We start from the raw sequence: 115,343 nt of genomic DNA on the forward strand, positions 1-115,343 counted from the left end.
AAGAATTTGACGAATCCATAAATAAATAAAAGCGATCGCACAACAGCGGTTTGCTTCAATGGCTTCTTCCGGATTTTACTACGGAAAATTCGCTGCTCAATGGAATGTTTTGTTATATTTGTAATAGTTTGGTGTTGGTGCAACGCCACTGAGAGCAAGCCGCAGAACGTTATAAGCAAGCTTTTAATTCTCAAATGAAAATCACTCTTCAAATAGTCATTGTATTCATGCTGTTTTTTCTCGTATCGTGTCATTCAATGGTTGACTCATATGGGGTTTATTCAGTTTATCAAAAACTTGATGACACGTCAATTAATATTTTGGTTGTTGACACTGAAGAAAATGGTTATTCATATCATTCAAACATCAATCTTGACCTGCAATCACTTTCGAATTATTCTCAATTCATGGTAGACAAAAATAGAGCTTATGGAAAATATGAAACAGACGGTGAATGCAAACTAATACCAATACCAGAAGTTGACATAGAAACATTCCAAGTTCTGAACAACTCGATATATGCAAAGGACAAAAATCACGTGTATGATTGTAGAAATGGAATTATTGAGAATGCAGATGTTAACTCCTTCGTTGTAGATTATAATGGCGTTGGAAGTGACAAAGACAACGAATATTTTTGGGATAAACCAGTTAGAGACACCACAATTAGATAAGACAATTACAAAGACTAACGAAGTAAGCCTGCTTATAACAGCGGTTTTGAGCCATGCCAGCTAACTGTGTTAGATGGTAGTTTTCGTTACCAAGTTATTCCTATCTTAGCTTGACAAATAAACCTAACCAACCCGGCACGGCACAAAGCAGCAAAACGTTACCAGCAATTGACTCGCTGAATGGAGAATTCAATAACTTAATACAGAAAAGATATTTTTTATCTTTGTTGAATTATGGAAAAAAACAAAATTTAAAATATGTTAATACCAATTATTTTCTTTTCAACTTTTTTTATATTAATCTTTTTTATTATAAATTCAACAAATAAAAACAGAGAAAATCAATATAAAATCTTAATTGAAAGTTTAAAAACTGAAACAGAACTTTATGTTGAGCAGACCAAAAGCGCAACAATGACAATGGGGCTAAATAATCGAGATTTTTTATTTAATCGTTGCGATTTATATTTGACTAAAAACGCTATCATAATTTTAGGTTTTACTAAAAATAGTTTTCTAAAACAACTCTCTTTACCAATTATTTTAACAACAGAACTTAGCGAATTTTCAAATAGATTTCCATTTGCATATGTAAAAAAAGTAAATAAGATAAGCTTTGAGAATAATATTGTGAAGATTAATTTTGGAGAAAAAGGAATCACTAAAACTGAAGTTGTACTGAAATTTAAATCACTGAACGAAATTGAAAAAACAAAAATTAAAGAATTAGTTGAAAAAAACTGCTGGTAACAGGCGTTTGGCAAGATTCCTAAGGCAGTCGCTGCGCTCGTGTGCGAATTTTGTAGTATATTCACGTTTACATTTCGCAAGCAATTTTATCTTTAACAGAAAATAATCGGTTCCGAACTTCGCAACCTCGCCAAGCGCCGGAACGTTGTGCGAAATTAATCGACAACTACATCTCAAGAAACAATATGGGAATGATTTGCGAATTTTATCGAATTGATGATAAAAACATTACGAAACTAAAAAACTTATCTGAAGATAAACTTTCAGAATTCTTGGTTGAAAACTATTCTTCAGTTTATGGTCAATATCATAAACAAAATGACACAGTTTTTTCGTTAGATAAAGCTTGGGATGTTGCAAGATTTTTACTTAAAACAAATGATTCTACAGCAGATAAAATTTTAGATAACATATTCGGAGAACCATTCGACGAAAACTCTTATGAAATCTATAATTATTTACTTTCCGATAAAGTAAAAAACATCAATCAAATTCTTCTTAAAATCCAGATTGATGATTTATATAAAGAATACGATGAAGAAAAAATGATAAGTCAAAATGTCTATAAAGCTTCTGGATTTCATTGGACATTTATTAAGCAACATATTGAAACAATTAGTGCAGCTTTCAAAAAAGCAGCTGAGCAAAATGATGGATTAATAATCAATATTGGGTAATTTTAACTTCACACAACAGCGGTTTGCAGCAAGTGGGGTTTTAGGGAAAACTCCAACATCTTTTTGTATATTTTGCTTGGTGATAAACCAAACTAAAGGAACAAAATCCCCACCTGCAGCAAGCCGGCGGGACGTTAGCAGATAGCCTATGACAGAGCAAAACGACATAAAAACATTTGACGACCTAAGCGGAAATTACTCGACTTGGATAATTAAATATTGTTCGGCAGCTTTTGACAGTCCATTATTTTTAGTTTGGTATACAGACACTGATAAAAACAGCACCGACAGACTTTTAACATATAAAAGTGGTGAAATTTTTGCTACTAAATCTTTGACAGACTTAAAGACGACAATTTTAACTTCAGTTGGCAATTTAGTTGAATTTGAAAATCTTAGTTCTTGGCTCGATAATTTCGATAATTTAGAGGTTAAAGAAATTTACACTTATGACCTTATCTCAATTGCAAATGAAATTGAGAAAAATAACCTGGACATTTTGACAATTGAAGGCTTCGCAAACTTTGTCAACTTGTATGGCGACTTTATTAATCAAGATGACAGAAACGCCACACTTCAAATCTACGCAGACAATGAATTAATAAAAGAGACTTGGAACTATTATTATGAATACATTTTTTGGCCAAGATTTAACGACAAAGAAAAATTTGAAGCGTGGGACAGACCAAAACTGGAAATCGACACAAAGGAATTGCTGACACAACTAAAAGAAATTGCAAAGACTTTTGACGAGAATATCAGAATAACAGAAAAGGCCATCTGCTAACACGGGTTTTGCGTCAGGCGGGCTGACGTGGAAACTTGGAGTTTTGTGCATCTAATGAACTTTAGTAATAAATTGAAACTTTGTGCTCCGAAACCCGCTCGAACGTAAAGCCTGAGAACGTTACCAGCAATTATGAAAAAACTGTACTTAATATCACTCTTATTTTTATTATCAGTTTCTGCTTTTTCGCAGATTCGTTTATCAGTTCATCTAAAAAGGAGTCAATCTGAAAACGATATTACTTTAATTGTTGATACATTAAAAATATATAAAGACAATCTACTATTTAAAAACATTGGATATCCTGATTCATTTGCTTTATATGAGAATGTTCCAAATGGTGAGTATAAGTTTTACTATAATAATCTTTTTGGAGAAAAAATTGAAAAAACTGTAAAACTTGATGAAGCAAATAACCAACTTGGCGGACAAGAAATTAATTTATATATAGACCAGCTTCAAAACCCTAAGTCAAAAGATCTTTTGGTACTGAACTTAAAAAATAAAGATACACTTACTATTAATCTAAAATTCTCAGGATGCTTTAATAGTGGAGCAGATTCTATAAAGGTTTATAAAAAAAATAGTTATTACTTTCTCAAATATAAAAACCAAAAAAGAAAGTTGAAATCAAGAGATATTGAAGCTTTAGTAAAATATGAAACTGAATTAAGAAGCTTACCTGAAGTTAATTTTGTAAGCACTTCCAACGCATTAAATGAGATCATTGTAAATGAAGAAAAATTTACATATTCCGAACATTCATTTTTCTGGAATGGATATACAATATTAAAAAAGAGCTTGAAATTAAAATAACTGCTGGTAACAGCGGTTTGGCACAATAGCTAAATTTATCTTTAATAGAACTTTCGATTTTCCTCTGGGAAATCTTATCTTAGCGAGAAATAAACGTTTCACGCTGGCGCTAATGTGATAAAGGCAACTTGCCGAAAGTGAAAAACAACATTATGAAACTTAAATTATTACTTATTGGTATTTTTTTCTTGCCAAATTTAATATTGGCACAAACTAATTGTTTTGAAAAATTTCCATTCAATCAATCTGTTTCAATTAAGCTTGTTTCATATTCAAATATGGATTCTACATCACCCGAGTGGAAATGGCAAAGTTGTATTACTATGCCTCAATTAGAAAATGGAAATGTTTTGGATATAGATTTTTCAAAAATGGATAAAATCAAATCTATAAACTTACAACAAGCGGCAAGATTATATAAAATTGCCAATAAAGATATGGACTGTCCAAAATATGATAGTCCAACCAATTGTAATGATGTGAAAAGAGGTTATGGGATATTATTCATAAATGAATTAAATGAAATATTTGCAGTAATAGATTTTTGCTTTGAATGCAATTATTGGTCACGTTATCCTGGAGATACTTTTGAACCAATATGTCCAAAAAAATTAAAATTATTGTCAATTTTTTTTCGTGAAAATGGTTTTGAATAATGAGTTGCCTTCTATTATAGAGCGACAGAATACTGAGAGAAATCAAAATAAAAAATATGAATGAGGAATTAGAAAATCAATTTTATTTTCTTCGCAATTTTGTAGTTGAAGGCTTTGAAAATTACAAAATAGACAAAATACTAATTTGTGAAAATTTAAAAACTAAATCTGTAATATTTGTTTATCTGAAAATTTATGAAAAGAATTGGCAAAAATATTTTCTTGATGCTGGAGCTGGATTTTGGGAAGATACCGAAACAAAAAATTATTTAGATTTAGGAGATATTGAAGATGATGAAAACTTTATATTTAAGGATTATTCAAACAAGTTTGATATAAAAGATAAGGAAATATCTAAAATTTATTGCGAACAAAATGAGGAAAATTGTCAAATAGTAATTGAGCTAAAAAATAGCGGACAGATAATTTTGAGATGTGGAAACTCAAAAGTATTTGATAGTGAATGTGAAATAGTGTTTGAATAAAAAAAATAGCACAAAACAGCGGTTTGCCACAATTGCTACTACTCTATTTCGGCTGAAAATCCGCTGGATTTTCAACTCGCCGTTTTCATAAGTACTTTTCTTTGTAAATTAGCCGCTTCTTCGCCAAGCGGCGGAACGTAAGCAGCAATTATAAACACCAATAATGAAATCACTATTTTTCCTTCTATTTTTACTTTTTGGTTTTACAAGTTGTAAAAAAAATACTGAAAGAGTATTTCTTTTTAATCCAAAAACCACAAAAAAATATTCAATTAATTTAGAATCAAATCGGTTTAAATTAAACAACCAAGCTACCTGTAATTTTAAAAAAATAAGTGATAAAGTCGAAATGACTTTAAAAGTTACAGATATTGAATATAAAAGTGATTTAAATCCTGAAGAGAATAATAGTAATTCCCAAGATCTAACTGATAACACTTTTACAACTTTATTTGATAAATATGGAAACGTAGCTACTAATGATCATACTACTCAACCAAGAAGGTTAATTAATCCGGAATTACTAGTTATACAATTTCCAAAAAATAAAATGAAGGTAGGTAATATTTGGTATAACAAAAAATCAGCTTTACCTGATTTGATTTTTAAAGTTATCAATGTTAGATATGAATGTACTAAAATAAGTAGTGAAGGCTGTACAGTAAATGTTGAAATGGTTTTTAAAAATAAAGTTGAAAATGACGATATTATAAATTCAATGACTAAAGTTTATAAGGGCACTTACTTTGTTAAAAATGATGGCGTAGTAAAAAATGCTACGCTCCAGATTTCAGGGTTTTCAGGATTTTCAACTATTTCCGGAACTTTAAAAATTCGAGAGATTGAATAACTTCTACTGGAAGCGGTTTCACGAAATGGTGAGAATATTGGCAAATTCATATTTATATTTCGCTTTTAAATTCTAACTTAGTGGAAAATAAATCGTCCCGTACTTCGCCACTTCATGAAGCTGGCGGGACATTACCGGCAATTTAAGAATGACCCTTAATGACAAAAACATCTTTCCTAATCATCATACTTTTCTTGACTATTCAAACTTTTGCACAGGAAACCTTTTCTGTCGACGCCATAATGAAAGAACAGAAGGTAAAAACCAGGACTCAATTTGAATGCGACCAGAAAGGGAAGAACTGCGAAGTTATATATCAGGACCATTTTGATAATAAAGGAAGACTAACAAGAAACATTCAATTTAGTGGTGGTAAACCATTTATGACATCTTTTTACCACTACAACAAATTTAATAAAGCTGATATTTTTTATATCCAATTTTCGGGTGAGAAAAGATATATAAGCCAAATTTTTAAATTCGACAATAATGGGAATATTACTGAGTATCAAAGTTGTTTTGAAAACTCAGACTGTTCGACAAGTGAAAAATATTTTTATAACAGCAACAATAAACTTATTAAAAAGATTGAGTTTATTGACGGAAAGCCAAACACCAAATACGAATATTTCTACGACAAGAAGGGGAATAACATAAAAGAGACCACTCAATATCCTGCTAATCATGATGAATTAAAAGAGCTTAATTACTTTGATAAAAATAATAGGATAATTAAGTCCATTAGTTATCAGAATGGGAAACCATTTGATAGCACCATTTATTCGTATGACACAAATGGCAATCTTACATTTCTTAACTGGAAAGCAGGTTATAAAAGTTTTTATTCCTACGATAGAGACGGTAATAAAGTTAAATATCTTTCTTTTTCACAAAATAACCAAAAAATCGACCATAGGGTAATGACTTACAAAAACAAATTGGAGCAAACTAGAATTCATTATATAGGAAAATCAATAGAGAGATTCTTTAAATTTAATTATCAATTTTATTAATTAAAACTGCCGCTTACAGCGGTTTGGCGAGATTCCTTCGGCAGTCGCTGCGATCGTGTGCGGTTTTTTTGGTAAATTCACGTTTGCATTTTGCAAGAAATTTTATCTTTACAGACCTGAGGCTGAAAGCCGAAAAGATGAAATAAAATAATCGGTTCCGAATTTATCAACCTATCCAAGCGCCAAGACGTTAACACATATATTAAGAAACCACAAAACAGTAACAGTAACTTAAAATACAATGAGAAAAAGACTTTTAATTGCATTTTTTGCTTTGGTATCGATTAGCTCATTTTCCCAAACATTAACTTTAGAAGAATTCCAAAAACAAGCTGGATTATCAGGCCTACAATTTGAAATGCCAATTGGATACAAAATCAAAGAAGTTAAACAAAATAGAGATTTACGGTATTCGTTTGCCATTATCAACTCAGACGCTACAATGGAAGTTAGATACTCCTTATTTCCAATAAAAGAAATGCTAATCGCTTATGAAAAATCGAAAAGCAATACGAACGAAATAATGATAAACCCAAATAATCTTCATGTCGGAATCATGAATTCAAACGGACTTAATATGACTGGTGGGAAAATGGTAGAAATTGGCGATTTTCCAACTCAAGCAGTTAAAAAAGAATTTAATGCCGATTATGGTGGAAGTGGTTTTTTTGAATTCAATTGTGAATTTGGAAAAGGATATAAATACGGACAATTTGTTTGTTTGCATAAAGAAAATATAGCAGATGTAATTATAACTTTTATGAGTAATGACAGAAACACACATTCCGATTTAATGGATATTCCGTTTCATGCTTTAAAATTTAAATAAATGCAGCCACTAACAATGAACTGTTCGTAAAAACAACTAAAATTTAATTATTTATTTGCAGTTTAGTTCTATCCTTTTCATTGTAGGACACCTCAGTTTTGCAATAGCAAAAGCCTTTTGCAATTCTTGCTCGATTCCGCTGGAAAATCTATCTTAGCAGTAACAAATCAATCACGAAATCTGCCACTTCAAGAAGTTGGCGGTAGGTTAACAGATATTTAAAACCCACTTATGAGAACAATTCTAATTTTATTATTCTTGATTATAACAAATCAAGTTTCAAGTCAAAAAAAATTATTCGAAAATTTAAAAGTTGATGGAACAACAAAAATAATTGGAAGATACCCTCAATATGATAAAAACAAAACTTACGAAAAATATAACTTTATTATTGAAGACTCAACTCAAATTATTGAATTTGCTAAAACAATAAAATTAGGAAAAGAAGTCGAAAATTCAACTGAAGACCCGTCTTTTAGATTGACCATTGTGAAAAATTTTGAAGAAATAGGAACATGGACAATTAATCCTACTCTAAAAAGCGTAATGACTCACGATGGTAACACCTATGAATTTGACTTAAATCAAATCACAAAATTGAATGAAACCTTTCCATTCAAATATTATTTTGATATAAAAGTTTTCAATAAAAAAAGTGAATATGAAGCTTATTTAAGTGAACAAAAAAGTAACCCTAGTTTTCTTTTTGATTATGGACCACAGTTCAAATATGAAGGAAGTTTTGAGATTGAGTTCAAAAAAAGTTCGCTATTTCCACACCCAAAAGCAATTAGTGAGTTTTTAACAAAATACATTAAAAAAATAGTAGCCGAAGACGAATATAGCATTGTATATATCTTGAATGACAAAAACATGAAAAAAACAGACCAATACACAATGACTATTTCAGGCTCTGAAAAGCTTTTTAATGAGCTTAAAATTGAAAAATTAAGAAACGAAAATTGGCAACCAAGTGTAGAAGAAGCATATTTCTTTTACAAAAAATAAACTTCTGCTAACAGCGGTTCAAAGCAATGGCGGGAATATTGGTCGTCATTATCCCTAAAATCGTGAAATATCAACTTTTGAAAATGGAAAGCGAAAAAAAGTTCAAAACAAAAACAGGGTTTTGTCATATTCTACCTGACAAAATTATTTTAACAAGAGATGGAATAATTGGAAATATTGCAAAAATTACGGTTGGAAATAAAATTTCAAGAATACTAATCATTTATTCTGGCTTTGCCATTTTCTTACTTTATTTTGCTTTTACAGCATATCAAGAAAATAAAGTTGTTACCGCATTATTTAATCTTTTTTTTGCTAGTTATTTATTATTTAGAGTTAAACAAAGTAGCAACTATTCCGCTATTTCAACCATTGAAAGAAATAAAATAAAAGATGTGAAATTCATAGATGCAAAATATGGTACTACGCGTTCAAGGTTTGAAGTTCTTTTTGAAGATGAAAATGGAAAAATTAAAACTCGATTAATTTTACTACCTGGTTCATTAAATGATGGAGAAAATGAAACAAAAAAAGCACTTGAAATTATGAAAACTGAAAAAATATATACTTATAAAATTAACGTCGCAAACAGCGGTTTGCCGCAATAGCTACTACTCTACTCCGGCTGAAAATCAGCTAGATTTTCAACCCGCAGTTTTCATAAGAATATTTTTAATAAATCAGTTGCTACTGTGCCAAGCGCCGGAACGTTAGCAGTAATGCTAAAAAAAACGAAATGGAAGAGAAAATATCAAAAATTAAATATCATTACGAAAATAAAAAGTATTGTAAAATATTTCGAAAGTTTGCAAAAAATTCACGTGGTGAAACAAGCGGATTTATAGTTGACTATTCCGCAAAATTTTATAATTATTCAAGAAACAGATGAATTCGAAATTTTAGGTTATTTTGTGTTTCCAAAATCAACAATTGAAGAAATTAGATATAATACTTTTGACAAGTATTATGAAAAAATACTGAAAGGAGAAAAACTTACTGAAAAAGTTGGTTTGAAACACAAAATAGAACTTAAAAACTGGCAAACTATTTTTGAATCGATTAAAAATTGTGGATTAAACGTAATAATTGAAAATGAAAATCCTGATGATGAAACTTTTGACATTGGACCAATTACTAGGATAACCGCAAAATCCGTTTTTATAAATTATTTTGATGCAAAAGGTTTTTTAGACGATGAAGAAACTGAAATACATTGGGATAAAATTACTTTGGTCAAATTTGATGATCGATATGTAAATATTTTCAGTAAATATTTAAGAAAGAGAAAACAGAAATAATAAAAACCTTAACCAGCAAACAGGCATTTGGCAAGATTCCGTCGGAAGTCGCTGCGCTCGTGTGCGAATTTTTGATAAATTCACATTTATATTTCACAAGAAATTTTATCTTGGTGGAAAACATATCATCAAGAAATTCGCCACTTCTTGAAGCCACAGGACGTTAACTGCAAGCGTCAAAATTGCGAAAAAACTATGCGAAATATAAAACGAAAAAAAATTAAATTGTACATTCTCCCAACTTTAGTACTACTTACTTTAGTAATTATTTCCGCTTTGATACTATTTCCAAGTTTTCAGAAAAATAAAATAAAAAATGTAAAATTTAACTTTGTAAACAATTCAAGTAGTTTCAAAAAAATTTCCTGTCAAATAAAACTTAACGATTCTGTTTTTATAAAATCTCTTGATTTATCAAAAACTAAAGATTCATTAATTGAATTGAAAAATGGTTTCTATAAAATAGAAGTATCAACAATCAATGACGACTTTAAAGTAATTGATAGTTTCAAAATCAAAGAATCAGAAAAAAAATATATTTATATAAGTTTTTCATATTCTCCAAGTTATAATGAATATTTACCCATTTATAAAAAAAGATACTTTGAACGATGCATAAAAAAGCGTAAATATTCCGAAATTGAGAAAGCAGAAATAAGGCAACAAATTGACACAAAATTTACGATAGCGAATTTGAAATTAATTGGTTATACTCCAAGAAAGGAATCATTTGAAATTAAAGTTCTTGATTATCAATATATGAAAGATTAAGAGCCAGCAGTTAACAGTAGTTTGGCAAAATGGAAGGTTCAGTGCTAAACTGAACATTCGTTTTCTAATAAGGTATAGTGTTAAATTGAAAGTAGTGCTTCGAAATCCGCTACTTTGGCAAGCGGCAAAACGTTATAAGCAACGAAATGTCAAAAAACGAATATAGAAGATTTAATAACAGTAAAATAATGGAAAAATTTAGAGAACTATTAATTCAATATAAATTTGAAAAAAGATTAAATAAAACATCGACAGAAATTCAGCAAATTGAAAACATCATAAATTTTAATTTGCCAATGGAATATAAATACTTTCTTGAAAACTACTTGGAATTTGAAAATTTTATCGGACCAGAATATGTAATATTATGGGATATAGATAAACTTATCGAATACAATACTGATTATACAATTTTCGAAAATCTGCCAAATACTTTAGCAATAGGTTCAAATGGAGCTAGTGAATTCTTAGCAATTGAATTTATAAATGAAAATAATTACAGAATTGTAATTTCTCCAACAATAGATGTGAATAAAGAATATCATATTGAAGTTGGAAAATCATTTAGTGATTTTATTGATCGTTTGGACAATGATATAGAATGGTTTAGTAAATAAAATGTAAATTTTAATAAAATAATGGCTGCTTATAACAGCAGGTTTAAGAATTAGGGGTAGCTGTTTTTGGCCTGTTGCCAATTTTGCTTCGTCTGTTGCCTATCACTCGAGTTCGCTAGAAAATCTTATATTAGCAGGAAATAAATCGTTCAACGCAGTCGCTACTGCGCCTAGCCCTCGGGAAGTTATAGGCAATTTTATAACCATCGTTTACAAATGAAATTTAATCTTTTATACAACATTCTTTTTTTGATATCTTTTTTTCAAGTTTTTTGTCAATCTGGAGAAATTGGCGGAAAACTTTTGATTGCAACCGAAAAAGAACGCAATTCTTTACCAAGCAAAGTATATGCGATTTTAGAGCATGAAAACATTAAAGATAGTATTCAAATAGATGAAAACTTCAATTTTAAATTTGAAAATTTACGCAGTGGAAAGTATTATGTAAGTTTTTCTGTTCGCAATTATCCTATAAATTGCTCATACATTTTTAATCTAAAAGAAGACGAAAAGATAAATCAAAGCATTGAATTAAAACCAATCTGTATATTTCAAAATTCAAAAGAGAAAACAAATTGCCCTGTATGCAATAAAGATGATAAGGTAATTCCAATTACATACGGACTAAGAATATCTATAGTTTCAAAAGAGGATAAAGAAAATTCAAAAACTAAAAATAAAGTTTATGAGGGTGGATGCGTAGTTTCAGATTGCCAACCAAATTGGTATTGTGAAAGAGATGAATCTAAATTCTGAAATATAAAAACTACCCAAAACAGTTGTTTGGCAATATGTGGGTTTTAGGCTTAATTTAAAATTGGTTTAGTACTTGCAAAATCAGTTTTAATAGATCGTTTAGGCTTTCTTAATCCACTACATCACTAAGCTGAAAGACACTGTAATTTAATTAAACGAGACCTATAGATAAATGTTAGATTCTGGAAGTGTAATGGAAATAGTGCAATTGATTATTGGTATAATCGTTATTGTGTCTGTAAAATTTATAGTAATTAAAGCAATCTATAATAGAATCCGAATATCCAATTTAACTGGAGAAGAATTGAGGTTCGATTCTATTCGACCACTCTATACTAAATTGAAACTTGGAGAAAATCCCAAAACTGCAATAATAGATAAATATGCAAAAAGTTTAAAAAGTAGAACTTTAACTTATGATGCACTCAACAAATTCAATAAAATAGAATTGTTTCCGAAAGAATTATTGACAATAGAAAAGCTTTCTGAAAGTTACCTGGCCAATTGGTTAAACATGAATGATGATTTTGATTGTTTTCCAGATGAAATCAATTATGAAAATACAATCGAAATAAAAAATAAAATAACCGTTTTAGTTTTTAAATTTAAAGTTTACGAACCTCACTCATTTGCTGAAAAAGGTTGGCTAAAAGGTTATGTAGGTTATAGGCCAACAGAAATGAATTCATTTAAAACTCCGGACGTTGTAATTAGTAACTTCAGAAATGAAATTTTAACGGATAGTGATTTCGAAAAAATACTTTAACCACAAAAACTTTACATAACCGTTATTTGGCTAAATTGGGTTTTGATTTAATGGAAAGTTGGTTTTGTCTTTGTACGCTTGATCTTAAATTGATACTTTTGAAAAAAAATCTTCACTAAAAGAAAACTGACTGTACGTTAGGAGATACTTTTACAGAATCCATATAAAAATGAATCTAAAAACTTTAATTTCACTAAAATTTATAGCGACAATTATTATCATTCCCAGTTTAATGTTTATAACTGGAAATATAAAAAGTGCCTACAGAACACTAGAAAGGCAAAATGAAATATTACTCGAGCAGAAAAAGTATTACGAATTAATTATAAAACTTGAACCAAAAGATGCTGAGGGCAGAAAAAACCTTAATGACATTTTGACTATTTCTAATAGACAATTGGAAAAAGAAATGAAAGAATTACCTATAAGCTTTAATTTGAGTCTTTGGATTCTAATAATTGCACTAATAATTACTGCCAATGTTTTCGGTTATTTTAATCCGAAAATTGAAAAGTTGAAAAATCAAGAAAGCGAAGAGAAAAAAAAACAACTTTTATAGTTAAACGCTAAATAACGGCGGTTATAAACAAGTGAGATTAAATGTGTAAAAGAAGGTATTTGTGTTTTCACTTCTTCCCGATTTTTCAATAGTTGCTCTCAATCTTTTCAATGTATTTATAAGCATCAGTTACCAAAATCCACGACAACTCAAAGCAGATGGACATTAGCAGACATTTTAAGATAACTCATTCGATGAAAAGAAAAGTACTATTTTTATATGTTTTTATTTCTCTAAGTCATTTTGGTTGCAAAACAAATACATATCCAATTTCAGAAAAGACCAAATTGAAAAACTCAAATCCAATTGTGAATATTCAAACAGGATATGAAATTCGAGAAATGTACTCGAATAGCATCAAATATCAGTATGAATTAAATAGAAAGTCAGATACCGTTTCCCTCAGAACTTACGATAAGAAATTTACCACAAAAGAAGGTTATAGGGTTGGTACAAAATGGAAAGATGTTGCCAAAAAATTAACCGATTCTGTATACAAACTTTCAGGATTTGGTTATTATATAGAATTGGAATCTGGCTACAATCTCCTATTCTGTGTTGGGACTACCTGCACAGATAATTTTCCAAATGAAAATACCGAAGTTGTATGCATTGAAAAAAGAATACAAGTAGAAATGAAAACTAAAAGTTTACTTTTTAAAAAGTAAAAAGAAACGGCTGTTAAACGCAGCTTTATTTAATTCAAATTTGTCTAGAAATTGAAATAACAAATTCATATAGAAGTTATATCTTAACCGAAAATAATCAGTTCCGTATTTATCAACCTACCCATGCACCACAACGTTGTGTGCAATTTAAACACAACATCAATTATAAACGAAATTTAACTATGAAAAAATTAAGTTTGCTTTTACTTTTTTTCTCATTTAATGTATTCTCTCAACAAAACGAAGCTTACAAGAAATACAGTAATCAATTAAAAGCTGAAAATAAAATTGACAGTGAAGATAAATCCGTATTTGATCTATTAGATGAGTTTTATAATCAAGTTTTACAATCAGAAACTGGAGAATTAAGTTCAGAGATCCCTAAAAAAATTGAGCAACTTTATCAAGGCAAAAAGACAAAAAATCGCCATTTATTATTACTGTTTTTAGCATATCAAGATCACATTACCAAAACTGCAGCTGTTGGGAAAAAGCCGAACTCAAATTTCCAAGTTGCTTTAATGAATGATTTGGAAAGTGAATTTCAATCAATATTTAATAAAATACCCGCAATAATTTACATCTATAAAGCCGAAGCTTATTTTTCAAATGGACAACAATCAGAATCGCTTAAGACTATAGAAAGTGGATTAACGGTTTACCCTGATTCGGTACCTCTTAAAGTGTATAAATATTTAGACACAAAGAATGAAGATCTAAAAAAGGATTTACTACTAAATCACTCAAAACACTGGATGGTAAAACAATTTGAAATCCAATAAATTGTATACAACAGCAGTTTCAAATAATGATTTGCTGTAGTAGTCATTATTATTAGGGGCACGAAAAAACAGTATATTTATCAATAAAAATCGCTAGATCGCCATTTATAAAAGCAGCCGGGAGTTTGGCAGACAGTTCTAAGCGACAGAAAAACCAAAGAAAATTTAATTTAAATGAAACTATTTGACCAATTATCACAATTCAATACAACCAAGCGTAAATGGCTTTCGGTAGCAATTACAGTTTGTATTGCTGGAATTTTATCACTTTGGGGTATTTATGGAATTGGAGAATACGGAATCGCATTATTTATACTAACTCCATTTTTAATTGGATTCTGTTCAACATTGCTTTTTGGATATAAAAATAAAATAACAAAACGACAAGCAATTTGGATTGGTTATACCACTCTTGCAATTTGTACTTTGGCTTTACTCGTTTTTGCAATTGAAGGCTTAATTTGCATTGTAATGGGTGCACCAATTGGAATTTTGTTAACCTGGATTGGAAGCTTAATTGGATATCGTTTACTAAAAAAATCAATCAATTCAACTCCATCAGTTTTATTAATTCTTATTGGAATTATTCCTCTGACTTCATTTATCGAAAATAAAATCGAACCTGAACTGACCTCTGTAACGACTTCGGTTATTATAAATGCGAAACCAATGGAAGTTTGGAAAAACGTAATCGAATTTCCAGAATTAGATGCTCCAACCGAATTTATATTTAAAACTGGAATTGCATATCCAATTAATGCCAAAATTATTGGAAGCGGAGTTGGCTCTGTAAGACATTGCAATTTTACAACGGGTAGCTTCGTTGAACCTGTAACAGTCTGGAATGAAGGTAAATTATTAAAGTTTGATGTTCTTGAACAACCTGCACCAATGAAAGAATTAAGTTTTTGGGATATAGATGCTCCTCATTTACACGATTACTTTGTTTCAAAAAAAGGGCAATTTAAATTGACTGAACTTGAAAACGGAAAAACATTACTTGAAGGAACAACTTGGTATTATCACAATATAAAACCTGCTTTTTATTGGCAAGAATGGAGCAATCTAATAATTCATAAAATTCACAACAGGGTTTTAAAACACATTAAAAAGAATTCTGAAAAATCGGAATAGAAAAATTACCCACAAATCTTGGTGACTATTCTGGAACTTAGCTGAATTATCAATTTCAATTCGTGTTATTGTTACTTAGAATATTAAGTATTTACGATCTTCCACCCCTCTCAAAGTTGAAATGATATCTAGCCTATTACCCTAAAACGAAATCAATGAAGTATTTTTTTTTTTTATTTTTTCATCTTCGTTATTTTCTCAAATAAACAACGAAAAGAAACCGTCAGAATTCAGAAATATAAAAACTAATTTCACAAAAGAATATATTGAAAATTATAGTGATGAATTCGGTGGAAACCCTTGGAGTAAACCATTTGAAGGCTGTAGTTGGTACTGCGGTGGAAAAATTGATACAATTTACTCAAGTTCAAAATGTCTAAATGTTGACAAAGAAAAAAAAACTTCACTAAATGTTCACGATTCTGATTATGGAACCTCTTGGATAAGTGAAAATGAAGATACTTTAAAAGTAATCGAATTTATTTTCAATAATGCTAGTGCAAAGTTTACCGAAATTGTGTTTTTTAACGGGAATGTTAAAAATGATGCTCTTTGGAACGAATATTCGAGAGTCAAAAAAATTAAAATGTATCTTAATGGAAAAGAATTTAAAACTTTAAAACTCGAAGACACTAAAGACGAACAGGTTTTTAATTTTCAACCTATTGGTGCAAAATCAAAATCTAAAAATGAACAATGGAGCGTCAAATTTGAACTAATTGAAGTATACCAAGGAAAAAAACAAAATGTAGCTATCTCTGAAATTTATTTCGAAGGAGATGGACATCCCAACGAATAAAATAATACCGTTACAGCCGTTTGGCAATACTGTTAACACTGTTTGAGCCGGTTTCAGATTTTCGCTTGAAAACCTGTTTCAGTAAGAAATAATCGTTCCGAACTGTCGATACTAAGATAAGCTGTCGCACGTTAGTAGTAAAACACGAATATAAATGGAGAAAAATACAGCAATCCAATTAAAAACGCTTTATATATTGATAAACAAGATTTAGAACTGATTTAAGTACTATTTGAACTGATTGATTATTTGCTAGAAATCAATAAATCACTCTCCTATTCACTGTTGAAAAACATTATAGTAACAAAGAAATCCGCTATTCACATAGTTGGCAAAACCTTATCTGCGAGGGTACTCAGATGCAATTTAAAAAAATGAAAAACTTAATTTTTATCGTATTGGTTACAACTTTACTAACAAGTTGCTCAAGGAAATTAACTGAAGAAAAAAAGGTTTATCTACAGAGAAAGTTAGAAGAAATGAGAAAGACCGACCAAATCGCTGCAAATCATTGGGAAAAAGAATGGGCAAAATACAAAGACAGTGTTTTTACAACCCACAAAGTACAACTTGAAAAAATGTTCAAAGAGTATGGCTTCCTTGGTTTTGACAAAGTCGGTAAAGAGAGTTCCAATAATTTTTGGCTAATTGTACAACATTGCGACAAATTCCCTGATTTTCAAAAGAAAATACTAAAAGCGATGGACAAAGAAGTTAAAAAGAAAAATGCCAATCCCAACAATTACGCTTATTTATTCGATAGAGTTGAAACTAACGCAGGTAGAAAGCAATTATTTGGAACACAGCTTGACTATGCCGTTGAAACAACTGGAAGAGCTTTTCCAAAATTTGGATTAATTGATTCAGTAAACGTTGATAAGATTAGAAAAGAATACAATCTTGAACCATTAAAAGATTATCTAAATGAAGTGACAACTCTTCATTATGAAATGAATAAAGAGCATTATCAAAAAAAAGGGATAACAAAACCCGACTTATATTGACAAAAACATCAGACAAGATCGGTTTTATAAATTGGCGATAGTTCATCAGGCTATTGTTCATTTTTCGCTGGAAATCTTATTTAGCATAACAAAATAGAAATCAATAAATAACTATACATGAAAAAAATAATAATTTTAATTTTAACTGTTTTCACACTAAACGTTTATTCACAAGAAATAAATACAGAAGATTGGATAACCGATTTAAACTTTTTGAAATCAGAGTTATCAAAAAAACATAAAAATTTGTTTTCTAAACTATCAAAAGATGAATTTGATAGTGGTATTGATAAAATAATTAAACAACTTGATAAAGATACTGACATACAAACTTCAATAAAGCTTCATCAATTAATTGCAAAAATCGGGGATTCCCATACCAGTTTAAGCACCTCTCACATTACACAAAAAAGAAAAATAATTCCAATTGATTTTATGTGGCTTAAAGAAGGACTTTTCATATCTGGAAGCACAAAAGATAACTATGAGTTATTAGACAAAAAACTACTTGCAATCAATGGATTCAAGATTAACACTATTATCGATAGTCTGAATACACTAAGCGTTGTAGAAAACAATGCCTTAATCAAAACCACTTCTTCTCGCTTATTGGATAGTAATGTATTGCTAAAACATTTTGGTTTTTCTAAGCCAAATGATAGTATTTATAATTTAGAACTTTCCGATATCAATGGAACTATTTCTCAACATAAAATTATTCAAATAAATAGCGATATGAATAATCGCAAAAATATGGCTTATATGAAAGTAAATGCCGAAACGCCGTTCTATAGAAATGGTAGTGGTAATAACTTCAAAGAACAGTATTTTGCCAAAGAAAAAATTTATTACATTCAATATAATAAATGCGTTAGCAGAGAAAGTATCGAAAAATATGGAGATAAAGAAACGGCATATAAATATCCCTCTTTTAAAGAATTTGAAGAAAAAGTTTTAAAAACACTTGAAAACTCAGAAATAGACAAATTAATTTTTGATATGAGATTTAATGGTGGTGGAAGTTCGTATTTAGCAGAAAGCTTAATTGATAAGATTGCAGCGAATAAAAAAATAAACAAAAAAGGTAAATTATTTGTTGTAGTAGGTAATAATACATTTTCTTCTGCCATTTTTAACACAATATACTTTAAGAAAAAAACACAAGCAATCATCATTGGGGAGGAAACAGGTGGCAAACCTAATCATTTTGGATATGTAAAATCATTTAGCTTACCTTATTCAGAAATTAAGGTTAGATATTCTTCTGAATTTTGGAAACTTACTGAAGATAATGATGCCTCCATTGTTCCTGATATTACAATTGAAACTAGTTATAATGATTTCAAGAATGGAATAGACCCAGTTTTTGAATATGTAAAGAAGAATTAATAAAACAACTATTCATAAGGTGTTGTATAAAACACTATAGATCAATAAAGAACATTTCACTTTTGTTCTTAAAAATCTTATCTTAGTAAGAAAATAAGAGTTCCTCGCAGCCACAACTAGTAAAAGCTGCGGGGTTTTATATCTCATACTGCCACATCATCATTACAATACTATGGATACAACCATCATCCTTCAAAATATTTCCAAACACATTACGCTAACGGATGAGGAGCAATCCTATTTTATCTCCCTGTTAAAAGAGAAGAAATATAAAAATAAACAACACATCACTAAAGAAGGAGACGTTTGTAAACATATCAGTTTTATCAACAAAGGCTGTTGTAGAATATATAATATTGATAAAAACGGATTTGAACATATCCTGAGTTTTGCCTCTGAGGATTATTGGATTGGGGATTTATATAGTATTATTACCCAAAAACCCGGAATGCTTTTTATTCAAGCCATGGAAGAAATGGAAATAATCCAAATTACAAAAAGTGATTTAGATAGTTTATTCCTTAAAATACCCAAGTTTGAAAGAATGTTTCGCATTTTAACTGAAAACGCTTATGTAGTAACGCAAAACAGAGTGATGGAAGGACTGGGCCTATCCGCAAATGAACGTTTTGCCATTTTTAATAAAAAGTATGCTTCTATAAAAGACAAATTACCTCAAAAACAAATTGCCCTTTATCTTGGAGTTACCCCAGAATTTTTCAGCCGAATGAAAAAAAAGCAGAAGTCTTAACCTAGGTCATTGGTTAACGGTTTTGTAAGTGACTAACTTTGTGTTACAACAATCTTAAACTTATAAAACATGAAGGCAATATCTAAAGCATTAGCAGGCTTACTCCTTACAAGCGGTTTGGCGTTTGCCAGTACACCTCAATCAGTTACCGTACTAAAATTTGGCGATGATAACACTTTATTTGTTGGCGACAGCAAATCGGCTACACTTTATGCCTATACAGTGCCAGTTAGCACTAACGCTGAAGCGCAAAAGGCTTATAACATCCATGATTTAAGCTCTAAAATTGCCGCTTTTGCAAAAGTCGGCATACTGGATATTTTAGTTCGAGACATGGCCTTACATCCTACCTCAAAAGAAGCCTATATTGCTTTTGATACTAAAACCAAAACGGGTTATGTTTCACAAATTATAATAGTGAATCAATCAGGAAAAGTCAGAAAATTTGATTTAAAAGCAACCCAACATACAGAAATCACTATCGCTAATGCTCCCACCAAGGAATTGAAAATTTGGGACAAAACTACTTTGCGATCCATGACTTTTACCGATATCGATTTCTACAAAGGAAAAGTATATGTTAGTGGTATGAGCAATGCCGAATTTTCTTCTGTTTTAAGAGTAATTGACTATCCGTTTACTGATAAAGTGACTTCTTCCTCTGTTGAGATTTTTCATGCCGTTCACGGACAAAACGAAACCAGAGCACCTATTCAAACGATGCAGTGTATCACTTTGGGCAATGAAGACTATATTTTGGCCGCATATACTTGTACGCCTTTGGTGTTAATTCCCGTAAAAGAAATTAAAGACGGCGCACATATTGTGGGAAAAACGATTGCCGAATTGGGCTACGGAAATACCCCTGTTGATATTATCAAATTCCAATCAGAAGGTTTTGATAAAAAACCATATGATGGTATCATTCTGGCCAATAGAAATCGTACAGCGCAATTTATAAACCCAAACGACATAGCCAAAAGCGCTAGTGAAAATGGTATTGGCTATATAGGAATGGCAGAACATACAGGCACGCCTATCAATAATTTGCCCATGACCGGTTTGATGCAAATGGACGATCAAGATGGTTATCATATCCTAACCATGAGAAGAAATGATGAAACAGGAAGTTTAGAATTGATATCCTTCTTAAAAAACCTCTATTTACGATTGGATGAATTTGTATCGGAATATGACCTTCCCGGCTATGAATACCAAGGACAACAACTCCAAATGAAAGGCTATCAAAATATGATGATTCAAGATTTGGGGAAAACGGAATTCCTGAAAAAATAAATAAAACAAAGCATGTGCAGTTGCCATTTATGATTTGTGCAACTGCATCGCTTTCAACTGATGTAATACAGTAAAAAATTCAAGAACAGCGCAAGAAATACAAACAACTAACAATAAATTGAAATCAGTAATGTTACAGCTATACTATTTACTTTTCTTATTGTTTTCAGCGATTGCTGGATGGAGCCAAAACACGAAGCCTAAAGTGGTTATGGTCTATCCAACTACCGATTCTATTCCTGTAAACATTCTTCGGTTTTATATACAGTTTTCTGTCCCCATGCAGGAAATGAATATCTTAAATCATATTCAATTAACCAATGAAGAAGGCAAAAACATTACGGGTGTGTTCTTTGAAAATCAGTATGAATTGTGGAATGAAGACCGAAATGTAGTTACTTTACTTATAGATCCAGGAAGAGTAAAACTGGGGCTTTTGGCCAATAATACAATGGGGAGGGCTTTTGACGAAGGGAAAAAATATACCTTAACGATAGATAGCTTATTATTGGATTTTAAAGACCAAGCATTAAACAAGAGCTTTACAAAAACCTTTGTAGCGGTAAAAGAAGATAGGCTTGCCCCCGACACCAAAAATTGGAGCATACACTCACCACAAGCCAATACCAAAGAGGCTATACTAATTAATTTTAAAGACAAAATAGACCCTATCTCTGCACAAACATTCATCAAAGTTTTTAAAGACGGAAATGAAATTAAGGGTAGCATTTCATTGCTAAACGAAGAACAAAAATGGGTTTTCCATCCGTATAAAAACTGGAAAAAAGGGAATTATTCTATCGTCGTACATCCCCGCTTGGAAGATATTTCTGCGAATTCCTTACAACAAATATTCGATCACAATCCATCGGATTTCAAGCAAAACAACAAGGATCCTATAACTTTAAATCTCATCCTAAAATGATACAAAATACAATTGCATTCAGTATGGTTTTAGTGCTGAATTTAACCGTAGAAGCCCAAGAATTACCTCCAATTAAAGTCGTAAGAGGTGAAGAAAATTATAGTGTATTACTTCAAAATGACACCCTTCGTAATGCTTCTTTTCTAAATCAATTAAAAGCCATTCCATTCAATAAAAGAAAATCGGTTTATTTGAGTTTGGGGGGAGAATTTCGACCTCGTTGGGAATATCTGGACAATAAAAATTGGAGTACTGAAGTATCGGCAGACGAAAGTTTTTATTCGCAAAGAATAATGTTTCATGCTGATTTCCATTTGGGAAACCATTTCCGTTTATTTGGGCAACTCACACATGGATTGGTTTCTTTAGGCGAGCCCATTTATGTACAATCAGAAAAGCTAGACTTGCATCAAGCCTTTGCAGAATTTACCATTCCAATTAAAGACAACACCTTAAGATTAAGAGCCGGAAGGCAAGAATTATTACTCGGTTCCGGGCGTTTGATGGCATTTAGAGATGGTCCCAACAGCCGAAGAAGCTTTGATATGGCAAGACTGCTATTGGATGGAAAAAGCTTTAATTCCAACTTGTTTTTTGGCCGTGAAGTAAAAGTGCCGGATGGTATTTTTGATAATAATTCGGCCGATGCACCTTATACTTGGGGAATGGGCTTCACTACAGAAACTAGGAAAATTTTGGGCAACACTTCCATTTATTATATTGGCTTTGATGCGAAATTGACAAAATACAATGATGGTAGTAACCCTGAAAGACGTCATACCGTTGGTTTAAGACGATTTGGAAACTTAGGTAAACGTTTTAAATACAATACCGAACTCAATTATCAATTTGGAGAATTTGGCGATAAAACCATCAGTGCCTTTTCTATTGAAGGCGATTGGCATTACAACTTAATCAACACAAAATTCAAACCCGATTTGGGAATTAAGTTAGATTACATTTCAGGTGATACAAATCAAGGTGATGACAAACTAAGCACTTTCAATCCCTATTTTAATAACCCAGCCTATTTTGGTTTAATAACCCAGGTAGCAGCAATGAATTTATTTGATATTCACCCTTCAATCAAATTACAGTTCACCGAAAATTTAAGTGCAACTGCCGAAGCAGACTTTTATTGGCGAGCCCAACTCAATGACGGTTTATATGGAGGCTCTAAGGCCTTACTTCGAGCATCAGGCGGCAACCAAAGTCGGTTTATTGGTTGGCAAAGCGGATTAAAACTGGATTATGAAATCAATAGATATGTAAAATTATCCAATGAAACGTACTATTTTGAAGCAGGCGATTTTGTAAAAGAAACCGGTGACTCAAACCCTACTTTTTACAATGGGTTTACAATTTGGATTGGATTTTAAAGAAAAGTAGTAACTTTCAAGAATGTTTAGTGTTTTGCTTAATGAAAAAAATAGCAAATAGCATTTGACCTACTAAAAAACTATCTATGAAAACATTATTCTCGATACTCTTCTTATTCCTTTTTACAGTTCAAGACAATTTCACATTTACAAGCGAAAATCAAAAAGTAACATTGAAAATTGATGGCGGAACTAGACACCTAACCTGGGGGAAAAAGTCAGTTCTCACTCTTAAAGTAGCGAATATAGAAACAGAGAAAATGTCAGTTTCGGCTCCTGGTATTCGGATCATTAAAAGTGCTAATCCGAAGGAAGAAATCAATCTAGAGATTACTCCTGAAAAAAGTGCAGTTGTAAAAGACACGTTGAAACTTAATTTTCGATTTCGTAACCAAGCGAATAATTTTATATATCACTTTTTTAAAATAGCGATAAATGAATAAGCCTTGGTGAAGGTTTACTACTGAGGCTATCATAATAGTAGCTACCTATTTATCACCTCAGATAAATTAAAGAAGTAGAAATGTCCTAAAGAGCGCTTGCTACAGAATTAATTTACTTCACTAGCGATAAAAACACCTACTGATTCTTGTTTGACCTCCGGATAACGTGTTTTTGAAAAGGATTTTACTATTTTCAAAAAGTATCAGACCATGAATTCCCTTTTCATTCAGAGCATTTTCTTCCTAATTTTCTGTATATTTGGAAAGACCCACAATCCTATTCAACGCTTTACAAAGTCTTAGAAAGGACAAATACCAGCAATCCAAATGAAATTAAAGATCACCCTTTTTCTTGTATCAATCAGTTCGTATTTGTATTCGCAATCGCCATTAGATAGCATTAAGCAATTCAATTATAAAAATCATTTTGAATTGATTCTTAAAGAAACAAAGAATGAAAAAAGTGACTATTCGTATTCGAAACAATTAAAAAAATTCATTAATGATGAACCACAAACCAATTTTGAGGTTTTAACTTTATTGATAGGGTATTCGGATAATGAAAATTTTAATCCTTACATAGATATTTTAATCACAGATAAAGAAATTTATGATTTAAATGAAGAAGGTAAATTCAATGAAGCCATAGCATTTGGAAATAAAGCGCTTTTAACTAATCCCTTTATGATTAAAGTCATGAGGGAATTAGCGTATGCCTATGAAAAGACTGGAAATTCTGAAAAGGCTACTAAATTTATGGAACGAACCGTAAAAATATATCAAGCAATGTTTTATAGTTCATCTAAAACAGGAGTGTCAATTGACAGCCCTTTTTTCTCGTTAGGACCTAAAGACGGACAATATTTCCTTAAGTATTATTGCAAATTCGAACTAGGCAATATGGGTTCAGGTGATGATAAAAATGGCTACTTCATTGATATTTTAGAAGCTACTGTTGAAAATAAAAAAGTAAATTTTTATTTTAACATAGATCATGTAAGAACAAAAACGATGAAGAAATAGTTTCTTTTTAATCCTATCAGACTTAAACTACCTTTGGAAAAATAAATTCACACCTAACGAAAAAATCATTTCCAAAAGATTCAATTCTATTGAATAGCAAGTAGTAAGTTGAACACTCAACTTAAGCAATTACAACATTCACCAAGAAATTGGAAAATCTAAAAACAACAATCAATATGTTTAATCAATTTTTTGACTTTATAAATCTTCATAATGGAGAAGAACGAAAAGAAAAGGTTTTAGAAACGATACAATCCAATGTTTCTTTTCGTGGTTCAAACCTTTGGGTTTTAGCTTGTGCCATAGTTATTGCATCGGTTGGGTTAAATGTAAATTCAACTGCTGTGATTATTGGTGCAATGCTCATTTCCCCACTAATGAGTCCCATTGTTGGAGCGGGATTTGCCTTGGCCATTTACGATTTTGACTTACTTAAAAGATCGGGGAAAAATTTACTAATTGCAACGGTTGTTAGTTTAATAGTTGCTACAATCTATTTTTTCATTAGCCCATTCAAAGAAACACAATCAGAATTATTAGCCAGAACTTCACCGAATATTTATGATGTTTTGATTGCCTTTTTTGGTGGCTTGGTGGGTGTTATTGCTTTGACAAGGGTTGAAAAAGGAAATCCGATACCCGGAGTAGCAATAGCAACCGCTTTGATGCCTCCACTTTGTACAGCAGGTTATGGATTAGCTACTGGCACTTATTCCTACTTTTTCGGAGCATTTTATTTGTACACCATTAATTGTTTTTTTATATGTATCTCCACTTTTTTAATCGTTAAATATTTAAAGTATCCACCCGTAAAAACATTAAATACGAAGTTTGAAAAACAAATCAGATATGGAATTACTATCCTGATTTTAGTTATGATCATTCCGAGTTTTTATTTAGCCTATGCCCTTTTTCAAGAAAAAAAGTACAGCCAAAACATTGAGCAATTTATTACAACTGAATTTGTTAACAAGGGGTATACTCTAATCTATCAGAAAACAAAATTCAATTCAACTCCTAAACAATTAGAACTCGCATTTTTGTCCAAAAAGTTCAATCAAGAAGAACTGAAATTGTTAAATCAAAAACTGATACAATACGACATTACCAATACAAAACTTACTATTAAACAAGATACAAAAGATATAAAAGGAGAAATTTTAAATGAATTGGGGAATCAAAATAAAAAATTATCTGAAAAAGACATTTTGATAAATACACTTCAAAATGAATTGAGCGAATATAAGGTTGACAATACGGAAACAATAAAAGAAATAGCAATACTGTTTCCCGAATTGAAAGAAGTATCTATTGGCAAACACATTACAAACCCAAATACAGATAGTACTAAAACAATGACTGTTTTACTGTATCAAACAGACAAAACCAAACAAGAAATTGACGTCAATAAAATTGACCGATGGTTGCAACTAAAATTCAATACAACGAATGTAAAAATAGTGCGTCAACAATAAGAACCACAAATTAAATTGATGGTTCTTCCCTTCATAAAAAACCCCACTTTTCAGTGAGGCTTTTCTATTATTGTTTGGTGTTTTGTGCATTTGGAATGACTATTACCAATTGGTCCCTTGCATTGCAAATACTCACTGATGAAATTGAAATGTTTTCTTTCACATCAAAATTCAACATCTTTATAGTTCAAGGACGCAATAGTTGTGGTTGCTGTTTTGATTACACTACGAAAATTCTGCCTTCAACTCACTATTTTTGCTATATTTGGTGGGGTTTGTGGCGTTTTCCACCGACTGATGTTATAGAAAGTATAAAGCCAAGTTTGTGTTGAAAAACACTAAAGAATAATTATAAACCATTTCTAGATTAAATGAAAAAAATAATTGTTGTCATAATGTTTATAGTCAGTTTTTCTTGCACAAAAAACAATCAAGAACAAAAGCTAATTTATAAACAACTTCTAACGTATAAAAATGAATTAAAAGCAGAAACTGAAGCTGTAGAATTGCATATCAATTCGCTAAAAGAAAGAAAAGTCTACAAAAATTCAGGTAAATTAGACAGTTCATTAGTTGCATTTGAAAATTCATTTAAAAAATTGAACCCAAAAGATCGTTTAAAAAAAGTCCAAATTCTAGATTCGTTTACTAGAAAATATCCATTGAATTTGAGATCTACTACTTCCGATTACAATACTATATCTGATACTATTTTCAATACCTTAATAGAAATTGAATTTTATAGAATAAAAAAAGAAACTCAAAGTATATTACTAAGAAATGGTTGCAAGTAAACAGAAAATTAAGCACGGAAAAAAGTAATAAATTAAACACCTTATTGTAACAGCAGTAACTGTAGCACAAATTCTATTTTTACAAAAGAATTCCAAAAAGCATCCTAGTAAAGCTCTTTTAAAGTATTTAAGGAAGTATTTTGGTTATATTTGAAGAGGTTTGTGTAGTTTTTTTCACAGAATGATGTTAGGCACAATTATGAGAAACACAATAATCCTATTAATATTTCTAATGACTTTTAGTGTTCAAAGTCAGATTTCAGAAACTTGGAATCTGAATATTAACACGTACACTCATAACTCATCAAATTACTCCCAAAAATTTCCACCAATAGAAATGGCGAAATTTTCAAATGGCGATAACGTAGTTTTATCTCAAAATGGAACTTTAGCTAAAATAAAAACTAACGGAGAAATAGTTTGGCGTAAAGAATTAAAAATTGGCGTTCAACAAAGAATATTAATAGACACTAACAATAATATTATTTTTAGTTGTGGAAGTGAAATAACTAAATTTAACTCCAACGGAGAAATTATTTGGAATCAAGACTATTCTAATAAATTTGATGAAAAATATCTGACATTCGATGCCATAACTTCTGACAAAGACAATTTATATGTTGTTGGTCATTTTTTTCATTCAAAAAATATTTGTCAACTTTCTATTGATACAAATGGAAAAATCTTGTGGAAAAAGAAATTTAAACAAGATGTTGATTATGAGTTTTCATTTTTACCACCAAAACAACTAGTTCTTTTTGAAAATAGACTCTATATTTTAGCTTATGACAATTCAAAATCAATTTCTTATTTATATTCATCAAATTTAAACGGTGGAAAAAGGAAGTACAAACAATTAGATTTTATAATCAAGAAACTAAAGTCAAAAGACAATACTCTGTTTGCTTTAGGACATTTTAATACTCTTGCTGATAAATTGATTGTTGGAAAGTTAGACAATCAATTGAACCTGATAGAAAAATCTGAAATAGAACTACCTCGAAATTATGATTACAAAAAAGCAATAAGAAGTTGGGCTACAGTACCACCAACAAAGGAAGAATTTGACAAAAAATATATAACTTCCTATGCAGTTAACGATTTTGTATTTGAAAATGCTCATGATCTATTAGTAGTCGGAAATTCATATGGTAAACCTTGGATTACCAAAATTAATTTAAGTAATCAAATGGTTTGGAATTGGGATAATGAGGATTTTCGTTATTATAAATTTAATAATGAATATTCTCAACATAATTCGAGTCTTTTTTCGATTGCAAAAATTGGGAATCATTATTTAATTAGTGGAATTTGTGATGAAGAAAATTATAAAGAAAGTGGATTTACAAAACACATCAACATTTTTATTCGAGAAATTAAAATTGAAAAATAACTGTCCCTAACAGGTGTAACTGTTGCACAATTTCTATTTTTACAAAAGAACTCCAAAAAGCATCCTAGTACAGCTCTTTTAAAGTATTTAAGGAAGTATTATGGTATATTTGGAAAGATTTATGAGGTACTTCATGAACTGAATTCAATTGAAATTTAAAAACAAAACTTAAGAAAAATGAAATACTTTTTTATTTTAATACTTATATCAACCTTTACATCACTTGCTCAAACGAACAAAAAAAACACTATAAAAATAGTAAAAGATGAACTAGAAAATTACAGCTTAGTAAATCCTTCAGATTCCACATTTGTACTAATTACTAATTCAATAATTAAAGGTTTTGCTTTAAAAAAGGAGCTTCCAAATGGAGAATACAGTATATATGTGAATAATAAATTAAAATCAGTGTATACAATAAAAAATAATAAGTTTGAAGGACAAAATTCAATTTATTATGACAACGGAAACATTTCGCGTATTCGATTTTTCAAAAATGGCGAAAGAGAGGGTTTACATAAATTATTCTATGAAACGGGTGAGTTACTTGAAGAAGTAAATTATAGTAATGGAAAAACTGTTGGTGTATCAAAAACCTATTATACAAATGGAAGCATTAAAAGTAAGGCATATTATGAAGAGGATAAATTAAAAAAAATTGAAAAATTCGATGAACAAGGTAATCTTATAAGCACAAAAGATTATAATCAATAAACAGAATACAACAGTAGTAGCTGTTACACTATTACTATTTTTTCAAAAGAACTCCCAAAAACACCACGCTTCCTTTGTTTTTTTTAAGGGTTCCTTGGACCTGTTACATCGAAAATTCTTCTTCTTCCTTTATTGCTCAAATTGTTGTGGCAATTTTTTTTTCTCTCAACTAGTTTGCCACACTTTTTCTTGTGGCAACTTTTTTTTTGAAAAATTTTTTGCCACGAAATCTGTGGCAACTTTTTTTTGAGATTTTATTTTGCCACAGGTTTTTTGAAAACCAAATGGGTATAAAAATAGCTCGATATAGAGATTCTCAATGTGTTGAAAAGTGACTTGTTTTAGCCCCTTTTATGCTTCGCGAGGCTTATGAACGTACGAATGTAGAAAACGGTTATGGTTGTGTTACTTCATAAAAAAAGCCCCACTTTTCAGTGAGGCTTTTCTATTATTGTTTAATGAATTTTGTATTGGAAGTTCCTTTATCGGAATTGACTTTGATGAAGTAATTTCCAGAAGGAAGGTTAGTAATATCAATCGTTTTGGTGTTTTGTGCATTAGGAATGACTACTACCAGTTGTCCCAATGCATTGTAAATACTCACCGATGAAATTGCGATGGCTTCTTTTCCATCGATATGCAACACGTCATGCACCGGATTCGGATATAATGTAAAGTAATTCGAGAATTCGAAATCCTGATTGCTTAAAGCCTGAATGGTTGTTATCGCCGTATTGGTCACTATCGGGAAATTATAATCAAAATAAATACTTGCCGAGTTACTAAAAGTATCACCGTTGACCAATGTTGGCAATGTTTTTATTTTGAACGCCACATAACCGTCGTTGTTGGCATCATCAAAAGGAAGGTTGATGTTTTCAAAGATAAATTCGACTTTGTTTCCTGAAGAGATATTCGTTATAAACGAATGACTGCCTTTCATTGGTACTAATGAACTAACATCAAATTTTGCCGTATCGATAATATCCTTCACCACTATGTTTAGGGCATTGGCAGTTCCGGTGTTTTCAAAACGGATCATGTAATGTATATATTCACCTGCTTTGTCAGGAGTTATTGTCGTTCCCTCCAGACAGGTTTTGTCATTGGGATCGTATGCGTTAAAGACTGTTTGATTTAATGTAAATGTGTTATCGTTTGGCGTTTCATCAGCAACTGGTGATGAAATTGTTGCAGTATACGTTAAAATATCTCCACCATTTACAGGAGGAGTTTCCATTGGAGAGTTTACATTTAAAGTAAAAACAATTTGTCTTCTTTCGAACGGCAACAAATTGGTGAAATTCCAAGATAGATTATTTACAGTTTGGTTAGCTACTATCGGATTAGCAGCAACTAAATCTAGAATGTCATCATTAAAACTCAAATTAACGGTTCCGGATTGGGTTGTATTTCCCTTGTTTTTGTAAGTGATTGAATACTTAACATCAATACCTGGTCTCGCAGGCTTAATTGGAAAAACAGACACTTCCAAATCCGGGTGTATACCATTAGCCGTCAGGCAAAAGTTTTGCGTAAACGGACTAGCATCTGTTGGGAAAGAAACATTTACACTTGATGGTGAAACATTGAAGTAAGATGAATTTTCCAATACTGGAGTAATAGTATAAGTTCCTGCTACAACAGGCACAGAATAGATCCCTGATGCATTTGAAATTATACTGCTTGAATTTGAACTATCAGTTACATTCAGTTTAAAATTTGGCACTAATAAATCCGTTCCATCGCATCCATCATTATTTGCGTCACTTCTGACATCCCCCTTTATCACGGAATACAATCCACCGGGAGTAAATGAGCAATAGGAATTTACATGACAATTAGTATAACCATATTCATTTATTTTTTCCTGAATTTGTGATACCTGTTCTACATCTTCACAAATAAACTGCAGATTAGGATTTCCTGCAAATTCTAATAAATAGTAATTAAAAACAAATCCCCATTCACGTACAGCCCCACCATTTTTCAGGAACACTGAAGTCAGTAAAGGATTGTTCCCAAAACTTAACATAGTTAAACTTGTTGACGCGGATATGTCCAAATTAGTCAATCGGTTATTTCCACAATATAAGCTCGTAATCGATGAAGTATTGATATTCAATGTTTCCAATTGATTAAAATCACACTTTAATCTTCTAAGACGATTTTGCGAATTACCAATAGTAAGAGTAGTCAATTGATTATTAGAACAATACAACTCATTAATATTTACAAAATATTCGATACCTGAAAGATCATGGATATTAGAATTTGACAGATTAAGTCGAAGAGTGTAAGTAGCTGCTTCAGTCTGATCTATCTCACCATCAGCATTAGTATCAACATTATGCTGAAGCAATTTCGCTTTAAAATTAGCATCGGGGAAGTTGATGATTTGTGCATTAACAGTTGTAAAAAGGCCAAAAGCCAAAAGAAGGAAGTAGATTTTTTTCATTGTGGGTACTAATTTGTATGAATAAGATGCAGAAAAAACATTAGGTTGCGTTGATTGCAAAAAAAATCCCCACTGAATAGTGGGGATTTTACTATTTAGATAAAGAAAGATTATTTCTCCCCTTTTTCCATTTTAGCTTTCAATTCAGCTAATGCATCGATATCACCTAAAGTAGATGCCGGAGCATTGTTGCTTGAAGATGTAGTTTCAACAGAAGCTTTCACATTTTTCTCTTCTTCTTCACGGAAGATAGCAGTGTGAGAAGCAACTACTCTTTTGAATTCTTTGTTGAATTCAATTACTTTGAAATCAGCAGCTTCACCTTTTTTCAATTTTTTACCGTCTTCTTTTTCTAAGTGACGAGTTGGGATAAACGCAACTACATCATCTCCGAAATCTACAGTAGCACCTTTGTCAACGATTTCAGCAATTGTTCCGTTGTGGATAGTTCCAACAGCGAAAGCATCTTCGTGCTTATCCCAAGGGTTAGCAGTAGTTTGCTTGTGACCTAAAGATAATTTACGAGCATCAACGTCTAATTCTAAAACAACAACGTCTAATTTCTCACCAACGTTGATGAATTCAGATGGGTGTTTGATTTTCTTAGTCCAAGATAAGTCAGAGATGTATACTAAACCATCGATTCCTTCTTCTAATTCAACGAAGATACCGAAGTTAGTAAAGTTTCTAACTGTACCTGAATGCTTAGAACCTACAGGGTATTTAGAAGTGATATCAGTCCAAGGATCTTGCGACATTTGTTTGATACCTAAAGACATTTTTCTTTCTTCTCTGTCTAAAGTCAAGATAACTGCTTCAACAGTATCTCCGATTTTCACGAAGTCCTGAGCAGAACGTAAGTGAGTAGACCAAGACATTTCAGAAACGTGGATTAAACCTTCAACACCTTCTGCAACTTCGATGAAAGCACCGTAATCAGCTAAAACAACTACTTTACCTTTCACTTTATCACCAACACTTAAGTTAGCATCTAAAGCATCCCAAGGGTGAGCGTTCAATTGTTTTAAACCTAATTGGATTCTTGTTTTCTCATCATCGAAATCAAGGATTACAACGTTTAATTTTTGGTCTAATTCAAGAACTTCAGATGGGTGGTTGATTCTTGACCAAGATAAGTCAGTGATGTGGATTAATCCGTCTACACCTCCTAAGTCAATGAACACACCGTAAGAAGTAATGTTTTTAACAACACCTTCTAATACTTGTCCTTTTTCTAATTGACCGATGATTTCTTTTTTCTGTACTTCAATATCCGCTTCGATAAGCGCTTTGTGAGAAACAACAACGTTTTTGAATTCATGGTTGATTTTAACCACTTTGAATTCCATCATTTTGTTTACATATTGATCGTAATCACGGATTGGTTTCACGTCAATTTGAGAACCTGGCAAGAAAGCCTCGATTCCGAATACGTCAACGATCATACCACCTTTAGTACGACATTTAACAAAACCATTAACGATTTCACCTGTTTCATTTGCAGCAATAACTCTATCCCAAGCTTTGATTGTTCTCGCTTTTTTGTGAGATAAAACCAATTGACCTGTTCTGTCCTCACGGATATCGATTAATACTTCTACTTTGTCCCCTACTTTCAAGTTTGGATTGTAACGGAACTCGTTTAATGAGATAACACCTTCAGATTTTGCGTTGATATCAACAATAGCATCTCTTTCAGTAATTCTTACTACAACTCCTTCTACTACTTCTTCAGCATCTGTAGAGATGAAAGTTTTTGCTACTAGATCTTCAAATTCTTGTAAATTTTTAGCATCAACTGCATCAATACCTTCAGCATAGTTATGCCAGTTAAAGTCTGCTAAAAATTGTTCTTGTGTTTTGTTTAATTCAGACATGTCTGATAAATAATTTGTATTCTGATTCTCTTGGGTTTCTTGTTGTGATAGAAAAAACAGAAGCGTTTTACATATAAATGATTGATTACCTTAAGGAAACCCTACTCACCAAAAGGTGTGCAAAAGTAAGAATAATTATTTAATTACCAAAGCTTTGGTTTATATTATTAGAATTTTTGATTGTTGGATTATTGACCCGAAGAACAGAAAGATAAATAGATTGAAGAATCCAACATAAAAAAAGCCGGTAAAAACCGGCTTTATATTTTTTATTTTAGTGCGTTACACTCTCCACATCTTTAGGATTGTGCTTGTGTTTGAATAAAACCGCAAACGCAATAGCAATGATTAAAGCATACACTGCGAAAGAGAACCAGATAGGATTCCATTCTTTAATAAAAACTGGATTTTTTAAAACATTTCCTGCCAATACTTCATTTCCTCTCAATAAATTCTTTATTGCAGAATTATTACTATCTGTGTTCAGATAAGCTAATAAAGCATCCAAATTAACAAATTTTAATGTAAAAAACTTATCAATGATAATTCCACTCACAATACTACCCATTACTGCACCGAATCCGTTAGTCATCATCATAAACAAACCTTGGGCTGATGAGCGTATTTTTGAATCGGTAGTTGTTTCTATGAAAAGTGAACCTGAAATATTAAAGAAATCAAATGCCATACCATACACTATACAAGATAGAATAATCATCCATAATCCACCAGCAGGGTCGCCGTATGAGAATAAACCGAAACGTAACACCCATGCCAATAAACTAATCAACATCACTTGCTTGATTCCGAAACGTTTCAAAAAGAAAGGAATAGCCAAGATGAATAATGTTTCTGAAATTTGAGAAATTGACATGATGATTGTCGAATATTCAACTACAAAAGAATTTGTATACTGAGGCACATTTTTAAAGTCAGAAAGAAAAACATCTCCATACATGTTGGTTAACTGCAAAGCACCCCCAAGAAACATTGAAAAAATGAAAAACAATGCCATTTTGTATGTTCCGAATAACTTAAACGCATTAAGTCCTAATTTTTCAGATAAAGAGGCTTTTTCAGAAATCAATCTTTGAGGCACACATTTAGGAAGAGTAAAAGAATAAACGCCTAATGCAACGGCAGCAAAAGCAGAGATGTAAAACATGTTTGCTGAAGCTTTATTACCAGTCAAATTGGTAATCCACATAGCCACTATAAAACCGATAGTTCCCCAAACACGAATGGGTGGAAAGACTTTAATTACATCAAAATCATTATTCTTAAGAATTGTATATGCTACTGAATTTGACAATGAAATCGTAGGCATATAACACATCATTGCTCCAAAAATGACATAAAAAAAAGTGGTTGAATTTTCAACTTGAGGTAAAGTAGCAATAATAATCCCGCCTAAAATATGTAAGATTCCGTATAATTTTTCCGCATTAATCCATTTATCAGCAATAATACCTGTTAAGGCAGGCATTAAAATAGACGAAAAACCCAAAGTAGAAAAAATAGCTCCAAATTCTGCTCCACTCCAATGTTTCGTGTCAAACCAATAATTGGCAATAGTAATTAACCAAGCACCCCACACAAAAAACTGTAGGAAACTCATCAAGGTTAGTCTAAATTTAATATTCATAATTTTGTTTTGGTTTTTGTTTGATTTTAAAAGGGCGGTAAAGCTAACATTAAAATTCAAATTCGCAAAGAATTACATCGATTTCGTGATTTCTTTTTCTGCCAATTCTAAAACTTTTTGGAATTGTTCTTCACGGGTAAGATTTGAATTATCAATTTCTACAGCATCATCTGCTTTGACCAAAGGAGAATCACTTCTACTAGTATCAATATGATCGCGTTGTAGCACATTTTCAAGAACACGATCGTAAGAAACCAACTGACCTTTTTCTGTCAATTCATCAAATCGACGTTGCGCTCGTACATCGGCACTGGCATTCATGAATATTTTGAGTTCGGCATCAGGAAAAACCACCGTACCAATATCTCTACCATCCATCACAACTCCTTTGCCTTTACCCATTTCTTGTTGTTGCTTAACTAACATGGCTCGGACTTCAGACACTTCAGCTACCTGACTTACAAAACCGGACACTTCCAAAGTTCGGATTTGTTTTTCAACATTTTTATCGTTCAAATACATTTCAGCAAAGCCCAACTCCGGATTGAATTGAAATTTAAGATGAATGTTATGCAATTTTTGAACAAGAGCTTGCTTGTTAAATTCAAAAGCGTCAATAAAATTATTTTGCATAGCATACAAGGTCACAGCGCGGTACATTGCACCAGTATCCACATACACATAACCTAGTTTCTTAGCAATTTGTTTTGCTAAAGTACTTTTTCCTGTAGACGAAAAACCGTCAATTGCAATTGTAATTTTTTTCAATCTATTATAAATTAATCATCAAACCGAACTGACTTGTACTTGAAGCCAGAGTATATCTTGAATACGAATAATCAAATCGGAATTTATTGAAACGTATACCGAAACCAGCCGAAATTCCAGCAAAAGTTCGTTGTTCAACCAACTTTAATTCGGCGGCACGTCTGAAGTTGTAACTCAAACGAAAATTAATCCCTTTGGTAGGTAAAATTTCGGCACCAAAAATCACATGTCGGAACGCATTTCCAAAAAAAGTTACTTTTTCTTCAATTACTTCACCGTCAATTGTTTCTTCTCCTCGTGCTGGATTTGCAAAGGCCACTTTCCATTGTTGCAAGTTTTCCAATGTTAAATGCCATCGGATGGGCACATTTTCCAGTTCTTGAGAAACCCCAGCTATGATCTCTAGTGGCAACTTTTCTCTTTCACCATTGTACGTTGTAATTTGAGTTCCGAGATTTCGAATTACCAAACCATAATTTGTATTGGTTTTTTCATCTTTATAAATTGCACCCAAATCAGTAGCCACTCCTAACGAATTATAGCTTTCCAGAGTTGAAGAAATAAATTTTGCATTCGCACCAACATACAAATCGGTATAAGGAACATTATACGCATAACCTAAAGATAGGGCTACTTCTCCACCTGAAAATTCACCGGTAGCCTCCCCTTGTTCATTTCTTCCGTCAAATTTTCCGTAATTGATATAAGTAACCCCTGCATGAAACGTTTGCAAGTGTCTATCATAGGTATAGGCATAAGCCGCAGATCCATAACTCACATCCGCCAAATAGTTCACATAATTCAATCCGAGTCTACCACTCATCTCATCATTAATTGTGGCAGGATTGAATAAGGGCTGATTGACATCATAATCATAATTGGTAATGACCTTACCTCCCAAAGCGGCTTGTCTTGGAGATGCCACATTACTTAAAAACTGGTAAACACTCTTACCTCCTACTTGTGCAAAAGCCGAATAGTGAATTAAAAAAAAGATAAGAATACCGAATTTCTTTAGCATGGAATACGTGACAGATAATTATATATAACGTCGTGGCGAAGATATTATTTTTTACAAAAAAAACGGCTAAAAATTTTAGCCGTTTCACATTATAGTTTTTTCGCGTTCTTCACCTTGTCTTTAGTGATCGCAATTTCGAGTACTTCTGTCATATCATTTACATAATGAAAAGTAAGGCCTTCTAAATAATCCGCTTTGATTTCATCAATGTCGCGCTTATTTTCGGCACAAAGAATAATCTCTTTGATCTTTGCTCTTTTGGCGGCTAAAATCTTTTCTTTGATTCCACCTACCGGCAATACTTTTCCTCGTAATGTAATTTCACCCGTCATAGCCAGATGTTTTTTCACTTTCTTTTGCGTTAGTAAAGAAACCAAAGAAGTCAGCATAGCTATACCGGCACTTGGCCCATCTTTAGGCGTAGCACCTTCCGGTATATGAACGTGAATGTTATATTTGTTGAAAATTTCAGGGTTAATACCTAACAATTCCGCATTGGCTTTTACATATTCCATCGCAATGGTTATTGACTCTTTCATCACCGTTCCCATATTTCCTGTAAAGGTTAAGTTTCCTTTACCTCCTGAAATAATTGACTCAATGAATAAAATATCACCACCAACACTTGTCCAAGCCAAACCGGTTACTACACCAGCCGTTTCATTATTTTCATATTTATCACGCTCCAATTTTGGCGAACCCAAGACATCAATAATATCTTGATCTGTCACTTTTACATTGTACTCTTCTTCCAATGCGATCGACTTGGCTGCATTACGCACCATTTGCGCAATTTTTTTCTCCAATCCACGAACTCCAGATTCACGTGTATAGCCTTCTACCACTTTTTCTATTTGCTTTTTACCGATAGAAATTTGTTTTGAGGTTAATCCGTGTTCTTTGATTTGTTTCGGTACCAAATGCTGTTTTGCAATTTCTACTTTTTCTTCAATAGTATAGCCTGTCATGGTAATAATTTCCATACGGTCACGAAGTGCAGGTTGCACATTGGCGATATTATTTGAAGTCGCAATGAACAATACTTTTGATAAATCGTAACCCATTTCAAGGAAATTATCATAAAATTCCTTGTTTTGTTCTGGATCAAGCACTTCTAATAATGCAGATGACGGATCACCATGATTACTTATCGAAAGTTTATCGATTTCATCCAAAATAAAAACTGGATTGGATGTTCCTGCTTTCTTGATACTCTGAATGATTCTTCCCGGCATCGCACCAATATAGGTTTTACGATGTCCTCTAATTTCAGCTTCATCACGCAAACCACCTAAAGACATACGAACATACTCGCGTCCTAATGCTTCAGCAACAGACTTTCCAATCGATGTTTTACCAACACCCGGAGGTCCTGTCAAACATAAAATTGGGGATTTCATATCGTTACGCAATTTTAAAACTGCAAGATGTTCAATTATACGCTTCTTAACATCATCCAATCCAAAATGATCTCTGTCCAAAATTTGTTGCGCGCGTTTCAGATCAAAATTGTCCTTAGAAAACTTATTCCATGGCAATTCCAGGAATAACTCCAAATAATTGCGTTGTATTCCGAAATCGGGAGAATTAGGATTGGTACGTTGTAATTTTGAAATCTCTTTATCGAAATGTTTTCGGGTTTTAGCATCCCAATCCATTTCGGCCGATTTTTTGCGCATTTCTTCAATTTCCGCTTCATGTGAAACACCACCCAATTCTTCTTGAATGGTTTTCATTTGCTGTTGCAGAAAATACTCTCTTTGCTGCTGGTCCAAATCAAAACGTACTTTCGATTGAATATCATTTTTCAACTCCAATTTTTGAAGTTCAATATTCATAAATTTCAAAGTACTCAGCGCTCTATCTTTCAATTTATTTTCTTCCAACAAACCTTGCTTTTCGGAAGCATTCAGATTCATATTAGAAGAAACAAAATTGATTAGAAACGGATTACTTTCAATATTTTTAATTGCAAAAGTAGCTTCTGTTGGAATACTTGGACTTTCTTTGATAATTTGTATCGCCAACTCACGAACCGAATCGATTATTGCTTGAAATTCCTTGTCGTTTTTTCCCGGACGAACCTCGTCTACTTCTTTGATAGTCGCTCTAATGTAAGGCTCTGTTGTTGTAACCTTATCGATTTCAAATCTTTTTTTCCCTTGAAGAATAACAGTCACATTACCATCCGGCATTTTTAACACACGAAGAATACGAGCAACTGTACCCACCTTATTGATTTGGCTTTCGTTCGGATCTTCATCCTCTTCGTTTTTCTGCGAAACCACGCCAATAATTTTATCGGATGCATTGGCATCATTAATTAGTTTGATTGATTTATCTCTTCCCGCCGTAATAGGGATTACAACACCTGGAAATAATACCGTATTGCGCAAAGGTAAAATCGGCAAATCGGAAGGCAATTCTTCGTTATTCATTTCCTCCTCGTCTTCGGGAGTCAATAACGGAATTAAATCAGCTTCATGATCCAATTCCTGAAGTGACAAACTGTCAAGCGTAAGTATTTTTTGTTGGGACATATAAAAATTAAGTCATTTTGTCATTAAACATCGGCACTTTCCATTACAAAGATACTGCAATAAAAAGAGTCATTCTACTGTAAACCAATAAATAAGATAAATATTAACGGAGTCAGCATATTAAACAGACAAGTTTTATGCCATAAAAAAATCCCGATGTAAAAATCGGGATTATAAAGTTTGTTTTGTTGTTTAAAAGTTAATTGAAATAAGGGTCATTTAACTTATAATCAAAAGTACCATTCGTGACTTGATATGGACCTTGATTAGGTCCTCCTTCAGTCATAAAATTAGTGTACGTAAAATTAAAGGTTCCTTTAATTCTTTTTGTAGTCAAATTAAATTCAGAAATCGTAATTGAGCCACTTACAATATCTGTAGATGACACTGTAGGCAAATTTTGAATCAACCAAGCATTAGAACTAGGAGTGGAATAGCGGTCATGGTCTAACAAATCATAAGTACCTACTCTCCATTGTACTTCGGGAATCCAAATATTTAGTTGTAATCCATTCAAGCCATTACCTTGTAATTGTAGGTATCTATCTCCATTGAAATCATAATTAACATCCACCTCGTCTGAACCTCCAAAAGATCCTCCAAACCAAGTCGGTTTCATATTACTCATAGCTGTACCATTAAAAGTACCTGCCATAAATAAAGAAGGATTTCCTGTATTTACAGACGCTGTAGTAAAAGAAATTTGCTGTCCGTATGCTGTACCATGAGAATTCGTAGCATAAGCACGAACATAATAACGGGTATTAGCAGACAAACCTGTAATTGAAGTCGAAAAAATTCCAATTCCAGTTCCGTCTTCGGTTTTCGAATTTGAAATTGTTGGATTACCACTAGTATTCCAAACAACGCCTCTTTTTGAAATAGCTGATCCACCTTCAGAGCTTATTTCTCCACCCGAAGATGCTGTCGTGGTAAGAATACCTGATACGTTTTTAGTTGTTAATGTAGGTAAGGATTCATTATTAGTTGGGACTTCACCTTCATAAGGTTCTATTTCTCCACATGAAACCAACAGTGATACTAAGGCTATTATCATTGTATAGCCTATTTTTGGGACAAAATTCATTTTTTTAAAATTTAGCCTGCAAATATAAGATTATTTCTATTTTTTTTGAGGTACTCTCAAAAGCAAAATCAGACCAATAATAAAGAAGACTGCTAAAAAAACAATGGAGTTTCTCATAGATCCAGTAACCTGGTCTATGATTCCATAAATAGACATACCTATTACAATACCTACTTTTTCTGTCACATCGTAAAAACTAAAATAGGAAGCCGTATCCGTAGTTTCAGGTAAAAATTTCGAATAAGTTGAGCGAGCCAACGATTGAATTCCCCCCATCACCAAACCAACAAATCCGGCTATGGAATAAAATTCATTAGGCGTTTCAACAAAAAAAGCAAAGCCACACAAAGCCGCCCAAAACGCATTCAAGAATATTAAAACATTAATATTTCCATACTTTGCTGACGCTCTAGAAGTTAAAAAAGCACCTAGTACTGCAACAATCTGTATCACTAATATACTAATAATCAAACCAGTCACTTTCTGGCTTGGTGTTTCCCAAGCAATTTCCTGTTCTCCAAAATAGGTAGCCACTAGCATCACCGTTTGCACAGCCATAATGAATACAAAGTAACTCAGTAGATATCGTTTCAATACAACATTTTTCTTTACGTCATTCCAAACAATACCTAACTCTTTAAAACCATCTAAAACAACAGCTCTAGTTACTTTATGGCCGGTTGAAACTCCTTTAGGTAGATAATAATACGTAATATGACTAAAGCCAATCCACCAAATACCGGTCATCACAAACGAATACTTCATCATTTGCATACGTTCCGCATCGTCGTCAGCAAAAAACATTACCATCACTAAATTAACAACCAACAACAAAGTACTCCCAATGTAACCCATTGAAAAACCTCGGGCACTCACTTTATCCTGTTGTTCAGGATAAGCAATATCTGGTAAATACGAATTATAAAACACCAAACTTCCCCAAAAACCAATCAATCCAAAAAGATAAATCGTGTAACTCACAAAAAAGCTATTGATATCAAACCAATATAGCCCGATACATGACAACCCTCCCATATAGCAGAAAAATCGTAAAAAAACGAGTTTATTCCCAACGTAATCGGCAATTCCTGACAAAATTGGAGACATAAAAGCTACAATTAAAAATGCCAAAGCAGTAACAAAAGTAATCATGGCTGTGTCTTTAAAATGGTATCCAAAAACATCCACATAATCTCTTTTGGCGTCTGTAAAAATAGCTTTATAAAATATTGGAAATATGGCCGAAGCAATAACTAAACTGTATACAGAATTCGCCCAATCATAAAAAGCCCAAGCGTTTAATAGTTTCTTATCTCCTTTTTGAAGTTGCTCCATATTGTTTGTTTTTTGAATATAAAAAAAGTCCCTTAATAATGTAAGGGACTTCGAAAATACACTTTTTTTCTTATTTCACAGAGGAATTAAATTTTGCAGCCTCAGCTTTAATTCCAGGAATCCATGATTTGATATTATCAATACGAGTTTGGTTACTTGGGTGAGTGCTTAAAAATTCAGGTGGCGCTTGTCCACCAGATTGTGCTGACATTCTTTCCCAAACGGATACTGCATTTTCGGGCGCATATCCTGCAATAGTCATCAATAGCAATCCAATTTGATCCGCTTGCGTTTCATGGGCTCTGCTAAATGGTAACATTCCTCCTACTTGACTTGCTAACCCATAATATTGCATAAATTGCTGTTGCTCTTGTTCTGTCTTATTTCCTGTAGCTACAGCAACACCAACAGCTCCAGCCTGTTGTAATAATCCGGCACTCATACGTTGTTGTCCGTGATTCGCCAATGCGTGAGCCACCTCATGACCTAAAACTGCAGCTAAACCAGCATCGTCTTTAGTGATGGGTAAAATTCCGGTATATACTACAATTTTACCACCAGGCATACACCAAGCATTGACTTCCTTACTGTCAACCAATTTATATTCCCATTTATAATCTTTCAAATAATCTACATTTCCATTTGCTGTTAACCAACGTTCGGCAGCTACTTTAATCTTATTGGCTACCGCCTCTACCCTTTGTGCATCTTTGGTTCCGGTTACCACTTTATTTTCAGATAAAAACTGGCTATATTGTTGGAATGACATTGGAAAAATCTGACTATCGGGAACCAAGGCTAATGTTTGCTTTCCTGTAAACGGATTAGTAGCACAGGAATACACCAAAGCCAAAAGTCCAATTGAAACGACTATTCTTTTCATCTTAGTTAAATGTTTGTTGTTATTATACGTAAAATTACTACTTTTCATTCATTCCTTTTTACAAAATCTGAACGAATTTTATCATAATTTTAAGATTCAAATTCTATACCAAACGACAAAAAACCATTAAATTGCATACGATTTAAAGTAAAAAATTTTGAAACCAAAAAAAAATCAGGGTATCGAAGTCCCTAAACCATTGATATACACATTACAGTTCGTCCAATTTTTTTCAAAAGATTTAGTAACCAAAATTGGAGCTAGGATTTTCACGACACCTATAAAACACAAAGTGCCAAAACGTGAACATGAAATGGAGGCTAATGCCAAACAGGAAAAGGTGATGATTGCTAAAATTAATAAAGAAATAGTAACCTATCATTATGGAAACAGTAACAAAAAGGTACTATTGGTTCATGGTTGGTCTGGAAGAGGAACACAGCTAGTGAAATTTGCAGACGAATTAATAAAAAAAGGGTATTCGACAATAAGTTTTGATGCTCCCGCCCATGGAAAATCAACCACATCGACAACATTGATGCCTGAATTTATTGCATCGATTTTAGAATTGGAAAAAAAATACGGCCCATTTGAATTCGCTATCGGACATTCATTAGGAGGCATGTCATTATTAAATTCGGTAAAGCAAGGACTCAACATAAAGAAATTAATTGTGATTGGAAGCGGTGACAAAATCATTGACATACTTAAAGATTTCGTTTCAAAATTGAGATTGAATCCAATCATTGCGGAAAAAATGAAAGATCATTTTGAAAAAAAATTCGGCGAACCTATGGAAAGCTATGCGGCACATGAAGCTGCTAAAAATGTTGTGATTCCAACATTGGTTATCCATGATGAAAATGATTATGAAGTTCCTGTTTTTTGCGGTAGAAACATTCATAAAAATCTTCCCAACGGAGAACTTTTCATAACTCAAAAATTAGGTCATCGGAAGATTTTAGGCGACACAACAGTTATTAACAAATCAATATCATTTATTTATGATTAACATTTTAAAATACACCGTCCTATTGGTTTTCCTGTTTGTTTCATCGTGTCAAGGCCAGGAAAAAAAAACAACTTCTAAAAAAGAAATCAAAACCATGAAATACGCAGTAGAAAAAAGTGACGCTGAATGGAAAGAACAATTGGGTCCAGAACGCTATAGAATTCTAAGAGAAAAAGGAACAGAATATTCACATACTGGAGAGTACAATCTTCACTTTGAAAAAGGAACTTATGTGTGTGGAGGCTGCAGTGAGCCTTTGTTCACAAGCGATTCTAAATTTGAATCCCATTGCGGATGGCCTTCTTTCGACGAAGCTATTCCAGGCAAAATAGAATACAAGAAAGACTTAACTGCCGGGATGGTTAGGACTGAAATTTTATGTGCAAAATGTGGTGGCCATTTAGGACACATTTTTGACGATGGACCCACCAAAACAGGAAAGCGTTTTTGTGTTAATTCTGCATCACTCGATTTTAAAAAATGATAAAAAATTGTCATTCTTGTTAAATTTTTTTACTTTGCAATCCCAATTATATAGCGAACACCATAATGACCAAAATTACTCGATTATTTGATTTTCCTTATTATCAATTAGATAAACAAAATAAACCGGATGCCTTAGTAACAAAATACGACGGAGTTTGGGTTAAAACGTCCACACAGGAATATATTGACAAAGCCAATGCAGTTTCAAGAGCGCTTCTACGACTTGGAATTCAAAAAAACGATAAAATCGCCATAATTTCATCCAACAATCGAACGGAGTGGAATATTATGGATATCGGCGCTTTACAGACGGGAGCACAAACAGTGCCAATTTATCCGACAATTTCACAAGAAGATTACGAATACATTTTAAATCATTCAGAATCTAAATTTTGTTTTGTCTCAGATATCGAAGTATTGAACAAATTAAATGCTATCAAGCAAAATGTTCCATCGTTAACTAAAGTATTTACTTTTAACGAAATCGCAGGTGAGGCACATTGGTCAGAATTAGTAACACTTGGCGCAGACACTTCCAATCAAGACGAAGTTGAAGAACGTAAAAATAGCGTTCATCCAAATGATTTAGCCACCATTATCTACACTTCGGGAACTACCGGAAAACCTAAAGGGGTAATGTTATCTCACAGTAACATTGTCTCCAATGTAATTGACAGCTCGAGCAGAATTCCTTTTGCAGCTGGCAAAAACAGAGCATTGAGTTTTTTACCTGTTTGTCACATTTTTGAGCGTATGATATTGTATTTGTACCAATATTATGGCGTTTCAATTTATTTCGGTGAGTCAATCGAAAAGTTAAGTGACAATATAAAAGAAGTTAAACCTAATGTAATGTCAGCCGTTCCAAGACTTCTGGAAAAGGTTTATGACAAAATATATCAAAAAGGAACTGAATTAAGTGGCCTGAAAAAGAAGTTATTCTTTTGGGCAATTGATTTAGGCTTACGCTACGAACCTTACGGAGCCAATGGTTTTTGGTACGAATTTCAATTAAAAATAGCCCGAAAATTAATTTTCAGTAAATGGCAGGAAGGACTAGGCGGTAACCTAGATATGATGGTTTCAGGAAGTGCTGCTTTACAACCAAGACTAACACGCGTTTTTGCGGCAGCAGGAATTCCAATCATGGAAGGATACGGTTTAACCGAAACTTCTCCCGTTATCACCGTTAACGACCAACGAAATAAAGGTTTTAAAGTGGGCACCGTTGGAAAAGTAATTGACAACGTTGAAGTTAAAATTGCTGAAGATGGTGAAATACTTTGTAAAGGACCTAATGTAATGATGGGCTATTACAAAGATGAAAAATTAACCAGTGAAGTTATAACTGACGGCTATTTCCATACAGGTGATATTGGTGAATTTGACAACGAAGGTTTCTTACGAATTACAGACCGTAAAAAGGAAATGTTCAAAACATCAGGTGGAAAATACATTGCTCCACAGCTTTTGGAAAACACTATGAAACAATCCCGTTTTATTGAACAAATTATGGTAATTGGTGACGGTCAGAAAATGCCTGGTGCATTGATTCAGCCAAGCTTTGATTTTATAAAGGAATGGGCTGCTATTCATAAAATCGAAATCGGAAAAACCAACGAAGAAATTGTAGAAAACAAAGCGGTCATTGAAAGAATCCAACAAGAAATTGATACTTTCAATACCAAATTCGGAAATTGGGAAAAAATCAAGAGATTTGAATTAACTCCTGATATTTGGTCAATTGATGGCGGACAACTTACTCCTACCCTAAAACTGAAACGTAAAGTAGTTCTTGAAAAATACAAAGGACTTTACGATAGAATATATAACTAAAATATAACGTTATGAAACTTAATTTGCTTCTTTGTTTTTCGCTTATCACTATACTTTTGTTGGGTTGTAAAAACAAAGAAGACAACATTAAGGACAACTACTTCAGTTTCTCCCAAAGAGACGACCAAGCCACAGGAGGAATTAAAATGATTCCAATAAAAACTCCTGCTGGCGAATTCAAAGTTTGGACAAAACGCATTGGTAACAATCCAAAAATAAAAGTTTTATTACTTCATGGTGGACCAGGCGTAACACACGAATTGTACGAATGCTTTGATGGCTATTTCCCTAACGAAAGTATCGAATACATCTATTACGATCAATTAGGTTCCTATTACAGTGATCAACCTAACGATAATCGTTTGTGGACCAACGAACGTTTTGTAGAAGAAGTTGAACAAGTCAGAATTGCCCTTGGCTTAAACAAAGATAATTTCTATTTATTAGGACAATCTTGGGGCGGAATACTTGCCATGGAATACGCTTTCAAGTACCAGAAAAATTTAAAAGGCTTGATCATCTCCAACATGATGTCAAGTGCGCCAGAATATAATAAATATGCAGAAGAAGTCTTAGGTCCGCAATTACCAAAAGAAGTATTCGAACAAATTAAAAATTTTGAAAAAAACAAGGATTATAAAAATCCAAAGTATGCCGATTTACTTTTTAAATACTACTATACCGAACATATTCTTAGAAAACCACTAAACGAATGGCCTGAAGCCGTTAACCGTTGTTTCAAACATTTAAACCCGAATGTATATATTTATATGCAAGGACCAAGCGAATTCGGAATAACCGGTGATGCTACACTAAAAAATTGGGATGTAAGAAATCAATTGAAAAATATTACTGTTCCAACATTAGTCATTGGGTCAAAATATGACACAATGGATCCAAAACACATGGAATGGATGTCGAAAGAAGTTCAAAATGGCCGCTTTTTATACTGTGCAAACGGAAGTCATCTCTCACAATACGACGACCAAAAAACCTATATTCCTGGCGTCATTCAATTCCTCAAAGATGTAGATCAAAACAAGTTTTATAAAAAATAAACACCTCTAAACCAATTTGTTAGAATAAATTTATTAAATTCACTTTACTAACCAAAAACAAAAAAAGATGAATTTAAAAAATTTTATTATTGGGGGAATTCTAGGCGGTATTGTCGATTTTTTATTAGGCTGGGTTTTTTATGGAATGTTATTTAAAAACATCTATCCACCAAGTGAAAATGAAAATCTTACTTTTATTTTTTTAGGCTGTTTAACTTATGCCTTCTTATTGTCTTTCGTTTTTAACAAATGGGCACATATTGCAAAGTTTACAAGTGGAGTTACAGCGGGTGCAATCATTGGATTTTTTTATGGACTTTCAATGAATTTCTTTATGTATTCAAACATGGCATTCAACCCAACAAATATGCTACTTGATGTAGCCATCAACATATTCATGTCTGCAATAGTAGGTGGAGTTATCGGATTAATTTCCGGCAAACTGAAATAATTATAGAAAATTACACTTCAAAACTCCCTCAAACAAAGGGAGTTTTTTTATTTGTTATAAATTCTGATAAAAATTTTCATAATTTATTATGCGTGCATAATATTTTTTATTACTTTTGATTTACTAGAACAAATTTATGAAAGATAAAACTATAGACTATGTATTACGTGCAACCTGGCAAGCAGTATCACGTATGTACAACGAAGAGGCAACCAAATATGGTGGTTCGATGGCTGTAGGATTTGCACTTTTAAGTATAGATAAAGAAGACGGTACACCTTCAACTAACATTAGTAGTCGCATGGGAATGGAACCAACAAGTTTAACCCGAACGCTGAAATCAATGGAAGAAAAAGGATTAATTTACAGAAAACCAAATCCTGCCGATGGTAGAGGTGTTTTAATATACCTCACAAAGGAAGGAAAAGAAAAACGTGAATTATCAAAGCAAACCGTTCTTAAATTTAATGAAAGTGTCAGAAAGCATGTTTCGGATGAAAAAATCCTACACTTCATGGAAGTTGCCGAAATAATCAATGAATTAATTCAAGATAAAAACATATTCAATCAACCAGAAGAATTAGAAAATGAAAAGAGTTATTAAAAAAGTTGCGGTAGTTGGATCCGGTATCATGGGTTCAGGTATTGCTTGTCATTTTGCTAATATCGGTGTCGAAGTTCTATTACTAGACATTGTTCCTCGCGAACTTAACGAAATTGAGCAGAAAAAAGGTTTAACACTTGAAAATAAAGCAGTCCGCAACCGTATCGTAAACGATAGCTTGGCAGCCGCTTTAAAATCGAAGCCCTCTCCTATTTACGATCAAAAATTTGCAAATCGTATCTCAACAGGGAATTTAACTGATGATATTACCAAAGTCAAAGATGTAGACTGGATTATCGAAGTAGTTGTAGAACGTTTGGATATTAAAAAACAAGTTTTCGAACAACTTGACCAACACAGAAGACCTGGCACTTTAATTACTTCAAACACTTCTGGTATTCCAATCAAATTCATGAGTGAAGGAAGAAGTGAAGATTTCCAAAAACACTTCTGCGGAACACACTTCTTCAACCCAGCACGTTATTTGAAATTATTTGAAATTATCCCTGGTCCACAAACTTCATCAGAAGTATTGGATTTCTTGAATAACTACGGTGAACAGTTCTTAGGTAAAACTTCAGTTGTAGCTAAAGATACTCCGGCATTCATTGGAAACAGAATCGGAATCTTCGGAATCCAAAGTTTATTCCATTTAGTAAAAGAAATGGGATTAACGATTGAGGAAGTTGACAAATTAACTGGTCCGGTTATTGGTCGTCCTAAATCAGCAACTTTCCGCACAGTCGATGTAGTAGGTTTAGATACTTTAGTACACGTTGCTAATGGAATCTATGAAAACTGTCCAAACGACGAAGCACACGAATTATTCAAATTGCCTGATTTCATCAACAAAATGATGGAAAACAAATGGTTAGGAAGTAAAACAGGACAAGGTTTCTACAAAAAAGAAGGAAAAGATATTCTGTCATTAGACTTAAACACTTTAGAATATCGTCCTAATAAAAGAGCGTCATTTGCAACACTTGAAATGACAAAAACTATCGAAAAACCTATTGATAGATTTAAAGTACTAGTAAAAGGAACAGACAAAGCAGGAGAATTCTACAGAAAATCGTTCTCTTCAATGTTTGCTTATGTATCGAATAGAGTTCCTGAAATTACAGACGAATTTTACAAAATTGACGATGCCATGAAAGCTGGTTTCGGATGGGAAAATGGACCTTTCGAAATTTGGGACGCTATTGGTGTTCAAAAAGGTATCGAGTTAATGAAAGCAGAAGGTTATGAACCAGCTGCTTGGGTTAATGATATGGTGGCTAGCGGAAATACGTCTTTCTATACCGTAAAAGAAGGAGCGACTCATTTCTACAACATTGCTTCAAAATCTCAATCTAAAATTCCAGGACAAGATGCATTTATCATCTTGAACAATATCCGTGAAACTAAAAAAGTTTGGGGTAATGCAGATTGCACTGTTCACAACATTGGTGACGGAATCCTTAACTTAGAATTCCACTCAAAAATGAATACAATTGGTGGTGGTGTTCTTCAAGGAATCAATAAAGCTATCGATTTAGCCGAAAAAGAATACAACGGATTAGTAATTGGTAACCAAGCCGCTAATTTCTCTGTTGGTGCGAATATCGGAATGATTTTCATGATGGCGGTTGAGCAAGAATACGATGAGTTGAACATGGCCATCAAAATGTTCCAGGACACAATGATGCGCGCTCGTTACTCTTCAATTCCAGTTATTGCTGCTCCTCACGGAATGACATTAGGAGGTGGATGTGAACTTTCAATGCACGCTGATAAAGTAGTTGCTGCCGCTGAAACGTACATCGGATTGGTAGAATTTGGTGTTGGTGTAATCCCTGGTGGTGGTGGTTCTAAAGAAATGGCTTTACGTGCTGCTGATACATTCCGCAAAAACGACGTTGAATTAAATGTGCTTCAAGAATACTTCTTGACAATCGGTATGGCCAAAGTAGCAACTTCTGCTTACGAAGCTTTCGATTTAGGCATCTTACAAAAAGGAAAAGACGTTGTAGTTGTAAACAAAGACCGTCAAATTGCTGAAGCGAAGAAACATGCCTTATTAATGGCTGAAGCCGGTTATACACAACCAGCACGTCGCAAAGACATTAAAGTATTAGGAAAACAAGCTTTAGGTATGTTCTTAGTGGGAACAGATCAAATGGTAGCCGGTCAATACATCTCCGAACATGATCAGAAAATAGCGAACAAATTAGCTTACGTTATGGCAGGTGGTGATTTATCTGAACCTACATTGGTTACTGAACAATACTTGTTAGATATCGAAAGAGAAGCTTTTTTATCACTTTGTACAGAAAGAAAAACATTGGAACGTATCCAATTTATGTTAACTAAAGGAAAACCGCTTAGAAACTAGAAACAAGAATAAAGAAGCAAGAATAAAGAAATTTTCTTTCATCTTTTCTCTTTCTTCTTTTCTCTAAAAAGTAAAATATGAAAACAGCATATATAGTAAAAGGATATAGAACAGCCGTTGGTAAAGCACCAAAAGGATTGTTCCGTTTCAAAAGACCTGATGAATTAGCCGCTGAAACCATCGAATATATGATGGCGCAATTGCCAGGTTTTGACAAAACAAGAATTGATGACGTAATGGTTGGAAACGCCATGCCGGAAGCAGAACAAGGACTTAATGTTGGTCGTTTGATTTCATTAATGGGATTAAAAGTAGATGATGTTCCGGGTGTAACTGTAAACCGTTACTGTGCATCAGGATTAGAAACTATTGGTATGGCTACAGCTAAAATCCAATCGGGAATGGCACATTGTATCATTGCTGGTGGAGCCGAAAGTATGAGTTATATTCCAATGGGTGGTTACAAACCAACGCCTGATTATAAAGCTGCTGCTGCTGGTCACGAAGATTATTACTGGGGAATGGGATTAACGGCTGAAGCTGTTGCAAAACAATTCAACGTTTCTCGTGCTGATCAGGATGAGTTTGCGTACCAATCACACATGAAAGCTTTAAAAGCTCAGGCTGAAGGTAAATTTGATGCTCAAATTGCTCCTATCACTGTTGAACAGACTTTCTTAAATGAAGCCGGGAAAAAAGAAACCAAATCCTACACTGTAACCAAAGACGAAGGACCAAGAGCTGGAACTTCTGTAGAAGCATTAGCTGGTTTAAAACCTGTTTTCGCTGCAGATGGTTCGGTTACTGCTGGTAACTCTTCCCAAATGAGTGATGGTGCTGCTTTCGTTTTAATCATGAGCGAAGAAATGGTAAAAGAATTAAACCTTGAGCCAATTGCACGTTTGGTAAACTTCGCTTCTGCGGGTGTTGAACCAAGAATCATGGGTATCGGTCCTGTAAAAGCAATTCCAAAAGCAGTGCAACAAGCTGGTTTAAAAATCTCTGATATCGAGTTATTCGAGTTAAACGAAGCATTTGCTGCACAATCTTTAGCAGTAATCCGTGAGTTAGACTTAAATCCTGAAATCATCAACGTAAATGGTGGAGCTATTGCTTTAGGTCACCCACTAGGTTGTACTGGAGCAAAACTTTCTGTTCAGTTATTTGACGAAATGAAACGTCGTGGTAACAAATACGGAATGGTAACCATGTGTGTGGGTACTGGTCAGGGAACTGCTGGTATATTTGAATTATTGTAATTAGAAAAAAGTTAAAGAGGAAAGAGAAAAGAGGAAAGAGAAAAGACTTATGAAGCACAACTTTAAAAATCTAAAAATTTGGTTGTTATCGATGGAAATTACTTCTGACATACATAAAATAACATTAGATTTTCCAAAAAATGAAGTGTATGGTTTAGTAAGTCAAATGAATAGAGCATCTGTTTCAATACCTTCCAATATTGCAGAAGGATCAAATAGAGTAAACACTCATTTCAAACACTTTCTAAATATTAGCCTTGGTTCTTCTTTTGAATTACAAACACAATTACTAATAGCATTACAAAACAATTATATAACCAATGAAAAAGGGATAGAATTAGAAAACAAGATTATAGAATTACAGAAAATGATTTCTGGGTTCATTTCTAAATTAGAATAATCTTTTTTCTTTATTCTTTTCTCTTTTATCAAAAAAATAAAATTATGGAAGATATTACAAGAGGAGGTCAATTCCTTGTTAAAGAAACAAAATGCGAAAACGTATTTACTCCTGAAGATTTTTCGGAAGAACAAATTATGATGCGCGATTCTGTAAAAGAATTCGTTGATAAAGAATTATGGGCTGAAAAAGTTCGATTTGAGAAAAAAGACTATGCTTACACTGAAGAAACTATGCGTAAAGCGGGTGAACTTGGTTTCTTAGGAGTAGCTGTTCCTGAAGCTTACGGTGGATTAGGAATGGGATTTGTTTCCACAATGTTGACTTGTGATTACATTTCTGGAGCTACTGGTTCATTCTCTACTGCTTTTGGTGCACATACAGGTATTGGTACAATGCCAATCACTTTATACGGATCAGAAGAGCAAAAATTAAAATACGTTCCAAAATTAGCTTCAGGTGAATGGTTTGGTGCTTACTGTTTAACAGAGCCAGGAGCTGGTTCTGATGCGAATTCAGGAAAAACTAAAGCGGAATTATCTGCTGATGGGAAATCATACAAAATCAACGGACAAAAAATGTGGATCTCAAATGCAGGTTTCTGTAATGTAATGATCGTTTTTGCTCGTATAGAAGATGATAAAAATATTACTGGTTTCATCGTTGAGTATGATGCTGCAAACCCTAACGGAATCACTTTAGGTGAAGAAGAACACAAATTAGGTATCCGTGCAAGTTCAACTCGTCAGGTATTCTTCAATGACACTGTAGTTCCTGCTGAAAATATGTTGGCGGGTCGTGGTGAAGGTTTCAAAATTGCAATGAACGCATTAAACGTTGGTCGTATCAAATTGGCGGCTGCTTGTTTGGATGCACAACGTCGTACAATTACAGAAGCAGTTAAATATGCTACTGAGAGAGTTCAATTTAAAACTCCTATCGCAAGTTTTGGTGCTATTCAAGCTAAATTAGCTAACATGGCAACCAATGCTTATGTAGGTGAATCAGCATCCTACCGTGCTGCAAAATCTATCGAAGATCGTATTCACGCTAGAGAAGCGGAAGGTTCTACTCATCAAGAAGCTGAATTAAAAGGTGTGGAAGAATTCGCAATCGAATGTTCTATCTTAAAAGTAGCAGTTTCTGAAGATATCCAAAACTGTTCTGACGAAGGAATCCAAATCTTTGGTGGTATGGGATTCTCTGAAGAAACTCCTATGGAATCAGCTTGGAGAGATGCTCGTATTGCTCGTATCTATGAAGGAACTAACGAAATCAACCGTATGTTATCTGTAGGTATGTTAGTGAAAAAAGCAATGAAAGGTCACGTAGACTTATTAGGCCCTGCAATGAAAGTTGCTGAGGAATTAATGGGTATTCCTGATTTTGACACTCCAGATTACACAGAATTATTTGCTGAAGAAAAAGAATTGATCGGTAAATTGAAAAAATCATTCTTAATGGTTGCCGGAGCAGCTGTACAAAAATACGGTCCGGATTTAGAAGCGCACCAACAATTATTGATGGCGGCTTCTGATATGTTAATCGAAATCTACATGGCAGAATCTGGAATTTTACGTACTGAAAAATTAGCGAAAGCGAAAGGTGCAGAAAACGTAAAAGAACAAATCGCTATGGCTCAATTGTACTTATATCAAGCAGTAGACATCATTAGTCAAAAAGGTAAAGAAGGAATTGTTTCTTTTGCTGAAGGTGACGAACAACGTATGATGTTAATGGGCTTACGTCGTTTTACAAAATACGTAAACATACCTAATGTGGTTCAATTACGCGAAACTATCGCTGCTAAATTAATCGCAGAAAACAAATACTGTTTCTAAAATTTAAATTTTAATTAGTTTGGTGGGAAAGGTCACAGTAGTTAATTCTACTGTGGCTTTTTTCTTTATAGAAAATCTAAACTAGATTTCGTTTTATTTAGTAAATTTACCTAAACCAAATTCAAATTTATGCATTCCAAAAAATTACTCACTCTCGTACTTACTGCTACGTTACTAGTAGCAGGTTGCAAAAATAAAATACAAAAAGGATATGACTTTGTTCGGGAATACAACGAAGCTGCCTATATGTTCAAAAATGATCTTATTTACCGAACCGAAGCCAAAATCCAAGGAGAAAGAGCTTTGGAAGAAATCATTATTGACATTGATTTTGATCTGAATTTAAAGAAAGAAGAATGTAAAGAAGATATCGGTGCCAAAATGCTACCCAAAACCATTTCAAGTGCTTTGGTTATGGATCAGGCCGGTGATTTGATTAAAGATGGTGCTACTGTAAATCTGACATTCCGTTCGTTGGACAACTTCATCCTTGAAAAAATCAAATTGGATAAAGCAATGATGGATAAACTTTTGGCTGAAAACAAAGGCTTAGAGAATTCTGAAATCAGTTTTGGCACATCCAAAAATGCCGAATTACAAAAAATACTAGGTGCAATCAATAGTAGTTTACCATTAGAAAACGAACAAGATCACACCAAATTATTAAAAATGGAATTGGACAAAGGGAATAGTCTTGTATGTATTACTGAAGTGCCCGATGAATTTGCAACTATGTTAAGAGATCCAGAAACAGTTGCCTTTCTCAAAGAAAATATGCTAAGAGATGAAAAAGTCAAAAAATTATTAGAAATGAAGAAAACCTACAACATCTCTAAAGTAATTTACAGGTATCAGAATACGAAAAGAAAAACAATTGCAAATATTGTAATCGACTAATATGGAAAATAATAGCCCCTGGAGAATCGTTTTAAGTGTATGCTTGATTTTGTTTGCTGTTTTTCGCATCGCAACACGATGCTCCAACAGTTCGAGATCCAACTCGTATGACAATTCCGTACAAAGCAATCAGGATCAAATCAGTACGTCATTGCGAATGATCAATGAACAAATCAGCAAAACAGGTGAAGATGTATTCAATGATTCGTACACAAAAATCAGTACTCTTGACAGTATTTTTTTAGATCAGTTTTCAATACAGAAACTAAACAAAGACACTTTAGTGCATGTTGATTTATTGTCCAAAATACGAATCCCAAAAGAAGCTTATCTTCAAAATACGCATGACGATTCCTTGCGTTTTGGTTCAAAATTTAAAGACGACGTTACCTTATTGGTTCATGATTTCGAAAGTAAATCAAAGGCTGAAGAAAATCTGAAACAACTGAAAAATCATTCCGATTTTAAAGTCAAACCAACTGAAAACAATTCAGAATTGGGCAACTATATGGAGTATTCTTTTTCGAAGAATGATAAAAAAGTGAACGGTTTTGCCTATTCGCATAATGATGATGAATATCAGCTCTTCATTGAATTCGAATCGGATAGATTATCTGAAAAAGAAATAAAAGCATATGCTTTACACTATTTAAAAGAAAACCTTGTGGTTAAAAACACAAAACTTTAAACGACATACTATGAAAAAAATAACCATCATAAGTCTTTCCGTTTTTGCATTGATCATGGCATGTAAAACAACTTCAGGCAATAAAAACGAATTAGTATTGATGTTGCAACCCAAAAGCGATACACAAGTATCCGGCTCGGCTGCTTTTACTGAAAAAAACGGAGTGGTTTCCTTTGTAGCCAATATCAAAGGATTAACCCCCGGAGAACATGCGATACATATCCATGAAAAATCGGATTGCTCTGCACCCGACGCGTCATCTGCTGGTGGTCATTGGAATCCTACTTTCAAGAAACATGGCAAATGGGGTTCATCCGAATACCACAAAGGTGATATTGGAAACTTCACTGCCGATGCAAATGGCAACGCAATCGTAAAATTCGAAACCGACGAATGGTGTATTGGTTGTGATGATGAAACTAAAAATATCGTAGGAAAAAGTATTATTGTTCACAAAGGAAGTGATGATTTTACTACACAACCTACAGGAAACGCGGGTGGCAGAGTGGCGTGTACCGCGATAATTAAATAATAGAAGTGAAAGAAAAAGGGAAATTAGGAGTCATAATTGGCTTAAGCTTGCTATTATTTAGCATTTCACTCACACAAACATGCATTGTAATTGATTTTAAAGAAATTGTTGCAATCCCATCATTCAATTATTTTCTAATGGGTAGTACGGCAATTCTAGGTGGTGCAGTATTGGAATGGATCATTTGGTTTGCAAACCCACTATGTCTATTAACGATACTACTTTTGGTTTTCAACAATAAATTGGCTATTACAACTTCCCTGACAGCGTTGTTTTTAGCTTCCTCTTTCCGTTTTTGGAAAGAAATCTTGGGAGCCGAAAGCGGCAGTATGGCAAAAATAATTTCTTTTGAATCGGGATATTATCTTTGGGTTATTTCAATTGCTTTGCTTACAGCAGGAACCCTTCACCATTTTCTAGCGACAGAGAAAACAAAATCTACCACTTAAATGACCAAACCCCTACTCTATTTCAAAAACGCACAGGAATGGCGTGAATGGCTGCATGAAAATCATTTAGACTCTAATGGTGTAGAATTAATTTTCTATCGCGTAGATTCTGAATTTGAAAGTATGCGTTGGGAAGAAGCCGTTCAAGTGGCATTGTGCTATGGCTGGATTGATTCTACCGTTAGGAGATTAGACGACGAACGAAGAAAACAAGCCTTTGGACCACGAAAAGACAAAAGTGTGTGGAGTAAACTCAATAAAACCTATATCGTACAACTTGTTGCCGATGGGTTAATGCATGAAAGTGGCTTGAAGAAAATTGAAACTGCCAAACAAAATGGCTCTTGGACTTCTTTGGATGCTGTCGAAAACCATGAAATTCCTGATGATTTACAATTGGCATTTGATTCAAACCCAATTGCTTTTACGAATTACCAAAATTTCAGCAATTCCTATCGCAAAAGCTATTTGTATTGGCTAAATCAGGCGAAGCGAGAAGCAACTCGAAAAAACCGAATCGAGGAAATCATTCGATTGTGTGAACGCAATTGTAAACAACGATAAAGCGCAAATTGTGCTATTGGATTTGTGCTTATAAATTGTAATTGGAGTCTTTGAGGTTATAATTTGAGTCTTTTTGCTTCTAATTTTAACCTCTGAGGTTATAATTTTAACCTTTTTGCTTATAATTTTAACCTCCGAGCTTATAATTTGAGCCTTTGAGGCTATAATTTTAACCTTTTTGCTTATAATTTTAACCTCCGAGCTTATAATTTTAACCTCCGAGCTTATAATTTGAGCCTTTTAAAACAAAACTCATAGTATTCCTTGTCAAAACTGCAACTGTAATAAAGTGAGATTAGTAAGCGATTCGGAACTGCGGTTGATTTGAGGTAGATTGTGCGCGTCATTTATACACTAACGAAGCAAAAAACTGCAATAAATCGAACACAATGAATTATCTTTCTATAATTAAAAATAAGCAATACCAAACAAAACTATATTTAGTAGGTTACTTATTTTAGACAAAAAAATAGTTTGGAAAATTTAGAACATAGTAAACGGATTCGAAGAGTCTTAGACTACATTGAAAACAATCTTCAAGAAGACCTTAGATTGGAGACCATTGCAAAAGTAGGACTCTATTCCCCTTATCATTTTCATAGGATATTTAAAGCCATTATCGGCGAAACCATTCAGGAGTATATTGTCAGAAAAAAAGTCGAAAAAGCAGCATTACAATTGTCCAAAAACAAAACCAAATCCCTAACTGAAATCTATTCGGAAATTGGCTTTAACAGTCATTCTACTTTCACAAAAGTATTTAAAAAACAATATGGCATTCCCCCTACACAATTCAGAAAATTAGCTCCGGAGCATTTTAGCAAGATTGCACAAATGAATGGCAATATTGAACAAAATACCGTCATTTTTGAACACTACATTTACACTATTGAACAAATACAAAAAATGATGGAAAACACAAAAATTGTAGTGAAACAAATGCCCGAAATGCATCTTGCTTCAGCATTGAGCATAGGCGTGCATAATGTAGAAAAAGCCTATGAAAAGGTAATCAATTGGGGGATTTCAAAAAATCTATTCCCTAGCGAAAATGTCAAAATGATTTCTGTTTATCATGACAGTGCCAAAGTAACGCCACTTGATAAAATCAGAATCAATGCTTGCATGTTGGTTGACCAACCTATTCAACGAGAAGATGCTATTTTTCCCGAAACCTTAGCAGCTGGAAAATATATAGTAGGTAGTTATTGTATTACCCTTGCTGAATTTGAACAAGCATGGAATGGTTTATTTTTATGGATGAATGAAAAAGGGTATCAATTTAGAAAATCCTATCCTTATGAAATTTATCATACCAATTACAAGGAACATCCGGAAGGTAAAATGAGTGTGGATTTTTGCATTCCTATTCTCTAAAAAAATCAAAAAAACCAATCTCCATGACAGAGATTGGTTTTCCAACTGAACTAATTTATATTAACCTACTTTTTCTTTTTTAATCGGTCCTTAAATACCTTTTCAAACTTTTCCAATTTGGGTTGAATCACATATTGGCAATAACTTTTGGACTTGTTCTTTTCATAGTAATTTTGATGGTAACTTTCTGCTTTGGTAAATCCTTTATACGATTCAAGTGTGGTTACAATTTTAGAGTCGTAAGCACCCGAACTATTTAATTTGTTGATAAGGTCTGTCGCACTTCTTTTTTGACTTTCGTTAGCATAAAAAATGACCGATCGGTATTGTGAACCTTTGTCTGCGCCTTGACCATTCAATTGTGTCGGATCGTGAACCGTAAAAAAAACTTTAAAAATTTCGTCCAGATTCGTTTTATTAGGATTGTACTTTATCTGAACCACTTCGGCAAAACCAGTAGCTCCGGTAGAAACCTCTTCATACGTTGGGTTTAGACTACTTCTTCCTGAATAACCCGACTCAGCAGAAAGAACGCCATCAAGCCCATCAAAAACCGCTTCGATACACCAAAAACAACCTCCTCCCAAAGTAATCGTTTCCGTTTTCGGTTTCGATTGTTGTGCAAAAAGCACCACAGGAAACCATAGCAACACATACAGTAACTTTTTCATCTTTAGGCTATTTTGATTTGCTATCCGGTTCAAAATCCAAGGAAATCGAATTCATACAATACCGCTTCCCTGTCGGTTCTGGCCCATCGTCAAACAAATGCCCCAAATGCCCATCACAACGTCCGCATAATGCTTCAATTCTATTCATACTATAGGATGTATCTTCTTTAAACACGATACTTTTTTTATTTTCCTGTTCAAAGAAACTTGGCCATCCACAAGAACTTGCAAACTTTGCATCCGAACGAAATAGCGTATTTCCGCATGCAGCACAGTAGTAGGTTCCCTTACCTGTATAATTCCAATACTTACCCGTAAAAGCTACTTCGGTATTCGCTTTTCTAGAGACTAAGTACAAATCATCCGATAAAATAGCCTTCCATTCAGCATCTGATACCTGTAGTTTTTTTTGGTCTGTGTGTGAATAATATTTGTGTTTCGCTACTTTTTGTGCTTGCAATGGAGAAATCAATCCCAATAGCAAAACAAAACAACTGATTTTTAAAAACTTAACTAACATTTTTCTATAATTTAAAATTAGTACAACAAATGTATACTGCTATCAAAATCAAATTTGTAAGCTAGATGACATCGCAAAAAAAGCTTAACAAATGTTTATGAGTAAAAAAAAGTTCCTTTAGAAAAGGAACTTTAAAAACTAAAAAACTTTAATTAAAAAAAAGCACTTTACTGAATGTTTTATTATCTGATTCAATGACCCAATATCCTTTTTTGGAAAGGTATGTTTTATAATTGAGCGTTAAATTCTTATTTGTTTTTTGCAAATACTGCTGGAAATCAGGTGAACTGTTTAGCAGATACAATGCATCCTTGTCAAACTTAAAGTTGGTATAGTTCGCATCTCGCAAATCTCCTTTTACCACCTCTTTTGAAGCAGTATCCTGAGACTTTGTAAATTTTAATAAGGCTTCTGATTTCTTCACACCATAACTATCATTCATGGTTACAACATCCAGGTAATTGCGCTCTTTTGAAAAAATACTGCAGAAAACTTCATTTTCTCTTAATCGTATTGAAAAATTAATTTTTGAAACATCCTGCTTTTGATTAAAACCTGAAACATCTTTCACCTCTTGCTGCGATTCCCAAAGTAACTTCCCGTTCGGATCAAACTTAAAAACATAAAAACCCATCGGAATATTCGAAGTATTGGTTATTTCCTTTTCTTCGCTTCCAAATAATCCATAGACATATACGTTACCGGTATTTTTATCCACCAAGTAATTATTGACTGCCAATTCACTTATTCTTTTATTGGCATTGGAGGCATCGACAACACCACCCCCATTATTTGACAACAATAAGAAATATTTTGGCGCACTCACTAAATAGGAGAAATCTCCTATCCTACTTCCGGATACATCATAAATTGTTCTATAGACTGAGGCCGATTTATAGTTACTATTGATTGACTTCGTTATAAAACTGATTGTACTTTCATTAATGCGAACATCAAAATCAAATCCTTCCGTAAAAACTGCGGTTGTCTTGTTCTCTAACTTCGTTAAATCCGGTTTTTCCAACTTGTTCTTACTCACTTTGCTTTCGAATAAATCGATAACTTTTAGAAAAACATCATCATTTTTTAAATCAATTTTTGTGTTTTCTTTTTGGTTTACAAAATCCAATCCGTAAATATCATTAAAGTATCTAAAACGTTCATTGATTGCAAAATACTTACTTGGCACTCCATCAAGAATTAATTTATATTCTGTTGGAAATTCGTTCTTTTCCGGCAATTTACCAATCAAAAAAGCGGTTTCGATGGGTGAAAACACACAATTCGCTAATCTTTCATTGGCCACTAATTTTTGTGTAAAACCTTCTTTATCAAACGACCATACATCGGTAATAATATTTCCATATACTTTCGATGTCTTTTCACCCAAAGTCATTACTATCTTGTCTTGATTGGGCAGATAAATAATATCCAATGGTTGCTTCTTTTCTTTGAAGGCAACTTCACTTATCACTTTTTGTCCAAAAGTGATTGTCGATACAAATAGTAGCAAAAAATTCAACTTTCCCATAAAATTAAAAACTCTGTTTAAAGGATAATCCTATTGTAAAAGCTCTCGTTAAACCATCAGGTCTAGCCTCTCTCACAACAAAAGGAGTTGCGATAGAAGTTTCAATACTACTATTGTCACCAATCTTATAATTGGCAATTAAGTTTCCATTAATAGTTAGCCCTTCGGAATCTGCAATTTCAACACGGTTTCCAAATTGATTCACATACGAATCGGTTCCTAAATGGTATATAAACAACATATTGGGTTTTAGAGACAATTTTTCATCGAGTACTACAATTGTGTAAGTAGATCGAAATAATACATCGGATTTACGATGAAACAAATTAGTAGATTCAAATTTCTCTGTGGGAGCTAAAGAGGATAAATAAGAATTTTTATTGTCGTTTAAAGGAATTTGAGCCGCAATATTAAAATCCCATTTTTGTACACTTGCCTCAAATCCTCCAATAATATCAAAAGTACCCAAACTGGATTGGTAAGGCATTGGTAATGATACATTATTGATTTTGTCATTCCCTGAGGTTAAAGGAATTTTAATTCCAAGAAGCCCAGACCATTTCACAGTATTGGCATCAGGATTGAATTTGTAATTACCGGTTAGAAAAACGTCACCCACATTACTTCTTGTGCCAAAACTACCATTCGCCACTGTAGCGGTTACTTTCGCATTTACCGCAAATTTATCGGTAAACATACGGGTATAACTAGCATAGGGAGAAAAAATGGTTACGTCTTCTTCTCCAATTCCATAGACGCCTCCTATTTCAATCCAGTTCTTTTTTTCAGAAGAAGCTGCTTTGAATGGGTTTCCAACCGAACAAAATCCGGCATCACTACATCCTTGGGCTGTAACCTGTTGGATACAAATATACATCAAAGTAAAAATTGCAATTTTAAAATTGGTAAACATAGTTATTTAATTAAGTTAGTTAATTCGGAGTCAGTCTAGCAATAGCATACAAATGATTGTATTGCTGACAATGTATAAGCACATACGGATAATCTGCTATATTGGTTTCAGAAGGAATTAAATAACCACTATTTCCATTACCTGCAAAATTTCCAAGATTGACATATTGTGTTGGCGAATCCGATTTTGACAAATAGACTTTTAAATCCGGACCTGAGGACACATTTGCATTTTCAATTTCTACCTTATACACGCCATTATCGAAATACACTTTCACCATTCCACTGGCGTTAACACCCGAAGTGGGTTCAAAACTCCCTGTATATTGTACTACAGCACCATCAAGAATCGAGACATTATTGTTTTCTCGAGTCAATTCGCCTTCTTTTTCACACGATAGCATAAACAAGGCAACTAAGAGTAACAAAAACTTTTTCATAAGCTAAAGATTTATACTACAAACTTATTTCGTTCTATCGTATCAAAATGTCAGCTAGGTTACATTAGAATATATTTGTTATAGTTTCTTTTTTTACATTAATTTGTTGCATGATAAATCCTTCGGCACATGGCTGGGTAAATAAATTTTTCTTTGAGCAAAATGCACAGGAACAATTCAAGGTATACGATCTTGAAAAATTCTATGTAGCTACAAGAAAAACAGGGTTTTTGGTGGGTTATGCGACACATTTTGTGACTTCAAAAACAATCGATACCAAAGGCTGGACTACGGATGAATTTTCTAAAATTGCACTCTTAAATTCGCTGTATGGCGTTTATCAAATTGTAACTAAAGACAATAATTCTGAGGAATTTATTAAAAAGTGTGTTGCTTTTTACCAAGAACTGCATCCTAAAAATTCCGGCGTACTAGATATTTTTTTACCCACCGATTCTGCAGAAAATAAATTAGAAAAGATTATTGCCAATCGCATAAAAACCAACGACAATATCATTAGCAAGAATTTTTCTCATATCCTGACTAATGCCTTGCTATTTATTGATGTATTGGCTTTTAAAAGATGTATTGAAGAGGATAGTTTACCCAAAAAGTATTTAAAAAAAATCGAAGAGATTATTGTGAGTGTGGTATCCATAGCACTAAACACTAAGGAGACCAAATCAAAATACGATGATTTGTTACAAAAACTATTCGAATCGTCTGTTCGCTATTCGAAATATGAAAAAGTAACAAAAGAGACTTCCTTAAATGATATAGATTTCTCTTATTTAGAAGACGATTATGAGCGCTATTATTTGATTGATATTGCTAATATGGCACTTTGGAATGATGGAGTAATTGAAAAGTCGGAGCGCAATTTTTTATTTGAATTGGCAAAACAACTCAAAGTATCGGATGATTTTGCGAAGAATAGCATTAATGACATGAATGCCTTTTTAACCGAAAATAAAGCGTCAATACATTATTTCAACTATTCGAACCCAGTAAAACATTTCTATGACCAAACCACTTCGAACGTGCAAACATTGGTTCAAAGAAATAAATCAAGATTACTATTAGAAATCTCACAAAGCAAAGAGTTGGTCACTCTATTGCGTAAATCCGCTTCGGAAAAATTAACGCTTGAAGAGAAAAAGAAGATACGTAATCAACTACTTGACATTTGTAAAAGCATACCCTCATTGACTATATTTCTTGTTCCTGGCGGAAGTTTATTATTACCCATTTTGATCAAATTTATTCCGCAATTGTTGCCTTCTGCCTTTAATGAAAATTTAGATAAAAACTAGATTCATCTTCTTTTACGAAAAATTTAAAATAAATTAATTATCAATTAAAATTATAGTTAATTATATTTGCATCAAATTTTACTATAAATGACTATTACTCAATTACAATATGTTTTGGCGGTAGCCGAACACAAAAATTTCACACTGGCTGCAGAAAAATGTTTCGTTACACAACCTACTTTGAGCATGCAAATTCAAAAAGTGGAAGAAGAACTAGACATTATCATATTTGACAGAAGTAAAAAGCCGATTCAATTGACTGAAGTTGGTCAAAAAATTGTAGCTCAAGCCAAAAACATCGTCAATGAAGCCGACAGAATTAAGGACATCGTTGATCAACAAAAAGGATTTATTGGTGGAGAATTTCGCTTGGGAATAATTCCAACGGTAATGCCTACACTACTACCTATGTTTTTAAATAACTTCATTAAAAAGTATCCGAAAGTAAAATTGATCATTGAAGAGTTAAACACTTCTGAGATAGTTACTAAATTAAAAAACGGACATTTGGATGCCGCAATTGCAGCCACTCCATTGGAAGAAGAAAAAATAAAAGAAGTGGTTTTGTACTACGAACCGTTCATGGTGTATGTACCGCAGCAACATCCAAAATTCAATAAAGAAGAATTAGAGGTTGCCGATCTTAATGTAGATGAAATTCTACTATTACAAGACGGACATTGTTTTAGAGATGGTATTTTGAATTTGTGCAAAAACAATTCAAATGGTGGCGAAAATAAGTTCCAAATTGAAAGTGGAAGTTTCGAAACACTAATCAAACTAGCTGATGAAGGATTAGGTATCACTTTATTGCCCTACTTGCATACATTGGATTTAAAAGAAGAAGACAAACTGAAATTAAAACATTTCATCGAACCTAAACCGGCTAGAGAAATCAGTTTACTCTTTCCTAAAAACGAATTGAAAATTCATATCATAGATGCGTTGAAAAATACGATATCAGGAGTTTTACGAGGCGCTATTGCGTTTCAAAATGTGGAAATCATCAGTCCGTTACAGAAGAAATAAAAAAGGAGCTTTTAAGCTCCTTTTTAAGTTAAGTTCGTGGTATCTGGGTTAGACTTCAACAATGTGAATGCATTGTCTCAATTCTGGTCTTTCGCTTGTGAAATACAACAGCCAATTTTTTAGATGTTCTAGTTCATAAGGAAGCAAATTTCTAACAGCTTTCTTTAACTCTTTAGTAAACAGTTTAAGATCAAAGCTAACTTTTTCAAGTACGTTTTTGGTGTAATCGTAAATCATTCGAGGCATAATAACTACAACTTTAATAATGAAACACTTGATGAAGAACTCGTTGTAAAAGTAGATAAAAATATCGATAAAATACAAATAAAATCGATGAAATGCGCTAATTGTATTTTATCTTATAAAAAAACTTACATAATCATCAAAATACATAACTAAAAAAGGAGCTATAAAAGCTCCTTTTTAAATTATACATTAAGGTATATTTCACATTTTCTAAGTTCTGGTTTTTCTTTTGTAAAATCAAAAAACCAAATTTTTAATTCTTCAACTTCGTACGGTAATAATTGTTTTACTGCTTTAACAAGTTCTTTACCGAACAAAGCTGGATCAAAACTAACTCTTTCCAGAATCGATTTTGCATAGTTGACCATTTGTCTTGACATAATTTCAAATTAGTGGTATTATACACTCAAATATACTAAAAATATGGAACTAAAATGTTATAGTTTTCTAAAAATTATTCACTTTCTTAAAGCCAACCATCATCTCTCGTTTACCAGGAGGCCCTTCCATTTTTACCACAGAAAAACCAACTTCTTTAAGAGATCGTTTTACAGCACCTCGGGCAGCATAGGTTACTAATAAACCTTCTTCTTGTAGTGCAGCAAACATTTTGGCAAAAATTTCGGTGCTCCAAAGTTCAGGTTGGTATTGATATCCGAACGCGTCAAAGTAAATAATATCAAATTGATTACTATAATTTATGTCTTGAAAAAATTGTTGCTTTTTGGTTAAGAAAAATGCATCTGAAATTTTATGTTGTATTTCCCAAGAGCACTGATGCATTCTTTTAAATACATCCTCCTGTTCCAACTTACCGAGTGTATCGGCGTAATTCATTGCAAAAGCTTCCTCTTCCTTAACGGGATAAGCTTCCACTCCAACATAATCAATTTCAAATCCATTTTTATCACCTTCAAGATAAGTAACGAAAGCATTCAATCCGGTTCCAAAACCAATTTCTAAGATAGCCACATTTCTTTTGGATTGTTGTAGTAAACCATTTTTTATAAATACGTGCAATGCCTCCTGAACAGCACCATTTACAGAATGATAACATTCACCCCAATCTACTAACTGTATTGTAGTGGAACCGTCGAGTGTGGTTATAATTTTTCGCTCCAATTCTACTTAATATAAAGTTTTTTAATGCGCACTATTGGTCCACCACATTTAACTTCGTGGCACTTTACACATTCGGTAATACTATTGTTAAAGTGCTTTTTTGCATTTTTTGGATCTTCATATATTAGTTCCTGAGACACAATGAAAGCATTAGCATGCTCTTTAAAAAAAGCATCATTTTCCTGTTTGTCTGTCATGACAGCCTCATGAATTTTATGAAAATGTTGAGGAAATGCGCCAATCGTATCACCGTTCACAATTCGTTGTTTCAAACGCTCGTTATCAACGTACATTTGTTCCATGAGCATTGCCATTTCGGACATCTCATACATTTCAAATTTCTTTTCCTCTTTGGGCAATTCGCATTGTTCCTTCTTCTTTTCACATGAAGAAAATACAACAATGGATAAAAACAATAGAGTGCTTCGCATTAGGATTTCTTAATTAAAACACCAGTAGCCTGAAATGCATAAGTCACTTTTGGCTTTGTAATTTTATTGATTTCTTCTTGTGATTTTTTTGCATCTTTAGCATAGTGACGCAATTCTTCAACCGAAACTACATCGATAAATGCTTTACCATTAACAATTGCTTCACTGCCATCTGCATTCAATGGAACAAAAAATCCATAATCTTTAAAACGAACAAAGGAGTTGTGGTTGTCTGACAAATCCAAATTCATCCAGCAACCTTTCTTTTTACATACTTCTTTAATCACCGATTTGAATTTGATGTTTATGGTATCTCCTTTTTTTAATGATTTGTATTTTTTGAGCATCGCTTTTTCAGTCAACACATTGGCAGGCACAAATTTTTCTCCAAAAACAGCATAATCATTCGAATTAATAGAAGTTTTAGCTACTTTTTTAGTTTTAGTTGGTGTTTGGGCATTAGATCCAAATCCGGCCAATAATAAAGACATTACTACGGCTAAATGTATTCTTTTCATTTCTATAACTTTTTTGTTTGTTAATGCAAATCTATTAGAAATAGGCGAAATGCTATACATACTTTAAAACTTTTCTAAAAAATATAACATATTGATAACTTAATTACGAAAAATTTAAAATTATCAAAAAAATCATTCAAAGTATTTCAATTCTTGTTCTTTATTTAACAATAAGTGCTGTTTTTTCATAAATTAGCAAAAAATAATTTTAGGTAATGGGCTTAGATATTCAAAGTGAAATTGATATTATTAAAGTTAACTCTTCTAAAATCAACGAAGTAGATTTTGAAAGCTTAACTTTTGGGAATGTTTTTACTGACTACATGCTAGTGTGTGATTTCAGAAATGGTGCTTGGGAAAAGCCTGTTATTAAACCATACGAACCATTCACTTTAGATCCTTCAGCAAAAGTTTTCCATTATGGGCAAGCTATATTTGAAGGAATGAAAGCGTATAAAGACGAGAATGATGGCGTTTGGTTATTCCGTCCGGAAGAAAACCATCAACGTTTCAATAAATCAGCTGTACGTTTGTGTATGCCTGAGATTTCTGAGAACATTTTTATCGATGGTTTGAAAGAGTTATTGAAAATCGAGAAAGACTGGGTTAAAAAAGGAAAAGGAAATTCGTTATACATCCGTCCATTTATGATTGCTATAGGAAGTGGTGTAATTGCACAACCTTCTACACAATATCGCTTTTGTATTATTTTATCTCCCGCAAGAGCTTACTACTCTGGCGAAGTAAAAGTACTTATAGCTGATTATTACAGCCGTGCTGCCAACGGTGGTATCGGAGCTGCCAAAGCTGCCGGAAATTATTCAGGGCAGTTCTATCCAACTCAATTGGCTCACAACGCAGGTTTCCAACAGGTAATTTGGACTGATGATGCAACCCATACTAAATTAGAAGAGTGTGGTACAATGAACGTGTTTTTTAGAATCAATGACACATTATTCACTGCACCGACAAGCGAAAGAATTCTAGACGGTATAACTCGTAAAAGTTTGATTGATTTAGCCAAACGAGAAGGAATCGATGTTGAAGTTCGTTCGGTATTGGTTTCAGAATTAGTGGAAGCTTCTAAAAACGGAACCCTTAAAGAAATTTTTGGTGCGGGAACTGCTGCTGTTGTTAATCCGATTATTGGTTTTCAATACGATGAAACCTATTATGAATTGCCTAAGTTAGAAAATTCATTTGCAGGTCTTTTAAAAGAAAAAATGACCAACATCCAACATAAAATTGATGAAGATACTTTTGGTTGGACAGTTAAAGTATAATTAAAAAGCGGTTGAAAATTCAACCGCTTTTTTTATTTTAATATAGCTTCAAAATTGGGTTTGAAATAGTTTGGTCCCTTTAATACTTTCCCGTCTTCACGGTAAATCGGTTTGCCATCCTCACCCAACTTACTCATGTTACTGCGTTGAATTTCATCAAAAACTTCTTCAATTTTATGCTGCAATCCATGTTCCAAAATTGTCCCGCATAAAATATAAAGCATATCCCCAAGAGCATCCGCTATTTCTACAATATCATTATTTTGAACTGCTTCCAAATACTCTTCATTTTCTTCCTTCATTAAATTGAAACGAAGTCTATTTTTATTTTCACCTAAATCGCCCGTTGGTTCATTTTTTATTCCCAAACCGAAGGCACTGTGAAATTCGTGTACCGATTGAATTTGTTTTTGCATTTTTTACGTCATTTATTACTGCGCAAAATAACATATTGAATTTACAATTACTATTTTTGTCAAAAAAAAATATGTTCAGTCAAGGTCAATTATTATTTGCTTTATTTTTTGTTATCAGCTTCATAATCATCATGATTTTCTCCTATAGAAAAGACAAAAAACTACACAAACAACATTACAAAGGAAGCATTTGGATACTGATAGCATTTTTAGTATTTATAGGACTTCTGTTTGTAATCAAAACACTATTAAAAGATTAATTAAAAAATGATTCTTTTAACATTTTTTTCCTAATTTTACGCAACTCACATTACCCGAATCTATGAAGATAGCCAAATATCTGATCTTATTAATGCTACTTTGCGCAGGTACCCTTTCTGTTTTTGTAGCTACTAAAGACGGCAGTTATTCCATCGAACGAACAAAAGTTATAGAAGTTCCAAAAGATGTTGTCTATAAATATGTTAGCGATACTCAAAACTGGGATTCAATTAACCCATGGAAAGATGAAAATTGGAAAATCAATAAGATGGATACACTTGACAACGAAACGATTATTCACAATATAACCATCAATGATGTTGTCAACGAGCTTACTTTAACCATTAAAGATACACTAGCAAAAAAAACCGTATTGCGCTGGACTACAGCAGGAAACCTTACTTTCAAAGACAAATTCCTAAGCATAATAGGACGTGGCGTTAAAAATGATTTTGCCGATGAATTTGACGAAGGCTTAAACTCAATCAATACGATTTTGACCCGTGAAGTGAATACATTCGACATCAAAGTAGATGGATTTGTAAAAAGAGATACAATTTTCTACATCCAAAAGGTTGTTGCAGCCAAAGCAGAAGAAATACCACAAAGAATTAAATTGTATGTTCCTAAACTTAGAGAACTTCTCATAGCGACCAACACACCTACTAATGGAGATCCATTTTTAATTTATCATGCCAAAGACACAGTAAATAACTTGTATAAATTTTCGGTTGCTATACCGACTCAAAAGAAAATTTATACTTCTGCCGATAGTGAATTCTATACAGGGCAAATTAATCCTTCAAGTACTGTAAAAGCCACTTTAAAAGGAAATTACAATCATAAAAAAGAAGCAGTGAAGCAACTCCGAGATTTTATGGTTAAGAATGGTTTAGAACAGAGTGATAAATTCAAAGAAATTGAAGTCATTACTAAAAACATAACGACAGACAAATCAGCTTCAAAATGGATTACTGAATTGTACATTCCGGTAAGACCGATTAAAAAAGAAGTCACTGTTCAAAAGACAAAACCAGTCAATCAGGATTCTATCGCCAATGCCATTGTAAAAGACATTCTTAACGCTGATAAAAACAGGAAAAACAAAACTGAATAAGTGAAAATGAAACATAAAAAAACCGGGAATATCCCGGTTTTTTTATGTTTCGTATATCAATTTTATTTTTTCAACAGATCCCTTACCACTTTTTCTGCTGCATGCAAACCAAACAAAGCGGGCATCCAACTATTGGTTCCGTAGAAAGATTTTTTAAAGTTAGAACCGTCAGTCATTTTCACACTATCATAATCAGGTCTTTCATGGGAATAAACCACTTTCACTCCACTTGAAATACCTTCTGTTTTTAAACGCTTACGCACTTGTTTCGCCAACGGACAATAATCTGTTTTAGAGATATCCTTTACACACACTTTACCAGCTTCAAACTTCCCTCCTGCACCCATATTACTGATAATTTTCACTTTTTTGCGTTTAGCAGCAATGATTAAATTCAATTTTGGAGTAATACTATCAATACAATCCATAACGTAATCATAATCATCCGTAACCAACTCAAAAGCTCTTTCCGGCGAAAGAAATTCCTGAACAACCGTTAAATCCAATTCTGGATTGATGTCCTTCAAACGAGCTGCCATCAATTCTACTTTGGGTAAACCAACGGTAGAATGCAAAGCAGGTAATTGACGGTTGATGTTTGTTATATCTACCACGTCACCATCAACAATGGTTATTTTTCCAACACCGGCACGTGCCACAAATTCGGCAGCAAAAGAACCTACACCACCCATACCAACAATTAGCACATTAGAATTTTTTAATTTTTCTAATCCTTCTTTCTTAAACAATAACTCTGCTCTTTCTTGCCACACTGCCATTTTTATATTCTTTACTTTAATTTATACTTCAATTCCCTTATTTTTGAAAAACCAGTTTAAAATTATTTTCAACTTGCTTTTCAATGTCTATTTTTTTTATTGATGCTGCTTTAGCATAAACTTCTTCAATGGTTTCTTCGATCATATCGGTTTCCATAAAAAACCTATCATTTGGCACTTGTTCAAATACAGAAGCCAAATCTGAATTTCGCAATAAATATTTCCCAAACGACAAATAAAATCCGTTATCCAATAATGATTTGGCCACCTGAAAATTTTTAGAAAAACCATGAATAATCATTGGTTGTTCAATTTTCAAACGCTTTTTTATTTCGATAACTTCCTGATATGCCGAAACGCAGTGCAAAATTACAGGTTTTTTATAGAATTGTGCAAGAACTAATTGTTTTTCAAAAACCAATGATTGATATTCTAAAGAAATTTCAATCCTTTTATCCAAACCACATTCACCCAAAGCCAAACAATTGGGCAACTGTAATTTCTCCTCAATGATTTTTAAATGTTGTTCCAATTGATCTGCATCAATATACCAGGGATGAATGCCAATTGAAAAATTAGAAATCGTTTCATCAAAATCATACGGATATTGATTGACAATTTCCAATACATTATCAGCAATAGACGCTTTATGTGTGTGAAGATTGAACAACATTAGTCATGGAACTTTTTAACACCTGCTTTGATCTCAATGCTCAAATCATTTTCCATTGGAACAATCGGACAAGAATACTTATAATTATAAGCACAATACGGATTATACGCTTTATTGAAATCAATTATAACAGTTTCATTTTTAGGAATACGCATATCCAAATAACGCCCGCCGATATAGCTTTCTTTTCCATTTGTCAAATCGCTAAACGGAAGAAATAAATAATCTTCGTAGCCAGGTCGTTTCATCAAGTCCAAATTCTGATAAACATACAATTGTAAATTCTTTTCATTCATTTTAAACTTCAAAACACCATACACTCTGTATTTTGGCTTTCTATCGGTAGAGGTTTTCATTTCAAAAACTTCACCTTCAATGCGCGTAAATTGTGCTTTAACAGTATAATTTTCGGAAATTGGAAAAAAATCTAACGTTTTAAAATGCACCAAATCCTCTTTCATTAATGGACTTGACGTACTATCGGCAAATTCTTTATTCAAATGTTGTTGGTACTCTAAAGCGGTTTCCATTTTCTCCTGAGCGAAAGAAAAGCCAAAGGCAAACAAAAACACTAATACATATAACTTTTTCATTGTTGTATTTTTCACAAAATTAGGTTAAACAATTTTTACTGCAAAGGAGTATTTTAGTAACTTTGAGACTCATACTTCAAACAATGCCTATAAACGCCTTTCAACGCTACATCAACAACTTCAAAGGATTTTCAAAAGAAATTTGGATACTGACTTTAATGACTTTTATCAATCGTGCTGGAACGATGGTACTCCCTTTCTTATCAAAATATTTATATGAAGATTTACATTTCAGTGCAACTAAAGTGGGAACCGTTTTGCTGTTTTTTGGTCTGGGTTCTATGTTGGGATCTTGGTTAGGTGGCAAATTATCTGACAAGGTTGGTTTTTATAAGATAATGATTTTTAGCTTGTTCACTAGCGGCATAGCATTCTTTGTGTTACAGCATATTACAAGTTATGTTGGATTTTGTATTTCTATCTTCCTGATTATGGTTATTGCAGACATGTTCAGACCAGCAATGTTTGTATCATTGGGCGCTTATGCAAAAAAAGAAAACCGAACTCGTGCGTTAACCTTGGTACGTTTAGCTATTAACCTAGGTTTTGCAGCCGGTCCGGCCATGGGTGGGTTAATCATAATGAACATAGGATATAAAGGCTTGTTTTGGGTTGATGGAGCAACTTGCATTCTAGCGGTTCTAATTTTTTGGTCATTTGTAAAAGAAAAAAAACATTCAAAATATACAGACAAAGAACATCCCGGCGAAATCCTTACAGATTCGGTTTTTAAAGACAAAACATTTTGGGTTTTCTTAGCTTGTTGTACAATCACTGGAATTTTATTCTTTCAATTATTTACAACGCTACCTCTCTACCATAAAGAGCAATTTAACCTAACCGAATTCCAAACCGGACTATTGATGATGATGAATGGCCTCTTAATTTTCTTTTTAGAAATGCCCATTGTAAGTTATGTTGAACGCAAACAATTGAATAAAGTAAAAATAGTTACGTTAGGAGCCTTTTGTATGACTATAAGTCTTTATTTACTTGTTATCAATCAATGGAGCGCCATTTTAATTGTGATGATGCTATTCATGACCTTCGGTGAGATGTTTGCTTTTCCATTTTCGAACTCCTTTGCCATGAGCCGCGCACCGAAAGGACACGAAGGTCGCTATATGGCTATTTTTACTATGTGTTATAGTTTGGCACATATACTAAGTGGTAAAGTCGGACTGGAAATCATAGATTATTATAAAAGCTATCAAAACAATTGGATTTTTATGGGTTCTCTTGGTGCACTTGGAACCCTATTCGGTTTATGGACTTTAAAACTTATAGCCAAAGAACGTGCATTGAAAGCAGTAGAAACTAATTCTATTTAATTTATATCAACTGAGATGGATAGTATTTCAATTCATGAATTTTTCACGATTAAGTTCCCGTCACCTCGGGAATTTTTTATTTTAACATACAAAACAAAGTAAAAAACAAACTCTTACACAAAAAGCGAATTCAGAAAAACTTAAAATTTAGTTAAATAACTACAAAAGCAGTTGTGTAACTATTTTTATAGTTGTATGTTTGTTTAACAATTTACAATCATGCAAAAGTTAACAAACAAAGAAGAGGAAATCATGCACATTTTATGGAAGCTTAAAAAAGCATTCGTAAAAGAAGTCATGGCAGAAATCAAAGAGGAAACTCCTCACTACAACACACTATCGACCATAATCAGAAATCTTGAAGAGAAAGGATACGTAGCGCACAATGCCTTTGGTAATACACATCAATATTATCCGGTTGTAACGATGGAAGAATATCGTAAACGCTTTATGAAAACGGCTATTGAAAATTACTTCAACAGTTCGTATAAAAATTTAGTTTCGTTCTTTGCTGAAGAACAAAAAATATCAGCAGAAGAATTACGTGAGATTTTAGATATCATTGAACAGAAAAAATAATGGAAGCTTTTTTCATTTATCTACTCAAAGCAAGTGTACTGATAACAGTATATTTTTTGGCCTATCATTTTTTGTTACGCAAAGAGACATTCTTCACAACAAACAGATGGTTTTTACTGGCAGGGTTAACAACATCGGCAGTTATGCCTTTGTATTTTATCACAAAAACCATCATTGTGGAACGCCCAAAAGTAGCAATGGAAGATTTAATAGCGTATTCACAAACAGCAACACTCACTCCGCAAACAGAAACAGCTTTTACTATAGATTGGTTTCAATTCGGGTTAATTTCATATGGCTTAGTGGCTTTCTTGTATTTTAGTAAAATCATGACCAATTTGGCATCATTATTCAAACTATTACACAAAAAGGAAGTTGTTAAAAAAGAACAATTCAGCTTAGTAGACTTAGATGACAATATTGCACCCTTTTCATTCTTTAACTATATTGTTTACAATTCAAATTTTTACACAAAAGACGAATTGCAAAGTATCTTATTACATGAAAAAGTACACGGTCAGGAAAAGCACTCCATCGATGTAATGATTGCCAAATTCTTTTGCATCATCTTTTGGTTTAATCCTTTCATGTGGCTCTATAAAAAGGCAATGATTCAAAACCTGGAATACATCGCCGATCAAAAAGCCAGTCAATTAATCGACGATAAAAAAGTATACCAAAAAGCACTTTTAAAAGTAGTTACTCATCAAAACTGCTTATCGATTACTAATCATTTTTACCAATCATTAATTAAAAAACGAATCGTTATGTTAAACAAAAATCAATCACACAAAAGAAATTCCTGGAAGTACGCTTTAATTTTACCAGCATTAGTAGCCTTTATCTTATTATTTCAGATAAAAGTCATTGCCCAGGAAAGAGAAATTGTTCAAAAATCACAAGAAGGCGGTGTTTATATTAAAACCGATAAAAATTCAAGTGATGATGAAATGAAAAAAGATGCCAAAATAGCAAAGGAAAAATTTGGGGTAACTTTAAAATATTCAAAAGTCAAAAGAAATAAAAAAGGTGAAATCACCGGAATCAAAATTGAATACAAAGACGAAAACGGTCAAAAAGGAATGGCTCAATTTGATAGTGACGAACCAATAAAACCGATCTATTTTCATAAAAACAGAAATACCATTGGATTTGGCAAATCAAATGAAGTACAAGTGTTCAAAAATTTTAGAAAAAACAACAATCCAGTAATTGCAGATATCGACGATATTGAAATTCCCGACATGGAAGATATGATTGTTGATATCGAAACTCCAGAACTACCAGAATTCGCTGATGAAATAGAAGCTCCAGCAGTACCAAGAACTCCAAAAATGATCAGAAAAAACATCGTGATTAAAAAAAATGGAAAAGATGCACAACCGGAAGTCTATATCAACGGAAAAAAAATGGATATTCCATTAGCGGATTTAGAAAAAATGGACAAAGACTTTGAAGGGAAATTTGAGTTCAAGGGCGGCGATAACGGTCCGTTCGAATTCAAATTCAATGATGATGAAATTTTCAAAATGAGCAGAGAGGATATTGAAAGAATCAAATCGGATGCCATGGAAAATTCAAGAATCCATATGAAAAAAATGAAAGAGCACATGGATAAAATGCGTCCACAATTAGAGAAAATGAGAGAAGACAGATCTAATTTCGAATGGAATTCTGATCAAGAAGAGGAAATGCAAAAAGCACGTGAAGAAATGCAAAAAGCCCGTGAAGAAATGCTGAAAGCTCGAGACGAAATGATCAAAGCAAGAGAAGAAATGCAAAAAGCAAAAGCCGAACAGCAAAAAGCACGTAAAGCCTAAAGCAATAAAAAAGACTGCCATTTGGCAGTCTTTTCTTTTTTATATATTTGCTTAAAAAAAAGTATGTATAAAGTCTTAGCTAAAATCAACAAGGTCGTACTTCCAAGTTTTACGAAAAAGCAACTAGATCCTGCAAAAGCAAAAAAATGGCAAATGGCCATTTTAGCATGGCGTTATTATGTAACTACTCGCGCTCTGTCTAGTAAGTAATTGCCGCAAAGATTTCGTTCTTTTTTATCTTTTCTCTACCCGATAAAAAAGAGAGTTCCATTAAAAAATTACACTGTACAATCTCACCACCCAATTTCTCAACCAATTCACAAACTGCCTTGGCGGTACCACCTGTCGCTAATACATCATCGTGAATTAACACCTTATCCCCTTTTTGAATAGCATCAATATGCATTTCAAGAACATCCTGACCGTATTCCAGTTCATAGCTTGCCGAAATGGTCTCATAAGGCAATTTATTCGCTTTTCTAACCGGTACAAATCCTGCGTTTAGTTTTTCTGCCAATAAAATACCAAAAAAGAAACCTCTCGATTCTACCCCAACCACCTTATCAATTGTAATTCCATTCAAGTTAGAAACTAAAATTTCAAGCATTTTTTCCCTCGCTTTTGGGTTTAACAAGAGTGGAGTGATGTCTTTGAATAAAATTCCTTCTTTCGGAAAGTCTTGAATATCACGGAAATACTGTTCTAAATTCATTTTTATTGATTTTTTTAAAAAATTTACTTTGCAAGTTACACATTTGTTTCTATATTTGCACCCGCAAACAGCATAATACTCATGAGTATTTGCAAAAGCAAAAAAGGCCTCGTGGCGCAACTGAATAGCGCATCTGATTACGGCTCAGAAGGTTACAGGTTTGAATCCTGTCGAGGTCACAAAAGCCCACCGGTAGGTGGGCTTTTTTTTGTGTCTGAAATTTCCGTATCTCTCATCTATATTTGTCTGATTTTTAGCTATATTTGCCAGCTAAAAATGGATTTAAGTGAATTTTGAAAAGAAAATAACGACGCTAATCAATTGGTTTTTATCTCGACCAAAAGCTTCTGGTTGTATTGTTTTCAGTTTCTTTCTTTTCGTTTTAGGACTCAGCATTTTCTTTAAATACCAAGTTAATAACGAAAATGAAAAACATGAGATGAACAACATCCTAAATGTTGTCAAGAAAAACATAGAGCAAAATTTAAAAAATAATTACGCAGCTGTCATTACACTCGCTTTATCTATTAACGATTCAGGAGAACCCAAAAACTTCGAACAGATTGCAGAAAATCTCGTTAAGAGCTACGAAAATATCAATGCTGTTCAATTAGTTCCAGGCGGAGTAATTAAATACACCTATCCACTCAAAGGAAATGAAGCCGCTACTAATTTTGATATTTTACATCATCCACTACATAGAGCTGCTGCATTAAAAGCTATCGAATCTAAATCGATTTATTTTTCGGGTCCGGTAGAACTTAAACAAGGCGGTTTGGGCGTTGTGGGAAGGTTACCTATTTTTAAAAAAGGGAAATTTTGGGGTTTTTCTGCAGTCATTGTAAAATTTGATGATTTCATCAAATCAACAGGTATTAGCTCTTTTAAAAGCGATAAATATTATTTTCAACTTTCAAAAGTTAATCCGATAACTAAGAAAAATGAATTTTTCTTGGAAGACAAATCCGACTTCAGCGACAAACCATTTAATGTAGTCGATATACCAGAGGGAGATTGGAAACTTTACATTATTTCCAAAAAAAATTCCCATTTACCAGAATATATAATTCTTACCTTATTTTCTTTATTTGTTAGTTTCCTTTCTGGATTTTTCACCACTACCCTTTTAAAAAAACCGGCTGAATTACAAGAATTGGTAAAAAAGCAAACCAAAAAAATAACACAGAGCGAACTTTTATTCAAATCGATATTTGAACACGCTGGTTTGGGAATTATTCATACTAATTCGATTACAGGAGATTTTATTGATGCTAATGATAAGTTTAGTGAACTAATAGGTTACAATAAGGATGAAATCAAGAAAATGAATTTCATGATGATTACCCATCCTGATGATCTGGAAGAAGACATTGATAACATGAAAAAGCTCCGTAGTGGAGAAATCAGTCAATTTTCAATGGAAAAACGTTATTTTCATAAAAATGGAAATATAATTTGGGCCAGAATTACAATTTCACCACTTTGGGAAAAGAATGAAAATTCAAATAGCCATATTGCCATTATTGAAGATATTTCCAGAAGAAAAGCAACCGAAAAAGAAATTTTAGAATCCAAACAAAAAATAAACGATATCATTGATAGTATTGACGGAGTTGTTTGGGAAGGAAATTCAAAAGATCCGGGAGTAAGTTTTGTGAGTAAGAAATCATTTGACATTTTGGGTTATACACCCGAAGAATGGATGTCGGATGAAATGTTCTGGCGAAAAATAATACACCCTGATGATCAAGATTGGGTAATTGATTATAGCAATCAATGTGCACAAGACAAAACACCATTCGATTTTGAATACCGAATGATTCATAAAAACGGTAACGTTGTTTGGGTAAGAGACATCGTGAGTGTTTACCACGAAGAAGTAACCTCAACCCGTTTCCGAGGTATATTAATTGATATTACACGATCAAAACAATTTGAGATTGATCTTAACAACTCGCTAAAATTAGTTACCGAGCAAAACAAACGATTGTTAAATTTCTCACATATCGTATCTCACAACCTTAGATCACACACCAGTAATATTGAATCATTGATCAATCTGATTGAAGTAAGCGAAGACGAGGAAGAACGAAATGAAATGTTAGGATTACTTAAATCGGTTTCAGAAACATTAAGTCAAACAATGATCAACCTGAATGAAGTCGTTTCTATACAAACTAACATCGATCAGGTAGTTGAAAAACTTGAGCTTAATAAATACATCCATAAAACATTACAAGTGCTTCATAATAAAATATCCAAATATGAAGCCAACATTATCAATACCATTTCGGATAGCACAACCGTCTATTTTAACCCGGCTTATCTAGAAAGTGTGCTTCTTAATTTTATCTCAAATTCTATCCGATACAAACATCCGGACAGAAAACCAGAAATTAAATTACAATCGTATACAGAAAACAATTATCTTGTACTGGAAATTCAAGACAATGGTATTGGGATTGATTTGAAAAAAAATGGCAAGAAGTTATTCGGTTTGTACAAAACATTTACCAATAACATAGAATCGAGAGGAATTGGCTTATTCATCACCAAAAACCAAATCGATGCCATGAAAGGCAAAATAGAAGTCGAGAGTAAAGTAAACGAAGGGACAACATTTAAAATTTATTTTAACAATGCCGCAAAAGAAAATATACATCATTGATGATGACCCTATTTATAAATTAGTGACGCACAAGCTCATTAAAAAAACTAATCTTTTTGGTGAAACACGTGATTTTGCTAATGGAAGTGAGGCGTTGAACTATTTTGAATCAACCACAGATTTTCCTGATGTTTTACTTCTAGATTTAGAAATGCCCGAAATGGACGGCTGGGAATTTTTAGAAGAATTTTGCCACTTGAAGAAAAAAATGGATCATAAAGGTATCATTTATATCGCTAGTTCTTCTATTGCACTCGAAGACAAAGCTAAAGCCGAACAATACAAATGCGTTAAAGAATTTCTAAGCAAACCTATCAATTTGGATAAATTGAGAAAAATAGCTGATCAAGAATAAACTATATTTGCACCAAATTTATTGAAATGAGTGCAGAATTTATTTACGACAAAGAATACAACCATCATACTTTTTCACAATACGAAATCAGTAACAACGAATACGAAAACTGTATTTTCAACCATTGTGATTTTACCCAATGCAACTTCGTAGGAGCCATATTTGTTGACTGCACCTTCAATCATTGTAATTTTAAAGAAACTAAAATTGGTCATGTGGCCCTTCGTGGAGTCCAATTCAATGATTGCGATTTTACATCCGTAAATTTTGCCATGACCGATCAAAAAATTTACGAATTCCATTTCACGAATTGCTTATTGGATTATTCCATGTTTTACAAACTAAAGCTAAAAAGAATGCAGTTTACCAATTGCAGTATGGTTTCTGTCGATTTTATGGAAAGCGATTTAACAGAAGCCTTGTTTGACAACTGCAATTTACGATTGGCTGTTTTTTCAGATACCGATTTAACCAAAGCCGACTTATATAGCAGCCACAACTTTTCGATTCATCCCGTTAAGAATAAAATCAAAAAGGCTATTTTTTCCAACGAGAATATAAAAGGCTTATTGGATCATTTTGAAGTAATCATAAAGTAACTACGATAAACTCCATCCTGTGTTCATCTGAAAACAACGTGGAAATTCATAATCACAATGCCCAACCTCATCAAATACACCTTTTCTGCAACAATATGGCAATACGAAGGGCCGAATGGCTGGTATTTTGTATCTCTCCCACTGGACATTTCAAAAGAGATAAGAGAAAACTTAAAATGGCAGGAAGAAGGATGGGGCAGATTAAAAGCTACAGCACAAATTGAAAACCAGGAATGGAAAACGGCTATTTGGTTTGACACCAAACAAAACACCTATCTCCTACCCTTAAAAGCCGCTATTAGAACCAAATGCAAACTGGAAAAAGACCAAGAAATTACCGTTAGTATTTTTGTATAACAACTTACACTCCATAAACTATAACTACAGAGTGTAAGTAATAAAAACTATGTCTTACAATTCAGTTATGATTTGTTCAACTTGTAATCTTGATTTAGGCTTTACTTCGGGTTGATTTGCATCATTTTCATCTCGTATTCCAATCGCTACAGCAAACAAAGGCTGATAACCTTCCAATTGTAGTATCTGTTTGTATTTCTCTTTTTCAATACCTTCCATAGGTGTCGAATCGATTCCTAAACTAGCACACGCCGATAAAAAATAACCTAATGATAAATACACCTGATGTTGCAACCAGGCTTTGATTTCATGTTCCGGCAATGGTTTTATAAACTGACGATAGTAACCTACTGCACCTTCAGGTAAATTAGCTTCGATTTGCTGCTCAAATTTATCCAAATCATCAATCGCACTAAACACCACCGTGTAACTCGATTCTAACACCTTAGGAGCGTTAAAATAAGAAGCCTCAGCAAGTTCTTGTTTTATATCTGGATTGGATACAAAAATAAAATGCCACGGTTGACTATTAATTGAAGATGGTGACAACTGCAAAATGTTTTTCAATTTAGTAATTACCTCATCCGATAACTTTTCATTGGCATTATATTTCTTAGTTGTATAACGCTTTTGAGCCAATTCTAAAAAATCCATATTTTCTTTTTAAATTAAACTATACTTTTTATAGTTGCAAAACTATTTATAGTTTAATACATTTGCAATAACGGTCAAATTGTATAGTTAAAAAAATGTATAAAATAGACGATAAAAAATTTCCTTGCAGTACAAGTCTTGCGATGAAATATATTGGAGGCAAATGGAAAGCCGTAATCTTAATTCACCTTTTTTCTAAAAAGAGATACAATGAATTACGCAAAGAAATACCCATGGTAACCGAAAGAACATTAAGTATACAACTTAAAGAACTAGAAAACGATGGTTTAATTTCAAGAACGGTCTATACTAGTAAGCCACCACTTAAAGTAGAATATGAATTAACCGAACTTGGTAAAACAGTAATTCCATTGTTGAATACTTTAGCAGAATGGGGGAAATTTATGGGCGAATCTCATTTAAAAGTGGCTACTGAACCTTGTGTAGTTAGTTAATTGGAAATTTAAATTACTATCCTACCATCTTCCATGGTTATGATTCGATGGGTGCGATTGGCAAAATCAGGATCATGTGTTACAATCAATAAAGTTTGATTGTGTTCTTGCGTCAATTGATTGAAAATATCAAACACAATATCACTGTTTTTCTTATCCAAATTTCCAGTAGGTTCATCTCCCATAATAATAAGGGGATTATTAATTAATGCTCTTGCTATCGCAACGCGCTGCTTTTGTCCGCCACTCAATTGGTTCGGCATTTTTAAGGCATGCTCATGCATATCCAATGTTCGAAGATGTTCAATTGCATTATGTTCTATTTCTGCTTCGGATAGACGGCCCAATTTCAAACCAGGCAGCATCACGTTTCGCAATACATTAAACTCGTTCAATAAATAATGAAACTGGAAAACGAAACCTATATTTTCATTACGAATTTGAGCTAATTCTTTGTCGGTTTTACCAGTAATCAACTCTTCATCCATAATGATCTCACCTTCATAATCCGTATCCATAGTCGATAATAAATACAATAAGGTAGACTTCCCGCAGCCCGATTTTCCTACAATAGAAACAAACTCACCATGTTCCACTTGCAAATCAATTTCTTTGAGTACCTGAATGCGGACAGGATCATTAAAATATTTGGTTAATTTTTTAGTCTCTAAAACAATTGTACTCATTATTTTCCTCTAATAATTTCTACAGGATCAACTTTACTGGCTTTTAAGGCAGGAAACAAACCTGCAATGAGAGTGGTAATTAAAGCAAATGTTATTCCTATAATATAAAACAACGGATTATAGTTTACCGGGAAGGTTTTTATTGTAGGCAATGCAGCCGTATTAAACGGTATCAAATCAATAATATTCGAAAAAACAAACCCAAATATAAGTCCCAACACACCACCACAAATCCCAATTACCATAGATAAAAACATAAAAATCCATTTCACATCTGCACCTGAAAAACCAGTTGCTTTGAGAATGGCAATACTATCCATTTTTTCAAATATCATCATATTGAGAATATTATAAATCCCAAATCCTGCTACGATAAGTAATACAATACCTACTGCATAGGAAATAATACTTCGAATAGTCGTACCCGTTTCAAATTGTGAATTCGTCGTTTGAAAATCTATAGCATCGACACTATACTTTGTTCGATATTCATTAGCCAATGATGGAGCCAAGTCAGTATCATTAATTTTCACTTGAATATCTGTAATATAACTTTTTGGAACTCCCAAAATTTTTTGTGCCATAGCTAATGAAGTGTAACTGGTTACATCATCTATTTCAGCAATCCCAATTTGAATAATTCCTACAATTTTCATTGAAGTCAAACTCCCTTTTGGCGTAGTTATCTTGATAATATCACCCTTTTTAAGAAGCATTTTAGTCGATAACCCTTTGCCAATGATGATACTATTATTTTGCTGCAAGTCTTCCACTTTCCCTTCTACCATATAATCGTTTAAGGAAAAAAGTTTTTGTTCCGTTAGCACATCAATACCATTAACAACACCTGAAATTTCAATCGTTCCCGAATTAAAAAAAACAGGAGTAGTAATTTTAGGTGCAACGTCGAATACCCTGTCATCCTGCTTTAAACTCTGAATAATTGCTTTAGCATTGTAAATAGATTTTCCTCTATCCTTAGGCTTAATAGAATTGATAAAATTCACATCATTTTTGTATTTTTCTGAAATAGTGACAGGTTGGTTTTCGGAAGGTTTTATTTCATTGTACAATCGAACATGAGGTGTACGGTTAATGATCAAACCATCAAGCAAATCATTCATTCCATACATGAAACTAACCAAAGTAATAAACATGGCTATACCAAATGTTACTCCCACACCTGCAATCACAGTTTGTTTCAATCGGGAGCGCATTAAATGCAATGCAATGGAAAAAACGAGTTTACAATTCATTATTGGGGTAAATAAATAGTTTCATTAGCTTTCAAACCATCGAGAACTTCAACATTTTGATAATCACTCAAACCAATTTTAATTTTTCGTTTTTCATCTTCATTAACCAAAACATAATTATCATCAATGAGATAATTACGGGGAATCGTTAGCGCATCTTTTTTCGAATTTATAATAATGTTCGCTTCTGCTGTAAGATTGGGATATAATTTAGGCGGCGATTTTACAAAATGAGCTTCAATTTTAAAAGTTCTGGAGCGAATATCCATAATAGGATAAATTTTATCAACCGAAGCTTCAAATACTTGTCCTTTATAGCTATCCATCGTTACTACTATTTTTTGACCTACAGTCACGCGAACCATATCATTCTCATCAATTTCAAGTTCCAATATGTAATTATCCTTCTTCCCAATGATGGCCAATGGTGTTTGTGGATTGACCATTGTTCCCTCTTTTACCAAAACATCAAACAATTCACCGGAAAAAGCACTTTTTATGGTAAAATCACCTTGGGCTTTTTGATTGATTTTTAGATTCACCTTACTTCTACTTTGTTCATTTGCCAATTGAGCCTTAAGTTGAGAAAGTTGTTTTAAAGCAGTCGCGTAGGTCGCTTTTGAAGTTTTATAAGCTAATTCCGTCTTTTCAAAATCGACTTCTGAAATGGCATTGTATTCCTTAACATTCTTACTACGCTTGTATATTGATTCATCGAGAGCCAATTTATCTTTCGCACTTTGTACGCGTAATTCCGCCTCAGCAATTTTATCTTGAATATACCGCCCGCTTTCCTGACTCATCAAATAGGCTAAACGCGCATTTTCTGTAGCCAATTGTGCTTTTTCACTTTCGATTGCAAATAAAGATTGACCTTTAGTTATGGATTGCCCGGCGCTAACATTGATATCTTGCAAAACACCACTAACAGTAGCATAAACCGTATATTGATTATCTGCTTTGATTACACCTGAAGCATATACACTTTCGGTAACGGCTCCTTTTTTAGGTTGAATTTCATTTGTTTCTTTTTTTCCGCAAGAAAACATTACTAACAGAGAAACTAGTAGTACTTTATTCATGTAAAAAATAATTTTCCGATACTAAAATTACGGAATAACTACTATAATTACGTGACAATTGTCAGTTTATTCATTACATTTATAGTAAATCAGCACACCTACCATGACAGTTGAACTTCTGATCTATTTTATACTCTTGGCATTACTATCAGAAATTGTAGGAACAGTCGGGGGTTTTGGCTCATCGATGCTTTTTGTACCCATAGCTGGTTATTTCTTGGATTTTCACTCTGTATTGGGTGTAACTGCAATTTATCATCTGTCCAGTAATATTTCTAAGATCTATTTCTTTAGGGATGGTTTTGACAAGAAGCTGGTAATCAACATGGGAATTACTTCTATTCTATTTGTGATTTTGGGTGCATTCTTAAGCAAATCCATTTCTTCAAAGCTACTGGAACTACTCCTTGCTCTATTCCTGATAAGCCTAAGCGTGTTGCTCCTTTTTTTTAGAAATAAAAGATTGAAACCAACTAGAACAAATGCTATTCTAGGTGGTAGTATTTCCGGATTTACGGCAGGCCTTTTAGGAACTGGCGGTGCAATTCGAGGAGTTGTTTTGGCGTCATATGGTTTACAGGCTAACGTATTCATTGCAACATCTGCATTGATAGATTTAGGGATTGATGCTAGTCGAAGTGTCGTTTACTCGCTAAATGGTTTTGTACATAAAGACGATTTGTATCTAATTCCTATTTTGTTAATTGTAAGTTTTACAGGCACATATATCGGAAAGAAAATTGTGAATCTAATGTCAGAAAAACAATTTCAAACCATGGTTCTACTGTTAATTCTAATTACCGGAGTAGTAACTCTTTTCAAAGCGATTCCCTTAACAATACTGCAAAAAAGTTGAATTTTAGCAAGAATTGACAAGAATTACTTAAATAAAGATTACTGCCATACCCATACTCTCTTCAAGCTTTTTCGTATATTTATACTTTGATTTCCAAATACTTACCCATTGTGTTTTACTTGTTTATGGAATCCAGAAACCATATAAAAAAACGGGGCAAAACCGAAAAGCCATACGAGTAGGAACTCAAAATTTTTTATTATGCCAAAGTATGTTATTGAAAGAGAAATTCCCGGTGCAGGCGATTTGACGACAGAACAATTAAAATCCATTTCGCAAACATCCTGTGGAGTTTTAAGTGATTTGGGACCACAAATACAGTGGGTTCATAGTTATGTTACGGGCAATAAAATTTATTGCATTTACAATGCACCCAACGAAGAAATGGTTCGTGAACACGCGCAAAAAGGCGGTTTCCCAGCCAATGCAGTAAATAAAGTACACACCATTATTGATCCTGTCACTGCAGAATAAAAAAAAATCCCATCAACAGATGGGATTTAATAATTTAGCTTATTTAAGACTCATTAAACTTTGCTCAATAGTAGCTATTTTTGCTAAAGCGTCTGCTTCTTTTTTGCGTTCATTGTCTATAACTTCGGTTTTTGCGTTGGCCACAAATTTTTCATTGGACAATTTCACCTGAACCGATTTCAAAAAGCCTTTGATATAGTTCAATTCTTCCGTTAATTTAGCAATTTCAGCCTCAATATCAATATTACCTGTAATCGGAATAAAGTATTCGTTCGATTTAACGCGGTATGACAATGCGCCATCTACTTTTTCAGTAACGTATTCTAAGGTACTAATATTGGTTAGCTTCATAATTACAGCATCAAAAAAGTTAGCTGCCTTTTCATTATTAACTACTTTCAATTCAATAGCATCTTTGAATGGAATGTTTTTGTCTTTTCTGATGGTTCTGATTCCTGAAATTACATCCGAAGCCAATTCAAAATCAGTGATGATTTTTTCATTGTAAGGTTTCATTTCCGGCCATTGTGCAACAATCAAAGCCTCTTCTGGTGTTCTGTCAGCAATATACTGCCATATTTCCTCAGTTAAGAAAGGCATAAATGGATGCAATAACTTCAGGTTTGCTTCCAACATTTCAATGGCTTTATTAAAAGTTGCTCTGTCAATCGGTTGTTGGTATCCCGGTTTAATCATTTCAAGGAACCAAGAACAGAAATCATCCCAAACCAATTTATAGATAGCCATCAATGCATCGGATATTCTGTATTTTTCAAAATTATCTTCGATTTCAACTAATGCTTTTTGCAATTTAGCCTCGTACCAATCGATTGCAGCTTTAGACGATTCAGGCTGTTCACTATCAGCCACTTCCCATCCTTTGATCAAACGGAAAGCATTCCAGATTTTGTTCGCAAATCCTTTACCTTGATTGCATAATTCTTCATCGAATAAAATATCATTTCCTGCCGAGGCACTCAACAATAAACCAACACGAACTCCATCAGCTCCAAATTTCTCGATCAATCCAAGCGGTTCGGGTGAATTACCTAATGATTTTGACATTTTACGGCCTTGTTTATCACGAACCAATCCTGTCAAATATACATTCGAGAACGGTTTTGCATCGGCATATTCGTATCCCGCAATAATCATTCTGGCAACCCAGAAGAATAAAATATCCGGACCAGTTACTAAATCATTCGTTGGATAATAATAGTTGAAATCTTCATTCTCGGGATCCATAATTCCTCCGAAAACGGCCATCGGCCACAACCAAGAAGAGAACCATGTATCTAATGCATCTGCATCCTGACGCAAATCAGTTGCTTGTAAATTCCCATTTCCTGTTTTTTGCTTTGCCAATTCCAAAGCATCAGCAGGAGTTTCAGCCACAACAAAATCTTCTTTCCCTTCACCGTAATAATACGCTGGAATTTGTTGGCCCCACCATAACTGGCGAGAAATGTTCCAATCGCGGATATTGTTCAACCAATGCGCGTAAGTATTATTAAAACGACTTGGATATAATTTAATTTCATCCGATTCTAGAACTGCTTTTATAGCTGGCTTCACCAAATCTTCCATTTTCAGGAACCATTGATCCGATAAACGTGGTTCGATTACCGCTTTAGTTCTTTCCGAAGTACCAACGTTGTTCGTATGAGTTTCAATTTTAGCCATCAACCCAAGTGATTCTAATTCTTTTGAAATTTCTTCACGAACCACAAAACGGTCTTTACCTTGGTAATGCAATCCGAACGAATTCAAGGAAGCATCTTCATTGAAAATATCGATAATTTCCAAGTTATGTTTGGCACCCAACTCTTTATCATTTACATCATGAGCTGGAGTTACTTTCAAACATCCAGTACCAAATTCCATATCCACATATTCATCAAAGATGATTGGAATTACACGATTACAAATTGGAACGATTGCATTTTTTCCTTTCAAATGGAAATAACGCTCGTCTTCAGGGTGAATACATACAGCTGTATCTCCTAAAATTGTTTCCGGACGAGTTGTCGCGATAGTAACAAATTCGTTTGAACCTTCAATTTGGTATTTCAAATGGTACAATTTACCTTGTCTTTCCTCATAAATAACCTCTTCATCTGACAAAGTAGTCTTTGCTTCTGGATCCCAATTAACCATTCGGTAACCACGGTAGATCATTCCTTTGTTGTATAAATCAACAAAAGAACGGATAACTGAAGCTGACATATCCGGATCCATAGTAAATTTAGTACGATCCCAGTCACAAGAACAACCCAATTGTTTTAATTGTTCCAAAATTGTTCCACCGTATTTGTCGGTCCATTCCCAAGCATGCTTTAAGAATTCTTCTCGCGTTAAATCATTCTTATTGATTCCCTCTGATTTCAATTTCGCTACTACTTTTGCTTCGGTAGCAATAGAAGCATGATCAGTTCCCGGAACCCAACAAGCATTGAAGCCTTTTAAGCGGGCACGACGAATTAACACATCCTGAATCGTATTATTTAACATATGCCCCATGTGTAACACTCCGGTTACGTTAGGTGGTGGGATTACAATCGTATAGGGTGTTCTGTGGTCAGGCTTCGAGTGAAAATACTTATTTTCCATCCAGTAGTCATACCATTTCTTTTCTACTGATTTTGCTTCAAATTGTGCAGGTATCATGATCTTTTATTGATTTTTAAACTATTAAAATAATGTTTCAGCTGAACTGAAATCGTTTTACAAAAAATACGTGTGTAGGCTCTCCTGCCCGTATAACCTTTGCATGGGGCAACGGGAAAGAATAGTTGAGTCTAAAGACAGACTCGTTCTTGAAAAAGTATGTAGAATTGACTTTGGTACACTTTTTGTAATTTATATGCAAAAGTAAGGAAACTGCGTAAATATAAAAAGAAGATATTTTTTTTGTAAGTTTACGGAAACAAATCTAACTTTACTTGCTAAATTAATTGATATGAAAAAATTAATGTCGTTAATAGCTGTTATAGCTATCGGTATTTCAGCTCAGGCCCAAAGTGGTGCTAAAATTGAATTTAAAGACAAAGATAACACTATTGATTATGGTACTGTTACAAAGGAAACAGACAATGGAATTAGAGTTTTTGAATTTACCAATACAGGTGATGCACCTTTGATTATTACTAATGTGCAATCTACTTGTGGTTGTACTGTTCCAAGTACACCGAAAGAACCAATTTTACCTGGAAAAAAAGGAAAAATTGAAGTGAAATATAACATGAACCCAGGTCCAATACGCAAAACGATTACTGTAGAATCCAATGCTGTAAATTATGAAGGTGGTAAAGTTCCTTTAAAAATAAAGGGAACAGTTGTAGCACCTGCAGATGTTAATGTTTTAGAAAAGAAAAAGTCGTTGATGACACAATAAAAAAAGCCCTGAAATTCAGGGCTTTTTTTTATTCTTCAGTATTAAAAAGCTTTACCATTTCTCTCCGACTGTACATTTTTAACACTACTTTATTTTACTTTTTTTATAGGATACTCTTCATTCCCTGGATTGATGTTCGAAATAGGTTCTCCAGAGATTATATAATTTCCATCCTCTTTTTGAATATAAATACTTCCAAGTTCATCATACTTCTTATTAAACTGAATCTTGATTTTATCTTTATCAATTAGCTCAGCTATTAAATTTTTATAAGTTTCCGGTTTTTCGCCATCTGAAACATAAATGACATCTATCGCTTTTAAACTTTTTATATTTATTTCAAAACTGGTAACTAACTCATCTCTGTTTTCTCTTTTGAAAAAATAGTTACCAGACCAATCATTTGCATTCAAATTTGTTTGTTGGGCTGGTTCCGCTTGATTTACAAAACTTTTTTTGACAAAAGTGATTTTTCCTGTATTTGAATCAACTTTAAACTGATTCCATGATTGAATGTAAATATTATCCTCTTCTTCAGTTATTGCAAGTGTCCAAATATTTAATTTAGCATCAATATAAAAATATTGTGTTACTGCGACTAAAGCTTCAGCGTAATTTTCCTGTTTGTATAATGTTAAGGTATCGGTTACTTTATTTCCTTTTTCTACAGTCAGTTTAATATGCGAATATATATCAGCATCATTTTTACCTGAATTATCTTTTGTAAGCTTCAGTGAAATTTTATCTTTCTTTTTTTCTTCAATTGAATTATCATTCCAGGAAGCATATTTATCATAATCAAACTTAATTTCTCTTAATACTTTTCTTTTTTCTTTAAGAGAAGTGGCATCATTTAATTTGTTTATAAATCCTTCCTGACCAATCATTTCATCACCGATATCAGTTAGTTGGTTTTCAGCCTCAACAACTGCTAGGGGAGCATTATTTGAAATTACATCTTTTTCTTTTTTACAAGAAACTAATACCGCAATTGTGAAAATTAAAACAAGTTTTTTCATCATTTTTTTATCTCTGTTATTTTATCATCACTAAAATTTCCCGAATGGAGATGGCTATTATGTAAAGCACCTCCATCAGAAGCATTCTTTATTTTTTTGCAATAATCATTATTACCAACCAATACTTCCGTAAATTTAAATTTTATAACTGCATCAACGAACTTTTGATCTTTATTTAAATTATTGTAATAAATTGTATCGACACTTCTTCCATTTACGTGTTCTGCACTTGGAAAACAAGAAGCCTCTTTAAAACAACTACCCGTAGTTACAATTCCATCAGAAAAACTACACTCAGCGAGAGCTCCGACAAATCCTGCAAAAACTCCCGGTCCAGTATATCTCCTTTTAGTTTGTGAAAACTCATATTTAACAACAATACCACCGTTTGAGTAACTTAAACTATCTGGCATTTTGATAAGTTCAATATCCTTTCCATTTGATTTATATAGCCTCCATATCTTTCCTTTAGTAGGATGTTTTCCATACTCAGCAATATCATCATTTTTATATTTCACTCTCCTGCTTGTACTACCTTCAGAAACATTATCATCAGATAAAACTTCGGCGTGAGTTGGTTTTGTTTTAAATACAACACCTACATCTTTCCCTTTAGTGTTATGCCAGTCTAATATGCAAATAGCATGCTCTTTGTCACTTTTATCATGATAAACATACTTGTATTTCTTTTCAAATCCTTCTTTAATTTCTTTTGGAATTCTCTTTTCAATTTTACCATCATGATAAACATGATATGTAACAATATCTTTATCAGTTGTATTTTTAAGAATTATTGGACAGGTGCCAAAAAAGTTTAATTTATAACCAACTCCTTCATTATAGAAGTCGTTGATTGCTTCCTCAAATTCCCAAACGTAAGAACTTCCTTTTTTACCTTCATAGAATTGTTTTTTCCCTTTCTTATCAAAGAAGTATTCATCTTTTTCACGTTTGAACATTGGATTATCATCATAGGCATCTTTACTACTATCATAGACTACATAATCTTTTTCTGTTCCGTGCCCACAAGCATTAGGGTAGTTAACAGCCAAATACAAATCGGTTTTGGTTTTTAATTTACCTGTAAACTTTTTCTGTTTGAAAAACTTTTCGACATATTCTAATTGCTCGGTATTAGTCAGTTTTAGGAGTTCTGTTCTTTTTACCCCTAAATCAATTGCAGCTACTTTACCTATTTGGATTAATCCAACATAACCGTTCTTCGAATCATCTTTATGCTTTTTGAATGTCCCACATGTTGGACTAAATGTTCTTCCAGTTTCTAATGCCATTACGGCCATTAACCAATTTGCGCCCTCATTTTTTTCCTGAGGTAATCCTAAATTTTTAGCTACTTCAACAACCTTCTTTCTAAAATCACAACTGACTTTATTACCCCAAATTAAATCATAATCTTTACAGATACACCCTGTCTTTTTCTCATCTTTCTTTTCCGGCAGCTTAACATCCGAAACCTTTGCTACCGTTGTACTTTCTGCTGGTTCATGTTTAAATGCCTTGGTATCGACATCGATAACTGAACTTTTGATATGCGCTTTGCTCTCGATAACTTCTATATCGACAAAAAGTTCCTGAGTACTGCCTTCGAAGAAATCGTCACCGGAACTTTTCGGTATCTTATCCAACGAAAGATTGATTGTAAAATCATCACCTGTAAGTGTGAAATTTTTCACCAATAGCAGTTCGTTCTCTGTTACATCTTCTTCATACAATTTGAATCGTATTTCTTTACCTTTTAATCCCGTTGACTTTATATTCACTCTGAGCGCTGACTGTGTTACCGTTCCTGATATAGGACGACCATTCACATCTGAAAATGAAACATTGGATATGCCTACTTTCCCCTGTGTTACAGGTGGCGTTGCTTTTTTAGGCTGTTGTAAAGGAACATTCTTCTTGAATGGTGGAACAATTGGTTTAGGTGGTTGTTTTTTATCCGAAAGATGATCTCCGGTTTCAGTTTTACGTTCCCTTTGAAAATCCGGATTTCTAACATTCAAGTTTGCACTAGCTTTCGTTTCGCCCGAAGCAAAAGCGGTGACATAATACTCGTGTGTACTACCTTCACTACTGTCACCTTTCGCTAAATACGCATTAGCCACTTTTTTGAAATCCGGTTTCAACACAAACTGTTTGTGGGCTACACCTTTATCACCCACCTCCACTTTACCGTCTTCCACTAAGTTTTTTTCGTTTTCACTACTATGACCGTCACCGGTGGCATCATCTTCCCATAACGAGATATAGATAAATTGTCCTTTTAATCCTGTAGTTTCGACGTGCGCATTAACAATTTCTCCGTAGGCCAGCGGTTTGCTTATAGGATTATTATTGATATCACTAAGTTTCACACTTAGAATTTCTGCCTTTTCAGAAGGTTCTACATTAACAATTAACGAACCTGCACCGTTGGGATCGGGTTCATTTAAAAAGGCAATAATTTTATATTTATTATATGCTGCTTTTTCCTGAAAGCGGAAATGCCCTTCATTTTTTTCAAGTATTTTCTGCGGGTTGGTATCGTTTTGAAGGTAATGTAGTTCCCATTTGACATTGGCAGGGTTACGATCCGCTTCAGGAGTTCCTTCAAACCATTCTTCAACTTCATAGGTCTCCCACTCACCTACTTTAACTAAATTTTTTCCTTTGATAGTCTTTACTCCGCTTTTTGATTTCTCTTCATTGAAAAAAGGAATTTGAAGCGTATCTCCTTCTTTGATATCAAGACGGTAGGTTGGCGAACTGAAAAAACCGCCACCATAAGAAACCAATGGAACATTCGGATTTGCTTGTACCAATTCCGCTTCCGAAATACCATATTGAGAACAAATACTTTGAACCGTATCTTCTTTTTTAACAATATGCGTTTTAAAATCGTTATATCCCTTTTCCATTATTCAGCATGATTGGTTACTTTTTGTTCTTGTGCAATTTTGAAAGCTCCGGTATCTACAGCAGGATTAAGTTGATTCGTAGCTGTTTTATCCGCCTTTCTAGCCTGTTGTTGTGCTGGTTTAGGTTTCTGTCCATGATCGGTGATAGTGATACAATCAGGACCGCCAATAGGACATGTCGCTTTACTGGATTCCATCAGCGCTTTCCCTCCATTTTCGTCTAAAGTAATTTTATCGTAAAAACCACTCCATTTTGTAACTTGTGCCTGACAAGGTTTATAACCGCCTCCTGGTAAAGGTTGTTGTTTGCATGGGCCGAAAGTATTCTTTTCGAATGTTTGACCAATATCCTTATGGGTAGCCATTAATTTTTCACTACCATCTGGATCATTAATAAAAGTCTTTTTTTGGGTTTTTACTTTCAGTTTATCCGGGGCATTGCCATACTTACATTGGCAAGTTGCGCCTTGACATACGAGGTGTTTATCAGCCATAACTACATTTTAAAACAATTAAATACTACTCTCAACCCTTTGTTTTGATTCACTTATCGCCCAATTTCCCTGTTTGGAATTCATCGTTAATTTGATTTCTTCATTTCCTGAAAGTACCATTGATGCTTCACAAGAAAGAAGACTATTGTCTTTAGGATGAAATGTATATTTACCATACATATCAATCCACTCCGATTCTGATTGAATTTCAATATGTATTTCATCTTTGGTCACAATTTCATCATTATTCATTCCTTTTTTTTTCACCAAAACTTGTTGCATTGGAATATCTATTGAAAAATCCATAAATGGTGCCGCTTTCCATTGAGTCACCTTTGTATTATCTTGATAGTGCCCATACAAGGGTTTAAAAAAGAAATAAACAAAAAGATGGTTTTGCATTATACTTTTAAGGAGATTGCTATTTTTTATATTAGTGTCGGTCATTTGAATATACTCCAACGCAGTGTCACCTTCATAATAATTAATGAGCTTATTTTTAATGATCTCCCATCTTTGTAACATTTTTTCATGCTCAAAAATTTGTTCGATTTCACCCAAACTAGTGACCAAGAATTTCAATGGAAATAAAGCATTCCCACAATCGAAAGCCAATTGGTCGAAAACCAAATCTGGTGTACTTCCATCGATTAAAAGATTCTTTCTGTCGAGTTCATATACAAAACCATTTTGGCTGACATTATTCAATAATGTAACCTGCATTTCATATTGAATTGTTTTATCAACCCAATCACCCGAATATTGTCGATGAATCACTTCAAAAGTTTTTATTCCCGGTTTTGGGTGTAGTACAAATAGTTTTGTTGAATCTTCTATTGAATTCATGATTGATTATCGAATAGATTAGCAATTATTTTAATGATTTACACATACTATTTTTGAAATTTTCAAAGAAGTTTCATTATTGAATCCTTACAGATTTCATTATTATTTTTAAATTCCAAATAGAGCGATTCCCTTTTATGCCTATTATTTAACAACTTTGTGAAAATCTCAAAATTTCTTCTCAATTGGATATTTACATCAATGTATTGTTTTTGTTTTTCCAATGGAATTTTAGATTCCGAAATTGTACTGTTCTTTTCAAAGTTTTCAACATTTTGAAGAAATTTATACCCCTCAGTTTCTATCGTGGAAATTTCATTATCGTCCATTGTTCTGAACCAAACAACACATTTTTTTTCAATTTTATCTAGAACTTTGAATTGCTCAACCAAGTAATCAATCACTACTTTACTTTCATTATTTGGATTTAATTGTAGATAAGTAGTGTATTTCTCATCTAAACTTGATTTTGTGATTTGTGAAAAACCATGTGTAGCACTTAGTAACACTAAAAATAAAATGATTATACTAGTTTTTCTCATTATCGTTTTCCGTTTATTTTCAGTAAATGTTTCTATGCTTTATATATTCCAAACCGAATAAATTACTCTTCATATGAATCTCTAAATCTCATATGGCTGTTAGGGTAAATTCGAATGCTATCAACTTCTATTGGTTTACCATTTAGATTTATACTTAGCTGACTATTATCTTCTTTAATTTTTATATTAAAAATATTTTCTTTTACTCCCGAGTTTTTCAATAATTCATTAGTTTTTTCCCAATCAAAAAAGATACGAGCTATATACCGTTCATTTTTACCTGTTTCCCAAAATAAATGAATCACTTCAGGAACAGCTCTATCTTTACTAATAGGCTTTGCTACCAATGAACCAAACATTACTTCATATTCACCATTAAAATATTCATTCCCTAATTCAAAAAATTTAGCTCCTCTATTTTCAGAATTCACTTTATGACTCCATTTGTATTTCAATCTGTAGTTATCCCATAAATCAGGGGATACATCTGGCAAATACATACTTTTCTTTGCTTCTTCATAGCGTTCCGGGTGAATTCGGTATTTTTCCATGTAGATTTTTTTTACTTTTTTAATTTCTTCTAAATCAGTAATTTCCATAGCTTTAAAACGCCCGATTTCGTATGAAATAAATGCATATCGCATCCACACTACAATCATCCCTTTAGGAGCAAAACCAAACACCAAAGTACTAAATGGCTGATAAGTATATCTATATCGCTCGAAGTCATCATTATACTGATCTAAAGAAATAAATTCTTTAACGGAATCTTCACCATTATCCGATGTTGGATAACATCGATTGGTCATTTTTTTTATAAATTCTAAATCAAAATCTTGGTTAATCTTATAATACTTATCTTCATAACGTGAATAATACGTAATATCGAATCCAATTGGAGTACCGTGTTGCTCTGTCCACATAGCTCCAGAACTACCCCATTCTCCACTTGTACTTCCATAAGGTAATCCAGCAGGAACTCCTTCAAGTGTTTTTATTTGGTCTAAAATTGGTGTAACTTCATATTTTTTATTAGGCTCTGATATTTCAGTACGAAACTCTGGTAATTCTTTATGCATTTTACAATGGGAATGTGTTGTTAATAATAAAATATAAATTATTATTTTATAAAAATATTTAACCATGATGTATTTCTCTTTTTCGTACTTCTTGTTTTAAAGCCCCTTCATTTCTTGCTGATAGTCCAAATAAATTACTTTTTACTGACCAATGCAGATACTCATTACGCAAACGATGTAAATCATTATTATCCATATAGTTGATATAGTGAATAGACTTTACTTCATTAAAATAATTTTTAGAATAAAAATCAAAATTTTTAAGTTCTTTATTGTATCCTACTACATAACGATTACGAATGTTAATTTTTGCGTTATAATAATCTTTTATTTGATTATAAACTATGTTTATAAAAGAATCTTTAATTTTATAATCTTCTAATTTATCTGGCTTGTATTTAACATTAAAATCTTTCGATTTTTCTATCATCAAATCCAATGGTATTTTATCGTAGCTGTTAAACAAAACCCTTCTACCAACTAACCCATAATTATACTGGTTTTCATACCATTTAGTATGTCGATCAAGGTCTTTTTCATAAAAAAATTGCTTTTTTATTTGAGGGTCTTTAAACCATCCTTCTTCCACTACATATTTTTTAAATAAATCATACTCCTTGTCCTTTCTTTCTTTAGCCATGTTTTTGTGGTCTTCCGTTTCAGCAATCTGGATATTATCAATTACTGAAATTTCTTCAACATTGTCAAGATAAGATCCTCCTATATCAGAATGTACTCCTGGAAGCGTTAGTTCCAAGCCAGATAATCCAGCACTGTTAATATCAGAAAGATCAAAATTTTCCCGATACTCATCATCTGAAACTAAATGAAAAACATATTTAGCTTTTTGAATACTATCTAATTTCAATTCTTTAACATCGTTTCCATGATATGCACCCAAAGAAGCAACTGTATCATAAATTCCAACAAAATTGAAAATGATTTTTTTAATTTTCATACCTAGATGTAACAAACAGGCTCCAAAATAACCATAGTTGTCCAAAATTTTGGTATTTTCTAATACTAAATTAAATTGATGGATTTTGTCATTAAACAAATAATCTGGGTAAACTTTATATTTATTTTTCTTATCACTAATCTCATCTTCTAAAGAATAGTTTGCCATTTTACTGGCTACATGCAAAAAATGCCTTGCAGCTGCTGCCCCTCTACTAAAACCATATACATTAACAAATAAAATATCAATTTCTTTATTATTATATCCCTTTTCAAACATTTGTTTTGCAGCATCCATACATCCTTTTGTTACCTTTGCAGTCACACCAGTATCTCCCATACCTGTAGCCACTCCAGGAAATTTAGAATCGCTTTTTAAATTTTCGGTTCCAATACCCTCTATGTATACTTTAACTTGATTTTCTACATTAGAATCTACTGCATCATAACCTCTGGCTACATTGGTATAATCATTCTCAAAACTATCATCATTTTTATTCCCTGTTTTGATATAAGCTTGATGATTACCCGAGCTTGGATTTCTTGCTTCTGTATTCGTTTTATTATTTTGGGTACCGTCAAAGAAGAGATTCAAATTCACATTGATTGAATTAGATAAAGTGTCCTCCTTATTTGAAGCCTTATAATCGGATTCGACCACGCCGTCTGCTTCGCCTTTCCATTGGTTTTTCATGGGCGTACTGAACTCATAATTGCCTGCATTGGCAGTTAAGTTCATCTCGGTAGAAGTATTAATTAAATCCCCTTCAACAATTCTTGTGATACCCATCTTTTAAAATGCATTAGATTTTTCACCACTTTTTTTCACCACTTTCTGAGAGGCGTTTACCACTATACTTTTTTCAGTTGTACTTAATTGTGCCGATTTAGCAATTTCGGTACGTTCGGTAGTTTCGGATTCCCTGTTGCCTTTTACGATTTCAAGCAAACTGCCCATTACATTGACCAAGTAATTTTTTCCAACAGAAACATTATGGAAAGCTCCTGCAATAAGATTTTTATTTGCTCCAGCAGTTTCAGTAATATCGACACCCGCAATAACCGATAAATTCTGTCCTACATTGATACTCATATTTTTACCAGCAGTAATTGATATATCATTGGGTGCATTCACACTGATATTTCCTTGACCATCCATTAACCAGGTATTGCCACTTGGATCTTCTATAAAAATGCTTCCTTGAGCATCATTAAAAATCATTTTGGTTCCTGAACGGGTATGAATGACCTTCTGATCATTGCCTGATGTATTGTATCCTGAAATTTCAGCACCGTTGTATTGCGTTCCAATCACAAACGGTTTTTCCGGATTCCCGCCTTCGAAAGAAACAAAAACTTCCTCTCCGATTTCGGGTATAAAATAAAATCCTTTACCTGATCCTGCATGAGGAGTAACCAATCTAGTCCAGTCGCTTTCATGATTCCAAAAGAATTTCACTTTAATTCGTCCCATTCCGGCTGGATCATTGTTATCCGTTACAACTGCAGCTTGAGTTTCTGCTTTAGGATATACCAACGGATTTGTGTAAGGTGGTACTTTGACATCTCTTGGAATCGCTTCAAATTGGCATTCGTAATGACCGAATCCTTTAGAATAGTGATGAACCCCTATGGCAATAAATTCTCCTTCTATAAAATCCTTGGTTATGGTAAGTGTTCCTCCTATTTGTAAAGGAATCTTACTCAAACCGGAATACGTCACTACATTAGCTTCTTTTGCTTGTTGTTTTGTTTCTTGTATTCTCTGAATATCTTGAGCTTCGTAAGCATTACTCACAAAAGCATGATTCTCATTTTCTCTGTTATATACATTACCCGATGCGTTTTGAGCATTTTGAGCAATGTAGCTTTTGGTATTATTTTGGGGTTGCAAATTTTGCGCATCAATTTCTGACGCCAAATTATAATCATACCCTTTGTAGGCAATCTTTTGTGGTTTCAATCTACTCACTACCTTAAAGCTATGTAGATTGACACCATTTTGCAATGATGCTTTCGATGTTTTAAGCGATCCAAACTTCAAATAATCACCGTCGTAATACATCCATTCTCCATATTGAACAGCTAACCTTTGAAGAAATTGAAAATCGGTTTCATTGTATTGTACGATGTAAGGAAAAACAGTTTTATTCACTGTATTCACATCGGTTCCTGTAAAAATCCCTTTGACAATATTCTGGTCGGTTTTCCTTACAATATCTTCTAAAGAATTCGAAAAATGGGTTTCACATTGTTGAATTTCATCCAATAAGATAGTCGGACTTTCACCAATGATTTGAAATCCCTTAGAAGCACCGTCATTATCTAAAATTTCCATTTGTGAAATAATTCCTTTAAACTGAACATTTTCACCCCTAGCACTATCTTTAAATACAATCAGTACTTTGGCCCCCATATATTGTTTAATGAAGTCCGCCTGATCTTTAAAATTCATCACAACATCTCCGATTCGCCATGTAAAACTAAAGGTGTGATGCCCTAGTAGACTTTGGTTTATCATTAGATTATAATATACAATTTGTCCGCTGTAACTGCCTATCTGGATACTTACCCTTTCTTGCATGGCATCGGTCACTTTTTCCATAATTCCATTCATAACGCTCATAGTGATTGTTGTTAAATTTTAAATAGGTGCTGTTCTCTTAAATTTTTGTAAAACTGTATTTAGTCTCTTATTCCACTAATCAAATGAATTGCTTCTTTGGTTATGGTATCGTATAAAATTTGTTGTTTGTAGGGAAAATAAACTCCTTCGAAAACTATTTTATTTTTTAAATCAAACTGTTTGATTAACGTTTTATCCTTCAGATTATCTGTATAAAATGACAAATCGTTTTCAACAAAAGGGTAATCAACCCTTGTCTTTCTGAATTTCGAATTCAACTCATTTTGAATTGGAAACTCTTCATGCTTTGTTAACTTTTCCATGAAAGAATCGTTTACCTTGTATGTAAAATAACCCGAACTCATAAAAGTTGGTGCAACTTCGGAAAATTCACCTTTACAATCTTTGATTTCATTTTTCATGGTATCGGACAACTTAATCAGTTTTGACAATTGTTGTATTGGATTTTCCTTCTTTTCGAGAAAAGAACAACTAAAAAGAAATGCGGAAACCAGAAACATAGATTTTATTTTTCCCATGTAGCTTCAATATTAAATTCCTGATAAACATCGCCTCCAAAACTTGGAATTTTAAAATTCATTTCAGACTCCAATTTGCTGGAAATCAAAACTGGTAATTTTCTCTTTATGGTTTGACCTCTTGGCGCACTATCCACTAAATTTTCAATGCTAAAACCAAGTGTTTCATCAAGTTTGTTTTGCCAACTTTTAGGCAATCTTGTACCCGAATACCAATGACTTCTATTATTAATTATGGCTTTTATTTTGTAGGTATTGTTCACTTTTACCCAATATATTTTTGCTTTGTACGAACCTAAAAACCATTCAACGACAGTATAATAATCTTTCATTCCGGTCTCAGCACCCACAAAATGAAAACTGGCTTCGAATGGATTGGGTCTCATTGCATCTGAGACCTCAAAAAATTTCCTTTTGATGGAATTATTTGTTTTGGTTCCTGAGAAACTGGGAGATTTAGCAATATCTTTTGAAAACGCACTGTTGGTATTGAATATGATTTTGTCACCATTCCACGATGCATTAGGCAACATTGGAGAAGTTTCAAAAAACCATATAGCAAACAGTTCATCCCAATTAGCAGTGGTACCTGCTTTAGGTAATTCCGGAAATCTAATTTTTAAAATTTGTTCAAGTTTCTTTTTTATCCACTCATATATCTCGTATTGATCAACAGGAAAACTGTTTGATTTTAACTTATGTATGATTTCAAAATCGGACAGGAACAAAAGTTTTGATTCATAAGAAAGCATAGAAATTTCTTTATTTTATAAATCCAATGACCATGGTTTGCCTAAAACAGCACCACTAAAGTCAATATCTTTAGCCGAAAGCAGCAATTCAATTTGCATCGGCACTTCGTTATTTGATCTAAAACTCTCATGAAAATTGATACAGAAAGCTTTTTCAAATTTTAACTCTTTCATTTTTGACATGGCATCACGTCTAAAAAAAGTAATTTTTCCGTTTTTAGTTTGCGTACTGCTTATCATCCATTTCATAAAGTCAACACTTTTGGTAGACTCTACAACAAGTCTAATATTACCTCCCTGAGCAATTGTTTGAGGTTTTCCATTATGATCAACTTCCTGCGTAATGTGCAGGTCAAACTCTAATACATTGTAGGTTTCCCCATCTAATTCAAATTTTGCTAAAAAAGACATGTTATATTGTTTTAAAGGTCAGAATTCCATTAAAAATTGTCGAAAAACCAACGAGATAAATTTTGGGTCTTCATCCCGTTGGAATTATTTCGACATCACAAATAAGTACTATTTAAAAAATAGCTTATTTCTTATACCCATTCGTTTTCATAAACTCCTGTGCCCATTTCGATTTTTCTTGCCGAAATAGTAAAAGTTTCTGTTAACGGGTTTTTTCCTGTTGAATCAAAGTTTTCTTTGTGTTTAACCAAATAGCCCTCAGTAAATTTCAATTCTTTCAAAGTTGCATCACTGTCTCTTTTGAAAAACTTCACACTTCCGTCTTTACGCTCGAAACTGTTAGTCATCCATTCGAATAATTCAGTTGATCCTGTTCCTTCGATTGTTACATCAATTTTACCTCCTCTTGTTACTGTTGAAGGACGTCCAGTTGCATCAGTTTCCTGAAACAAACCATAGTTTACGTTTAGTACGTTGAATTCTTTACCTCCAACGCTTAATCTTGCTTTAAATGACATAATAAAAAATATTTAAATAATTAATAAATAAAAACATAGTACAATTAAACCCACTCGTTCACATGCTCTCCAGTTCCCAGTTTAATGGATTTTGCAGATAAAACGAAGGTTTCAGTTAATGGATTCTCACCCTCAGAATCGAAATTTTCTAGATAATTCACAATATAAGCTTCTGTAAACTGTAATTCTTTGAGAGTTGCATCACTATCTCTTTTAAGGAAAACGATACTACCATCCTTACGTTCGAAACTATTGGTCATCCATTCAAACAAATCTGTTTCACCAGTGCCTTCCACTGTAATTTCAATTTGCCCTCCTCTAGAAACAGAAGAAGGTCTGCCAGTAGCATCAGTTTCCTGAAACATCGCATAATTAACATTCAAGATGTTTCGCTCTTTTCCAGCGACTTTAATTTTAGTTTTAAATGACATATAAAATGTATTAACGTTTTACAATTAGCTTAATCGAATCAAAAGACAATAAAAAACCACACCAAATAACGGTGATACAGAAATAATAATTGAATTGATTCTTTGTAGTTAATTAATTGAATTGACTACATAAAAAAGTTGATTATGAAGTGGCACAGATTTGATCTGTTGATCAACTCATTCTTTTGAAGTTTGAAGTAGTTTCATATTAAAAATGCTGAATTAAGGTTAAATAAAAAATAATACCAATGAATATAAATATATAAGTGACGAATGTAAGAATTTTACTTCAAAAATAAAAATAAAATCGTGTTATTTTTCTTACTTATTTTAAATCCCAGTAACCATAAGTCATTCGAAAGCATCAACTTATAAAAAATCAATACTTTCTAAGGCATTTAATATCTTCATTTATTTGTTTTGCAGTTTTTTTATCTACTCTAAACTCATAATCTTTCTGATAGGTATGAATCATAAAACCTTTGATAAAACTTTTCATGATGTATTTTATATCGTACTGCCTTAATTCTACCACAATATAACCTTCACAATTCACTTGATACTTGTTTATCAACTCATACTTATCATCATTAACAAAAGACAATTCTACTACATCATCTTTCTTAATACATGCATTGAATGAGAAAAGTTTGATATACAAAAATACTTTTGACCCTTTTCTTTTTCCAAGTTGAAAAGAGATATAATCCTGGTCTGTATTATACACTTTAAAATAATAAGGTTCTGTGTGGGCATAAGGTCTTTTATCCAGAAAATTTTCTTTGCTACGTGTAATTTTAACTCTGTTTTTAAACCTAATCTTAAGAGAATCTCGAGAAGACATTTGTGCCTGAGCTCCAGTAACGGATAAACTAAAAAAGAGTACAGCAAGTATAAGTTTTTTGATCATAGTTATAGATATGAGTTTAAAAAAAGGGATTTTTCAATCCCTTTTTTAGTTGCTTCTTATTTTTGTTCGTATTCAGTATCCCATTCTGTACCATCATCCCCTTTTTGACCTTCCATTTTGATCATGAAATTTTTAGCAGGGAAATAAGGCTTCATATGGATATCCAAATAAATTCTGTCTTTTTGAATTGGATCTTGTTCAAATCGTCTGATTTCGAAATTTTCAATCAGTTTATCCGGTCCTGTAATACCATCCAAAAACTGAACAATTTGTCCCATGATTTCTTTACGTGTTTTAGCCGTGAAGTTTTCAAAAGCTCTTCTATTTAAGAAGTCCATTAAAACTTTGGTTACATAATCAAATACACGAACAACAGAATAGGTTTGTAATCCTAGGTTATCTCCGTTAAATAATGTTTTACCAGAGAAAGCCATAACTTTTCCATATTCATTCACCATTGGAATCAATCCCATGTTTTCCAAATTGGCAATTTCACTTTTTTTCAAGTCGAAACGAACACCGTCAACCTCGTTGATTCCTCCGAATTTTTTACCTGCAGTCACCTGAGACATTAACGTTTTATAAATTTTTCCGGCCAAAGCAGCTGATGGCGGTACAAAAAGATCTTCTGACTCTCCAACGGAATCAAATTTTCCTCTTCCTACTAACCAGTTACATGTCATTAACACATTCGAACGATAAATATCACCTCCGGTCAAATAAGCTGCATCAAACATTTCCATCACATCATCCGGTTCATCAAGATGTGCGAAATCCGTTACCAACATCACTTTATTTTCATGAGCGATTTTAGCCCATTTTTCGACAACTTTATTACTTCCTAAATAACCTGGAATGACTAACAAACCGTAATTATTTTTTAAATCCAAACGATCATAATTGTCTACTAATTCATTGTGAATTGCATCAATAAAACGAGTGTTATCAAGATCTTGCAACTGATCCAATTCTGCATTGATAATTGTTGCATTTCGAACTTTATCCGTTTCAGTATTTTTATAGAACAAACCGATTGTTCTGTATGATTGTTCTAATTCTTTTGTTTCATGTATAGCAATGGCTAAGTTTTTCAATAAGGTTTCTTCAGCAACTTTACTTTTATCTTCGCTTTGTGCTACCATATCGGTTAGAGATTCATTTTCTTTTAAAACCGAAGCCCACATTTGTAATGTTTTCTTCAAAGTTTCTCTTTCCACTTCTTTATTCGCTTCACTCATAAAAATCTGACGACGCGCTTTACGGTCTGGATTCATATTTTGAGCACCTTCAATGGCTGTTTCCAATAAATCGAAACCACCATACTTAGCTAATTTCTCAACATTCAGTTTAAAACCGCTTTCTTTCTTTTTTGGTTCCAATACAGCAGTATCGGTATTTTGAGCTTGTAATTGTTCTTTAGACATACTATTAATTTTTACTGTTTATTGACTGTTATACTTTTACTTTTGATTCAATTCAGAAATCAATTCTTCGATTGTTTCCAATAATGCTTTTTTAGCATCCGGATTATCTAAAGCACTTTTTAAAATTTTGTTTGTTTTCAATTGCTTGATAATTTTCTGATACTGATCCTTTTCAGTCTCTAAATTGGTAAGGAATTTACTTTGAGCAGTGATTCCTTTGATACCAAAATCTCCTAAATTATTGAACTTAAGCTCTTCGTTTTTAGATGCACCATCAGCATCTTCAAAAGCCACTTTTGCTGTGGGTTTGAAATGAGAAAAAACCTGTTCGACATTTGTCAAGCCTTCAACTAATTCTGGTTTAACTGGTGTATCACCCGTTAACTTTTGCGCAATTAATGTTCTGTTTTGAGGGATTTCCAAGATTGCTTCGCTAGCATCTAACTTTACCTCATTTCCTCCGATTCCGTAATTTGATAACATAAGATTATAATTTGTGTTTATAAATAATTTAGTTCGCTTTGTTGATTTGTCTGCAAACCTCTAAATCTCTTTTTACAATTTCCAACTCGCTTTTATACGTTTCAATTTGTTGCAAAAGTTTGTCCATTTCTTCTTTGCTTTCCCCCATCATCTGAATACTTTTTTTAGCATCAATTAGTTGTCTGTTAGTCAATATGATATTGTCATACATATTGTCACGCAATAAACTGTCTTTCGTTGGAATAGACTGCTGCATACTGATAATGGTTGAAATGGCTTTTTGCTGATTATAATAAAAGTCTTGTCCGGGAGCATTTAAAGAATCAATTGACGATTTCAGATCTTCCATATTTTTGGCAAAATCTTCCTGAAACATAAATTCCCTAGTCATGATTTCGTTGTCTTTTTTCAATTCACTATTTTCTTTCCAGGGCAAATAGTAATCAAAGAAAATAGCCCCAATAATAACAAACATGGTAATCCCAAATACACCTATAAAAGCTACGAAAGATTTTGCTCTTTCTTTTTTGTTTAATACTTCCATTCTACTTTTAATCTTCTAAAAATGTTTTATTTCTTTTCGATGAGTCCAATGCCATATTTTCAAGTTCCAGTCTTTCTTTGACAAAAATCCCGTTATCTTTTCGCTTACCGATATAATCCAAATGATTAAGTGTCGAAAACAATTCGTTGGTAATTTGCATGAATCGAAGCGTTTTCTCGACAGTTTTATCTATCTGAGTGTGATTGTAACCGACATTAACCAAATCAGTAAAAGTTCCTTCAAATTCTCCTTGACTGATACCGCACCATTCTGCGATATAATTCAAGAGCTCCTCCTTACCAGCTCCTGATTTTGAATCGATATAGTTTTTCATCATTCTAGCCAATGAAATCACTTGATCAAACATATATGCAGGTGGTTGATACTGTGAAAACCAACGAAATGAATTGATTGTCACTCCTAAATACATCGTGATTTTTTCTGACAAAGCCTGAATAATCAATGCCAATTCATTACTTTGATTACGTCTGTTAATTTTCTGAGAAATCTGAACAGTAAATAGTTCCAATTGCCCGAAAAAACGATCAATCTTAGTATGAATTTCCATTAACTTTTCATGACTTTGAACTGAAGTACAAGGAGGTATATAGTTCGTCATAAGGTAAGTTTCATTTTTATTGACAATAATTTTACCTAAAGTCAAATGATAACCTCCATAATTATTCTCGTTGTTCTTTTCAGGAACCAAATTCAGATTGAATGAAGGCAAAACGTTAGGATAACGAGGAGGATTTTCTTCAGGATCCGGGTTTCCAAACGGTTTTTTATCAAATAAATTCACCGAAACATTGACTAATAAAACCACATCCTGATCGGAATCAAGTTCGTATACCGCTTCGGGATATGGCATTTCCATGTTTAGCATATGCCTATTGTTTGCACTGATAGCAATGCGACTTCCGTTGGGTGTAACTGCATGACATTCTTCTACTTTCACCCTTAAAAGTTTATGATTATCAATAACCAATGAGATTTTCATTGATTCTTGTGCATTTCCTAAAGGAAGCAAACCATAGTTTAAAGCATTTAACTGAGTTCCCATTGCATCCCTGACCACATCACTGATATGATCTTGCATTCCTATGAAATGAGATTTATTAATTTTCATTCCATCTACCCAGTTCACCGGGAAATGATTTAGTTTTTCTAGCATAAAACCTTAGTTATAATTTTAATTCATTATTATCTTTCCTTGCTCCAATGATTCTTGTTGCCAATTCCCCTCATCCAAAGGCTTAGTTCTCAAACATATAACCATACTATCCTCTTGAATTCCATTCATATACATAGTTAATTCTGGATCGATATATTTAGATACTCCATACCAATTCGGTTTCAGATAGAATACCCAATGTTGCGGATTCCCAAATTCATCTAGTAGTTGAATGGGATGATCCGAATTTCTTGTATTATAATCATTAACAAAATGATAGAAAAGTCGTCCAAAATCCATACGAATAGGTGATTTGGCTCTAAACTCAGTTCGTATGTTTGAAGTAGGACTTTTATAAAAAACAAATGTGATCACCACCATATCTCTAAATTCATCGTCCTTTGGCTCGGCAAAGGCCCCAAATTCTGGGAATGGCCAGGTTTTATAAATTTTAGCAGGTATTGATACAGATGTTTTAAAGGTGGCAAAAATCCAGGTCGGTACTAAAAACATTAAAATACAAGACGCGATAGTAAATGCATAGGTAATTCCGTTCATATAAGTATACAACAGTAAAAAAGGAATGGTTCCAAATACAGCAATCAACATATTATAAACACCTTCCAACCAATAACTATCTAACTCATACTTCAACAGATAAGTTCTATAGAAAATAACATGCAGAGTACCCAAACCAAATAAAAGCACCTGATAAAAAACAAATTCACTATAAAGACTACTAATTGCCTTAGATTGTCCTAAAAAGGAAACCAAAGCAAAAACCAGTAAAGCCGAAAACAAATAGATGTAATACTTAGTCTTATACTGTGTTTTGAAATTTTTCACTTTATCGATAAAGAACATGGATAAAATAGCACCTAATAGCAATAAAACTACAAGGATAATTAGCAAACTAGGATCGATTAATTCTTTAAAATTGGGTCTAAATGCAGGTTTCATAATTATATTCTGGTAGTTATTCCCAGCACAGTTTCTTTTTGGTTAAAATCAAATAATTCTATTTCTTCAGGAAGAAGAACAGTTGTTTTTACATCGACTTCCATAGGCAGGAAATGTTCATAAAAAAGGGTAATAAATTTTTTAATTCCTCCTTCATGAATATATTCTGTGAATGCACTATTTCTTAATGGTCCGATTCTGAATTCGAGGTTTAAGGAATAATCCAAATACGACATTCCTGATATCATGTCAAGTCCTAATTGACAATTATTCAAGGTTACACTTTGCTCACTGTTTGATTGATCACGGTAACCTAACTCAATGATCTCCACTTTCTCTTCCAATAGATATTCAAGACATTCGGCCGTTTTATCCAATTTCCCAACCATTTTATGTACAAAAGGAATCAATCGGATAAACTTCGCAACTAATACTTCAGGCATTGATTTGTCAATATCCCAAAACTCATAGAAAAATTGAAATGTCTTTCCTTCATTCAATTTGAACAAAAAATCTTTTTCAGCCTTTTCTCTAATCAAACCGTTTAAAAAGAATTCATTTTCAAATGGCAAAAAAAACAACCGGGCTTCTTCTTCCTCTTTTTGCTGAACACGATACTCTTTCGTCATATCGTCTACCGACTGGTTCAATCGATCCGTTTTAGGGTAATGAAAAACACCTTCCGGTAGACCATCATAAATCCCATCCCTTGAAACGTCAATTTTCAGAAACTGCGTTGCATCATAATCATAATCGATTATTTCACAACCCAAAATATCGGTACTGTATGGTCTTTTAAATTGCCCTTTGAAGTTGATTAAAAAATCAGGATTGTACTCCTTTTCTTTCTCCAATAAAGGTGCTAAGACTACTTCAGCTTTTAAATCAAAAGGCAGCGCATTAATTTTTTTCTTAACTTCTTCTATCCTATTCATTGCAAACTAATTTGTTTTATCATCATCTGTTTTAATCCTTCCAGAAGCAAAGTACCTAGTTTGAAAATAGTCATCATTAAAATTGAATATTCTTAATCCTGATGACTTAGTGGTCGCTAATATTCGGTCATTCTTAAGATAAATAGCCACATCAGAAATTGGATTATCCTTATTGTATCGTAGAAAAATCAAATCTCCTTCTTCTAAATCAATTCTCGATAAAAACAATTCGATGTCTTTGGATTTAAATATTCCTAATGCCGTTCTTGGCAAACTCTTTTTATAAGCTTTGCTGTACAAAGCTTGTGCAAAAGGAACCATTGCCAAACTATCTTTTGAAAATGATCTGTTTCCATAGGGAGTACCTAACCATTTATCGATATATTCATAAAAATCGTAACTCTTTATTTCATCAGGTCTTACACTCAATAAAACAGCATATTTTTCTTTTACTCGAATCTGTTCATCGGTAAGACCTTCTTCATATTGATCTGCTAATCGATGATTCGGTTTAGTTTCTTTAATCCCTAATTCATCTTTTATTTTATTTTCATCGTATTTCAACTTCAACGGTACCTCATCAATATATTTTGGGTTACCACAGCTAATTCCAAGAAATAACAATGTTAGTATTGAAACTTTTTTAATTAAGGAGTACATAATAAATTATATATTTGTAATTTATTTCTTACAAAAGAAATACTTTTTCAGAAATAAAAAAATGTATTAATCAATTTTAACTATTAAAAAAAGTTAGAGGCTAAAAAACACCACGTAAAACTCTTCTTACAAAACAAATATATAATTTTATATTTATGTAAGAATTTTTTTTCAAAATATTAGTTATAAAATTTTTTTTTCACTAAGTTCGTCAACAAAAAAATTATGGCTCGAGGAGCAAAAGGCATACAAAGTTTATTACTGAATTTTGATTATAGAATATTATTAGTTTTCATCTCCATACTATTTTTTGGAGCTGTCTTTCTGTTTTCAAAACTGATTCATTCTGTGGATTGTGAAAATGCCACATTCTATGTAGTGGCAAAAAACAGAATTGTTGGAGAAACCATTGAATTTTATAATGAAACCCCAAATGCAAGTACATGGGAGTGGAATTTTGGTGATGGTTCCAAAAACCAGTTTGAAAAAAATGTTACTCATCATTTTAAAAATCCTGGAAAATACAGAGTTACACTTAGCATTAATGACAACTGTATCGCCTACAAGGATGTAGTCATTAAATCAATCGGTGATTTGGCCAAACGTACAAGAATTCCAGAAATTATAGCTCCGAAAGTCGTTAAAGTAGGCGAAGAAGTCGTTTTTGATTACTATTACAACGGCAATGATATTTTTTCTTGGGAATGGAGTTTTGGTGAATCTTCGAGACTTGACGATACCGAAAGTAATCCCATTCATGTCTATAGAACACCTGGACAAAAGAAAGTCACACTCATAATCAATGGGAATATTGCCAGCATGACATCTGCAACTATTTTTGTAAAACCAAAAGATCCGGAAATTGCAGATACACAAATTGAAGATGTAGAAATCAAACCTTTAAAACTTAGACCCGGCCCTTCACAAATTGATCCCGCTGAGGAATATGCCATGACGCTTCCTGTAGTTCCGCCTTCGTCGAAAAAGAGACAAAAAACGAACAGTCAAGGGAAAAATTTAGCACCTTCCATTTCTGAAGAACAATTCGAATTATTACTGCATCAAGTAGCGAAACAAAGTAAAACAAAAGATGATTTTGGCCCTTACTTATGCGAAGATTATAAAATACCTGTACTAATAAATGATTCGAAAATTATGCCTTTCGATGAATTTTGCAAAAAAATCACAGGCAAAACATTAAAAATTTCGAACATCCGATTGTCCACCAATAATGACAATTGTGTTGTGAATGTTGAAATAGCATATAAAATAAAAAAACATCTTATTTGGATTACTGATTAACTTCCAAAAACATCCTTATGAATAGAAATCCAAGAGGCTTAAAACAAGTATTTGCAAATTTTGAAACCAAAATCATAACTCTTTTTGCCTTACTTTTAGTTACAAGTATCATAGTTTTCAGCTTTAAATACAAAAAACATGTCGATTGTGATACTTCCGATTTTTACATCGTTGCCGAAAACTTTTCAGTAGGTGAAGTTATTGAATTTCATAACGAAACCTTAAACGCTACTGATTGGAAATGGGATTTTGGTGATGGTAGTCCAAGAGAAACCAAAAACCATGCATTACATAAATATACAGAACCAGGAATATATACCGTTACATTGGTGATTAATGGTTTTTGTCTGAAAGAAAAGAAAATCCAAATAAAGGATCATGGAGAAATTTTAGACCGAACAAAATTACCCACAATCATTGCTCCCAAAATTGCAACTGTCGGTCAAAAAATCAATTTCACTTACAAATACTATACTAATGAAACGTTTTCGTGGGAATGGTGTTTTGGAGAAACGGGTCAGATTGACAATACAAATGAATTTGCAAGTTATAGTTTCAGGACTCCAGGCCCTAAAACAATCACCCTTATTGTAAATGGCGAATATAAATTCAAAACCTCCAAAATCATTTACATCAAGCCTCGTCCAACCTTCAAAAAAGACAGTGAGATGATGTTGGAAGAAGGATATACTTATGAAAAACCTGTAAATGCTTTTTACAAACCAAAAGGTAACCCTAAACCCGACTATTCCGATACTTGGTTAAAACCAATTCCAACACGATCAAAAGAAAGACATATCACCGAATTCGCACCCGATATCTCTGAAAATCAGTTCGAATTGCTCATTCATCAGGTAGCCAATCAAACCAAGCAAAAAGAAGATTTCAGTAAATACATTTGTGATAATTATCAAATCCCTGTTATTAAAAACGGAGATCAGGTGATTGCTTTTGAAGAATTCTGTACAAGAATAAAAGGCAAAGAGATAAAAATTGAATCCTTACGACTAACCAGAGATAATCTGAACTGTATTGATGGATTTACCATTACCTATAAAGTCAAAGGACTTCTGGGTTGGACCGAGGACTAAGATAACGATAAGAAAAGCTAAAACATGATTACAGAAAATATCATTTTTCACGAAGACTTGCATTCCGCTCTTGAAATTGCAAAAAAAACTGCTCAGGAAGCCAAGCAAAAAGAATATACTGCAGCACATTTACTAAAAGCCATACTTCACAGAGATTTTACCCTGCTGAAAGAATTAGAATCTATGGGAAAAGACGTGTTTTTCATCGAAGAATGGGCAGAAGTACGTATGGATGAACTTCCAAAAACAATTAAACCTACGGAAGCGGAAGCACATGAATCTATCGATGAAGTAATCAGTGAAGCAGATGCTGTACGAGATATCTTAGGCAGAGAAGAAGTCGATTTGTTCGCTATTATGGTAGCATTGGCTACTCCTGGGGTCGGTTTTAACTTTGATCAAATGAAGAGTTTCCCCGTAACAAGAGCTGAATTGCTGACGGAACGAGAAGACGGAAAACTCAATTCTGAATTGCTTAATCTACCTTCAGAAAGATCCATTTCCAAATACATTCATAAATATTGTTTCAATAAAACAGCGAAAGCAAAAAAGAATCCGATTGAAATTGTTGCCAGAGATAAGGAAATCAAGGAAATTACAGAAATTTTATGTCGCTTTTCGAAACCCAATGTATTACTAAACGGATATCCTGGAGTAGGGAAATCGGCCATAATCAATGGATTTGCCAATGCAATAGTCACACACCAAGTTCCAGAAAAATTACTTAATACTGAAATTTTTGAATTGGACCTTGGAACACTTATCGCCGGTGCGTCCTATAAAGGCGAAATAGAAGACAGATTAAAAAAGTTGATCCAGGAATTAAAAACCTATCCCAAAGCCATTTTACTTATCGATGGAATCCATGTTTTACTGGATAAAAATAGTGATAACGCAGGTATATCAAGCATCTTAAAAAGTGAACTATCCAAAGGATTAACCTTGATAGCAACCACAACTATAGATGAGTTCACTAAAAAAATTGAAAAAGACGAAGTTCTTTCAGGCATGTTCGAGATGATTAAAGTAGATGAACCTGACGATGAAAGAGCATTTCGTATCATCAAAACCGCAATAAAATCTTACAATGATCACCATACTATTAGAACTAATGATGAAACTATTAGAGAATCTATCCGATTGTCTAAGCGTTATCTAAAAGAAAAAAGTCTACCTGAATCGGCACTTAATTTATTAGACAGAACCATGTCGGTGATTAAAACCGCAGGTGAATCCTTCCTGTCTGAAAAAGAAATCCTAAAATCCAAGTTAAAAAAAATTAAGGATCAGGACAGCGATAGTCAATTTCAGGAAGCTTCTTGGCTCTATAGCGATATCAAAAGGAAAGCGCATTATTTGCTTACCCAAGAAAATTTTGATGACGAAAACATTTCGGAAATCACTTTGGACGATTTATTCCTTAAATTGGACAATCTACTAGAGAAGCTCACAACTATTGCTCAAGAGAAAAAAGAACACATTGAGCCCATTGATTTGGGAGCTATTGTTGCTCAAAAAACAAATATTCCTTTGGGAAAACTTCAAACCGAAGAAAAAGACCGTCTACAAAACATGGATGCGATCTTGAAGAAACGTGTTGTAGGTCAGGATTTAGCAATACAAATTGTATCAGAATCCGTTCTAGAGTCTCGATCTGGTTTAAGTAAAGCTGGTCAACCTATTGGATCGTTCTTCTTTCTTGGTCCAACGGGAACTGGAAAAACGGAATTGGCCAAATCTCTAGCTGATTTCTTATTCCAAGATGAAAACGCCATTATTCGTTTTGATATGTCCGAATTCAAAGAAGAACATTCTGCGGCATTACTCTACGGGGCGCCTCCAGGCTATGTAGGTTATGAAGATGGTGGTCTGTTAGTGAATAAAATCAGACAGAAGCCCTACTCTATTGTACTCTTCGATGAAATTGAAAAAGCACATCCTTCTGTATTTGACGTTTTTCTTCAAATAATGGATGAAGGAAAATTACATGACCGTCTCGGAAAAGAAGGTGATTTTTCGAATGCACTTATTCTTTTTACGTCCAATATCGGATCTCAATTTATCGTAGATTCTATTACAAACGGCAGCGGATATCCAAGCTCAAATCAACTAATGGAAATCATGACCAAAAATTTCCGACCTGAGTTTTTGGGACGTTTAACTGAAATCATTCCTTTTGCACCAATCTCCAAAGACAATGCGATGGGGATCTTTGAAATTCATTTGAAAAAGGAATTGTTTGACTTAGTAAAGTCATTAGAAATTACCTTACATATTTCAGAAGAGGCGAAATCATTCCTAGTTGACAACGGATTCAATGCTACCTATGGAGCAAGACCTTTAAAAGGCATTATCCGATCGGAATTGAGAAGACCACTTGCTAAAAAGATTATATCCAATGAAGTCAAAGAAGGTAGTGTGGTAACCATTGCTTTGGAAAATGGAGAATTAACTTGGTCAATTGTATAAAAAAAGGAGCTATTTAAGCTCCTTTTTTATTTATTCATCAATTAACAATTAAACGATACGGGTATGTATTTGAGGATACCTGATCGAGTTTATGCAATAAATTATCGCATAAATAATTCCATTCATTATCGGTAACCGGATATTCCGTATCGGTATTTTTAGTGACTTTAATATCGATTGTTCTTACAAAACCTGTTTTAAGAGAAGTATCAATTTTCGTTCCTTTACCTACTTCAACTTTGGCTATTGAAAATCCAAAATGATTCATTGTAAACGTTTTTATATCTGCGAAAGTAACAATACGACCGTGCGTTAATAAAGCCTCTCTGTAAGAAAGTATCTTCTCTCCTGATGTAAGGCGTGTTTTTCCTCCTACACTTGTTTGCACCAAATACATGGAATTTGC

At 33.1% G+C, this 115,343-nt stretch carries 119 protein-coding genes and 1 tRNA gene (1 of these 120 running past the window's edge); 70 read left to right on the forward strand and 50 right to left on the reverse strand.

Annotated elements, in window-relative coordinates; all coding sequences use genetic code 11:
* Window positions 1-194: 194 nt before the first annotated feature.
* The 34 genes from ACS8MM_RS04065 to ACS8MM_RS04230 all read left to right on the forward strand — a co-directional run bounded on the left by ACS8MM_RS04065 (window position 195) and on the right by ACS8MM_RS04230 (window position 29,281).
* On the forward strand, window positions 195-674 hold the full coding sequence (locus ACS8MM_RS04065; protein WP_379713292.1) for a DKNYY domain-containing protein: 480 nt from the start codon (window positions 195-197) through the stop codon (window positions 672-674).
* A gap of 258 nt (window positions 675-932) precedes the next feature.
* Window positions 933-1,424 carry a hypothetical protein gene (locus tag ACS8MM_RS04070; RefSeq protein WP_379713294.1) on the forward strand — a complete coding sequence of 164 codons (492 nt, stop codon included), beginning with the start codon at window positions 933-935 and terminating at the stop codon, window positions 1,422-1,424.
* A 191-nt stretch (window positions 1,425-1,615) separates the two neighbouring features.
* Window positions 1,616-2,101 carry a DUF1877 family protein gene (locus ACS8MM_RS04075; protein WP_379713296.1) on the forward strand — a complete coding sequence of 162 codons (486 nt, stop codon included), beginning with the start codon at window positions 1,616-1,618 and terminating at the stop codon, window positions 2,099-2,101.
* A gap of 148 nt (window positions 2,102-2,249) precedes the next feature.
* Window positions 2,250-2,888 carry a hypothetical protein gene (locus ACS8MM_RS04080; protein ID WP_379713298.1) on the forward strand — a complete coding sequence of 213 codons (639 nt, stop codon included), beginning with the start codon at window positions 2,250-2,252 and terminating at the stop codon, window positions 2,886-2,888.
* 132 nt (window positions 2,889-3,020) lie between these two features.
* Window positions 3,021-3,704 (forward strand): hypothetical protein, encoded by a 684-nt coding sequence (locus ACS8MM_RS04085; RefSeq protein ID WP_379713300.1) that lies wholly within the window; start codon window positions 3,021-3,023, stop codon window positions 3,702-3,704.
* A 152-nt stretch (window positions 3,705-3,856) separates the two neighbouring features.
* Complete coding sequence (locus ACS8MM_RS04090; protein ID WP_379713302.1) at window positions 3,857-4,360, forward strand: hypothetical protein; 504 nt, start codon at window positions 3,857-3,859, stop codon at window positions 4,358-4,360.
* Window positions 4,361-4,416: 56 nt separating this feature from the next.
* Complete coding sequence (locus tag ACS8MM_RS04095) at window positions 4,417-4,845, forward strand: hypothetical protein (protein WP_379713304.1); 429 nt, start codon at window positions 4,417-4,419, stop codon at window positions 4,843-4,845.
* A gap of 163 nt (window positions 4,846-5,008) precedes the next feature.
* Window positions 5,009-5,695: a hypothetical protein gene (locus ACS8MM_RS04100; protein WP_379713306.1), complete on the forward strand. Its 687-nt coding sequence runs from the start codon at window positions 5,009-5,011 to the stop codon at window positions 5,693-5,695.
* 158 nt (window positions 5,696-5,853) lie between these two features.
* Entirely contained in the window at window positions 5,854-6,708 is an 855-nt protein-coding gene (locus ACS8MM_RS04105; RefSeq protein WP_379713308.1) for a hypothetical protein, read from the forward strand.
* Window positions 6,709-6,949: 241 nt separating this feature from the next.
* The gene (locus ACS8MM_RS04110; RefSeq protein WP_379713310.1) at window positions 6,950-7,537 is read left to right on the forward strand and encodes a hypothetical protein; all 588 of its coding nucleotides are present in this window, start codon (window positions 6,950-6,952) and stop codon (window positions 7,535-7,537) included.
* A gap of 258 nt (window positions 7,538-7,795) precedes the next feature.
* Window positions 7,796-8,545: a hypothetical protein gene (locus ACS8MM_RS04115; RefSeq protein WP_379713312.1), complete on the forward strand. Its 750-nt coding sequence runs from the start codon at window positions 7,796-7,798 to the stop codon at window positions 8,543-8,545.
* Window positions 8,546-8,571: 26 nt separating this feature from the next.
* Complete coding sequence (locus ACS8MM_RS04120) at window positions 8,572-9,153, forward strand: phosphoribosylaminoimidazolesuccinocarboxamide synthase (protein WP_379713314.1); 582 nt, start codon at window positions 8,572-8,574, stop codon at window positions 9,151-9,153.
* Between the two features lie 237 nt (window positions 9,154-9,390).
* Complete coding sequence (locus ACS8MM_RS04125) at window positions 9,391-9,843, forward strand: hypothetical protein (RefSeq protein ID WP_379713316.1); 453 nt, start codon at window positions 9,391-9,393, stop codon at window positions 9,841-9,843.
* A 195-nt stretch (window positions 9,844-10,038) separates the two neighbouring features.
* Window positions 10,039-10,614 carry a hypothetical protein gene (locus tag ACS8MM_RS04130; RefSeq protein ID WP_379713318.1) on the forward strand — a complete coding sequence of 192 codons (576 nt, stop codon included), beginning with the start codon at window positions 10,039-10,041 and terminating at the stop codon, window positions 10,612-10,614.
* A gap of 146 nt (window positions 10,615-10,760) precedes the next feature.
* Window positions 10,761-11,231: an SMI1/KNR4 family protein gene (locus ACS8MM_RS04135; RefSeq protein WP_379713320.1), complete on the forward strand. Its 471-nt coding sequence runs from the start codon at window positions 10,761-10,763 to the stop codon at window positions 11,229-11,231.
* A 216-nt stretch (window positions 11,232-11,447) separates the two neighbouring features.
* The gene (locus tag ACS8MM_RS04140; protein WP_379713322.1) at window positions 11,448-11,987 is read left to right on the forward strand and encodes a hypothetical protein; all 540 of its coding nucleotides are present in this window, start codon (window positions 11,448-11,450) and stop codon (window positions 11,985-11,987) included.
* A gap of 172 nt (window positions 11,988-12,159) precedes the next feature.
* Window positions 12,160-12,753, forward strand: a complete 594-nt coding sequence (locus tag ACS8MM_RS04145) for a hypothetical protein (protein WP_379713324.1) — start codon at window positions 12,160-12,162, stop codon at window positions 12,751-12,753.
* A gap of 169 nt (window positions 12,754-12,922) precedes the next feature.
* A complete protein-coding gene (locus tag ACS8MM_RS04150) occupies window positions 12,923-13,312 on the forward strand; it encodes a hypothetical protein (protein ID WP_379713326.1) in 390 nt (129 codons plus the stop codon).
* A 194-nt stretch (window positions 13,313-13,506) separates the two neighbouring features.
* Window positions 13,507-13,980, forward strand: coding sequence for a hypothetical protein (locus ACS8MM_RS04155; RefSeq protein ID WP_379713328.1), 474 nt, complete (start codon window positions 13,507-13,509; stop codon window positions 13,978-13,980).
* Between the two features lie 182 nt (window positions 13,981-14,162).
* Window positions 14,163-14,762: a hypothetical protein gene (locus ACS8MM_RS04160; protein ID WP_379713331.1), complete on the forward strand. Its 600-nt coding sequence runs from the start codon at window positions 14,163-14,165 to the stop codon at window positions 14,760-14,762.
* Window positions 14,763-14,936: 174 nt separating this feature from the next.
* Window positions 14,937-15,896, forward strand: coding sequence for a hypothetical protein (locus ACS8MM_RS04165; protein WP_379713333.1), 960 nt, complete (start codon window positions 14,937-14,939; stop codon window positions 15,894-15,896).
* A 265-nt stretch (window positions 15,897-16,161) separates the two neighbouring features.
* Window positions 16,162-16,695 carry an NADase-type glycan-binding domain-containing protein gene (locus tag ACS8MM_RS04170; RefSeq protein WP_439948685.1) on the forward strand — a complete coding sequence of 178 codons (534 nt, stop codon included), beginning with the start codon at window positions 16,162-16,164 and terminating at the stop codon, window positions 16,693-16,695.
* Between the two features lie 374 nt (window positions 16,696-17,069).
* Window positions 17,070-17,699: a DUF6624 domain-containing protein gene (locus tag ACS8MM_RS04175; RefSeq protein WP_379713339.1), complete on the forward strand. Its 630-nt coding sequence runs from the start codon at window positions 17,070-17,072 to the stop codon at window positions 17,697-17,699.
* Between the two features lie 117 nt (window positions 17,700-17,816).
* Entirely contained in the window at window positions 17,817-19,088 is a 1,272-nt protein-coding gene (locus ACS8MM_RS04180; RefSeq protein WP_379713343.1) for a hypothetical protein, read from the forward strand.
* A gap of 172 nt (window positions 19,089-19,260) precedes the next feature.
* The gene (locus ACS8MM_RS04185; RefSeq protein WP_379713345.1) at window positions 19,261-19,839 is read left to right on the forward strand and encodes a Crp/Fnr family transcriptional regulator; all 579 of its coding nucleotides are present in this window, start codon (window positions 19,261-19,263) and stop codon (window positions 19,837-19,839) included.
* 69 nt (window positions 19,840-19,908) lie between these two features.
* Entirely contained in the window at window positions 19,909-21,135 is a 1,227-nt protein-coding gene (locus tag ACS8MM_RS04190) for a hypothetical protein (RefSeq protein ID WP_379713348.1), read from the forward strand.
* Between the two features lie 130 nt (window positions 21,136-21,265).
* Window positions 21,266-22,060: a hypothetical protein gene (locus ACS8MM_RS04195; protein ID WP_379713350.1), complete on the forward strand. Its 795-nt coding sequence runs from the start codon at window positions 21,266-21,268 to the stop codon at window positions 22,058-22,060.
* Entirely contained in the window at window positions 22,057-23,439 is a 1,383-nt protein-coding gene (locus ACS8MM_RS04200) for an alginate export family protein (RefSeq protein ID WP_379713353.1), read from the forward strand. The genes ACS8MM_RS04195 and ACS8MM_RS04200 overlap by 4 nt, the downstream gene beginning before the upstream one ends.
* An 86-nt stretch (window positions 23,440-23,525) precedes the next feature.
* Window positions 23,526-23,882: a hypothetical protein gene (locus ACS8MM_RS04205; RefSeq protein ID WP_379713356.1), complete on the forward strand. Its 357-nt coding sequence runs from the start codon at window positions 23,526-23,528 to the stop codon at window positions 23,880-23,882.
* 327 nt (window positions 23,883-24,209) lie between these two features.
* Window positions 24,210-24,905, forward strand: coding sequence for a DUF4919 domain-containing protein (locus tag ACS8MM_RS04210; RefSeq protein ID WP_379713359.1), 696 nt, complete (start codon window positions 24,210-24,212; stop codon window positions 24,903-24,905).
* A gap of 176 nt (window positions 24,906-25,081) precedes the next feature.
* The gene (locus ACS8MM_RS04215) at window positions 25,082-26,380 is read left to right on the forward strand and encodes a DUF389 domain-containing protein (RefSeq protein WP_379713362.1); all 1,299 of its coding nucleotides are present in this window, start codon (window positions 25,082-25,084) and stop codon (window positions 26,378-26,380) included.
* A 371-nt stretch (window positions 26,381-26,751) separates the two neighbouring features.
* A complete protein-coding gene (locus ACS8MM_RS04220; protein ID WP_379713365.1) occupies window positions 26,752-27,174 on the forward strand; it encodes a hypothetical protein in 423 nt (140 codons plus the stop codon).
* A 337-nt stretch (window positions 27,175-27,511) separates the two neighbouring features.
* The gene (locus ACS8MM_RS04225) at window positions 27,512-28,567 is read left to right on the forward strand and encodes a hypothetical protein (RefSeq protein ID WP_379713368.1); all 1,056 of its coding nucleotides are present in this window, start codon (window positions 27,512-27,514) and stop codon (window positions 28,565-28,567) included.
* 177 nt (window positions 28,568-28,744) lie between these two features.
* Window positions 28,745-29,281: a toxin-antitoxin system YwqK family antitoxin gene (locus tag ACS8MM_RS04230; RefSeq protein WP_379713371.1), complete on the forward strand. Its 537-nt coding sequence runs from the start codon at window positions 28,745-28,747 to the stop codon at window positions 29,279-29,281.
* A 448-nt stretch (window positions 29,282-29,729) separates the two neighbouring features.
* On the opposite strand, the gene ACS8MM_RS04235 is transcribed toward ACS8MM_RS04230, so the two are convergent.
* The 9 genes from ACS8MM_RS04235 to ACS8MM_RS04275 all read right to left on the reverse strand — a co-directional run bounded on the left by ACS8MM_RS04235 (window position 29,730) and on the right by ACS8MM_RS04275 (window position 42,895).
* Entirely contained in the window at window positions 29,730-31,739 is a 2,010-nt protein-coding gene (locus ACS8MM_RS04235; RefSeq protein ID WP_379713374.1) for a DUF7619 domain-containing protein, read from the reverse strand.
* A gap of 110 nt (window positions 31,740-31,849) precedes the next feature.
* Window positions 31,850-33,616, reverse strand: coding sequence for a 30S ribosomal protein S1 (gene rpsA, locus ACS8MM_RS04240; protein WP_379713377.1), 1,767 nt, complete (start codon window positions 33,614-33,616; stop codon window positions 31,850-31,852).
* A 274-nt stretch (window positions 33,617-33,890) separates the two neighbouring features.
* The gene (locus ACS8MM_RS04245) at window positions 33,891-35,261 is read right to left on the reverse strand and encodes a nucleoside permease (RefSeq protein WP_379713380.1); all 1,371 of its coding nucleotides are present in this window, start codon (window positions 35,259-35,261) and stop codon (window positions 33,891-33,893) included.
* Between the two features lie 72 nt (window positions 35,262-35,333).
* Window positions 35,334-36,029, reverse strand: coding sequence for a (d)CMP kinase (cmk, locus tag ACS8MM_RS04250; protein ID WP_379713382.1), 696 nt, complete (start codon window positions 36,027-36,029; stop codon window positions 35,334-35,336).
* A 4-nt stretch (window positions 36,030-36,033) separates the two neighbouring features.
* Window positions 36,034-37,050, reverse strand: coding sequence for a type IX secretion system protein PorQ (gene porQ, locus ACS8MM_RS04255; protein WP_379713385.1), 1,017 nt, complete (start codon window positions 37,048-37,050; stop codon window positions 36,034-36,036).
* An 89-nt stretch (window positions 37,051-37,139) separates the two neighbouring features.
* Complete coding sequence (lon, locus tag ACS8MM_RS04260) at window positions 37,140-39,590, reverse strand: endopeptidase La (RefSeq protein ID WP_379713388.1); 2,451 nt, start codon at window positions 39,588-39,590, stop codon at window positions 37,140-37,142.
* Between the two features lie 199 nt (window positions 39,591-39,789).
* Window positions 39,790-40,677 carry a hypothetical protein gene (locus ACS8MM_RS04265; RefSeq protein ID WP_379713391.1) on the reverse strand — a complete coding sequence of 296 codons (888 nt, stop codon included), beginning with the start codon at window positions 40,675-40,677 and terminating at the stop codon, window positions 39,790-39,792.
* Window positions 40,678-40,713: 36 nt separating this feature from the next.
* Window positions 40,714-42,012 (reverse strand): MFS transporter, encoded by a 1,299-nt coding sequence (locus tag ACS8MM_RS04270; RefSeq protein WP_379713393.1) that lies wholly within the window; start codon window positions 42,010-42,012, stop codon window positions 40,714-40,716.
* Between the two features lie 70 nt (window positions 42,013-42,082).
* Window positions 42,083-42,895, reverse strand: a complete 813-nt coding sequence (locus ACS8MM_RS04275; protein ID WP_379713396.1) for a M48 family metallopeptidase — start codon at window positions 42,893-42,895, stop codon at window positions 42,083-42,085.
* Between the two features lie 157 nt (window positions 42,896-43,052).
* Between ACS8MM_RS04275 and ACS8MM_RS04280 the strand changes: the two genes are divergently transcribed.
* The 16 genes from ACS8MM_RS04280 (at window position 43,053) to ACS8MM_RS04355 (ending at window position 58,723) form a co-directional block, all read left to right on the forward strand.
* Window positions 43,053-43,907 (forward strand): alpha/beta fold hydrolase, encoded by an 855-nt coding sequence (locus tag ACS8MM_RS04280; RefSeq protein WP_379713398.1) that lies wholly within the window; start codon window positions 43,053-43,055, stop codon window positions 43,905-43,907.
* Window positions 43,908-44,001: 94 nt separating this feature from the next.
* Window positions 44,002-44,391 (forward strand): peptide-methionine (R)-S-oxide reductase MsrB, encoded by a 390-nt coding sequence (gene msrB / locus ACS8MM_RS04285; RefSeq protein ID WP_379714994.1) that lies wholly within the window; start codon window positions 44,002-44,004, stop codon window positions 44,389-44,391.
* A gap of 65 nt (window positions 44,392-44,456) precedes the next feature.
* Complete coding sequence (locus tag ACS8MM_RS04290; RefSeq protein WP_379713401.1) at window positions 44,457-46,229, forward strand: AMP-dependent synthetase/ligase; 1,773 nt, start codon at window positions 44,457-44,459, stop codon at window positions 46,227-46,229.
* 11 nt (window positions 46,230-46,240) lie between these two features.
* Window positions 46,241-47,287, forward strand: coding sequence for a proline iminopeptidase-family hydrolase (locus ACS8MM_RS04295; RefSeq protein WP_379713404.1), 1,047 nt, complete (start codon window positions 46,241-46,243; stop codon window positions 47,285-47,287).
* Between the two features lie 67 nt (window positions 47,288-47,354).
* Window positions 47,355-47,738, forward strand: a complete 384-nt coding sequence (locus ACS8MM_RS04300) for a hypothetical protein (protein ID WP_379713407.1) — start codon at window positions 47,355-47,357, stop codon at window positions 47,736-47,738.
* A 136-nt stretch (window positions 47,739-47,874) separates the two neighbouring features.
* A complete protein-coding gene (locus ACS8MM_RS04305) occupies window positions 47,875-48,342 on the forward strand; it encodes a MarR family winged helix-turn-helix transcriptional regulator (protein ID WP_379713410.1) in 468 nt (155 codons plus the stop codon).
* The gene (locus ACS8MM_RS04310) at window positions 48,326-50,716 is read left to right on the forward strand and encodes a 3-hydroxyacyl-CoA dehydrogenase/enoyl-CoA hydratase family protein (RefSeq protein ID WP_379713413.1); all 2,391 of its coding nucleotides are present in this window, start codon (window positions 48,326-48,328) and stop codon (window positions 50,714-50,716) included. The genes ACS8MM_RS04305 and ACS8MM_RS04310 overlap by 17 nt, the downstream gene beginning before the upstream one ends.
* A gap of 77 nt (window positions 50,717-50,793) precedes the next feature.
* On the forward strand, window positions 50,794-51,975 hold the full coding sequence (locus ACS8MM_RS04315; protein WP_250597459.1) for an acetyl-CoA C-acyltransferase: 1,182 nt from the start codon (window positions 50,794-50,796) through the stop codon (window positions 51,973-51,975).
* Window positions 51,976-52,024: 49 nt separating this feature from the next.
* The gene (locus tag ACS8MM_RS04320) at window positions 52,025-52,375 is read left to right on the forward strand and encodes a four helix bundle protein (protein ID WP_379713415.1); all 351 of its coding nucleotides are present in this window, start codon (window positions 52,025-52,027) and stop codon (window positions 52,373-52,375) included.
* Window positions 52,376-52,419: 44 nt separating this feature from the next.
* Complete coding sequence (locus ACS8MM_RS04325; RefSeq protein ID WP_379713418.1) at window positions 52,420-54,216, forward strand: acyl-CoA dehydrogenase family protein; 1,797 nt, start codon at window positions 52,420-52,422, stop codon at window positions 54,214-54,216.
* A 129-nt stretch (window positions 54,217-54,345) separates the two neighbouring features.
* A complete protein-coding gene (locus ACS8MM_RS04330; RefSeq protein ID WP_379713420.1) occupies window positions 54,346-55,113 on the forward strand; it encodes a hypothetical protein in 768 nt (255 codons plus the stop codon).
* A gap of 1 nt (window position 55,114) precedes the next feature.
* Window positions 55,115-55,801, forward strand: a complete 687-nt coding sequence (locus ACS8MM_RS04335; protein WP_379713422.1) for a hypothetical protein — start codon at window positions 55,115-55,117, stop codon at window positions 55,799-55,801.
* Window positions 55,802-55,811: 10 nt separating this feature from the next.
* Window positions 55,812-56,333 carry a superoxide dismutase family protein gene (locus ACS8MM_RS04340; protein ID WP_379713424.1) on the forward strand — a complete coding sequence of 174 codons (522 nt, stop codon included), beginning with the start codon at window positions 55,812-55,814 and terminating at the stop codon, window positions 56,331-56,333.
* A 5-nt stretch (window positions 56,334-56,338) separates the two neighbouring features.
* Window positions 56,339-56,782: a hypothetical protein gene (locus tag ACS8MM_RS04345; protein WP_379713426.1), complete on the forward strand. Its 444-nt coding sequence runs from the start codon at window positions 56,339-56,341 to the stop codon at window positions 56,780-56,782.
* Complete coding sequence (locus ACS8MM_RS04350; RefSeq protein WP_379713428.1) at window positions 56,783-57,346, forward strand: YdeI/OmpD-associated family protein; 564 nt, start codon at window positions 56,783-56,785, stop codon at window positions 57,344-57,346.
* 474 nt (window positions 57,347-57,820) lie between these two features.
* A complete protein-coding gene (locus tag ACS8MM_RS04355; RefSeq protein ID WP_379713431.1) occupies window positions 57,821-58,723 on the forward strand; it encodes an AraC family transcriptional regulator in 903 nt (300 codons plus the stop codon).
* A 65-nt stretch (window positions 58,724-58,788) separates the two neighbouring features.
* On the opposite strand, the gene msrA is transcribed toward ACS8MM_RS04355, so the two are convergent.
* The 5 genes from msrA to ACS8MM_RS04380 form a co-directional block, all read right to left on the reverse strand.
* Window positions 58,789-59,394, reverse strand: coding sequence for a peptide-methionine (S)-S-oxide reductase MsrA (msrA, locus tag ACS8MM_RS04360; protein WP_379713433.1), 606 nt, complete (start codon window positions 59,392-59,394; stop codon window positions 58,789-58,791).
* 7 nt (window positions 59,395-59,401) lie between these two features.
* Window positions 59,402-59,914: a peptide-methionine (R)-S-oxide reductase MsrB gene (msrB, locus tag ACS8MM_RS04365; RefSeq protein ID WP_379713436.1), complete on the reverse strand. Its 513-nt coding sequence runs from the start codon at window positions 59,912-59,914 to the stop codon at window positions 59,402-59,404.
* Window positions 59,915-60,062: 148 nt separating this feature from the next.
* The gene (locus tag ACS8MM_RS04370; RefSeq protein ID WP_379713439.1) at window positions 60,063-61,445 is read right to left on the reverse strand and encodes a hypothetical protein; all 1,383 of its coding nucleotides are present in this window, start codon (window positions 61,443-61,445) and stop codon (window positions 60,063-60,065) included.
* 4 nt (window positions 61,446-61,449) lie between these two features.
* Window positions 61,450-62,358 carry a hypothetical protein gene (locus ACS8MM_RS04375; protein ID WP_379713441.1) on the reverse strand — a complete coding sequence of 303 codons (909 nt, stop codon included), beginning with the start codon at window positions 62,356-62,358 and terminating at the stop codon, window positions 61,450-61,452.
* A gap of 19 nt (window positions 62,359-62,377) precedes the next feature.
* Window positions 62,378-62,797 (reverse strand): DM13 domain-containing protein, encoded by a 420-nt coding sequence (locus ACS8MM_RS04380; protein WP_379713444.1) that lies wholly within the window; start codon window positions 62,795-62,797, stop codon window positions 62,378-62,380.
* Window positions 62,798-62,907: 110 nt separating this feature from the next.
* On the opposite strand from ACS8MM_RS04380, the gene ACS8MM_RS04385 reads away from it, so the two are divergent.
* Both ACS8MM_RS04385 and ACS8MM_RS04390 read left to right on the forward strand, forming a co-directional pair.
* On the forward strand, window positions 62,908-64,110 hold the full coding sequence (locus ACS8MM_RS04385; protein ID WP_379713447.1) for an LETM1-related biofilm-associated protein: 1,203 nt from the start codon (window positions 62,908-62,910) through the stop codon (window positions 64,108-64,110).
* Between the two features lie 87 nt (window positions 64,111-64,197).
* The gene (locus tag ACS8MM_RS04390; RefSeq protein ID WP_379713450.1) at window positions 64,198-65,139 is read left to right on the forward strand and encodes a LysR substrate-binding domain-containing protein; all 942 of its coding nucleotides are present in this window, start codon (window positions 64,198-64,200) and stop codon (window positions 65,137-65,139) included.
* Between the two features lie 428 nt (window positions 65,140-65,567).
* Here ACS8MM_RS04390 and ACS8MM_RS04395 read toward each other — a convergent pair whose 3' ends face one another.
* From ACS8MM_RS04395 to ACS8MM_RS04410, 4 genes are all read right to left on the reverse strand, one after another.
* Complete coding sequence (locus tag ACS8MM_RS04395; RefSeq protein WP_379713453.1) at window positions 65,568-65,765, reverse strand: hypothetical protein; 198 nt, start codon at window positions 65,763-65,765, stop codon at window positions 65,568-65,570.
* Window positions 65,766-65,832: 67 nt separating this feature from the next.
* Window positions 65,833-66,507 (reverse strand): tRNA (5-methylaminomethyl-2-thiouridine)(34)-methyltransferase MnmD, encoded by a 675-nt coding sequence (gene mnmD, locus ACS8MM_RS04400; RefSeq protein ID WP_379713457.1) that lies wholly within the window; start codon window positions 66,505-66,507, stop codon window positions 65,833-65,835.
* Between the two features lie 2 nt (window positions 66,508-66,509).
* Window positions 66,510-66,938 carry a hypothetical protein gene (locus ACS8MM_RS04405; protein WP_379713460.1) on the reverse strand — a complete coding sequence of 143 codons (429 nt, stop codon included), beginning with the start codon at window positions 66,936-66,938 and terminating at the stop codon, window positions 66,510-66,512.
* Window positions 66,938-67,456: a DUF4920 domain-containing protein gene (locus ACS8MM_RS04410; protein ID WP_379713462.1), complete on the reverse strand. Its 519-nt coding sequence runs from the start codon at window positions 67,454-67,456 to the stop codon at window positions 66,938-66,940. The genes ACS8MM_RS04405 and ACS8MM_RS04410 overlap by 1 nt, the downstream gene beginning before the upstream one ends.
* A 215-nt stretch (window positions 67,457-67,671) precedes the next feature.
* On the opposite strand from ACS8MM_RS04410, the gene ACS8MM_RS04415 reads away from it, so the two are divergent.
* Window positions 67,672-68,739, forward strand: a complete 1,068-nt coding sequence (locus ACS8MM_RS04415; RefSeq protein WP_379713465.1) for a branched-chain amino acid aminotransferase — start codon at window positions 67,672-67,674, stop codon at window positions 68,737-68,739.
* Window positions 68,740-68,771: 32 nt separating this feature from the next.
* Here the strand turns inward: ACS8MM_RS04415 and ACS8MM_RS04420 are convergent, their stop codons facing one another.
* Window positions 68,772-69,155, reverse strand: coding sequence for a hypothetical protein (locus ACS8MM_RS04420; RefSeq protein ID WP_379713468.1), 384 nt, complete (start codon window positions 69,153-69,155; stop codon window positions 68,772-68,774).
* Window positions 69,156-69,477: 322 nt separating this feature from the next.
* Between ACS8MM_RS04420 and ACS8MM_RS04425 the strand changes: the two genes are divergently transcribed.
* The gene (locus tag ACS8MM_RS04425; protein ID WP_379713470.1) at window positions 69,478-70,533 is read left to right on the forward strand and encodes an AraC family transcriptional regulator; all 1,056 of its coding nucleotides are present in this window, start codon (window positions 69,478-69,480) and stop codon (window positions 70,531-70,533) included.
* A 62-nt stretch (window positions 70,534-70,595) separates the two neighbouring features.
* Here the strand turns inward: ACS8MM_RS04425 and ACS8MM_RS04430 are convergent, their stop codons facing one another.
* Genes ACS8MM_RS04430 through ACS8MM_RS04440 form a run of 3 tightly spaced genes read right to left on the reverse strand, consistent with a single transcriptional unit; the run spans window position 70,596 to window position 72,578 of the window.
* The gene (locus tag ACS8MM_RS04430) at window positions 70,596-71,312 is read right to left on the reverse strand and encodes a tRNA threonylcarbamoyladenosine dehydratase (RefSeq protein ID WP_379713472.1); all 717 of its coding nucleotides are present in this window, start codon (window positions 71,310-71,312) and stop codon (window positions 70,596-70,598) included.
* Between the two features lie 37 nt (window positions 71,313-71,349).
* Window positions 71,350-71,985: a TatD family hydrolase gene (locus ACS8MM_RS04435; RefSeq protein ID WP_379713474.1), complete on the reverse strand. Its 636-nt coding sequence runs from the start codon at window positions 71,983-71,985 to the stop codon at window positions 71,350-71,352.
* Entirely contained in the window at window positions 71,985-72,578 is a 594-nt protein-coding gene (locus ACS8MM_RS04440) for a DUF1684 domain-containing protein (protein WP_379713475.1), read from the reverse strand. The genes ACS8MM_RS04435 and ACS8MM_RS04440 overlap by 1 nt, the downstream gene beginning before the upstream one ends.
* A gap of 83 nt (window positions 72,579-72,661) precedes the next feature.
* Between ACS8MM_RS04440 and ACS8MM_RS04445 the strand changes: the two genes are divergently transcribed.
* The 4 genes from ACS8MM_RS04445 to ACS8MM_RS04460 all read left to right on the forward strand — a co-directional run bounded on the left by ACS8MM_RS04445 (window position 72,662) and on the right by ACS8MM_RS04460 (window position 76,518).
* Window positions 72,662-73,909: an MDR family MFS transporter gene (locus tag ACS8MM_RS04445; RefSeq protein WP_379713477.1), complete on the forward strand. Its 1,248-nt coding sequence runs from the start codon at window positions 72,662-72,664 to the stop codon at window positions 73,907-73,909.
* Window positions 73,910-74,128: 219 nt separating this feature from the next.
* Window positions 74,129-74,488: a BlaI/MecI/CopY family transcriptional regulator gene (locus tag ACS8MM_RS04450; RefSeq protein WP_379713479.1), complete on the forward strand. Its 360-nt coding sequence runs from the start codon at window positions 74,129-74,131 to the stop codon at window positions 74,486-74,488.
* On the forward strand, window positions 74,488-76,308 hold the full coding sequence (locus tag ACS8MM_RS04455; RefSeq protein ID WP_379713481.1) for a M56 family metallopeptidase: 1,821 nt from the start codon (window positions 74,488-74,490) through the stop codon (window positions 76,306-76,308). Before ACS8MM_RS04450 ends, ACS8MM_RS04455 begins: the two co-directional genes overlap by 1 nt.
* Before the next feature lie 63 nt (window positions 76,309-76,371).
* Window positions 76,372-76,518, forward strand: coding sequence for an SsrA-binding protein (locus tag ACS8MM_RS04460; RefSeq protein WP_379713484.1), 147 nt, complete (start codon window positions 76,372-76,374; stop codon window positions 76,516-76,518).
* On the opposite strand, the gene ACS8MM_RS04465 is transcribed toward ACS8MM_RS04460, so the two are convergent.
* Window positions 76,508-77,020 carry an adenine phosphoribosyltransferase gene (locus ACS8MM_RS04465; RefSeq protein ID WP_379713487.1) on the reverse strand — a complete coding sequence of 171 codons (513 nt, stop codon included), beginning with the start codon at window positions 77,018-77,020 and terminating at the stop codon, window positions 76,508-76,510. The two genes, ACS8MM_RS04460 and ACS8MM_RS04465, sit on opposite strands and share 11 nt — an antisense overlap.
* 105 nt (window positions 77,021-77,125) lie before the next feature.
* On the opposite strand from ACS8MM_RS04465, the gene ACS8MM_RS04470 reads away from it, so the two are divergent.
* The 5 genes from ACS8MM_RS04470 to ACS8MM_RS04490 all read left to right on the forward strand — a co-directional run bounded on the left by ACS8MM_RS04470 (window position 77,126) and on the right by ACS8MM_RS04490 (window position 80,999).
* A tRNA-Arg gene (locus ACS8MM_RS04470) sits at window positions 77,126-77,199 on the forward strand.
* 107 nt (window positions 77,200-77,306) lie between these two features.
* The gene (locus ACS8MM_RS04475; RefSeq protein ID WP_379713489.1) at window positions 77,307-79,688 is read left to right on the forward strand and encodes a PAS domain-containing protein; all 2,382 of its coding nucleotides are present in this window, start codon (window positions 77,307-77,309) and stop codon (window positions 79,686-79,688) included.
* Window positions 79,660-80,043 carry a response regulator gene (locus tag ACS8MM_RS04480; RefSeq protein WP_379713492.1) on the forward strand — a complete coding sequence of 128 codons (384 nt, stop codon included), beginning with the start codon at window positions 79,660-79,662 and terminating at the stop codon, window positions 80,041-80,043. The genes ACS8MM_RS04475 and ACS8MM_RS04480 overlap by 29 nt, the downstream gene beginning before the upstream one ends.
* 26 nt (window positions 80,044-80,069) lie before the next feature.
* A complete protein-coding gene (locus ACS8MM_RS04485) occupies window positions 80,070-80,642 on the forward strand; it encodes a pentapeptide repeat-containing protein (RefSeq protein ID WP_379713494.1) in 573 nt (190 codons plus the stop codon).
* Window positions 80,643-80,699: 57 nt separating this feature from the next.
* Window positions 80,700-80,999, forward strand: coding sequence for a DUF1905 domain-containing protein (locus ACS8MM_RS04490; protein ID WP_379713496.1), 300 nt, complete (start codon window positions 80,700-80,702; stop codon window positions 80,997-80,999).
* A 54-nt stretch (window positions 81,000-81,053) separates the two neighbouring features.
* Here ACS8MM_RS04490 and ACS8MM_RS04495 read toward each other — a convergent pair whose 3' ends face one another.
* Window positions 81,054-81,653 carry a nitroreductase family protein gene (locus tag ACS8MM_RS04495; protein WP_379713499.1) on the reverse strand — a complete coding sequence of 200 codons (600 nt, stop codon included), beginning with the start codon at window positions 81,651-81,653 and terminating at the stop codon, window positions 81,054-81,056.
* 95 nt (window positions 81,654-81,748) lie between these two features.
* Between ACS8MM_RS04495 and ACS8MM_RS04500 the strand changes: the two genes are divergently transcribed.
* Window positions 81,749-82,108 carry a winged helix-turn-helix transcriptional regulator gene (locus ACS8MM_RS04500; RefSeq protein ID WP_379713502.1) on the forward strand — a complete coding sequence of 120 codons (360 nt, stop codon included), beginning with the start codon at window positions 81,749-81,751 and terminating at the stop codon, window positions 82,106-82,108.
* A gap of 8 nt (window positions 82,109-82,116) precedes the next feature.
* Here the strand turns inward: ACS8MM_RS04500 and ACS8MM_RS04505 are convergent, their stop codons facing one another.
* From ACS8MM_RS04505 to ACS8MM_RS04515, 3 genes are read right to left on the reverse strand one after another with little or no spacing between them, the layout of a single operon-like run.
* Window positions 82,117-82,794 carry an ABC transporter ATP-binding protein gene (locus tag ACS8MM_RS04505; RefSeq protein WP_379713504.1) on the reverse strand — a complete coding sequence of 226 codons (678 nt, stop codon included), beginning with the start codon at window positions 82,792-82,794 and terminating at the stop codon, window positions 82,117-82,119.
* Window positions 82,794-84,050, reverse strand: coding sequence for an ABC transporter permease (locus ACS8MM_RS04510; RefSeq protein WP_379713507.1), 1,257 nt, complete (start codon window positions 84,048-84,050; stop codon window positions 82,794-82,796). Before ACS8MM_RS04510 ends, ACS8MM_RS04505 begins: the two co-directional genes overlap by 1 nt.
* Window positions 84,050-85,132 carry an efflux RND transporter periplasmic adaptor subunit gene (locus ACS8MM_RS04515; protein ID WP_379713509.1) on the reverse strand — a complete coding sequence of 361 codons (1,083 nt, stop codon included), beginning with the start codon at window positions 85,130-85,132 and terminating at the stop codon, window positions 84,050-84,052. Before ACS8MM_RS04515 ends, ACS8MM_RS04510 begins: the two co-directional genes overlap by 1 nt.
* A 103-nt stretch (window positions 85,133-85,235) precedes the next feature.
* Between ACS8MM_RS04515 and ACS8MM_RS04520 the strand changes: the two genes are divergently transcribed.
* Entirely contained in the window at window positions 85,236-85,988 is a 753-nt protein-coding gene (locus ACS8MM_RS04520) for a sulfite exporter TauE/SafE family protein (protein ID WP_379713513.1), read from the forward strand.
* Window positions 85,989-86,189: 201 nt separating this feature from the next.
* A complete protein-coding gene (locus tag ACS8MM_RS04525) occupies window positions 86,190-86,462 on the forward strand; it encodes a DUF4242 domain-containing protein (RefSeq protein ID WP_379713516.1) in 273 nt (90 codons plus the stop codon).
* A gap of 39 nt (window positions 86,463-86,501) precedes the next feature.
* Here ACS8MM_RS04525 and ACS8MM_RS04530 read toward each other — a convergent pair whose 3' ends face one another.
* Complete coding sequence (locus ACS8MM_RS04530; protein ID WP_379714996.1) at window positions 86,502-89,132, reverse strand: valine--tRNA ligase; 2,631 nt, start codon at window positions 89,130-89,132, stop codon at window positions 86,502-86,504.
* A 289-nt stretch (window positions 89,133-89,421) separates the two neighbouring features.
* On the opposite strand from ACS8MM_RS04530, the gene ACS8MM_RS04535 reads away from it, so the two are divergent.
* Window positions 89,422-89,856: a DUF1573 domain-containing protein gene (locus ACS8MM_RS04535; RefSeq protein WP_379713519.1), complete on the forward strand. Its 435-nt coding sequence runs from the start codon at window positions 89,422-89,424 to the stop codon at window positions 89,854-89,856.
* Between the two features lie 89 nt (window positions 89,857-89,945).
* Here the strand turns inward: ACS8MM_RS04535 and ACS8MM_RS04540 are convergent, their stop codons facing one another.
* The 21 genes from ACS8MM_RS04540 to ACS8MM_RS04640 all read right to left on the reverse strand — a co-directional run bounded on the left by ACS8MM_RS04540 (window position 89,946) and on the right by ACS8MM_RS04640 (window position 110,075).
* On the reverse strand, window positions 89,946-90,878 hold the full coding sequence (locus ACS8MM_RS04540) for a hypothetical protein (RefSeq protein ID WP_379713521.1): 933 nt from the start codon (window positions 90,876-90,878) through the stop codon (window positions 89,946-89,948).
* Window positions 90,875-93,790, reverse strand: coding sequence for a LysM peptidoglycan-binding domain-containing protein (locus tag ACS8MM_RS04545; RefSeq protein ID WP_379713524.1), 2,916 nt, complete (start codon window positions 93,788-93,790; stop codon window positions 90,875-90,877). Before ACS8MM_RS04545 ends, ACS8MM_RS04540 begins: the two co-directional genes overlap by 4 nt.
* The gene (locus ACS8MM_RS04550) at window positions 93,790-94,284 is read right to left on the reverse strand and encodes a DUF4280 domain-containing protein (protein WP_379713526.1); all 495 of its coding nucleotides are present in this window, start codon (window positions 94,282-94,284) and stop codon (window positions 93,790-93,792) included. Before ACS8MM_RS04550 ends, ACS8MM_RS04545 begins: the two co-directional genes overlap by 1 nt.
* Before the next feature lie 18 nt (window positions 94,285-94,302).
* A complete protein-coding gene (locus ACS8MM_RS04555; RefSeq protein ID WP_379713528.1) occupies window positions 94,303-95,130 on the reverse strand; it encodes a hypothetical protein in 828 nt (275 codons plus the stop codon).
* 62 nt (window positions 95,131-95,192) lie between these two features.
* Window positions 95,193-95,672, reverse strand: coding sequence for a hypothetical protein (locus ACS8MM_RS04560; protein WP_379713530.1), 480 nt, complete (start codon window positions 95,670-95,672; stop codon window positions 95,193-95,195).
* A 62-nt stretch (window positions 95,673-95,734) separates the two neighbouring features.
* Window positions 95,735-96,751: a DUF2931 family protein gene (locus ACS8MM_RS04565; protein ID WP_379713532.1), complete on the reverse strand. Its 1,017-nt coding sequence runs from the start codon at window positions 96,749-96,751 to the stop codon at window positions 95,735-95,737.
* A 58-nt stretch (window positions 96,752-96,809) separates the two neighbouring features.
* Window positions 96,810-98,498 (reverse strand): T6SS phospholipase effector Tle1-like catalytic domain-containing protein, encoded by a 1,689-nt coding sequence (locus ACS8MM_RS04570; protein ID WP_379713534.1) that lies wholly within the window; start codon window positions 98,496-98,498, stop codon window positions 96,810-96,812.
* Window positions 98,499-98,501: 3 nt separating this feature from the next.
* Window positions 98,502-100,334 (reverse strand): type VI secretion system Vgr family protein, encoded by a 1,833-nt coding sequence (locus tag ACS8MM_RS04575; RefSeq protein ID WP_379713536.1) that lies wholly within the window; start codon window positions 100,332-100,334, stop codon window positions 98,502-98,504.
* Between the two features lie 59 nt (window positions 100,335-100,393).
* Window positions 100,394-100,873 (reverse strand): hypothetical protein, encoded by a 480-nt coding sequence (locus ACS8MM_RS04580; RefSeq protein WP_379713538.1) that lies wholly within the window; start codon window positions 100,871-100,873, stop codon window positions 100,394-100,396.
* Complete coding sequence (locus ACS8MM_RS04585; protein WP_379713540.1) at window positions 100,861-101,625, reverse strand: hypothetical protein; 765 nt, start codon at window positions 101,623-101,625, stop codon at window positions 100,861-100,863. Before ACS8MM_RS04585 ends, ACS8MM_RS04580 begins: the two co-directional genes overlap by 13 nt.
* Window positions 101,626-101,640: 15 nt before the next feature.
* On the reverse strand, window positions 101,641-102,036 hold the full coding sequence (gene tssD, locus ACS8MM_RS04590; protein ID WP_379713542.1) for a type VI secretion system tube protein TssD: 396 nt from the start codon (window positions 102,034-102,036) through the stop codon (window positions 101,641-101,643).
* A 131-nt stretch (window positions 102,037-102,167) separates the two neighbouring features.
* On the reverse strand, window positions 102,168-102,554 hold the full coding sequence (tssD, locus tag ACS8MM_RS04595) for a type VI secretion system tube protein TssD (RefSeq protein ID WP_379713544.1): 387 nt from the start codon (window positions 102,552-102,554) through the stop codon (window positions 102,168-102,170).
* Window positions 102,555-102,598: 44 nt separating this feature from the next.
* Window positions 102,599-102,985: a type VI secretion system tube protein TssD gene (tssD, locus tag ACS8MM_RS04600; protein ID WP_379713546.1), complete on the reverse strand. Its 387-nt coding sequence runs from the start codon at window positions 102,983-102,985 to the stop codon at window positions 102,599-102,601.
* 379 nt (window positions 102,986-103,364) lie between these two features.
* Entirely contained in the window at window positions 103,365-103,895 is a 531-nt protein-coding gene (locus ACS8MM_RS04605) for a hypothetical protein (protein ID WP_379713548.1), read from the reverse strand.
* A 56-nt stretch (window positions 103,896-103,951) separates the two neighbouring features.
* Entirely contained in the window at window positions 103,952-105,319 is a 1,368-nt protein-coding gene (locus tag ACS8MM_RS04610; protein ID WP_379713550.1) for a DUF5458 family protein, read from the reverse strand.
* Between the two features lie 36 nt (window positions 105,320-105,355).
* Window positions 105,356-105,802, reverse strand: a complete 447-nt coding sequence (locus ACS8MM_RS04615) for a hypothetical protein (protein WP_379713552.1) — start codon at window positions 105,800-105,802, stop codon at window positions 105,356-105,358.
* 28 nt (window positions 105,803-105,830) lie between these two features.
* Window positions 105,831-106,346 (reverse strand): type VI secretion system TssO, encoded by a 516-nt coding sequence (tssO, locus tag ACS8MM_RS04620; RefSeq protein ID WP_379713554.1) that lies wholly within the window; start codon window positions 106,344-106,346, stop codon window positions 105,831-105,833.
* 7 nt (window positions 106,347-106,353) lie between these two features.
* Entirely contained in the window at window positions 106,354-107,520 is a 1,167-nt protein-coding gene (locus tag ACS8MM_RS04625; RefSeq protein ID WP_379713556.1) for a hypothetical protein, read from the reverse strand.
* 18 nt (window positions 107,521-107,538) lie between these two features.
* Window positions 107,539-108,480, reverse strand: a complete 942-nt coding sequence (locus tag ACS8MM_RS04630; RefSeq protein ID WP_379713558.1) for a TssN family type VI secretion system protein — start codon at window positions 108,478-108,480, stop codon at window positions 107,539-107,541.
* Window positions 108,481-108,482: 2 nt separating this feature from the next.
* Window positions 108,483-109,415: a hypothetical protein gene (locus tag ACS8MM_RS04635; protein WP_379713560.1), complete on the reverse strand. Its 933-nt coding sequence runs from the start codon at window positions 109,413-109,415 to the stop codon at window positions 108,483-108,485.
* Window positions 109,416-109,421: 6 nt separating this feature from the next.
* Window positions 109,422-110,075 carry a C40 family peptidase gene (locus ACS8MM_RS04640; RefSeq protein ID WP_379713562.1) on the reverse strand — a complete coding sequence of 218 codons (654 nt, stop codon included), beginning with the start codon at window positions 110,073-110,075 and terminating at the stop codon, window positions 109,422-109,424.
* 225 nt (window positions 110,076-110,300) lie between these two features.
* On the opposite strand from ACS8MM_RS04640, the gene ACS8MM_RS04645 reads away from it, so the two are divergent.
* From ACS8MM_RS04645 to ACS8MM_RS04655, 3 genes are read left to right on the forward strand one after another with little or no spacing between them, the layout of a single operon-like run.
* Window positions 110,301-111,377 (forward strand): PKD domain-containing protein, encoded by a 1,077-nt coding sequence (locus ACS8MM_RS04645; RefSeq protein ID WP_379713564.1) that lies wholly within the window; start codon window positions 110,301-110,303, stop codon window positions 111,375-111,377.
* Window positions 111,378-111,394: 17 nt separating this feature from the next.
* Entirely contained in the window at window positions 111,395-112,468 is a 1,074-nt protein-coding gene (locus ACS8MM_RS04650; RefSeq protein ID WP_379713566.1) for a PKD domain-containing protein, read from the forward strand.
* A gap of 24 nt (window positions 112,469-112,492) precedes the next feature.
* Window positions 112,493-114,937, forward strand: coding sequence for an AAA family ATPase (locus ACS8MM_RS04655; RefSeq protein ID WP_379713568.1), 2,445 nt, complete (start codon window positions 112,493-112,495; stop codon window positions 114,935-114,937).
* Between the two features lie 37 nt (window positions 114,938-114,974).
* On the opposite strand, the gene ACS8MM_RS04660 is transcribed toward ACS8MM_RS04655, so the two are convergent.
* Window positions 114,975-115,343: the end of a type VI secretion system baseplate subunit TssF gene (locus tag ACS8MM_RS04660; protein ID WP_379713570.1), read on the reverse strand. Its footprint extends 1,476 nt past the window's final position; only the last 369 of its 1,845 coding nucleotides appear in the window; the start codon falls outside the window, past its right edge; the stop codon is at window positions 114,975-114,977.

The organism is Flavobacterium sp. MAHUQ-57 (genome assembly GCF_051908335.1).
Taxonomy (GTDB): domain Bacteria; phylum Bacteroidota; class Bacteroidia; order Flavobacteriales; family Flavobacteriaceae; genus Flavobacterium.

Bases quoted from the DNA above. Each gene is read 5' to 3' on its own strand.
- ACS8MM_RS04065 (WP_379713292.1), top strand. From the start codon at position 195: ATGAAAATCACTCTTCAAATAGTCATTGTATTCATGCTGTTTTTTCTC.
- ACS8MM_RS04070 (WP_379713294.1), top strand. From the start codon at position 933: ATGTTAATACCAATTATTTTCTTTTCAACTTTTTTTATATTAATCTTT.
- ACS8MM_RS04075 (WP_379713296.1), top strand. From the start codon at position 1,616: ATGATTTGCGAATTTTATCGAATTGATGATAAAAACATTACGAAACTA.
- ACS8MM_RS04080 (WP_379713298.1), top strand. From the start codon at position 2,250: ATGACAGAGCAAAACGACATAAAAACATTTGACGACCTAAGCGGAAAT.
- ACS8MM_RS04085 (WP_379713300.1), top strand. From the start codon at position 3,021: ATGAAAAAACTGTACTTAATATCACTCTTATTTTTATTATCAGTTTCT.
- ACS8MM_RS04090 (WP_379713302.1), top strand. From the start codon at position 3,857: ATGAAACTTAAATTATTACTTATTGGTATTTTTTTCTTGCCAAATTTA.
- ACS8MM_RS04095 (WP_379713304.1), top strand. From the start codon at position 4,417: ATGAATGAGGAATTAGAAAATCAATTTTATTTTCTTCGCAATTTTGTA.
- ACS8MM_RS04100 (WP_379713306.1), top strand. From the start codon at position 5,009: ATGAAATCACTATTTTTCCTTCTATTTTTACTTTTTGGTTTTACAAGT.
- ACS8MM_RS04105 (WP_379713308.1), top strand. From the start codon at position 5,854: ATGACAAAAACATCTTTCCTAATCATCATACTTTTCTTGACTATTCAA.
- ACS8MM_RS04110 (WP_379713310.1), top strand. From the start codon at position 6,950: ATGAGAAAAAGACTTTTAATTGCATTTTTTGCTTTGGTATCGATTAGC.
- ACS8MM_RS04120 (WP_379713314.1), top strand. From the start codon at position 8,572: ATGGCGGGAATATTGGTCGTCATTATCCCTAAAATCGTGAAATATCAA.
- ACS8MM_RS04130 (WP_379713318.1), top strand. From the start codon at position 10,039: ATGCGAAATATAAAACGAAAAAAAATTAAATTGTACATTCTCCCAACT.
- ACS8MM_RS04135 (WP_379713320.1), top strand. From the start codon at position 10,761: ATGTCAAAAAACGAATATAGAAGATTTAATAACAGTAAAATAATGGAA.
- ACS8MM_RS04140 (WP_379713322.1), top strand. From the start codon at position 11,448: ATGAAATTTAATCTTTTATACAACATTCTTTTTTTGATATCTTTTTTT.
- ACS8MM_RS04145 (WP_379713324.1), top strand. From the start codon at position 12,160: ATGTTAGATTCTGGAAGTGTAATGGAAATAGTGCAATTGATTATTGGT.
- ACS8MM_RS04150 (WP_379713326.1), top strand. From the start codon at position 12,923: ATGAATCTAAAAACTTTAATTTCACTAAAATTTATAGCGACAATTATT.
- ACS8MM_RS04155 (WP_379713328.1), top strand. From the start codon at position 13,507: ATGAAAAGAAAAGTACTATTTTTATATGTTTTTATTTCTCTAAGTCAT.
- ACS8MM_RS04160 (WP_379713331.1), top strand. From the start codon at position 14,163: ATGAAAAAATTAAGTTTGCTTTTACTTTTTTTCTCATTTAATGTATTC.
- ACS8MM_RS04165 (WP_379713333.1), top strand. From the start codon at position 14,937: ATGAAACTATTTGACCAATTATCACAATTCAATACAACCAAGCGTAAA.
- ACS8MM_RS04175 (WP_379713339.1), top strand. From the start codon at position 17,070: ATGAAAAACTTAATTTTTATCGTATTGGTTACAACTTTACTAACAAGT.
- ACS8MM_RS04180 (WP_379713343.1), top strand. From the start codon at position 17,817: ATGAAAAAAATAATAATTTTAATTTTAACTGTTTTCACACTAAACGTT.
- ACS8MM_RS04185 (WP_379713345.1), top strand. From the start codon at position 19,261: ATGGATACAACCATCATCCTTCAAAATATTTCCAAACACATTACGCTA.
- ACS8MM_RS04190 (WP_379713348.1), top strand. From the start codon at position 19,909: ATGAAGGCAATATCTAAAGCATTAGCAGGCTTACTCCTTACAAGCGGT.
- ACS8MM_RS04195 (WP_379713350.1), top strand. From the start codon at position 21,266: ATGTTACAGCTATACTATTTACTTTTCTTATTGTTTTCAGCGATTGCT.
- ACS8MM_RS04200 (WP_379713353.1), top strand. From the start codon at position 22,057: ATGATACAAAATACAATTGCATTCAGTATGGTTTTAGTGCTGAATTTA.
- ACS8MM_RS04205 (WP_379713356.1), top strand. From the start codon at position 23,526: ATGAAAACATTATTCTCGATACTCTTCTTATTCCTTTTTACAGTTCAA.
- ACS8MM_RS04210 (WP_379713359.1), top strand. From the start codon at position 24,210: ATGAAATTAAAGATCACCCTTTTTCTTGTATCAATCAGTTCGTATTTG.
- ACS8MM_RS04215 (WP_379713362.1), top strand. From the start codon at position 25,082: ATGTTTAATCAATTTTTTGACTTTATAAATCTTCATAATGGAGAAGAA.
- ACS8MM_RS04220 (WP_379713365.1), top strand. From the start codon at position 26,752: ATGAAAAAAATAATTGTTGTCATAATGTTTATAGTCAGTTTTTCTTGC.
- ACS8MM_RS04225 (WP_379713368.1), top strand. From the start codon at position 27,512: ATGGCGAAATTTTCAAATGGCGATAACGTAGTTTTATCTCAAAATGGA.
- ACS8MM_RS04230 (WP_379713371.1), top strand. From the start codon at position 28,745: ATGAAATACTTTTTTATTTTAATACTTATATCAACCTTTACATCACTT.
- ACS8MM_RS04235 (WP_379713374.1), bottom strand. From the start codon at position 31,739: ATGAAAAAAATCTACTTCCTTCTTTTGGCTTTTGGCCTTTTTACAACT.
- rpsA (WP_379713377.1), bottom strand. From the start codon at position 33,616: ATGTCTGAATTAAACAAAACACAAGAACAATTTTTAGCAGACTTTAAC.
- ACS8MM_RS04245 (WP_379713380.1), bottom strand. From the start codon at position 35,261: ATGAATATTAAATTTAGACTAACCTTGATGAGTTTCCTACAGTTTTTT.
- porQ (WP_379713385.1), bottom strand. From the start codon at position 37,050: ATGCTAAAGAAATTCGGTATTCTTATCTTTTTTTTAATTCACTATTCG.
- lon (WP_379713388.1), bottom strand. From the start codon at position 39,590: ATGTCCCAACAAAAAATACTTACGCTTGACAGTTTGTCACTTCAGGAA.
- ACS8MM_RS04265 (WP_379713391.1), bottom strand. From the start codon at position 40,677: ATGAATTTTGTCCCAAAAATAGGCTATACAATGATAATAGCCTTAGTA.
- ACS8MM_RS04270 (WP_379713393.1), bottom strand. From the start codon at position 42,012: ATGGAGCAACTTCAAAAAGGAGATAAGAAACTATTAAACGCTTGGGCT.
- ACS8MM_RS04275 (WP_379713396.1), bottom strand. From the start codon at position 42,895: ATGAAAAGAATAGTCGTTTCAATTGGACTTTTGGCTTTGGTGTATTCC.
- msrB (WP_379714994.1), top strand. From the start codon at position 44,002: ATGAAATACGCAGTAGAAAAAAGTGACGCTGAATGGAAAGAACAATTG.
- ACS8MM_RS04290 (WP_379713401.1), top strand. From the start codon at position 44,457: ATGACCAAAATTACTCGATTATTTGATTTTCCTTATTATCAATTAGAT.
- ACS8MM_RS04295 (WP_379713404.1), top strand. From the start codon at position 46,241: ATGAAACTTAATTTGCTTCTTTGTTTTTCGCTTATCACTATACTTTTG.
- ACS8MM_RS04300 (WP_379713407.1), top strand. From the start codon at position 47,355: ATGAATTTAAAAAATTTTATTATTGGGGGAATTCTAGGCGGTATTGTC.
- ACS8MM_RS04305 (WP_379713410.1), top strand. From the start codon at position 47,875: ATGAAAGATAAAACTATAGACTATGTATTACGTGCAACCTGGCAAGCA.
- ACS8MM_RS04310 (WP_379713413.1), top strand. From the start codon at position 48,326: ATGAAAAGAGTTATTAAAAAAGTTGCGGTAGTTGGATCCGGTATCATG.
- ACS8MM_RS04315 (WP_250597459.1), top strand. From the start codon at position 50,794: ATGAAAACAGCATATATAGTAAAAGGATATAGAACAGCCGTTGGTAAA.
- ACS8MM_RS04320 (WP_379713415.1), top strand. From the start codon at position 52,025: ATGAAGCACAACTTTAAAAATCTAAAAATTTGGTTGTTATCGATGGAA.
- ACS8MM_RS04325 (WP_379713418.1), top strand. From the start codon at position 52,420: ATGGAAGATATTACAAGAGGAGGTCAATTCCTTGTTAAAGAAACAAAA.
- ACS8MM_RS04330 (WP_379713420.1), top strand. From the start codon at position 54,346: ATGCATTCCAAAAAATTACTCACTCTCGTACTTACTGCTACGTTACTA.
- ACS8MM_RS04335 (WP_379713422.1), top strand. From the start codon at position 55,115: ATGGAAAATAATAGCCCCTGGAGAATCGTTTTAAGTGTATGCTTGATT.
- ACS8MM_RS04340 (WP_379713424.1), top strand. From the start codon at position 55,812: ATGAAAAAAATAACCATCATAAGTCTTTCCGTTTTTGCATTGATCATG.
- ACS8MM_RS04350 (WP_379713428.1), top strand. From the start codon at position 56,783: ATGACCAAACCCCTACTCTATTTCAAAAACGCACAGGAATGGCGTGAA.
- msrA (WP_379713433.1), bottom strand. From the start codon at position 59,394: ATGAAAAAGTTACTGTATGTGTTGCTATGGTTTCCTGTGGTGCTTTTT.
- msrB (WP_379713436.1), bottom strand. From the start codon at position 59,914: ATGTTAGTTAAGTTTTTAAAAATCAGTTGTTTTGTTTTGCTATTGGGA.
- ACS8MM_RS04370 (WP_379713439.1), bottom strand. From the start codon at position 61,445: ATGGGAAAGTTGAATTTTTTGCTACTATTTGTATCGACAATCACTTTT.
- ACS8MM_RS04375 (WP_379713441.1), bottom strand. From the start codon at position 62,358: ATGTTTACCAATTTTAAAATTGCAATTTTTACTTTGATGTATATTTGT.
- ACS8MM_RS04380 (WP_379713444.1), bottom strand. From the start codon at position 62,797: ATGAAAAAGTTTTTGTTACTCTTAGTTGCCTTGTTTATGCTATCGTGT.
- ACS8MM_RS04385 (WP_379713447.1), top strand. From the start codon at position 62,908: ATGATAAATCCTTCGGCACATGGCTGGGTAAATAAATTTTTCTTTGAG.
- ACS8MM_RS04390 (WP_379713450.1), top strand. From the start codon at position 64,198: ATGACTATTACTCAATTACAATATGTTTTGGCGGTAGCCGAACACAAA.
- ACS8MM_RS04395 (WP_379713453.1), bottom strand. From the start codon at position 65,765: ATGTCAAGACAAATGGTCAACTATGCAAAATCGATTCTGGAAAGAGTT.
- ACS8MM_RS04405 (WP_379713460.1), bottom strand. From the start codon at position 66,938: ATGCGAAGCACTCTATTGTTTTTATCCATTGTTGTATTTTCTTCATGT.
- ACS8MM_RS04410 (WP_379713462.1), bottom strand. From the start codon at position 67,456: ATGAAAAGAATACATTTAGCCGTAGTAATGTCTTTATTATTGGCCGGA.
- ACS8MM_RS04415 (WP_379713465.1), top strand. From the start codon at position 67,672: ATGGGCTTAGATATTCAAAGTGAAATTGATATTATTAAAGTTAACTCT.
- ACS8MM_RS04420 (WP_379713468.1), bottom strand. From the start codon at position 69,155: ATGCAAAAACAAATTCAATCGGTACACGAATTTCACAGTGCCTTCGGT.
- ACS8MM_RS04425 (WP_379713470.1), top strand. From the start codon at position 69,478: ATGAAGATAGCCAAATATCTGATCTTATTAATGCTACTTTGCGCAGGT.
- ACS8MM_RS04430 (WP_379713472.1), bottom strand. From the start codon at position 71,312: ATGGCAGTGTGGCAAGAAAGAGCAGAGTTATTGTTTAAGAAAGAAGGA.
- ACS8MM_RS04435 (WP_379713474.1), bottom strand. From the start codon at position 71,985: ATGTTGTTCAATCTTCACACACATAAAGCGTCTATTGCTGATAATGTA.
- ACS8MM_RS04440 (WP_379713475.1), bottom strand. From the start codon at position 72,578: ATGAAAAAGTTATATGTATTAGTGTTTTTGTTTGCCTTTGGCTTTTCT.
- ACS8MM_RS04445 (WP_379713477.1), top strand. From the start codon at position 72,662: ATGCCTATAAACGCCTTTCAACGCTACATCAACAACTTCAAAGGATTT.
- ACS8MM_RS04450 (WP_379713479.1), top strand. From the start codon at position 74,129: ATGCAAAAGTTAACAAACAAAGAAGAGGAAATCATGCACATTTTATGG.
- ACS8MM_RS04455 (WP_379713481.1), top strand. From the start codon at position 74,488: ATGGAAGCTTTTTTCATTTATCTACTCAAAGCAAGTGTACTGATAACA.
- ACS8MM_RS04460 (WP_379713484.1), top strand. From the start codon at position 76,372: ATGTATAAAGTCTTAGCTAAAATCAACAAGGTCGTACTTCCAAGTTTT.
- ACS8MM_RS04465 (WP_379713487.1), bottom strand. From the start codon at position 77,020: ATGAATTTAGAACAGTATTTCCGTGATATTCAAGACTTTCCGAAAGAA.
- ACS8MM_RS04480 (WP_379713492.1), top strand. From the start codon at position 79,660: ATGCCGCAAAAGAAAATATACATCATTGATGATGACCCTATTTATAAA.
- ACS8MM_RS04485 (WP_379713494.1), top strand. From the start codon at position 80,070: ATGAGTGCAGAATTTATTTACGACAAAGAATACAACCATCATACTTTT.
- ACS8MM_RS04490 (WP_379713496.1), top strand. From the start codon at position 80,700: ATGCCCAACCTCATCAAATACACCTTTTCTGCAACAATATGGCAATAC.
- ACS8MM_RS04495 (WP_379713499.1), bottom strand. From the start codon at position 81,653: ATGGATTTTTTAGAATTGGCTCAAAAGCGTTATACAACTAAGAAATAT.
- ACS8MM_RS04500 (WP_379713502.1), top strand. From the start codon at position 81,749: ATGTATAAAATAGACGATAAAAAATTTCCTTGCAGTACAAGTCTTGCG.
- ACS8MM_RS04505 (WP_379713504.1), bottom strand. From the start codon at position 82,794: ATGAGTACAATTGTTTTAGAGACTAAAAAATTAACCAAATATTTTAAT.
- ACS8MM_RS04510 (WP_379713507.1), bottom strand. From the start codon at position 84,050: ATGAATTGTAAACTCGTTTTTTCCATTGCATTGCATTTAATGCGCTCC.
- ACS8MM_RS04515 (WP_379713509.1), bottom strand. From the start codon at position 85,132: ATGAATAAAGTACTACTAGTTTCTCTGTTAGTAATGTTTTCTTGCGGA.
- ACS8MM_RS04520 (WP_379713513.1), top strand. From the start codon at position 85,236: ATGACAGTTGAACTTCTGATCTATTTTATACTCTTGGCATTACTATCA.
- ACS8MM_RS04525 (WP_379713516.1), top strand. From the start codon at position 86,190: ATGCCAAAGTATGTTATTGAAAGAGAAATTCCCGGTGCAGGCGATTTG.
- ACS8MM_RS04535 (WP_379713519.1), top strand. From the start codon at position 89,422: ATGAAAAAATTAATGTCGTTAATAGCTGTTATAGCTATCGGTATTTCA.
- ACS8MM_RS04540 (WP_379713521.1), bottom strand. From the start codon at position 90,878: ATGATGAAAAAACTTGTTTTAATTTTCACAATTGCGGTATTAGTTTCT.
- ACS8MM_RS04545 (WP_379713524.1), bottom strand. From the start codon at position 93,790: ATGGAAAAGGGATATAACGATTTTAAAACGCATATTGTTAAAAAAGAA.
- ACS8MM_RS04550 (WP_379713526.1), bottom strand. From the start codon at position 94,284: ATGGCTGATAAACACCTCGTATGTCAAGGCGCAACTTGCCAATGTAAG.
- ACS8MM_RS04555 (WP_379713528.1), bottom strand. From the start codon at position 95,130: ATGAATTCAATAGAAGATTCAACAAAACTATTTGTACTACACCCAAAA.
- ACS8MM_RS04560 (WP_379713530.1), bottom strand. From the start codon at position 95,672: ATGAGAAAAACTAGTATAATCATTTTATTTTTAGTGTTACTAAGTGCT.
- ACS8MM_RS04565 (WP_379713532.1), bottom strand. From the start codon at position 96,751: ATGCATAAAGAATTACCAGAGTTTCGTACTGAAATATCAGAGCCTAAT.
- ACS8MM_RS04570 (WP_379713534.1), bottom strand. From the start codon at position 98,498: ATGGGTATCACAAGAATTGTTGAAGGGGATTTAATTAATACTTCTACC.
- ACS8MM_RS04575 (WP_379713536.1), bottom strand. From the start codon at position 100,334: ATGAGCGTTATGAATGGAATTATGGAAAAAGTGACCGATGCCATGCAA.
- ACS8MM_RS04580 (WP_379713538.1), bottom strand. From the start codon at position 100,873: ATGGGAAAAATAAAATCTATGTTTCTGGTTTCCGCATTTCTTTTTAGT.
- ACS8MM_RS04585 (WP_379713540.1), bottom strand. From the start codon at position 101,625: ATGCTTTCTTATGAATCAAAACTTTTGTTCCTGTCCGATTTTGAAATC.
- tssD (WP_379713542.1), bottom strand. From the start codon at position 102,036: ATGTCTTTTTTAGCAAAATTTGAATTAGATGGGGAAACCTACAATGTA.
- tssD (WP_379713544.1), bottom strand. From the start codon at position 102,554: ATGTCATTTAAAGCAAGATTAAGCGTTGGAGGTAAAGAATTCAACGTA.
- tssD (WP_379713546.1), bottom strand. From the start codon at position 102,985: ATGTCATTTAAAACTAAAATTAAAGTCGCTGGAAAAGAGCGAAACATC.
- ACS8MM_RS04605 (WP_379713548.1), bottom strand. From the start codon at position 103,895: ATGATCAAAAAACTTATACTTGCTGTACTCTTTTTTAGTTTATCCGTT.
- ACS8MM_RS04610 (WP_379713550.1), bottom strand. From the start codon at position 105,319: ATGTCTAAAGAACAATTACAAGCTCAAAATACCGATACTGCTGTATTG.
- ACS8MM_RS04615 (WP_379713552.1), bottom strand. From the start codon at position 105,802: ATGTTATCAAATTACGGAATCGGAGGAAATGAGGTAAAGTTAGATGCT.
- tssO (WP_379713554.1), bottom strand. From the start codon at position 106,346: ATGGAAGTATTAAACAAAAAAGAAAGAGCAAAATCTTTCGTAGCTTTT.
- ACS8MM_RS04625 (WP_379713556.1), bottom strand. From the start codon at position 107,520: ATGCTAGAAAAACTAAATCATTTCCCGGTGAACTGGGTAGATGGAATG.
- ACS8MM_RS04630 (WP_379713558.1), bottom strand. From the start codon at position 108,480: ATGAAACCTGCATTTAGACCCAATTTTAAAGAATTAATCGATCCTAGT.
- ACS8MM_RS04635 (WP_379713560.1), bottom strand. From the start codon at position 109,415: ATGAATAGGATAGAAGAAGTTAAGAAAAAAATTAATGCGCTGCCTTTT.
- ACS8MM_RS04640 (WP_379713562.1), bottom strand. From the start codon at position 110,075: ATGTACTCCTTAATTAAAAAAGTTTCAATACTAACATTGTTATTTCTT.
- ACS8MM_RS04645 (WP_379713564.1), top strand. From the start codon at position 110,301: ATGGCTCGAGGAGCAAAAGGCATACAAAGTTTATTACTGAATTTTGAT.
- ACS8MM_RS04650 (WP_379713566.1), top strand. From the start codon at position 111,395: ATGAATAGAAATCCAAGAGGCTTAAAACAAGTATTTGCAAATTTTGAA.
- ACS8MM_RS04655 (WP_379713568.1), top strand. From the start codon at position 112,493: ATGATTACAGAAAATATCATTTTTCACGAAGACTTGCATTCCGCTCTT.